This is a genomic window from Chelatococcus composti (assembly GCF_014201415.1).
In the GTDB taxonomy this organism is placed as follows: Bacteria; Pseudomonadota; Alphaproteobacteria; order Rhizobiales; family Beijerinckiaceae; genus Chelatococcus_A; species Chelatococcus_A composti.
Genome location: NZ_JACHEH010000004.1, coordinates 1 through 113,918, shown reverse-complemented (window position 1 = coordinate 113,918; position 113,918 = coordinate 1). Strand labels below are relative to the sequence as shown.

At 67.8% G+C, this 113,918-nt stretch carries 96 protein-coding genes, 2 tRNA genes and 1 pseudogene (1 of these 99 running past the window's edge); 59 read left to right on the top strand and 40 right to left on the bottom strand.

Features of this window, described 5'->3' with window-relative positions:
- From HNQ73_RS09240 to HNQ73_RS09200, 9 genes are all read left to right on the top strand, one after another.
- On the top strand, positions 1–505 hold the 3' portion of the coding sequence (locus HNQ73_RS09240) for a DUF3305 domain-containing protein (protein ID WP_183334540.1). 2 nt of this gene lie to the left of the window's left edge; 505 of the gene's 507 nt are visible here — the last part of the coding sequence; the start codon is cut by the window's left edge — 1 of its three bases falls inside, at position 1; its stop codon occupies positions 503–505.
- Positions 502–1,167: a DUF3306 domain-containing protein gene (locus HNQ73_RS09235; protein ID WP_183334538.1), complete on the top strand. Its 666-nt coding sequence runs from the start codon at positions 502–504 to the stop codon at positions 1,165–1,167. Before HNQ73_RS09240 ends, HNQ73_RS09235 begins: the two co-directional genes overlap by 4 nt.
- A gap of 172 nt (positions 1,168–1,339) precedes the next feature.
- Positions 1,340–2,122, top strand: a complete 783-nt coding sequence (locus HNQ73_RS09230; RefSeq protein WP_183334536.1) for a Cro/CI family transcriptional regulator — start codon at positions 1,340–1,342, stop codon at positions 2,120–2,122.
- 23 nt (positions 2,123–2,145) lie between these two features.
- The gene (locus HNQ73_RS09225) at positions 2,146–2,343 is read left to right on the top strand and encodes a twin-arginine translocation signal domain-containing protein (protein ID WP_183334534.1); all 198 of its coding nucleotides are present in this window, start codon (positions 2,146–2,148) and stop codon (positions 2,341–2,343) included.
- 12 nt (positions 2,344–2,355) lie between these two features.
- Entirely contained in the window at positions 2,356–5,262 is a 2,907-nt protein-coding gene (locus HNQ73_RS09220; protein WP_183334532.1) for a formate dehydrogenase subunit alpha, read from the top strand.
- An 11-nt stretch (positions 5,263–5,273) separates the two neighbouring features.
- Positions 5,274–5,870 (top strand): formate dehydrogenase FDH3 subunit beta, encoded by a 597-nt coding sequence (gene fdh3B, locus HNQ73_RS09215; RefSeq protein WP_183334530.1) that lies wholly within the window; start codon positions 5,274–5,276, stop codon positions 5,868–5,870.
- A gap of 33 nt (positions 5,871–5,903) precedes the next feature.
- Positions 5,904–6,935, top strand: coding sequence for a formate dehydrogenase subunit gamma (locus HNQ73_RS09210; RefSeq protein WP_183334528.1), 1,032 nt, complete (start codon positions 5,904–5,906; stop codon positions 6,933–6,935).
- 157 nt (positions 6,936–7,092) lie between these two features.
- A complete protein-coding gene (gene mobB / locus HNQ73_RS09205; protein ID WP_183334526.1) occupies positions 7,093–7,632 on the top strand; it encodes a molybdopterin-guanine dinucleotide biosynthesis protein B in 540 nt (179 codons plus the stop codon).
- Positions 7,616–8,866 (top strand): molybdopterin molybdotransferase MoeA, encoded by a 1,251-nt coding sequence (locus HNQ73_RS09200; RefSeq protein WP_183334524.1) that lies wholly within the window; start codon positions 7,616–7,618, stop codon positions 8,864–8,866. Before mobB ends, HNQ73_RS09200 begins: the two co-directional genes overlap by 17 nt.
- On the opposite strand, the gene HNQ73_RS09195 is transcribed toward HNQ73_RS09200, so the two are convergent.
- The 4 genes from HNQ73_RS09195 to osmF form a co-directional block, all read right to left on the bottom strand.
- Positions 8,848–9,531 carry an ABC transporter permease gene (locus tag HNQ73_RS09195; RefSeq protein WP_183334945.1) on the bottom strand — a complete coding sequence of 228 codons (684 nt, stop codon included), beginning with the start codon at positions 9,529–9,531 and terminating at the stop codon, positions 8,848–8,850. The genes HNQ73_RS09200 and HNQ73_RS09195 overlap by 19 nt on opposite strands.
- 65 nt (positions 9,532–9,596) lie before the next feature.
- Positions 9,597–10,583, bottom strand: a complete 987-nt coding sequence (locus HNQ73_RS09190; RefSeq protein ID WP_183334521.1) for an ABC transporter ATP-binding protein — start codon at positions 10,581–10,583, stop codon at positions 9,597–9,599.
- Positions 10,580–11,743, bottom strand: a complete 1,164-nt coding sequence (locus HNQ73_RS09185; RefSeq protein WP_210305094.1) for an ABC transporter permease — start codon at positions 11,741–11,743, stop codon at positions 10,580–10,582. The genes HNQ73_RS09190 and HNQ73_RS09185 overlap by 4 nt, the downstream gene beginning before the upstream one ends.
- Positions 11,744–11,777: 34 nt before the next feature.
- Positions 11,778–12,683, bottom strand: coding sequence for a glycine betaine ABC transporter substrate-binding protein OsmF (gene osmF / locus HNQ73_RS09180; protein WP_183334517.1), 906 nt, complete (start codon positions 12,681–12,683; stop codon positions 11,778–11,780).
- 234 nt (positions 12,684–12,917) lie between these two features.
- Between osmF and HNQ73_RS09175 the strand changes: the two genes are divergently transcribed.
- From HNQ73_RS09175 to HNQ73_RS09160, 4 genes are all read left to right on the top strand, one after another.
- A complete protein-coding gene (locus HNQ73_RS09175; protein WP_244650048.1) occupies positions 12,918–13,571 on the top strand; it encodes an exopolysaccharide biosynthesis protein in 654 nt (217 codons plus the stop codon).
- A 111-nt stretch (positions 13,572–13,682) separates the two neighbouring features.
- Positions 13,683–14,195, top strand: coding sequence for a hypothetical protein (locus HNQ73_RS09170; protein WP_244650046.1), 513 nt, complete (start codon positions 13,683–13,685; stop codon positions 14,193–14,195).
- 44 nt (positions 14,196–14,239) lie between these two features.
- Positions 14,240–14,860 carry a L,D-transpeptidase gene (locus tag HNQ73_RS09165; RefSeq protein ID WP_183334515.1) on the top strand — a complete coding sequence of 207 codons (621 nt, stop codon included), beginning with the start codon at positions 14,240–14,242 and terminating at the stop codon, positions 14,858–14,860.
- Positions 14,861–14,883: 23 nt separating this feature from the next.
- Positions 14,884–15,903, top strand: coding sequence for an amino acid ABC transporter substrate-binding protein (locus HNQ73_RS09160; protein ID WP_183334513.1), 1,020 nt, complete (start codon positions 14,884–14,886; stop codon positions 15,901–15,903).
- A 382-nt stretch (positions 15,904–16,285) separates the two neighbouring features.
- Here the strand turns inward: HNQ73_RS09160 and HNQ73_RS09155 are convergent.
- A tRNA-Ser gene (locus HNQ73_RS09155) sits at positions 16,286–16,377 on the bottom strand.
- A gap of 251 nt (positions 16,378–16,628) precedes the next feature.
- Between HNQ73_RS09155 and pyc the strand changes: the two genes are divergently transcribed.
- The 4 genes from pyc to HNQ73_RS09135 all read left to right on the top strand — a co-directional run bounded on the left by pyc (position 16,629) and on the right by HNQ73_RS09135 (position 23,121).
- Positions 16,629–20,072, top strand: a complete 3,444-nt coding sequence (pyc, locus tag HNQ73_RS09150) for a pyruvate carboxylase (RefSeq protein ID WP_183334511.1) — start codon at positions 16,629–16,631, stop codon at positions 20,070–20,072.
- 157 nt (positions 20,073–20,229) lie between these two features.
- Positions 20,230–20,925 (top strand): cold-shock protein, encoded by a 696-nt coding sequence (locus HNQ73_RS18080; RefSeq protein ID WP_183334508.1) that lies wholly within the window; start codon positions 20,230–20,232, stop codon positions 20,923–20,925.
- Between the two features lie 214 nt (positions 20,926–21,139).
- The gene (locus HNQ73_RS09140) at positions 21,140–22,306 is read left to right on the top strand and encodes a patatin-like phospholipase family protein (protein ID WP_183334506.1); all 1,167 of its coding nucleotides are present in this window, start codon (positions 21,140–21,142) and stop codon (positions 22,304–22,306) included.
- A gap of 77 nt (positions 22,307–22,383) precedes the next feature.
- Positions 22,384–23,121, top strand: coding sequence for an acetoacetate decarboxylase (locus HNQ73_RS09135; protein ID WP_183334504.1), 738 nt, complete (start codon positions 22,384–22,386; stop codon positions 23,119–23,121).
- A 4-nt stretch (positions 23,122–23,125) separates the two neighbouring features.
- Here the strand turns inward: HNQ73_RS09135 and phnF are convergent, their stop codons facing one another.
- Positions 23,126–23,884: a phosphonate metabolism transcriptional regulator PhnF gene (gene phnF / locus HNQ73_RS09130; RefSeq protein ID WP_213363817.1), complete on the bottom strand. Its 759-nt coding sequence runs from the start codon at positions 23,882–23,884 to the stop codon at positions 23,126–23,128.
- 124 nt (positions 23,885–24,008) lie between these two features.
- On the opposite strand from phnF, the gene HNQ73_RS09125 reads away from it, so the two are divergent.
- Together HNQ73_RS09125 and HNQ73_RS09120 are read left to right on the top strand one after the other, a co-directional pair.
- A complete protein-coding gene (locus HNQ73_RS09125) occupies positions 24,009–24,986 on the top strand; it encodes a PfkB family carbohydrate kinase (RefSeq protein WP_183334500.1) in 978 nt (325 codons plus the stop codon).
- A 60-nt stretch (positions 24,987–25,046) separates the two neighbouring features.
- Complete coding sequence (locus HNQ73_RS09120) at positions 25,047–26,084, top strand: LacI family DNA-binding transcriptional regulator (RefSeq protein ID WP_183334498.1); 1,038 nt, start codon at positions 25,047–25,049, stop codon at positions 26,082–26,084.
- A 20-nt stretch (positions 26,085–26,104) separates the two neighbouring features.
- Here HNQ73_RS09120 and HNQ73_RS09115 read toward each other — a convergent pair whose 3' ends face one another.
- The 6 genes from HNQ73_RS09115 to HNQ73_RS09090 form a co-directional block, all read right to left on the bottom strand.
- A complete protein-coding gene (locus HNQ73_RS09115; protein WP_183334496.1) occupies positions 26,105–26,881 on the bottom strand; it encodes an ATP-binding cassette domain-containing protein in 777 nt (258 codons plus the stop codon).
- On the bottom strand, positions 26,878–29,115 hold the full coding sequence (locus HNQ73_RS09110; RefSeq protein WP_244650044.1) for an ABC transporter permease: 2,238 nt from the start codon (positions 29,113–29,115) through the stop codon (positions 26,878–26,880). The genes HNQ73_RS09115 and HNQ73_RS09110 overlap by 4 nt, the downstream gene beginning before the upstream one ends.
- A gap of 149 nt (positions 29,116–29,264) precedes the next feature.
- Positions 29,265–30,377, bottom strand: a complete 1,113-nt coding sequence (locus tag HNQ73_RS09105; RefSeq protein ID WP_183334493.1) for a substrate-binding domain-containing protein — start codon at positions 30,375–30,377, stop codon at positions 29,265–29,267.
- A gap of 88 nt (positions 30,378–30,465) precedes the next feature.
- Positions 30,466–31,398 (bottom strand): sugar-binding protein, encoded by a 933-nt coding sequence (locus HNQ73_RS09100; protein ID WP_183334492.1) that lies wholly within the window; start codon positions 31,396–31,398, stop codon positions 30,466–30,468.
- Positions 31,399–31,578: 180 nt separating this feature from the next.
- A complete protein-coding gene (locus tag HNQ73_RS09095) occupies positions 31,579–32,634 on the bottom strand; it encodes an ABC transporter permease (protein WP_183334942.1) in 1,056 nt (351 codons plus the stop codon).
- The gene (locus HNQ73_RS09090) at positions 32,634–33,407 is read right to left on the bottom strand and encodes an ATP-binding cassette domain-containing protein (protein ID WP_183334490.1); all 774 of its coding nucleotides are present in this window, start codon (positions 33,405–33,407) and stop codon (positions 32,634–32,636) included. Before HNQ73_RS09090 ends, HNQ73_RS09095 begins: the two co-directional genes overlap by 1 nt.
- 226 nt (positions 33,408–33,633) lie before the next feature.
- On the opposite strand from HNQ73_RS09090, the gene HNQ73_RS09085 reads away from it, so the two are divergent.
- The 3 genes from HNQ73_RS09085 to HNQ73_RS09075 all read left to right on the top strand — a co-directional run bounded on the left by HNQ73_RS09085 (position 33,634) and on the right by HNQ73_RS09075 (position 38,004).
- On the top strand, positions 33,634–34,392 hold the full coding sequence (locus HNQ73_RS09085; protein ID WP_183334488.1) for an SDR family NAD(P)-dependent oxidoreductase: 759 nt from the start codon (positions 33,634–33,636) through the stop codon (positions 34,390–34,392).
- A gap of 639 nt (positions 34,393–35,031) precedes the next feature.
- A complete protein-coding gene (locus HNQ73_RS09080; RefSeq protein ID WP_183334486.1) occupies positions 35,032–36,345 on the top strand; it encodes a porin in 1,314 nt (437 codons plus the stop codon).
- Between the two features lie 369 nt (positions 36,346–36,714).
- Positions 36,715–38,004 (top strand): porin, encoded by a 1,290-nt coding sequence (locus tag HNQ73_RS09075; RefSeq protein ID WP_183334484.1) that lies wholly within the window; start codon positions 36,715–36,717, stop codon positions 38,002–38,004.
- Positions 38,005–38,080: 76 nt separating this feature from the next.
- On the opposite strand, the gene HNQ73_RS09070 is transcribed toward HNQ73_RS09075, so the two are convergent.
- Positions 38,081–38,971 (bottom strand): alpha/beta fold hydrolase, encoded by an 891-nt coding sequence (locus HNQ73_RS09070; protein ID WP_183334482.1) that lies wholly within the window; start codon positions 38,969–38,971, stop codon positions 38,081–38,083.
- Positions 38,972–39,039: 68 nt separating this feature from the next.
- The gene (locus tag HNQ73_RS09065) at positions 39,040–41,136 is read right to left on the bottom strand and encodes a lytic transglycosylase domain-containing protein (RefSeq protein WP_183334480.1); all 2,097 of its coding nucleotides are present in this window, start codon (positions 41,134–41,136) and stop codon (positions 39,040–39,042) included.
- A gap of 216 nt (positions 41,137–41,352) precedes the next feature.
- Here HNQ73_RS09065 and dapA point away from each other — a divergent pair, with 216 nt between their 5' ends.
- The 3 genes from dapA to HNQ73_RS09050 are packed head-to-tail and all read left to right on the top strand — an operon-like array spanning position 41,353 to position 43,193.
- Positions 41,353–42,246, top strand: a complete 894-nt coding sequence (dapA, locus tag HNQ73_RS09060) for a 4-hydroxy-tetrahydrodipicolinate synthase (RefSeq protein WP_183334477.1) — start codon at positions 41,353–41,355, stop codon at positions 42,244–42,246.
- Between the two features lie 58 nt (positions 42,247–42,304).
- Positions 42,305–42,784 (top strand): SsrA-binding protein SmpB, encoded by a 480-nt coding sequence (smpB, locus tag HNQ73_RS09055; protein WP_183334475.1) that lies wholly within the window; start codon positions 42,305–42,307, stop codon positions 42,782–42,784.
- Between the two features lie 25 nt (positions 42,785–42,809).
- Entirely contained in the window at positions 42,810–43,193 is a 384-nt protein-coding gene (locus tag HNQ73_RS09050; RefSeq protein WP_183334466.1) for a VOC family protein, read from the top strand.
- Between the two features lie 6 nt (positions 43,194–43,199).
- Here HNQ73_RS09050 and HNQ73_RS09045 read toward each other — a convergent pair whose 3' ends face one another.
- Entirely contained in the window at positions 43,200–44,198 is a 999-nt protein-coding gene (locus HNQ73_RS09045) for a bile acid:sodium symporter family protein (RefSeq protein WP_183334464.1), read from the bottom strand.
- Between the two features lie 104 nt (positions 44,199–44,302).
- On the opposite strand from HNQ73_RS09045, the gene HNQ73_RS09040 reads away from it, so the two are divergent.
- Positions 44,303–45,157 (top strand): LysR substrate-binding domain-containing protein, encoded by an 855-nt coding sequence (locus tag HNQ73_RS09040; RefSeq protein WP_183334462.1) that lies wholly within the window; start codon positions 44,303–44,305, stop codon positions 45,155–45,157.
- Between the two features lie 6 nt (positions 45,158–45,163).
- Here HNQ73_RS09040 and HNQ73_RS09035 read toward each other — a convergent pair whose 3' ends face one another.
- From HNQ73_RS09035 to HNQ73_RS09000, 8 genes are all read right to left on the bottom strand, one after another.
- Entirely contained in the window at positions 45,164–45,796 is a 633-nt protein-coding gene (locus HNQ73_RS09035) for a uracil-DNA glycosylase (RefSeq protein WP_183334460.1), read from the bottom strand.
- Between the two features lie 13 nt (positions 45,797–45,809).
- The gene (locus HNQ73_RS09030; RefSeq protein ID WP_183334458.1) at positions 45,810–46,460 is read right to left on the bottom strand and encodes a LabA-like NYN domain-containing protein; all 651 of its coding nucleotides are present in this window, start codon (positions 46,458–46,460) and stop codon (positions 45,810–45,812) included.
- Positions 46,461–46,903: 443 nt separating this feature from the next.
- The gene (locus HNQ73_RS09025) at positions 46,904–49,105 is read right to left on the bottom strand and encodes a RelA/SpoT family protein (RefSeq protein WP_183334456.1); all 2,202 of its coding nucleotides are present in this window, start codon (positions 49,103–49,105) and stop codon (positions 46,904–46,906) included.
- A gap of 162 nt (positions 49,106–49,267) precedes the next feature.
- A complete protein-coding gene (gene rpoZ, locus HNQ73_RS09020; RefSeq protein WP_183334454.1) occupies positions 49,268–49,645 on the bottom strand; it encodes a DNA-directed RNA polymerase subunit omega in 378 nt (125 codons plus the stop codon).
- A gap of 285 nt (positions 49,646–49,930) precedes the next feature.
- A complete protein-coding gene (locus HNQ73_RS09015) occupies positions 49,931–50,683 on the bottom strand; it encodes an NUDIX hydrolase (RefSeq protein WP_183334452.1) in 753 nt (250 codons plus the stop codon).
- Positions 50,684–50,687: 4 nt separating this feature from the next.
- Complete coding sequence (locus HNQ73_RS09010; RefSeq protein WP_183334450.1) at positions 50,688–51,128, bottom strand: DUF983 domain-containing protein; 441 nt, start codon at positions 51,126–51,128, stop codon at positions 50,688–50,690.
- Positions 51,107–53,503: a ribonuclease R gene (gene rnr / locus HNQ73_RS09005; RefSeq protein ID WP_373284891.1), complete on the bottom strand. Its 2,397-nt coding sequence runs from the start codon at positions 53,501–53,503 to the stop codon at positions 51,107–51,109. The genes HNQ73_RS09010 and rnr overlap by 22 nt, the downstream gene beginning before the upstream one ends.
- 63 nt (positions 53,504–53,566) lie before the next feature.
- Positions 53,567–55,240: an acyl-CoA dehydrogenase family protein gene (locus HNQ73_RS09000; protein WP_244650042.1), complete on the bottom strand. Its 1,674-nt coding sequence runs from the start codon at positions 55,238–55,240 to the stop codon at positions 53,567–53,569.
- Between the two features lie 248 nt (positions 55,241–55,488).
- Here HNQ73_RS09000 and HNQ73_RS08995 point away from each other — a divergent pair, with 248 nt between their 5' ends.
- The 8 genes from HNQ73_RS08995 (at position 55,489) to gmk (ending at position 64,175) form a co-directional block, all read left to right on the top strand.
- The gene (locus tag HNQ73_RS08995; RefSeq protein WP_183334448.1) at positions 55,489–57,522 is read left to right on the top strand and encodes a methyl-accepting chemotaxis protein; all 2,034 of its coding nucleotides are present in this window, start codon (positions 55,489–55,491) and stop codon (positions 57,520–57,522) included.
- Positions 57,523–57,576: 54 nt separating this feature from the next.
- Positions 57,577–58,524, top strand: a complete 948-nt coding sequence (gene fabD, locus HNQ73_RS08990; RefSeq protein ID WP_183334446.1) for an ACP S-malonyltransferase — start codon at positions 57,577–57,579, stop codon at positions 58,522–58,524.
- A 14-nt stretch (positions 58,525–58,538) separates the two neighbouring features.
- Complete coding sequence (gene fabG, locus HNQ73_RS08985) at positions 58,539–59,276, top strand: 3-oxoacyl-[acyl-carrier-protein] reductase (protein ID WP_183334444.1); 738 nt, start codon at positions 58,539–58,541, stop codon at positions 59,274–59,276.
- A gap of 255 nt (positions 59,277–59,531) precedes the next feature.
- Positions 59,532–59,771: an acyl carrier protein gene (locus HNQ73_RS08980; protein WP_019401507.1), complete on the top strand. Its 240-nt coding sequence runs from the start codon at positions 59,532–59,534 to the stop codon at positions 59,769–59,771.
- A 72-nt stretch (positions 59,772–59,843) separates the two neighbouring features.
- Positions 59,844–61,100, top strand: a complete 1,257-nt coding sequence (gene fabF, locus HNQ73_RS08975) for a beta-ketoacyl-ACP synthase II (protein ID WP_183334435.1) — start codon at positions 59,844–59,846, stop codon at positions 61,098–61,100.
- Between the two features lie 189 nt (positions 61,101–61,289).
- Positions 61,290–62,525 (top strand): endolytic transglycosylase MltG, encoded by a 1,236-nt coding sequence (gene mltG / locus HNQ73_RS08970; protein ID WP_244650040.1) that lies wholly within the window; start codon positions 61,290–61,292, stop codon positions 62,523–62,525.
- 94 nt (positions 62,526–62,619) lie between these two features.
- Positions 62,620–63,507, top strand: coding sequence for a YicC/YloC family endoribonuclease (locus HNQ73_RS08965; protein WP_183334432.1), 888 nt, complete (start codon positions 62,620–62,622; stop codon positions 63,505–63,507).
- Positions 63,504–64,175: a guanylate kinase gene (gene gmk / locus HNQ73_RS08960; protein WP_183334430.1), complete on the top strand. Its 672-nt coding sequence runs from the start codon at positions 63,504–63,506 to the stop codon at positions 64,173–64,175. The genes HNQ73_RS08965 and gmk overlap by 4 nt, the downstream gene beginning before the upstream one ends.
- On the opposite strand, the gene HNQ73_RS08955 is transcribed toward gmk, so the two are convergent.
- The 6 genes from HNQ73_RS08955 to lptF all read right to left on the bottom strand — a co-directional run bounded on the left by HNQ73_RS08955 (position 64,144) and on the right by lptF (position 72,163).
- Positions 64,144–65,325: an acyltransferase family protein gene (locus tag HNQ73_RS08955; RefSeq protein WP_183334428.1), complete on the bottom strand. Its 1,182-nt coding sequence runs from the start codon at positions 65,323–65,325 to the stop codon at positions 64,144–64,146. The genes gmk and HNQ73_RS08955 overlap by 32 nt on opposite strands.
- A gap of 160 nt (positions 65,326–65,485) precedes the next feature.
- Positions 65,486–66,343 carry a 16S rRNA (adenine(1518)-N(6)/adenine(1519)-N(6))-dimethyltransferase RsmA gene (gene rsmA / locus HNQ73_RS08950; protein WP_183334426.1) on the bottom strand — a complete coding sequence of 286 codons (858 nt, stop codon included), beginning with the start codon at positions 66,341–66,343 and terminating at the stop codon, positions 65,486–65,488.
- Complete coding sequence (gene pdxA / locus HNQ73_RS08945; protein ID WP_183334424.1) at positions 66,340–67,347, bottom strand: 4-hydroxythreonine-4-phosphate dehydrogenase PdxA; 1,008 nt, start codon at positions 67,345–67,347, stop codon at positions 66,340–66,342. The genes rsmA and pdxA overlap by 4 nt, the downstream gene beginning before the upstream one ends.
- A 1-nt stretch (position 67,348) precedes the next feature.
- Complete coding sequence (locus HNQ73_RS08940; RefSeq protein WP_183334422.1) at positions 67,349–69,871, bottom strand: LPS-assembly protein LptD; 2,523 nt, start codon at positions 69,869–69,871, stop codon at positions 67,349–67,351.
- 38 nt (positions 69,872–69,909) lie between these two features.
- On the bottom strand, positions 69,910–70,998 hold the full coding sequence (gene lptG, locus HNQ73_RS08935; RefSeq protein WP_183334939.1) for an LPS export ABC transporter permease LptG: 1,089 nt from the start codon (positions 70,996–70,998) through the stop codon (positions 69,910–69,912).
- Between the two features lie 4 nt (positions 70,999–71,002).
- Entirely contained in the window at positions 71,003–72,163 is a 1,161-nt protein-coding gene (lptF, locus tag HNQ73_RS08930) for an LPS export ABC transporter permease LptF (RefSeq protein ID WP_183334420.1), read from the bottom strand.
- Positions 72,164–72,384: 221 nt separating this feature from the next.
- On the opposite strand from lptF, the gene HNQ73_RS08925 reads away from it, so the two are divergent.
- The 4 genes from HNQ73_RS08925 to HNQ73_RS08910 all read left to right on the top strand — a co-directional run bounded on the left by HNQ73_RS08925 (position 72,385) and on the right by HNQ73_RS08910 (position 76,422).
- Positions 72,385–73,884, top strand: a complete 1,500-nt coding sequence (locus HNQ73_RS08925; protein ID WP_183334938.1) for a leucyl aminopeptidase — start codon at positions 72,385–72,387, stop codon at positions 73,882–73,884.
- A gap of 11 nt (positions 73,885–73,895) precedes the next feature.
- On the top strand, positions 73,896–74,348 hold the full coding sequence (locus HNQ73_RS08920; RefSeq protein ID WP_183334418.1) for a DNA polymerase III subunit chi: 453 nt from the start codon (positions 73,896–73,898) through the stop codon (positions 74,346–74,348).
- 119 nt (positions 74,349–74,467) lie between these two features.
- Positions 74,468–76,036: a S10 family peptidase gene (locus HNQ73_RS08915; protein WP_183334416.1), complete on the top strand. Its 1,569-nt coding sequence runs from the start codon at positions 74,468–74,470 to the stop codon at positions 76,034–76,036.
- 17 nt (positions 76,037–76,053) lie between these two features.
- The gene (locus tag HNQ73_RS08910) at positions 76,054–76,422 is read left to right on the top strand and encodes a hypothetical protein (RefSeq protein ID WP_183334414.1); all 369 of its coding nucleotides are present in this window, start codon (positions 76,054–76,056) and stop codon (positions 76,420–76,422) included.
- Between the two features lie 34 nt (positions 76,423–76,456).
- Here HNQ73_RS08910 and HNQ73_RS08905 read toward each other — a convergent pair.
- Positions 76,457–76,879, bottom strand: a pseudogene (locus HNQ73_RS08905) (VOC family protein).
- Positions 76,880–77,301: 422 nt separating this feature from the next.
- On the bottom strand, positions 77,302–79,173 hold the full coding sequence (locus tag HNQ73_RS08900) for an ABC-F family ATP-binding cassette domain-containing protein (protein ID WP_183334412.1): 1,872 nt from the start codon (positions 79,171–79,173) through the stop codon (positions 77,302–77,304).
- 165 nt (positions 79,174–79,338) lie between these two features.
- Between HNQ73_RS08900 and HNQ73_RS08895 the strand changes: the two genes are divergently transcribed.
- The 3 genes from HNQ73_RS08895 to HNQ73_RS08885 all read left to right on the top strand — a co-directional run bounded on the left by HNQ73_RS08895 (position 79,339) and on the right by HNQ73_RS08885 (position 81,312).
- Positions 79,339–79,560: a hypothetical protein gene (locus HNQ73_RS08895; RefSeq protein WP_183334410.1), complete on the top strand. Its 222-nt coding sequence runs from the start codon at positions 79,339–79,341 to the stop codon at positions 79,558–79,560.
- A 257-nt stretch (positions 79,561–79,817) separates the two neighbouring features.
- Positions 79,818–80,510, top strand: a complete 693-nt coding sequence (locus HNQ73_RS08890) for an aquaporin (protein ID WP_183334408.1) — start codon at positions 79,818–79,820, stop codon at positions 80,508–80,510.
- A gap of 115 nt (positions 80,511–80,625) precedes the next feature.
- Positions 80,626–81,312: a Crp/Fnr family transcriptional regulator gene (locus HNQ73_RS08885; RefSeq protein WP_183334406.1), complete on the top strand. Its 687-nt coding sequence runs from the start codon at positions 80,626–80,628 to the stop codon at positions 81,310–81,312.
- Positions 81,313–81,322: 10 nt separating this feature from the next.
- On the opposite strand, the gene HNQ73_RS08880 is transcribed toward HNQ73_RS08885, so the two are convergent.
- On the bottom strand, positions 81,323–82,603 hold the full coding sequence (locus tag HNQ73_RS08880) for an NAD(P)/FAD-dependent oxidoreductase (protein WP_183334404.1): 1,281 nt from the start codon (positions 82,601–82,603) through the stop codon (positions 81,323–81,325).
- A gap of 28 nt (positions 82,604–82,631) precedes the next feature.
- Complete coding sequence (locus HNQ73_RS08875) at positions 82,632–84,029, bottom strand: glutamine synthetase family protein (protein WP_183334402.1); 1,398 nt, start codon at positions 84,027–84,029, stop codon at positions 82,632–82,634.
- A 158-nt stretch (positions 84,030–84,187) separates the two neighbouring features.
- On the opposite strand from HNQ73_RS08875, the gene HNQ73_RS08870 reads away from it, so the two are divergent.
- The 3 genes from HNQ73_RS08870 to HNQ73_RS08860 are packed head-to-tail and all read left to right on the top strand — an operon-like array spanning position 84,188 to position 87,110.
- Positions 84,188–85,363, top strand: a complete 1,176-nt coding sequence (locus HNQ73_RS08870) for an ABC transporter ATP-binding protein (protein ID WP_183334937.1) — start codon at positions 84,188–84,190, stop codon at positions 85,361–85,363.
- 23 nt (positions 85,364–85,386) lie between these two features.
- Positions 85,387–86,322 (top strand): ABC transporter permease, encoded by a 936-nt coding sequence (locus HNQ73_RS08865; protein WP_183334936.1) that lies wholly within the window; start codon positions 85,387–85,389, stop codon positions 86,320–86,322.
- Positions 86,319–87,110 (top strand): ABC transporter permease, encoded by a 792-nt coding sequence (locus HNQ73_RS08860; protein WP_183334400.1) that lies wholly within the window; start codon positions 86,319–86,321, stop codon positions 87,108–87,110. The genes HNQ73_RS08865 and HNQ73_RS08860 overlap by 4 nt, the downstream gene beginning before the upstream one ends.
- A gap of 3 nt (positions 87,111–87,113) precedes the next feature.
- Here the strand turns inward: HNQ73_RS08860 and HNQ73_RS08855 are convergent, their stop codons facing one another.
- On the bottom strand, positions 87,114–88,979 hold the full coding sequence (locus HNQ73_RS08855) for an AsmA family protein (RefSeq protein ID WP_183334398.1): 1,866 nt from the start codon (positions 88,977–88,979) through the stop codon (positions 87,114–87,116).
- 194 nt (positions 88,980–89,173) lie between these two features.
- Between HNQ73_RS08855 and HNQ73_RS08850 the strand changes: the two genes are divergently transcribed.
- Complete coding sequence (locus HNQ73_RS08850; RefSeq protein WP_183334396.1) at positions 89,174–91,132, top strand: acetoacetate--CoA ligase; 1,959 nt, start codon at positions 89,174–89,176, stop codon at positions 91,130–91,132.
- A 53-nt stretch (positions 91,133–91,185) separates the two neighbouring features.
- On the opposite strand, the gene HNQ73_RS08845 is transcribed toward HNQ73_RS08850, so the two are convergent.
- Together HNQ73_RS08845 and HNQ73_RS08840 are read right to left on the bottom strand one after the other, a co-directional pair.
- Positions 91,186–92,925, bottom strand: a complete 1,740-nt coding sequence (locus HNQ73_RS08845; protein WP_183334394.1) for an ABC transporter permease — start codon at positions 92,923–92,925, stop codon at positions 91,186–91,188.
- A 178-nt stretch (positions 92,926–93,103) separates the two neighbouring features.
- The gene (locus HNQ73_RS08840; RefSeq protein WP_373284902.1) at positions 93,104–94,108 is read right to left on the bottom strand and encodes a Fe(3+) ABC transporter substrate-binding protein; all 1,005 of its coding nucleotides are present in this window, start codon (positions 94,106–94,108) and stop codon (positions 93,104–93,106) included.
- A 308-nt stretch (positions 94,109–94,416) separates the two neighbouring features.
- Here HNQ73_RS08840 and HNQ73_RS08835 point away from each other — a divergent pair, with 308 nt between their 5' ends.
- Both HNQ73_RS08835 and HNQ73_RS08830 read left to right on the top strand, forming a co-directional pair.
- On the top strand, positions 94,417–94,812 hold the full coding sequence (locus tag HNQ73_RS08835; protein WP_183334390.1) for a hypothetical protein: 396 nt from the start codon (positions 94,417–94,419) through the stop codon (positions 94,810–94,812).
- A gap of 232 nt (positions 94,813–95,044) precedes the next feature.
- Positions 95,045–95,118, top strand: a tRNA-Gln gene (locus HNQ73_RS08830).
- Between the two features lie 113 nt (positions 95,119–95,231).
- On the opposite strand, the gene HNQ73_RS08825 is transcribed toward HNQ73_RS08830, so the two are convergent.
- Positions 95,232–95,372, bottom strand: coding sequence for a hypothetical protein (locus HNQ73_RS08825; protein WP_183334388.1), 141 nt, complete (start codon positions 95,370–95,372; stop codon positions 95,232–95,234).
- A 620-nt stretch (positions 95,373–95,992) separates the two neighbouring features.
- Here HNQ73_RS08825 and HNQ73_RS08820 point away from each other — a divergent pair.
- From HNQ73_RS08820 to HNQ73_RS08800, 5 genes are all read left to right on the top strand, one after another.
- Positions 95,993–98,266, top strand: a complete 2,274-nt coding sequence (locus HNQ73_RS08820; RefSeq protein ID WP_183334386.1) for a lysylphosphatidylglycerol synthase transmembrane domain-containing protein — start codon at positions 95,993–95,995, stop codon at positions 98,264–98,266.
- Positions 98,267–98,380: 114 nt separating this feature from the next.
- A complete protein-coding gene (locus HNQ73_RS08815) occupies positions 98,381–99,523 on the top strand; it encodes a Ppx/GppA phosphatase family protein (RefSeq protein WP_373284901.1) in 1,143 nt (380 codons plus the stop codon).
- Positions 99,524–99,621: 98 nt separating this feature from the next.
- Entirely contained in the window at positions 99,622–100,311 is a 690-nt protein-coding gene (locus tag HNQ73_RS08810; protein ID WP_183334935.1) for an RlmE family RNA methyltransferase, read from the top strand.
- Positions 100,312–100,427: 116 nt separating this feature from the next.
- Positions 100,428–101,228, top strand: a complete 801-nt coding sequence (locus tag HNQ73_RS08805; RefSeq protein WP_183334382.1) for a sterol desaturase family protein — start codon at positions 100,428–100,430, stop codon at positions 101,226–101,228.
- 67 nt (positions 101,229–101,295) lie between these two features.
- On the top strand, positions 101,296–101,943 hold the full coding sequence (locus HNQ73_RS08800) for an HAD-IA family hydrolase (RefSeq protein WP_183334380.1): 648 nt from the start codon (positions 101,296–101,298) through the stop codon (positions 101,941–101,943).
- A 12-nt stretch (positions 101,944–101,955) separates the two neighbouring features.
- Here HNQ73_RS08800 and HNQ73_RS08795 read toward each other — a convergent pair whose 3' ends face one another.
- The gene (locus tag HNQ73_RS08795; protein ID WP_183334378.1) at positions 101,956–103,404 is read right to left on the bottom strand and encodes a DHA2 family efflux MFS transporter permease subunit; all 1,449 of its coding nucleotides are present in this window, start codon (positions 103,402–103,404) and stop codon (positions 101,956–101,958) included.
- Between the two features lie 364 nt (positions 103,405–103,768).
- On the opposite strand from HNQ73_RS08795, the gene guaB reads away from it, so the two are divergent.
- The 5 genes from guaB (at position 103,769) to HNQ73_RS08770 (ending at position 110,561) form a co-directional block, all read left to right on the top strand.
- Positions 103,769–105,262 (top strand): IMP dehydrogenase, encoded by a 1,494-nt coding sequence (gene guaB / locus HNQ73_RS08790; RefSeq protein WP_183334934.1) that lies wholly within the window; start codon positions 103,769–103,771, stop codon positions 105,260–105,262.
- Between the two features lie 18 nt (positions 105,263–105,280).
- Entirely contained in the window at positions 105,281–105,946 is a 666-nt protein-coding gene (locus HNQ73_RS08785) for a 5'-methylthioadenosine/S-adenosylhomocysteine nucleosidase (protein ID WP_183334376.1), read from the top strand.
- Positions 105,943–107,247 (top strand): RsmB/NOP family class I SAM-dependent RNA methyltransferase, encoded by a 1,305-nt coding sequence (locus HNQ73_RS08780; protein WP_183334374.1) that lies wholly within the window; start codon positions 105,943–105,945, stop codon positions 107,245–107,247. The genes HNQ73_RS08785 and HNQ73_RS08780 overlap by 4 nt, the downstream gene beginning before the upstream one ends.
- A gap of 94 nt (positions 107,248–107,341) precedes the next feature.
- Positions 107,342–108,928, top strand: a complete 1,587-nt coding sequence (guaA, locus tag HNQ73_RS08775; RefSeq protein WP_183334933.1) for a glutamine-hydrolyzing GMP synthase — start codon at positions 107,342–107,344, stop codon at positions 108,926–108,928.
- Between the two features lie 418 nt (positions 108,929–109,346).
- Positions 109,347–110,561: a tyrosine-type recombinase/integrase gene (locus HNQ73_RS08770; protein ID WP_183334372.1), complete on the top strand. Its 1,215-nt coding sequence runs from the start codon at positions 109,347–109,349 to the stop codon at positions 110,559–110,561.
- 117 nt (positions 110,562–110,678) lie between these two features.
- Here HNQ73_RS08770 and HNQ73_RS08765 read toward each other — a convergent pair whose 3' ends face one another.
- Positions 110,679–111,659 (bottom strand): helix-turn-helix domain-containing protein, encoded by a 981-nt coding sequence (locus tag HNQ73_RS08765; RefSeq protein WP_069220142.1) that lies wholly within the window; start codon positions 111,657–111,659, stop codon positions 110,679–110,681.
- 84 nt (positions 111,660–111,743) lie between these two features.
- Here HNQ73_RS08765 and HNQ73_RS08760 point away from each other — a divergent pair, with 84 nt between their 5' ends.
- Positions 111,744–111,968: a helix-turn-helix transcriptional regulator gene (locus HNQ73_RS08760; RefSeq protein ID WP_105762698.1), complete on the top strand. Its 225-nt coding sequence runs from the start codon at positions 111,744–111,746 to the stop codon at positions 111,966–111,968.
- Between the two features lie 13 nt (positions 111,969–111,981).
- Positions 111,982–112,950, top strand: coding sequence for a replication initiator protein A (locus HNQ73_RS08755; protein ID WP_210305089.1), 969 nt, complete (start codon positions 111,982–111,984; stop codon positions 112,948–112,950).
- Between the two features lie 606 nt (positions 112,951–113,556).
- Here HNQ73_RS08755 and HNQ73_RS08750 read toward each other — a convergent pair.
- On the bottom strand, positions 113,557–113,712 hold the full coding sequence (locus HNQ73_RS08750) for a hypothetical protein (protein WP_183334370.1): 156 nt from the start codon (positions 113,710–113,712) through the stop codon (positions 113,557–113,559).
- Positions 113,713–113,918 lie beyond the last annotated feature (206 nt).

Here is a 113,918-nt window from a genome sequence, read left to right as displayed (position 1 = left end):
GGCGCACGAGAGATTCAGCGTCGGCGTGGTCGTGGAACGCCGCCCGCTGAAAAGCCGCTGGGTGGATCACGTCTGGCTGCCGGTCGCCGTCCTCGCCGGCGTGCCGGAGGCCGCGCCGTGGACCCTGCTCGTCGAGGAGGGGGGCGTGCAGCGCTTCTATGCCGGTGCCTATGCCGTGGACCTCTACCGGACCGAGACGGCCGGATACCGGGACAATCTGGAGAGCGGAGCCCCGAAGCTGTGGATCGCCGCCCACGCCACCGGTGTCACCCCGCCGCTCGACATCCTGGTGGTGACGGCCGATCCCAACGAGGGCGCGGCCTACACGGAGGCGGGCGACAACATCGTCGAGGCGGTGCCGATGCCGGACGAGGTGGCGGGCGTTGTCGCCCGCTTCGTTGCTGAGCACCATGTGGAGCGCGCTTTCATCAAGCGCCGCCGCGATCGGGCCAACCCGGACGCCCTCGCGCTGCGGCCTGCTCATGGCAAGGAGAGGGAGCCGTGAGCGCGGACGAAGGCTTCCTCACCCGCTGGTCGCGACGCAAGGAGGCCGCGCGACGCAGGGAGGCGCTGCCACCTGCGGAGGTGCCGGAACCGCCTCCCGCACCGGATGCCGCATCCGTCGAGCAGTCATCGCCGGCGCCGGAGGAGGCGCCCGTCCCGCTCGAGGAGCTGCCGCCCATCGAGAGCATCGGGCCCGAGACGGACCTGAGGCCCTGGCTGAAGCGCAACGTGCCGCAGTCCTGGCGCCAGGCGGCCCTGCGCCGCCTGTGGGTGAGCGACCCTGCCATCCGCGACTTCGTCGGCCTTGCCGACTACGACTGGGACTGGAACACGCCCGGAGGCATGCCGGGCTACGGGCCGCTCGAGGCGGGAGAAGCGGTGCGCCGCCGCCTGCTCGCCGCGGTCGAGGGGGTTCCGCCACCGTCGGACGAAGAGCCGGGAGGGGCGGTCAGGGCCGCAGCCTGTGAGCCTGCTGCCCCGCCGGCCTCCGAGGTGACGGCCGGGCACGCGGACGTGCCGAAGGCTGTCCGGTTGCCCGGCGAGGAGCCGCTGGTGCCCGCCACAACGGCAGAGGCGGACGGGGCGCACGCTGATGTGAAGGCCGCGTCCGACGGCCACCGCCTCATCCCGCGCCGCCGCTCGGGCTCGGCGACGCCCGTCTGAGCCAACGTAGACGAGGGATTCGCGGACCTGTGCGTTCCGCGCGGCGACACGCCCGCCGCTACAGCCATGACGCGCAGCGCACGCGATACTTCTTTGGAATGGTTGCAATGTGAAAAAAGGGGTGATAGGCTTCCCCTATTGCCGTTCGGCTATGGGGGAGGCGTGCGCCGTAATGCGGGAGGCAGGGCTCAGGCAGGCCATTGAAGCAGCAGGCGGCGTGCGTGCGCTGGCCCGCTTGCTCGGGGTGTCTCAGCCCACGGTTTCAGGCTGGCGCCGCGTGCCGGCCGACCGTGTTCTCGCCGTGGAGGCGCTGACGGGCATCGACCGGACAGTGCTGCGTCCGGACCTCTACCCGCCGCAGGATGCGGCCGACGACGCCGACATCGATCCCGTCGACTGGGCGCGCGCCGAGGAATATGCGCTGCTTGCGGCGCTGCTCTGGCGCGCACCGGCGCAGGACCTCCTGGACAGGCTCTCGCGGCTCAGGGGAGATGCGAGCGAAATCGGCATGGCGCATCTGGCGCTTGCCGAGGCGGCTGCCGGCACCGATGCCGAGGCCGTGAGCCGGGAGTTCTTCGACCTCTTCATCGGGCTCGGCCGGGGCGAGCTGCTGCCCTACGCCTCGTATTACCTCACCGGCTTCCTGCACGAGCGTCCGCTCGCGGTGCTGCGCGGCGACCTTGCCCGGCTCGGCATCGAGCGCGCCGAGCGCGTGGCGGAGCCGGAGGATCACATCGCCATCCTCTGCGAGACAATGGCCGGGCTCATCCGCTGCGAATTCGGCGTCGCCGGCCTTGGTGAGCGGGAGTTCTTCCTCCGCCACATGGAGCCGTGGGCGGCGCGGTTCTTCGCTGATCTGGAAACATCGCGTGCCGGCCGGTTCTACCGGGCCGTCGGCACGCTTGGTCGCGTCATGATGGAGATCGAGGCGGAAGCCTTCGCGCTGCCCGCCTGACACAGGGAACGAGGGAGGAGGCCATGCAGGGCGAGAAGAAGAAGACGGTTCTCGATCGACGCAGCTTCCTCGGCGCCGCCAGCGCGGGTGCCGCCATGACGGCGCTCGCGCCGGTCGCCGCCGACAAGGCCGAGGCCATGGCCGAGCCGTCCGGGAACGACCAGACGCGCTATCGCGAAACCGAACACGTGAAGACCTACTACCGGGTCAACCGGTACTGAGGGGAGGGCGCCATGCTCATCAAGCGCAAGTCCGCTGCCGCCGCGCGGGGCCGGTTGCAGGCTGTCGCAGCCGGGTTCGGGGGTGCGTCCCTGGTCGACAGGCGCGCCTTCCTGAAGCGTGCCGGCTTCACCGCCGGCGCGCTCGCCGCGGTCGGCACGATCCAGGTGGGAACGGTGCGCCGCGCCGAGGCCGGCCCCACCGATTTCCAGCAGCCCATCGAGCGCAAGAAGAACATCTGCACCCACTGCTCCGTCGGCTGCACGGTGATTGCCGAGGTGCAGAACGGTGTGTGGGTGGGGCAGGAGCCGGCCTGGGACAGCCCCATCAACCGCGGCTCCCACTGCGCCAAGGGCGCAGCCATCCGCGAGCTGGTGCACGGCGACCGCCGCCTCAAGTATCCGATGAAGCTGGTGGACGGCGCCTGGCAGCGCATCTCGTGGGACGACGCCATCAACGAGATCGGCGACAAGCTGCTGGAGATCCGTGAAGCCTCTGGGCCTGACGCCGTCTACTGGCTCGGCTCGGCCAAGTATTCCAACGAAGGCGCCTATCTCCTGCGGAAGTTCGCGGCCTTCTGGGGCACCAACTCGGTCGATCACCAGGCGCGCATCTGCCATTCCACCACGGTCGCGGGCGTCGCGAACACGTGGGGCTACGGCGCCATGACCAACAGCTACAACGACATCCGCAACGCGAAGACCATCGTCTTCATGGGTTCCAACGCCGCCGAGGCCCACCCGGTGTCGCTGCAGCACATCCTCACGGGCAAGGAGACCAACCGCGCCAACGTCTTCGTCTTCGACCCGCGCTTCACCCGCACGGCGGCGCATTCCACCGAGTACGTGCGCATCCGCTCCGGCACCGACATCGCGGTGATCTGGGGCATGCTGTGGCACATCTTCGAGAACGGCTGGGAGGACAAGGAGTTCATCGCCCAGCGCGTCTACGGCATGGACGAGGTCCGGGCCGAGGTGAAGAAGTGGGATCCCGCCACCGTCGAGGACGTGACGGGCGTGCCGGGCGAGCAGCTGAGGCGCGTGGCCGAGACCTTTGCCAAGGAGCGGCCGTCCACCTTCATCTGGTGCATGGGCGGCACGCAGCACACGGTCGGCACGGCCAACGTGCGCGCCTACTGCACGCTGCTGCTGGCCACCGGCAATGTCGGCGGCTTCGGCAACGGTGCCAACATCTTCCGCGGCCACTGCAACGTGCAGGGCGCGACCGACCTCGGCCTCGATGTCACGTCACTGCCGCTCTACTACGGCCTCACCGAGGGCGCGTGGAAGCACTGGTGCCGGGTGTGGGACGTCGACTACGAGTGGATGGTCTCCCGCTTCGAAGACAAGAAGATGATGGAGGCGCCCGGCATCCCCTCGACACGGTGGTTCGATGCCGTGCTCCTGCCCAAGGACCAGGTGGAGCAGCGCGACAACCTGCGCGCCATGATGGTCTTCGGCCACGGCGGCAACACCATCCCGCGCATGCCGGAGATGGTGAAGGGCCTCGAGAAGCTGGACCTGCTCGTGGTCGGGGATCCGCACCCCACGACCTTCGCCGCGATCTCACAGCGCAAGAACGGCACCTATCTCCTGCCCATCTGCACGCAGCTCGAGACTTCGGGCTCGCGCACGGCCTCCAACCGCTCGATCCAGTGGGGCGAGCAGATCGTCAAGCCCATCTTCGAGTCGAAGGACGATTACGAGGTCCTGTACCGTCTGGCGAAGAAGCTTGGCTTTGCCGACCTGATGTTCAAGAACATCAAGGTCGAGAACGACAGGCCCGTGCCGGAGGACATCCTGCGCGAGATCAACCGCGGCGGCTGGTCCACCGGCTACTGCGGCCAGTCGCCGGAGCGCCTCAAGGCGCACATGGCGAACCAGGACAAGTTCGACATCGTCACCCTGCGTGCGCCCAAGGACGTGCCGGAGGTGGGCGGGGACTACTACGGCCTGCCGTGGCCGTGCTGGGGCACGCCGGAATACCGGCACCCGGGCACGCACACGCTCTACAACACCAACCTGCATGTGAAGGACGGCGGCGGCACCTTCCGTGCCCGTTTCGGTGTGGAGCGCAACGGCGTGACGCTGCTGTCGGAGGGCTCCTATTCGCTCGGTTCGGAGATCCAGGACGGCTATCCGGAGTTCACCTACGGCATCCTCAAGAAGCTCGGCTGGGATGCCGATCTCACGGAGGCGGAGCGCGCCACGATCGAGCGCATCGGCGGCAACAATCCCGATGCCGTTTCCTGGGCGACGGACCTGTCCGGCGGCATCCAGCGCGTGGCGCTGGAGCACGGCTGCATCCCCTACGGCAACGGCAAGGCGCGCGTCGTGGCGTGGAACCTGCCCGACCCGATACCGGTACACCGCGAGCCCATCTATTCGCCACGCGCCGACCTGGTAGCGAAATATCCCACGCGGGAGGACTTCAGGAGCTTCCGCGTGCCCAACATCGGCTTCACCGTGCAGAAGGCGGCGGTCGACAAGGGCATCGCCCGGGACTTTCCGATCATTCTGACCTCCGGGCGCCTCGTCGAATACGAGGGCGGCGGCGAGGAGACCCGCTCCAACAGGTGGCTCGCCGAGCTGCAGCAGGACATGTTCGTCGAGATCAACCCGGCGGACGCGGCCGAGCGCGGCATCACCGACGGCAGCTGGGTGTGGGTGACGGGGCCGGAGAACAACTCCAGGGCACGCGTCAAGGCGCTCGTCACAGAGCGCGTCGGCAAGGGCGTCGCCTTCATGCCCTTCCACTTCTCCGGCTGGTTCATGGGAGAGGACCAGCGCAAGAACTACCCGCCGGGCACGGACCCCATCGTTCTCGGCGAGAGCGTCAACACCATCACCACCTACGGCTATGACCCGGTGACGGGCATGCACGAGGGCAAGGTGACGCTGTGCCAGATCAGGGCGGCCTGAGGGAGGATGAGATGGCCCGTTTGAAATTCCTCTGCGACGCCGACCGTTGCATCGAGTGCAACGCCTGCGTCACCGCCTGCAAGAACGAGAACGAGGTGCCCTGGGGCATCAACCGCCGGCGCGTTGTCACCATCAACGACGGCAAGCCGGGTGAACGGTCCATCTCCATGGCGTGCATGCACTGCACGGACGCCCCGTGCAAGGCAGTGTGCCCGGTGGACTGCTTCTACAACACGCCCGACGGTATCGTGCTCCACTCGAAGGACCTGTGCATCGGCTGCGGCTACTGCTTCTACGCCTGCCCCTTCGGCGCGCCGCAGTACCCGCGCGTCGGCAACTTCGGCTCGCGCGGCAAGATGGACAAGTGCACCTATTGCGCCGGCGGGCCGGAGCCGGACCTGAGCGCCGCCGAATATGAGAAATACGGCGCGAACCGCATCGCCGAGGGCAAGCTGCCGCTTTGCGCCGAGATGTGCTCGACCAAGTCGCTGCTCGCCGGCGATGGGGAGATCATCGCCGCCATCTACAAGGAGCGCGTGCTCAAGCGCGGCTACGGCTCCGGCGCCTGGGGCTGGAAGACGGCCTACAAGGAAACGATCGACGTCTGATCGGGAGCAGTCGACGGGAGGGAGGAACGAGCCATGACCCGCACAGGAACCGATCGGCGCTGGTCTGCCCACGGCATCGCCGCCGCGCTGCTGATGCTGATGGCGGTGCTTCTCATGCTGCCGGCAGCGTCCGGCCCCGCCGTCGCCCAGGTCAACCCCACGACCGAGGCGGTGAAGGAAGAGCAGCTCATGCAGGCGCTCGACCGGGTCACCGGTCGCGTGTCGATCCCCGACCAGAAGGCGGCGACGCTCATCCAGGTTGAGGGGCAGGAGTGGCGCGCCTATCACGAACGCACCCTGGCCTGGATCGGCGGCATTGCCATTCTCGGCACGCTCGCGGTGCTCGCTGCCTTCTACATCGTGCGCGGGCGCATCCCTATCGAGGGAGGACTGTCGGGCCGCACCATCGTGCGCTTCAGGTGGTTCGAGCGTTTCGTGCACTGGCTGACGGCGAGCTGCTTTGTCATCCTGGCGCTCTCCGGCCTCAACGTCGCCTTCGGCAAGTCGCTCCTGCTGCCGCTCATCGGGCCGGAGGCCTTCTCCAGCTTCTCGATGGCCGCCAAGTACGCCCACAACTTCCTCAGCTTCCCCTTCACCCTGGGGCTTGTGCTGATGTTCTTCATCTGGGCGCTGCGCAACATCCCGGGCCGGGTCGACATCGCCTGGTTCATGCAGGGCGGCGGCATCGTGGGCAACACGCACCCGCCGGCCGGCAAGTTCAATGGCGGCCAGAAGGTGCTGTTCTGGCTCGTCATCCTCGTCGGCGGCGCCATCGCAGCGAGCGGCTACATCCTGCTGTTCCCCTTCTACGGCACGACGATCGCCCAGATGCAGACGGCCCAGGTGATACATGGCCTGCTCGCGGTGCTGCTCATCGCCGTGATTCTCGGCCACATCTACATCGGCACGCTCGGCATGGAAGGCGCCTTCGGGGCCATGGGCAGCGGCCAGGTGGACCTCAACTGGGCGCGCCAGCACCACAGCCTGTGGGTCGCCGAGGTGGAGAACCAGGCAGCGGAGGAGGGAAGGCGCGGCGTGCCGCCGTCGGCCGTGCCGGCGGAGTAGGCGCTCTTTCCGGCGGGCGCGGTCGTTGCGGCCGCAACACGCCCGTCATCCGCGATACGGACCACACGGGGGCTCGACGCGCCCCGCCGCCTTGTGCACAGTCCCGCCGGGCGCCTCGCCGGAGGCGCCCGGCTCTCTGCGTCCGGATTGAAACTCAATGCGTGTCATTGGCCTCGCCGGCTGGAGCGGCTCCGGCAAGACGACCCTTCTCACCCGCCTCATCCCGGCCCTCATCGCCCGCGGGCTCCGCGTCTCCACCATCAAGCACGCCCACCACGCCTTCGATGTCGACCGGCCGGGCAAGGACTCCTTCCTGCACCGGCAGGCCGGCGCGCGCGAGGTGCTGGTGGCCTCGCGCCGGCGCTGGGCGCTGATGCACGAGTGCGAGGAGGAGCGCGAGCCGCGGCTCGCGGAGCTCGTGGCGCTCATCGGTGATTGCGATATCCTCCTCGTCGAGGGCTTCAAGCGCGAGGATCACGTGAAGCTGGAGGTCTACCGCCAGGCCAACGGCAAGCCGCCGCTTTATCCCGAGGACCGGCGCATCGTCGCCGTGGCGAGCGACGTCGCGCTGCCCGACGCCGGGCGCCCGGTGGTCGACATCGACGACATCGGGGCGATCGCCGACATCGTCATCGCCCATGCCGAGCCTGTGGAGCGACTGATGGAGAGGCTTTCCGCGCATGGCCCAGCTCAGTGACGACTGCTTCGCCTTCGGTGGGCCGCTGATGTCCGTTGAGGAGGCGCTGGCGCTGATCGGCGAGCGCATCAGCCCCGTCGCCGAAGTGGAGGATGTGCCGGTGCACAGCGCTGCGGGCAGGGTGCTGGCGCGCGAGGTTACGGCCCTTGTCGACCTGCCGCCCTTCGACAACTCGGCCGTCGACGGCTGGGCCGTGCGGCACGCCGATCTCGCCCGCGAAGGTGAGACGCGCCTGCCCGTCTCCGGGCGGGTGATAGCCGGCAGCGCCGCGGGCGCCATGCCGGCGGGGCACGCCGTGCGCATCTTCACCGGCGCGCCGATGCCCGCGGGGGCCGACACCGTCTTCATGCAGGAGGACGTGACGCTTGACGGCGAGACGGTCGTTTTGCCGTCGGGACTGAAGCGGGGCGCCAACGCCCGCCGGGCGGGCGAGGACATCGGGCGCGGGGCGGTGGCGCTGCCCGCCGGCCGCCTGCTGCGGCCGCAGGATCTCGCGCTTGCGGCGGCCGTCGGGCACGCGCACTTGCCCGTGCGCCGGCCGCTGCGCGTCGCCGTCTTCTCCACCGGAAACGAGCTGGTCGAACCCGGCCGGCCGCTGCCGCCCGCCGGCATCTACGATTCCAACCGCTTCGCCCTCATCGCCCTGCTCGGACGGATGGGCGTCGCCGTGTCCGACCTCGGCGTGCTGCGCGACGAGCCGGCGAGCCTGCGCGAGGCGCTGGCCGCCGCCAGCGGGGGGCATGACCTCATCCTCACCTCCGGCGGCGTCTCGACGGGGGAGGAGGACCATGTGCGCGCGGCCGTGGAGGCGGCCGGACGCCTCGTCTTCTGGCGCCTCGCCATCAAGCCGGGGCGGCCGGTGGCCATGGGCGTGATCGCCGGCACGCCCTTCGTCGGCCTGCCTGGCAACCCCGTCGCCGTCTTCGTCACCTTCACCTTCGTCGTGCGACCGCTCCTTGCGCGGCTGATGGGCGCGGAGGTGCCGCGGCCGCTGGCCATTCCCGCCCGGGCGGCCTTTGCCTATCGCAAGAAGGCCGGGCGGCGCGAGTTCGTGCGCGTCAGCCTGCGCCGCAGGACGGACGGGGCCTACGAGGCGGTGAAATATCCGCGCGACGGTGCCGGCGTGCTGACCTCGCTCACCGAGACGGACGGCCTCGCCGCCCTGCCGGAGGACATGACGGGCCTTGCCGAAGGTGACATGGTGGATGTCTATCCCTACGGGCTCCTCGGCTGACGGGCCCGGCGCTCGATGAAGCCGAGGCCGAAGTCGGCGAGGACGGCGAGCATGGCGACGAGCACGCCGCCCTGCAGCACATAGGCGAGGTTGTCCGCCTGAAGGCCGGCGATGATGATCTCGCCGAGGCCCCGTGCACCCACCGTGGAGCCGATCGTCGCCGTGCCGATGCTGACGATGATGGAGATGCGTAAGCCGGCGATGATCACGGGCAGCGCCAGCGGCAGCTCTATTTCCTTCAGGATGCGTCCGTCCGTCATGCCCATGCCGCGTGCGGCCTCGACCACCTGTGGCGAGACGCCCTTCAGCCCGGCGATGGTGTTCTCGAAAATCGGCAGGAGGCCGTAGGCAAAAAGCGCGATCAGCGTCGGCCGCGCGCCGAAGCCGGTGAGCGGCACGGCGACGGCGAGCATGGCGACCGGCGGGAAGGTCTGGCCCAGATTGGCGACGGCGCGGGCGAGCGGCAGATATTGCGCGCCGGCGGGACGGGTCACGAAGATGCCGATGGAGAGCGCGACGACGAGCGCAGCAAGGCTCGCCGCGGCGACGATACCCACGTGGGCGAGGGTCAGCGACAGGAGGCTGTCGCGGTCATAGATCGCCGGCTGGCCGAACTTCGTGAGCACCGCGAGCGGCCTCTCGAACGCCTGCGGGGCCAGCAGCATCACGGCAAAGGCCGCGACGGCGGCCGCGGCCGCGCCGATGCGCAGGAGACGCCGCCACTCTCGCCTCACCGTCGGCCTCCGCCGAAGGCGATGATCCGCGCCATGTCGATGGTGCCGACGAGGTTGCCTGTCTCGTCGACCACCGGCAGCTCGTCGACGCCGGTGAGAACGAGGCGCGACGCGGCCTCGCGAAGGCTCGCGGAGGCGGAGAGGGGGGCGAGCGCCTCCTGCCCGCCGGCCTTGCGGAAGGTGCCTTCGCCAGCCGGAGCCCAGCCCTCGGCCGGTCGCATCAGCGCCGCCACGCCGGCGAGGGAGAGCAGCTTCAGCCCCCGGTCCTCGTTGCCGACCATGGACTGGACGAAGGCGCTCGCCGGGCGGCGCAGCAGGGCCTCCGGCGTGTCGAGCTGCACGATGCGCCCCTTCTCCATCACGGCCAGCCGGTCGGCGAGCCTGAAGGCCTCGTCCATGTCGTGCGTGACGAGGAGAACCGTCGTGCCCATGCGCCGGCGGATGGCGAGGAACTCGTCTTGCAGGCGCGCGCGTGTGATGGGATCGAGCGCGCCGAAGGGCTCGTCCATCAGCAGCACGGCGGGCTTGCCCGCCATGGCCCGAGCCACGCCGACGCGCTGCTGCTGGCCACCGGAGAGCTCGTGCGGATACTTGTGCGCAAAGACGGCTGGCGGCAGGCCGAAGAGGTCGAGCAGCTCCTCGATGCGGGCCGCGATGCGCGCCCGCGGCCAGCCGAGGAGGCGCGGCACGGTGGCAATGTTCTGGGCCACGGTGCGGTGCGGGAAGAGGCCGATGCCCTGGATGGCATAGCCCATGCGCAGCCTGAGCGCCGCGGGCGGGATGCTGCGTGTGTCAACGCCGTCGATCAGGACCCGCCCGGCGCTCGGCTCGATGAGCCGATTGATCATGCGCAACGTCGTCGACTTGCCGCAGCCGGACGGTCCGATGAGCGCCAGCGCCTCGCCCTCCGCCAGCTCGAAGGAGATGCCGTCGACCGCCCGGACGGGGCCGTAGGTCTTGGTCAGGGCGTCGACGGTGATCATGCCGGCCTCGCTCTTGCACGGTCTGCAACCGCATCGAGCACGACGGCGGCGAGAAAGGCGAGGATGACGATGGGCACCGCGCCGAGCAGCACGAGGTCCATGGCGGTCTGCCCCATGCCGCGGAAGACAAACGTGCCGAAGCCGCCCGCGCCGATCAGCGCGGCGACCGCCGCAAGGCCGATGCTCTGGACGAGAACGACGCGCACGCCCGTGACGATGATGGGGAAGGCGAGCGGCCACTCGACGAGAGCCAGGCGCCGCAACGGCCCCATGCCCATGCCGCGCGCCGCCTCCGTCACGGCCGGCGGAACAGCCGCGAAGCCCGCGACCGTGTTGGCAACGACCGGCAGCAGCGCGTAGAGGAACAGCGCCACCAGCGCCGGTGCCAGGCCGATGCCGCGGATGCCGGCAGCGCCGAGCGCCGGATAGGCAGCCGCGAGCGCGGCAAGCGGAGCCATCATGAGGCCGAACATGGCGATGCTCGGCACGGTCTGGATGATGGACAGCACCGCCAGCACCGCGCTGCGCGCCGCCGCATGGCGATGGCAGAGATAGCCGAGGGGGATGCCGAGCAGGAGCGCCGGCAGGAGGCTGCCGCCAACGAGGACGAGGTGGCGCGCGCCGTTCTGCCAGAAGCTGTCGCGGTTCGCCGCGTATTCGCGCATGATCGACAGGTCGTCCCAAACCCCCGCCGCCAGCACGGCGAGCACTGTCCCGACAGCGGCGAAGGCGAAACCGATGCGCACCAGCGGGCCGCTGCGCAGCCGCGCGAGCGCATCGGCCAGGATGAGTCCGAAGGCGCCGATGGAGAGCCAGAAGCCGGAGCCGAGGGAGACGCGCGCCAGCGACGGCCCGGCCGGCAGCAGGGCCGTCGCCGCAAGACCGGCGCCGAGCAGGGCCGTGAGCGCTCCGGCGGCGCCGGCCGGCGCCCGCACCGCTGCATGGGGAGCGAACGCCGCGACGACGGCGCAGGCAGCAAGGACGGCCGCGAGCGTAAGCCCGAGGCCGGAGGCGGGCAGGCCGGCGAGGGTGAAGCCCTCGCCCGAGACGATCCGGTTGGGTTGCAGCGCGAGGAAGGGCGCGAAGGTGACGGCAAGAAGCGCGGCCAGGGCGCACAGCCGCGCGAGGCCCAGGCCCTCGGCGGCGGGGCCCTCCCTCATGCGGCTGGCTGTCGGCTCGTCGGTCACGGCCGGGCTATTTCAGCAAACCCTTGCTCGTCAGATAATCCCTGGCGACGGCCGTGGCGTTCTCGCCGCCCACGGCGATGCGCGCGTTGAGCTTCTGAAGCGTCTCGAGATCGAGCGAGGAGAATACCGGCTCGAGCAGTTTCTCAATCTGCGGATATTGCTTCAGCACCGCCTCGCGGATGATGGGCGTCGGCTGGTAGACGGGCTGCACGCCCTTGTCATCCGCCATGACGACGAGGCCGACCTCGGCAATGGCGCCGTCCGTGCCGTAGACCATGGCCGCGTTGGTGCCATCCGTCTCGTCGGCCGCAGCCTTGATGGTGGCCGCCGTGTCGCCGCCGGCGAGCGTCAGGAGCTGGTCGGAGCGCAGGGTGAAGCCGTAGGCCTTCTGGAAGGCGGGCAGGGCCGCGGCCGAATTGACGAACTCGGCCGAGGCGGCGAGCTTCACCTTGCCGCCCCTGGAGACATAGGCGCCGAAGTCCGACATGGTTCTGAGGTTTTCCGCCGCCGCGAGGTCGCCGCGCACGGCGATGGCCCAGGTGTTGTTGGCAGGGGCCGGGGTGAGCCAGACGATCTTCTCGGCCTCGTAGTCACGCTTCCTGGCCTCGGCATAGCCCCTGACGGCGTCCTTCCAGACGTCACTGTCGGCCATGTTGTAGAAGAAGCCGGCATTGCCGGTGTACTCGGGGTAGATGTCAATCTCGCCCGCCTTGATGGCGGCGCGCACCACGGGAGTTGCGCCAAGCGACACCCGGTCGACGACCGGGATGCCGTTTTCCTGCAGCACCAGACGGATCATGGAGCCGAGCAGGCTGCCTTCGGTGTCGATCTTCGATGCGACGACGACGTCGGCGCGTGCTGCGCCCGTTGCCATGGCGATGACCGCGGCGGCGGCCAGGAGCGTCTTCAGCATGGGACCGTCTCCTTCCCGTTGCGCGCCGGATGCGCCTCGATGACAGCATAGGGCGAGCCGTGCGGCTTCATCAACGCCCGAGGCGGCAGCATCGCACCGGGCAGTCGTGTTCCGTGCCTGTCATGATTCGTCCTTGTTGTTCGTTCAGATGTGGCCTGCCGTTGTCATCGACACGGCAGCCCCCATCTTTGCCCGGTGGCGCCCGCATGGGCCGGGCCGCGTTCGGGAAGCAGCATGCTGCACGATATGAAGCATATGCCGGTGGTGTTCGAGGCGGTGCGTCCGCGCCGCCGCTTCTCGGAGGTGCTGAGGGAACTCGCCGCCTTCCCGGCCGAGCGCGTGCGCGTTGCGGACATTCTCGATGCCTTCGGCGACCGCGCCTTTGGCGCGCTGATGCTCGTCTTTGCCGTGCCGAACGTGCTGCCCATGCCGCCGGGCGTCTCGGCCATCCTCGGCGCGCCGCTGCTCTTCATCGCCGCGCAGCTCATGCTCGGCCGGCCCGCGCTGTGGCTGCCGCGGGCCATCGCGGAGCGCTCCCTGTCGCGCGCTGATTTCGCCGCCATGACGGACAAGGTGCTGCCCTACCTGACGCGCTTCGAGAGCCTGTTGCAGCCGCGGCTGACCGTGATGTTCAACCCCATGCATGACCGCATCATCGGCGCGGCCTGCCTCATCCTTGCGATCGTGCTCTTCCTGCCCATCCCCTTCGGTAACATGCTGCCGGCCTTCGCCATCTCGGCCTTTGCCCTCGGGCTCATGGAGCGCGACGGTATTGCAGTCACCATCGGCTGGCTGGGCAAGCTCGCGAGCATCGGCGTGCTCGCCGCGCTCTCGACGGCGATCGCGGCCGCGGCCGTCGGCCTTTTCACGCATCTGTGGCCGTTCTGATCGGCGCGCTGCCGTGCGCAAAGCGGCTTGACCCACCGTCCTTTCGCCTTGATGCTCGTGTGACCGCACGGCTCGACCGGCGGCTGCGCAACCTGGCAAAGGGGGGATGCCATGGGTCTTGCGAAGGGAAGTCGGGTTCATCTGCACATGTCGCTCATGCTGGCCGGCGCGGCGCTGCTCGGCGCCTGCGCGGGCGACGACGTGGTCTCGCCCGCGGTGACGACGCCGGCCCTGCCGCCCGTGATGGCGGAGCAACTTGTGGGCCGCTGGGGCCTCGGTGCCTATCACCGCGACAGCGACCGTGAGCGCACGATCAAGGAAGCGCGCGCGCAGTGCCGCAATCCCTACGTCATCAAGGCGGGCAACGAGGGCGGCATCATCATGAACCTCGCCGACGAGAAGGAGCCGCGTGAACTGCTGGTCAAGCCGACGCAGGAAGGCAGAACCTTCATCGGCCCGGCCGACCGGCCGCCCGGCGACCTGACCGACATGGAAATTGTCGCCGTCGACGACACGAGCTTCACCGTGCAGTGGGTCGATCCGGAGGTTTCGTCCCGCTACGGCACGATGGTCTACGTGAGCTGCGCGCCGCGTCCCGCACCCGCGCGGACGACAGCACGATGAGGGTGGCGCAGCAACGCAGGCGGCGAACGAGTGGAGTGACGGCGATGCCAGACAGGGGCGTTCTCCATCGGCGGCTTCTCGGCGTGCTCGCGGGGCTTCTCCTGTCGGCGCTCGCGGCCGCTCCGGCGACGGCACAGGCGCCGCGGGGTATGCTGGACATCGAGGAGCAGCCGGGCTTCGTGCCTGACGAGGCCGACGAGATCCTTACCGGCCCCTACGCCCGCCAGCTCGTCTTCTTCCGCACCAACGAGGCGCCCGGCACCATCATCATCCATACATCGGAGCGCTTCCTCTACCTGGTGCAGGGCAATAACCGTGCCATCCGCTACGGCATCGGTGTCGGCCGGGAAGGGTTCCAGTGGTCCGGCCTGCTCAGGATCTCGCGCAAGCAGGAATGGCCGGACTGGCGCCCGCCGCCGGAGATGATCCAGCGCCAGCCCTACCTGCCGCGCTTCATGGCCGGCGGGCCCGGCAATCCCATGGGGGCGAGGGCGCTCTATCTCGGCGACACCATCTATCGCATCCACGGCACCAACCAGCCGCAGACCATCGGCCAGGCCGTCTCGTCCGGCTGTTTCCGCCTTGTCAACAACGACGTCATCGATCTCTACGAGCGTGTGCCGGTCGGCACCAAGGTCATCGTTCGCCACGCGGCGAAGCTGTGACCGCGAGGGCAGGGGGGAACCGAATGCGTGTCTTCCGTTTTGTGGCGGCGGCCGGCCTTGCGGCGGTCGCGGCGTTCGCGACACCGGCTGTGGCCGGCACGCTCGACACCGTCAAGCAGCGCGGAAAGCTGGTCTGCGGCGTCAGCCAGGGGCTCGCAGGCTTCTCGGCGCAGGAGGCGGACGGGCGCTGGAGTGGCTTCGACGTCGACTTCTGCCGCGCCATCGCCGCCGCCGTCTTCGACGACGCGGCGAGGGTGGAGTTCGTCCCGCTCTCGGCAGCGGAACGCTTCGAGGCGCTGAAGGACGGCAAGGTCGACGTGCTCTCGCGCAACTCCACTTGGACGCTGGGGCGCGAACTCGACCACGGCATCGTCTTCACCGCCGTCAACTACTACGACGGGCAGGGCTTCCTCCTGCCGAAGGCGCGCGGCATCGGTTCGGCGCTCGAGATGGGCGGCATGAAGGTGTGCGTGCAGGCCGGCACCACGAGCGAGGCCAATCTGCGCGACTTCTTCGACGCCAACGGCATGACGCTGGAGACCGTTGTGGTCTCCTCGCCCGAGGAGGCCGTGAAGGCCTATGGCGAAGGCCGCTGCGAGGCCATCTCGAGCGACGTCTCGCAGCTCCATGCCGAGCGCCTGGCGCTCGCCAGCCCGTCCGAGCACACAGTGCTGCCGGACATCATCTCCAGGGAGCCGCTCGCGCCTGCCGTGCGCAACGACGACATGGCCTGGTTCACTCTCGTGAAATGGGTGAGCTTCGCCCTGCTTAACGCCGAGGAGCTCGGCGTGTCGTCGACGCGGATCGACGAGGCGCTGGCCTCGGCCAGACCCGACGTGCGCCGCCTCGTCGGCGCCGAGGGCGGCTTTGGCGAGAAGCTTGGCCTTTCCAACGACTGGGTGGTGCGCATGGTCCGCGCCGTGGGCAACTACGGCGAAATCTACGAGCGCAACGTGGGCGTCGGCTCGAAGCTCGGCATCCCGCGCGGCATCAACCAGCTCTGGAGCCTCGGCGGCATCCAGTATGCGCCGCCGCTGCGGTGAGCGACGCGGGGAGCGCCGCAGGCGGGGGGCGGAGGTCCCTCGCCGGCCACCGGCGCGAACCGCAAGCGCGCCGCAGGAAGCAGACCTTTTCGCGCTGGGCCAACCCCTTTGCCGGCCTCGCAAAATCGCCCCCGGCGGTGCAGCCCGCCGGCCCGCCCGTGAACCAGCCGGTCGCGCTTCGGTCGGGATTTCGCGTGTGGCGGCAATTGGGTCAGGATCGCGCCGCTCCCCGCGCGGCAGCCGGGCCGACGATCCACAATCTTCACAAGGGCCGACAGCGATTTCACCCCCATCTCGGAGCGGACACGAATCGGCGGCCCGGCCCCGCGTGTCGGCGGCGCGAAGGGATGGGGAGATGTCGGCAAATGCGGGCGTAAGGGAATGGCGGAGACGAGGGGATTCGAACCCCTGATACGTGTTACCACGTATAACGGTTTAGCAAACCGCCGCCTTCAGCCACTCGGCCACGTCTCCTGCGGCGGCCAAGCCCTAACCTTTTCGCCGATTCCGGTCAACATGCCAGTTGGGTCATGCACCGGCACCTGAGGCATCGGTGCCCGCCTTCATGCCGGGCGCCGGCGCGCGGCGCAGGCGCCGCCACCATTTTGCGACGCCGTGGCGCCTGTGGCCGAGAGGGCATTTAACGCGGAAACTCCGTTGTTTGTGCGACGCAGCATTGCGTGTATGGCAAAAGAGAATTGCACAATTAGAAACGGGGGAGCCGCATGAAGATCAAGCGCCTGTTGGTTGCCAACCGCTCCGAGATCGCCATTCGCGTCTTCCGGGCGGCGACGGAACTCGGCATCCAGACGGTGGCGATCTATGCGGAGGAGGACAAGCTCTCGCTTCACCGCTTCAAGGCGGACGAAGCCTATCAGGTCGGCAAGGGCAAGGGGCCGCTCGAGGCCTATCTGTCGATCGACGAGGTGATCCGCGTCGCGCAGGAGGCGCGGGTCGACGCCATCCATCCCGGCTACGGCTTCCTGTCCGAGAGCCCGGAATTCGCAGAGGCCTGTGCCGCGGCCGGGATCATCTTCATCGGGCCGAGGCCCGAGACGATGCGCACGCTCGGCAACAAGGTGGCGGCGCGCAACCTCGCCATCTCGGTCGGCGTGCCGGTGATGCCGGCGACGGACCCGTTGCCGGATGACCCCGACGAGATCAGGCGTCTCGCCGCCGGCATCGGCTATCCGCTCATGCTCAAAGCATCCTGGGGCGGCGGCGGGCGCGGAATGCGCCCCATCGAGAGCGAGGACGGGCTCATCGACGCGGTCATGAGCGCCCGGCGCGAGGCGCGGGCCGCCTTCGGCAAGGACGAGGTCTACCTGGAAAAGCTCGTCCGCCGCGCACGCCACGTCGAGGTGCAGCTCCTCGGCGACACGCACGGCAACCTTGTCCATCTCTTCGAGCGCGACTGCTCCATCCAGCGCCGCAACCAGAAGGTGATCGAGCGCGCGCCGGCGCCCTATCTCGACGACGCGACTCGGGCGGCCCTGTGCGAGGCCGGGCTCAGGATCGGCCGGGCGACGGGCTATGTCGGGGCCGGCACCGTCGAGTTCCTCATGGATGCCGACACGGGGGAGTTCTACTTCATCGAGGTCAACCCGCGCATCCAGGTGGAGCACACGGTGACGGAGGTCGTCACCGGGCTCGACATCGTCAAGGCGCAGATCCGCATCGCCGAGGGCGGGCATCTCGGCGTCGTCGCCGAGACGGGCATTCCGACGCAGTCCGAAATCACGCTCGACGGCCACGCCCTGCAGTGCCGCATCACCACCGAGAACCCGGAGAACAACTTCATCCCGGACTACGGGCGCATCACCGCCTATCGCGGCGCCTTCGGCTTCGGCATCCGCGTCGACGGCGGCACGGCCTATTCAGGGGCGGTCGTCACCCGCTACTACGACCCGATGCTGGAGAAGGTCACGGCCTGGGCGCCGACGCCGGAGGAGGCGATCGCCCGCATGGTCCGGGCGCTGCGCGAATACCGCATCCGCGGCGTCGCGACCAACCTGTTCTTCCTCGAGGCGGTGCTATCACACCCGAAGTTCCGTGGCAGCGACTACACGACCCGCTTCATCGACGAGACGCCGGAGCTGTTCACCGCGCCGAAGCGCCGGGACCGTGCGACGAAGCTGCTCACCTACATAGCCGACGTGACGGTGAACGGCCACCCGGAGGTGAAGGGGCGGGCCCGTCCGCCGGCCGACGCCCGCCCGCCGCAGGCGCCCGTCTTCCCGCCGCCATCGGGCGTCGAGGGCACGCGCCGGGTGCTCGCCCGCCTGGGGCCGAAGCGCTTCGCCGAGTGGATGCGCGCCCAGCGCCGGGTGCTCGTTACGGACACGACGATGCGCGATGCGCACCAGTCGCTTCTCGCCACGCGCATGCGCACCTTCGACATCGTCGGCGCGGCCGAGGCCTATGCCAACGGCCTGCCCGGCCTCTTCTCGCTCGAGTGCTGGGGCGGCGCCACCTTCGACGTCGCCATGCGCTTCCTCACCGAGGACCCGTGGGAGCGGCTGGCGCTGCTGCGCGAGAAGGTGCCGGACATCCTGCTGCAGATGCTGCTGCGCGGGGCAAACGGTGTCGGCTACACCAACTATCCCGACAATGTCGTGCGCCATTTCGTGCGCCAGGCTGCGGATGCAGGGATGGACCTCTTCCGCGTGTTCGACTGCCTCAACTGGGTGGAGAACATGCGCGTGGCCATCGATGCTGTGGGCGAGGCGGGCAAGCTCGTCGAGGGGGCGATCTGCTATACCGGCGACATCCTTGACCCTTCCCGCGCCAAGTATTCGCTCGGCTACTACGTCGGCCTGGCGAAGGAGCTGGAAAAGGCGGGCTGCCACATTCTCGGCATCAAGGACATGGCGGGGCTGCTGAAGCCCGCGGCCGCCAGGGTGCTGGTCAGGGCCCTGCGTGAGGAGGTGGGGCTGCCGATCCACCTGCACACGCACGACACGTCCGGCATCTCGGCGGCCAGCGTGCTCGCCGCCGTCGAGGCCGGCGTCGACGCCTTTGATGCGGCGATGGACGCCATGTCGGGCGCCACGTCCCAGCCGTGTCTCGGCTCGCTCGTCGAGGCTCTGCGCCACACCGACGCGGACACCGGCCTCGACCCCGAGGCCATCCGCCGGATCAGCTTCTACTGGGAAGCGGTGCGCACACAGTATGCGGCCTTCGAGAGCGACCTGAAGTCGGGCGCCTCCGAAGTCTACCTGCACGAGATGCCGGGCGGCCAGTTCACCAATCTCAAGGAGCAGGCGCGCTCGCTCGGCCTCGAGGCGCGCTGGCATGAGGTGGCGAAGGCCTACCGGGCGGCGAACGACCTCTTCGGCGACATCGTCAAGGTCACGCCCTCGTCCAAGGTCGTCGGCGACATGGCCCTGATGATGGTCGCGCAGGGCCTCACGCCCGAGGACGTGCTCGACGAGAAGCGCGATATCGCCTTCCCGGCCTCGGTCGTCGAGATGTTGCGTGGCGACCTCGGCCAGCCACCGGGCGGATGGCCCGAGGCCCTGCAGAGGAAGGTGCTGAAGGGCGAGAAGCCGTCCACCGCCCGGCCGGGCTCGCTTCTGCCGCCGGCCGATCTTGCGGCGGCGCGTGAGGAGGCGCAGAGGCGCTGCGGACGCACCGTCAGCGAGCAGGAGCTGTCCTCCTTCCTCATGTATCCGAAGGTCTTCACCGAGTTTTGCGGCGCGAGCCGCAAGTATGGCCCCGTCTCGTCGCTGCCGACGCCGGTCTTCTTCTACGGCATGCAGGTGGGAGAGGAGATCGCCGTCACCATCGAGAAGGGCAAGACCCTCGTCATCCGCCTGCAAGCCGTGGGCGAGACTGACGAGGAAGGGCAGGTGCGGGTCTTCTTTGAGCTCAACGGCCAGCCGCGCATGATCAAGGTGCCGAACCGCGCCGCCGCGGCGAGCCGGCCCGTGCGCCGCAAGGCCGACGAGGCGAACGAGAAGCATGTCGCGGCCCCTATGCCCGGCGCCGTGGCCACCGTCGCGGTGACCGCGGGGCAGGAGGTGAAGGCCGGCGACGTCCTGCTCACCATCGAGGCGATGAAGATGGAGACCGCCATACACGCTGTGCGCGATGGGCGGATCGCCGAGGTCGTCGTGGCGCCTGCTACGCCCGTCGAAGCGAAGGATTTGCTTGTCGTTTTCGAATAGCCGGCTTCTTCGCGAAAAGGTAGTCGCGCAAAGCCGGAATCGAGGCTATGATTAATCGTCGCCGCAAGCACGCTTACGGATGAGACCGCTTGGCCTGAAGCATGGTGTGGCCATGTCTTTTCGGGTATGATGAAAACTCTCCAGTTGGATATCCTGTATGAACCGATACGATGATAACCGTGACGCCCGCCGCCGTGGTGGTGGCCGTCGCGACAGTTTTGACTCCCGCGACGGCGGTTTCGGGGGGCGCGACGGTGGCTTCGGTGGCCGTGATGGCTTCGGCGGCCGGGACGGCGGTTTTGGTGGCCGCGAGGGCGGTTTTGGCGGTCGTCCCTCGCGTGATGCGTTTGCAGCGCCGGCCGGTCCGCCGACCGACGCCACGGTAAAGTGGTTCAACCCGGAGAAGGGCTTCGGCTTCGTCGCCTGCGACGACGGGTCGGGCGATGCCTTCCTCTCCATGCGCTCGCTTGAGGCGGCCGGCTTCAGCGGGGCAGAGCCAGGTGCGCGCATCGTCGTGCGCCTGCGCGAGGGGCCCAAGGGCAGCCAGGTGGCCGAGGTGCTCGAGCTCGAGGACCTGCCGCCGCAGCCGCGTGCGCCGCGCGGCCCGCGCGCCGGCTTCTCGCGGATCCCGGAAGGCCCGGCCGAGGAGATGGCCGGCACGGTGAAGTGGTACAACCGGGACAAGGGCTTCGGCTTCGTCCAGCCTGACGACGGTGGTCGCGACGTGTTCGTCCACGCCTCGACTCTGCAGCGTGGCGGTATTGCCGACCTCACCGAGGGCCAGCGCGTCCACATGAGCGTCGTTGCCGGCGCCAAGGGCCGCGAAGCCTCGACGATTTCCTACGCCGACTGACCGGCGGCCCAGGCCGTCGATCGGCGCAACGGTCGAGAACGGAAGCCGCGGGCAGCAACGCCCGCGGCTTTTTGCTGGCAGCAAGTTTTAGCGTTCGGCGAAAGGTCGTAGCAAGATATCGCCCCGCACGATCCGCCGTCTGCGGTCGTCCGGATCATCGTTCGCACATGTGCCATGCGACCGTGTGACGACGGCAGCGCGAGGGGAGGGGGATTTGGCCAAGGCTGCAAGGTCCGGCGCATCGCGCCGAAAGGAGCGTCTTCCGTTCGAGTGCATCGCGCTCGTCCTTCAGGGCGGCGGCGCCCTCGGCGCCTACCAGGCCGGCGTCTACGAGGCGCTTGCCGCAGCCGGCATCCATCCCGACTGGGTGTCGGGCATCTCCATCGGTGCCATCAACGCGGCCATCATCGCCGGCAATGCGCCGGACGAGCGCGTCAGCAAGCTCAGGACTTTCTGGGAGCGCATCACCGCCCGCCCGACATGGGAGATGGCCGGCGCCTGGTTCGGGGCCATGCCGCACGGGGACCTCGCCCGCAGCATCGTCAACCAGCTGAGTGCCGAGATCGCGCTCTTCCAGGGCGCGAGTGATTTCTTCATGCCCCGCTTTCCGCCGCCCTTCTTCCAGCCTCCTGGCAGCCTTGCTGCCACCAGCTTCTACGACACCGGTGCGCTGCGCAGCACCCTCGAGGAACTGGTCGACTTCGACCGCATCAATGCCGGCGCGACGCGCCTGAGCGTCGGGGCGGTGAATGTCACCACCGGCAACTTCACCTATTTCGATACCACCAGGCACCGGCTGCGGCCCGAGCACGTGATGGCGAGCGGCGCTCTGCCGCCGGGCTTTCCGGCCGTGGAGATCGACGGCGAGTTCTACTGGGACGGCGGCCTCATCTCCAACACGCCCCTGCAATGGGTGGTGATGCAGAGCGGAACGCGCGCGGACACGCTGGCCTTCCAGGTGGACCTGTGGAGCGCCCGCGGCCGCTTTCCCGCCACGCTGACGGACGTGGCGACGCGGCAGAAGGAGATCCAGTTCTCCAGCCGCACCCGGGCGAATACGGACCAGTTCAAGCAGCTGCAGGAGCTGCGGCACGCGCTGGCGCATTTGCTCGACAAGCTGCCGCCGGACCTGCGCCGCAGCGAGGAGGCGCGCCTTCTCGGCCGGGTGGCAGACTACAAGGTCTACAACCTCGTCCACCTCATCTACCGCTCCCGCGCCTACGAGGGAGATTCGAAGGACTACGAATTCTCGCGCCGCAGCATGCAGGAGCACTGGCAGTCGGGCTACGAGGACGCGGCGCGCGCCCTGTCACATCCGGAGATCTTCACGAGGCCGCAGAACCAGGCCGGGCTGCAGGTCTTCGATTTCGCCGACGAGTAGCGACGGATCGGCGGACGGGCTGCCGTCGGCTCGAAGGATTGTCACGGTCGGCCCGCCAGGCACGAGGAGCAGGTGTCATGAAGCTGGAAGACGTCGTGAAGAATGCCTTCGCCATGCCGCTGACGAGCCCGGCCTATCCGCCAGGGCCCTATCGCTTCATCGACCGCGAGTTTTTCATCATCACCTATCGCACCGACCCGCAGAGGCTGCGCGCCGTCGTGCCGGAGCCGCTCGAGATCGACGAGCCGCTCGTCAAGTACGAGTTCATCCGCATGCCGGATTCGACTGGTTTCGGTGACTATACCGAGACCGGCCAGGTGATCCCGGTGCGCTTCGAGGGGCGCCGGGGCAGCTACACCCACTGCATGTTCCTGAACGATCATCCGCCGATCGCGGGCGGACGAGAGCTCTGGGGCTTTCCCAAGAAGCTTGCGAGCCCGAGCCTCAGGGCCGAGATCGACACGCTCGTCGGCACACTCGACTATGGCCCTGTGCGCGTGGCGACGGGCACAATGGGCTACAAGCATCGCAGCGCCGATCTCCAAGCCGTGCGGGCGTCGCTGATGCAGCCCAACTTCCTGCTCAAGATCATCCCGCATGTCGACGGCACGCCGCGCATCTGCGAGCTGGTGGAATATTACCTCGAAGATGTCACGGTCAAAGGTGCCTGGACGGGGCCGTCAGCCCTTTCCCTCAACCCGCACGCGCTCGCGCCGGTGGCAGAGCTGCCGGTGCTCGAGGTGGTGTCTGCGCTCCATCTGGTCGCAGACCTGACGCTTGGGCTCGGCCGCGTCGCCTACGACTATCTGGCCTGAAGAGTCAGGCCGCTTCCACCCGCACGCGTACGGAACCGCCGCGCAACACGCTGTTGCCGTAAATGACTGGCTGGCCGTCCACGTTCTCGTCTACGTAGCTCAGGACGATCACGGGCTCGTCGAGGTCGATACTTAGGGCATTCGCCTCCACCTTGCGCGGCATGCGCGCGTCGATCCAGGTTGCGCGGCGGCGCAGGATGCGGCAGCCCCGCTCCGCGAGGGCGCCCGAGAGGCTGCGCAGGCGCACGAAGGCGGCATCGAGGCCAGCGAAGCGCGCCGCCTCGAAATAGTGATAGCCATAGGCCAGCAATCTCGGGCCATTCTGCCGCAGCGTTTCCAGCACCAGCAGCTCGCTGCCCTCGTCGATCTGCAAGAGATCGGCGAGGCAGGCGGGCGCGGGGCGGCGGTAGGAGGCGATGAGTTCGCCCGTTCGCGCGTCATCCATGGCCTGCTCGAGCTCGGTGGAGTTCGACCGGGGAGGGACGCGGTATTCCGCATGCTCGTTCGTGACGAAGACGCCCACTCCCTGTCGCGATACGACCAGGCCCTTGTCGGCGAGCTTGAGGAGCGCCATGCGGACCGTATGGCGATTGACGCCATAACGCCGCGTCAGTTCCAGCTCGGAGGGGAGTTTCTGGCCCGCGCCAATGAGGCCGCTGCGAATTTCAAACTCGATGTCGCTCAAAATCTGCCGCCAGAGGGGGGCGGATCCAGATCGATCAATACTAGGCCAGCTTTCCGGGACGGAGCTGCAATCATTCATCAGGAGTCTGTCCGTAGGGGCAGCAAATAAATTAAAATTTGATTCAGATTGTACCTATTCAACCTTAAAACCCCGTTTATGCATCCGGGGCAAAATGGCGCAGTGGCGCAGGCTAGCTTGACACATGCCCGTCCCGCTGGCATCGCGCGTGTCGCCAATCTGGCATGCGCGCGGCCTCATAGCGAGCCTTGGAATGCATTCTGTCCTCAGCATAGGCATCGCGACCCTCGACTATGTGTATAAGTTGGACGCGCTTCCCACGCGGCCTGAGAAATACCGTGCCAGCGATGTGGCGGTGACGACGGGCGGCTGTGCAGGTAATGCGGCCGTGGCCATCGCCCGTCTCGGCGGTAAGGCTCTGCTGATTGCGCGCCTCGGGGATGATCGCGTCGGCGACGACATCGTAAGGTCGCTTGTGGGCGAGGGAGTCGACTGCAGGGGCGTCGTGCGAATTGACGGCCTGCGCTCCCCGGTATCGGCGATTCTCGTCGACGCGGCCGGCGAGCGCACGGTGATCAGCTATTCCGACCCGCGCTATCCCTCCGCGGTGGAGCGCCTGCCGTCCGCGCTGCCGCCGGGAACGGCCGCCGTGCTGGGCGATACGCGCTGGCAGGAAGGAGCAGCGCGGGTCTTCGCGCTGGCCCGTGCCGCCGGCATCCCCGCTGTGTTCGACGTCGACCGCGCGCCCGATCATCCTGGCGTCCTCGAGGCGGCGACCCACATTGCCTGCAGCGCCCAGGCGCTGCGGGAACGGACCGGGAGCGAGGATCCGCGGGAGGGACTCCGCCGCCTCGCCGCCGATCTTCCCCATCACTGGCTCGCCGTGACGACGGGGGCAGGGGGCGTCTTCTTCATGGCGGACGGGCAGATCGCGCATGAGCCCGCCTTTCCGGTGGAGGCCGTCGACACCCTGGGAGCGGGCGACGTCTGGCATGGGGCGCTTGCGCTGGCGCTCGCGGAGGGGATGGCACCACGCCGGGCGGTGCGTTTCGCAAATGCCACCGCGGCCATCAAATGCACCCGCTTCGGCGGCGGTCGCGGCGCGCCCAGCCGGGAGGAAGTGGAGCGACTGCTGAATGTCCAGGCCGGTTCCGGCTTTTAAGCCTCGGCGGGGTGATCTTGCGTTGCGCACCTCAAGAAATGAGGGCAACATGGCTCGGCCATGAGCGCGATAGCGGAACGGATAACGCTGGAGGATGTGGCGCGGGAAGCGGGCGTTTCGCTCGCCACCGTGGACCGTGTGCTCAACCGGCGCCCCGGTGTGCGCGAGAAGACGGCAGCAAAAGTGCAGGCGGCTATAGCCAAGCTCGGCTACAGGCCCGATCCCGCCGCCGCGCGGCTGGCGCGCAAGGAGACCTTCCGCTTCTGCTTCGTCCTGCCGACGGGCACCAACACCTTCATGCGCAACCTTGAGGAGCAGGTGGGCATCACGGCGGAGTGGCTCGCACCCCAGCGCGCCTTTGTCGACATCCTGCACGTCGATGTGTTCGACCCCAACGTGCTCGCCACGGCGCTCGAGCGGCTCGAAGGGCGCTACCACGGCGTTGCCGTCATCGCGCTCGATCATCCGCGCGTCAGGGCTGCCATCGACGATCTCGTCGCCCGCGGCTCGGCCGTGGTGACGCTGGTGTCGGATGCGCCGACCTCCCGCCGGCTGCGTTATGTCGGCATCGACAATACGGCCGCCGGGCGCACGGCCGGCACGCTGATGGGCCGTTTCTCGGGAGGCCGCAAGGGGCCCGTTGCGCTCATCGCCGGCTCGCTCGCCCTGCGCGACCATGCCGAGCGCCAGTTCGGCTTCATGCAGGTGGTGAACGGCGAGTTCCCCAACCTGAAAACCCTGCCCCTGCGCGAGGGGCGCGACGATTCCGAGCTTACCCGCAGGCTGACCGAGGAAATTCTTGCTGCCCACCCTGATCTGGTGGGCATCTATAACGTCGGCGCCGGCAACCGGGGCATCGCCGCGGCGCTCGAGGCCGCCGGGCGGGAGCGGGACGTCATCTTCATCGGCCACGACCTGACAGATCACACGCGCCGCTTTCTCGTCCGCGGCGTCATGGACGCAGTCATCAACCAGGATGCGGGCCACGAGGCCCGCTCGGCGGCGCGCGTGCTGCTCGCCCACTGCACGGGCGAGCCCATCCTGCCCGAGCAGGAGCGCATCCGCATCGACATCTTCCTGCGGGACAACATCCCGTAGACGGCCGGCAGCCGGCTGCCTCACGCGGCCCTCTGAAGTGCCTCGTCGGCGGTCAGTGCCGTTTCGGGCGTGCCGGAGACGATGAGCTCGAGCACTTCCTTCTCGGTTGTGTGGGCGATGTAGCGGTCGCCCACGTTCTCGCCGCGCTTCAGCACCATGATGCGGTCGCCGACCTCGAAGATGTCGGTGAGGCGGTGCGAGATGATGACCTGGGCCACACCCTGGCGCTTCAGCTCCGCCATCGTCTCCAGGAGCCGCTCGGTCGCCATCACGGAGAGATTGGCGGTCGGCTCGTCGAAGACGATGACCTTGGGCTCGAAGGAGATGGCACGGGCGATGGCGACCGACTGTTGGCGCCCGCCGGACAGGCTCTCCACCTTCTGGAACACGGAGTTGACGTCCACCTTGAGGCGGCCCAGCACCTGCCGCGCCTCCTCGTACATCCGCGCCCGGTCGACGAAGAGGCCGAAGCGCTTCGGCCAGCGGCCGAGGAAGATGTTCTGGCCGACATCCATGTTCCCGCACAGGGCGAAGTCCTGGTAGATCATCTCGATGCCGCGGTCACGGCTCTCGTGCGGGCTCTTGAAGTGGGTCTCCTCGCCGTTGACGAGCACCTGGCCCGCGTCGCGCTGATAGGCGCCCGTCATCACCTTCATGAGCGTCGACTTGCCGGCGGAATTGTCGCCGACGAGGCCGAGGATCTCGCCCGGCATGAGGCGGAAGTTGACGTTGTTGAGCGCCTGCACCGCGCCGAAGCGCTTCATGATGCCGCGCATCTCGATGATCGGCGTCGTCATGCGCCCTTGCTCCCTGCTTCCAGTCGCGCGGCAGCCGCAGCCTGTCGGCGGCGGCGCCATTCGCCGAAGATGTTGTTCTGGCGGAACCAGATGTCGCCGATCACGGCGATGAGCAGGATGAGGCCGATGAACACGTTCATCCAGTGCTGCGGCAGCACGAAGGAGGCGCCATTGGCGAGGATCACCTGCAACGACAGCAGCGAACGGATGAGCGTGATGACGGCCGCCCCCGCGAGCGAGCCGATGATGGTGCCGTAGCCGCCGAAGATGGAGCCGCCGCCGATGATCACCGAGGCGATCGCGTCGAGCTCGCGCAGCAGGCCGGCGGACGGGTTGAAGCTGCGGTAGAAGGCGACATAGATCACCCCCGCCGCCCCGGCGCAGAGGCCCGAGAAGACGAGGGACAGGAAGCGCACGCGCTTGGTGTCAATGCCCGCATAGCTGGCCGCCCGCTCGTTGCCGCCCGTGGCATAGACCTTCTGGCCGAAGGGCGTCGCGCCGAGGACGATACCGGCGATGGTCGCGACGACGAGGAGGAAGAGCGTCTGCACGCTGACGGCGCGCGTCACCTCCAGCCACAGTCCGGACTGCGGCGGCGCGCCGAAATAGGACAGCACCTCGTAGAGATTGCGGCCGATGAGGTTGAAGCGCTCCGGGAAGCCGGAGAGCTGGCGCCCGGAGACGATCCAGGCCGCAAGCCCGCGCGCGATGTAGAACATGCCGAGCGTGGCGACGAAGGAGGGCATGTTGAAGCGCGTCGTCAGCCAGCCGTTGAAGGCGCCGCAGAGCGCGCCGGCAGCGAGCGCGAGGCCGATGGCCAGCAGCGGGTCGCCGCCCAGCTCCTTCATCACGTAGGCGGCGATGGCGCCGGAGAGCGCCAGCACCGAGCCAACCGAAAGGTCGATGTCGCCGTTGGCAATGACGTAGGTGAGCCCGAGCGACAGGAGCGCAACCTCCGAGAAGGCGAGCAGCAGGTTGAAGGAATTGTTGAGCGAGCCCCAGAAGTCCGGCCGCAGCCACATGCCGACGAGCCAGAGTGCGACGACGAGAATGATGGCCGCCGCGTCCCGCCGGTGGAGAAAGGCCCTGAGCCTGCGGGCGCCGACGGCGCGCGCGTCGCTCGCGGTGCCAAAGGTCTTGACGCCGACGATGGCCGTGCCGCCCGGGTCGAGGCTGGGCGGCGGCTCGGCCCCGGTGAGCCAGGCCCTGAGGCGGCCAAAGACGTTGCCGCGCACCACCCATGGTTCGATCAGCACGGCCGCGAGAAGGATGAAGCCGAGGAAGGCCGGCACGGCGCCCGGCGGCAGCTGGGCCAGTGCCTGAACCTCCATTTCCACGCCGCCCACGGTGATCGTGCGCGTGACGGGGATGCCCTCGCGTAACACCTTGTCGATGAGCACGACGAGCGCCGCGCCGAGGCAGGCGCCGATGACGCGCCCGCGCCCGCCGGCGATCGCCGCCCCGCCGACGATGACCGCGGCAATGACGATGAGCTCCGCCCCCTGACCGTACTGCGAGGTCACGCCCTTGTCCTGCGTGACGTTCATCAGCCCGGCGACGGCGGCGCAGAAGGACGAGATCATGAAGCCGCGGATACGCACCGCCTTGACGTTGATGCCCGCATATTGCGCCGCCTGCTCGTTGCCGCCGACGGCATAGGTCTCGTAGCCGATGCGGGTCTTGGCAAGGACCACGGCGCCGACCACGGCGAAGACGAGGAAGACGAGGATCTGGTTGTTGAAGCCGAGGGCGTTGGTCTCGCCCATGGCGAACAGCCAGTAGCCCTGCGCCTTGATGTCGAAGCCGATGGTCTTGCCGCCCGTGAGGCCCAGCACGAGGCCGCGGCCGATGAACAGCATGGTCAGCGTGGCGATAAACGGCGGCACGCGCAGGATGGCGACGAGGATGCCGTTGACGAGGCCGATGGCGAGGCCGAGCGCAAGGCAGAGCAGGGCGGCCGGCACCGCATCCATGCCGTAGTGCGTCGGCGAGAAGAAGATCGAGAAGGCGACAGCGGTGAGCCCCAGTGTCGAGCCGACCGACAGATCAAGATCGCGGTTGACGATGACGAAGGTCATGCCGACCGCCATGACGCCATAGCGTGCCGTGTCCCGCAGCACCGCCGAGATGGCGTCGGTCGAGCCGAAGAAGGTCGGGTTGAGGGCGATCCCGACGAGGTAGAGCAGGGCCATGAAGGCCAGCAGGCCCGCCTCCCAGCCGCCTACGAGCTGCATCGGAAGATGCTGTGTCGGGCGGGGCGTGTCCGGGCGGCCGGCTGTCGCCGCAATTGCCATCCGATGTTCCTCACGTTCCGCTGCGCGGCTTGGGGCCGCGTCGCCTTGGCCGCCCGCCGACACCGGTCAGGCGCCGGCGGGCCGGCGGTTCAGTTCTCGAAACGCTTGCCGACCGTGTCGACGGTCTCCTTCGTCACGAGCTGGGCGCGCGTGTCGAGGTTGGCTGCCGCGATGCCGCGGTCGATCTGCAGGTAGAGCTGCGCCACGGGCCAGAAGCCCTGCAGGAACGGCTGCTGCCCGAGCGAGCCGGTGAGCGCGCCGGTGCGGATGTGCTCCTGCTGCTTGGGGCCGAGGTCGAAGCCGAAGGCGCAGACCTTGTCGTTGAGCTTGAGCTGGCTGATGGCGTCGCCCAGGGCCGGCGTCACGAAGCCATTGGCGGCGAAAGCGCCCACCACGTCCTTGCGGCTTTCGATCAGCGTCACGATGGAGCCGACGATGTTGTTGGGATCAACGTCGATGCCGATGTTCTCCGGCCCGGCGTCGACCTTGAAGTCCTTCAGCTTGCCGGCGGCGTTGAGGGCTGCGACGGTCGCCTCGAAGGCAGCCTTGATGCGGTTGTTCACCTCCACGTTGCCAAGCGTGGTGGTGGACGGGAAGATGATGGAGCCGCCCTGCACCCCCTTGTCGAGCAGGCACTTGACGAGCGCCTCTCCGCCGATCGCGGCCGCCGAGGCATCCTGCCCAGTGTGCGAGATCTGCGAGCGGTTGAACAGGTTGGGGTCGTGCGAGTTGGTGGTGGCGACTGGGATGCCCCGTTCCATCAGCTTCTTGACGATGTCGTCGTAGGCGCCGGACTGCGGCGTCGTCATGATGACGCCGTCGATGGTCGGGTCGTTGATGATCTGGTTGAGGATCTGGATCTCGCGCGGAATGTCGTCGACCGGCGCTTCCGAACCGAGCATCAAGAGGTTGATGCCGAAGGCGTTGGCCGCCACCTTGGCGCCGACATAGGTCGGGTCGAAGAAGCCGTTGCCGGCCGTGTGGGTGACGATGGCGAACGTGAGCTTGCCGTCCTTGGAGTTGAAGTCCTTGGTCTCCGGCGCCTCCTTGGCGGCCTCGTCGAAGGAATAGCCGCCCACCGCACGCTCGAGCACGCCCGACTGGGCATGGGCGGCCAGCGACAGCAGCGACACGCCCGCGGCGAGCGCGGCGGTGGCGAGGCAGTGCGTCACGATGGTGCGCGTCGTTGAAAAGCGCTTCATGGATTGAACCTCCCCGGTTCGTTCGTTGCCTGGCTGCGGGCCCCCGGCGCACCGGCGCCGGGAGCGTTTGCGGACCCCGGCCTCGGGCCTACTTCAGCAGCTCGTCGACATTGGCGGGGGTGACGCGGTCGAGGCCGGTGTAGATGATCTCCTCGACCTTCTCGCCCTTCTTGAGCGCCAGCAGGGCGTCCATGGCCTTCTCGCCCATCTCGAAGGGCCGCTGGCCGACGAGGCCGTTGGCATAGCCCTCCTTGAGCAGCTCAAGCTGCACTCTCAGCGTGTCGGCGACGACGAGCGTGAACTTGCCGTCCTCGAGGTCCTTCTTGTACTTCGAGGCGAAGCTCTTGAAGCCCTCGGGCGCGAACATCGGCCAGCCGCCGACCGGCACGATGGCCGCCAGATCGGGGTTGGCGGTCTTGAGGTCCTGCATCTGCTGCACGCCGAGCGCGATGTCGTCGTTGCAGAACAGCGGCGAACCGGGGATTTCTTCCCACTTCGAGCCCTTCAGCGCCTCGCGCACGCCCTCCACGCGCTCGGCGAGGTTCTTGGCGGCCGGGCCGCCGGAGATCATGGCGAACTTGCCGCCCTCGGGACGCATCTCAAGCAGCATTTCGCCAAGCGCCCGGCCGAAGTCCTTGTTGTTGGTGCCGATATAGGCTGCGCGGGCGGAGCCGGGCGCATCCGCGTCAAAGGTGATGACGGGGATGCCCGCATCCACGGCCGCCTTGATGGAGCGCGTGGCCGCCGCGACGTCCGAGACGGAGATGGCGAGGCCATCCACGCCCTGGGCGATGAGGTCCTGGATGATCTGGGCCTGCGTCGCCGGCTCGTGCTCCACCGGTCCCTTGTAGATGCACTCGACATTGCCCAGTTCCTTGGCGCGCTTGACGCAGCCGTCGCGGGCGAGGTCGAAGAACGGGTTGTTCATGGCCTTGGGCACCACGGCGAAGCGATAGGTCTCGGCCGCGGCGGGCAGGGCGAGGGCGGCGAGCGCCACCGCCGCCAGAAGCATCTTTCGCATCGTTTTCCTCCTCGGTGATGGGCGCCCCTCTTTCAGCGAAGGGTCACGGCCTGTCGTGTCTGTCCCTCTTCAGCGTGAGTTTCCCAGCTTGTGTTTCTTGGCCCGGCTGCCGGGCGGTGTCGGGAGCGGGGAGAAACGTCCGCTCCGGACGACGGGTGGCCCCCGTTCGGGGGCGCATCCTCAGGCCGTGCGGCCGCTGCGCAGGCGGTCCACCAGCACGGCGAGGATGATGATCATGCCCACGAGGACGATCTGCCAGTAGGCGTTGATGCCCGCGAGCACGAGGCCGTTGCGGATGACCTCGATGAGCAGCGCGCCGATGACGGCGCCCGCCGGCCCGCCGACGCCACCGGCGAGGTTCGCCCCGCCGATGACCGCCGCGGCGATGATGGTGAGCTCGTAGCCGGTCGCCAGGTTGGCGGGCGCCGAGCCGAGCCAGCCGGTCATGAGAATGCCGGCGAAGCCGGCCGACAGCGAGCACAGCACGTAGACGCAGACCTTGACGCGCTCCACCGCGACGCCGGTGAGCGCCGCGGCCTTCTCGTTGCCGCCGAGCGCGAAGACGTGGCGACCGAAGGCCGTGTGGTGCAGCACGATGCCAAGGATGGCGGCGAGGCCCAGAAGGTAGATGACCGCCATCGGCACACCGAGGATGGTCCCGTCCGTGAAGGCGTAGAAGGCGTCGATGTCGGGGCCCGACGGCGTCTGCCCGCGCCCCTCCGTCACCGCATAGGCGAGGCCGCGCGCGATCGACAGCATGCCGAGCGTCGTCACGAAGGGCGACAGTCCGACACGCGCCACGAGCAGGCCGTTGGCGAGCCCGATGAGCAGCGCGACGCCGAGCCCGGCGAGGATCGCAAGCGCCATGGTGGCGAAGGGGACGCTGGCGAGGCCGGTGCCCGCGAGGGCCTGCATGGCCATGGCACAGGCAATGGCCGACAGCGCCATGACCGAGCCGACCGACAGGTCGATGCCGCCCGTGACGATGACGAGCGTCATGCCGAGCGTCACGATGCCGATGAAGGAGAAGTTCTTGGCGACGTTGGCGACGTTGCCGGGCGACAGGAAGGCCGGGCTCAGTACCGCCATGACGACGACGATGGCGGCGAGCGCCACCGCCACATAGGCGGTCTGGCTGGCAAAGAAGCCGCGCTGCCACCACGCCGCCCGCCCGACGTTGGCGAAATCCGCCGTCTCGATGGTGCCCGCCGGCGCCGGTGAGGTCTCGCTCGCCATCATGCGGCCTCCTTGGCGCCGGTGATCAGGGCCGTGACTTCCTCGGGGCTCGAGGCGGCGACGGGCTTGTCGGCCACCTTGCGGCCGCGCCGCAGCACGACGACCCGATCACACACGCTGAAGACGTCCGGCATACGGTGGGAAATGAGGATGACGGCGACGCCGTGGTCCTTCAGGCGGCGGATGAGGTCCAGCACCTCGGCCACCTGGCGCACGGAGATGGCGGCCGTCGGCTCGTCCATCAGCACGAGCTTGGCGTCCGACAGGCGCGTGCGGGCGATGGCCACTGCCTGACGCTGGCCGCCCGACATGGCGCGCACGACGTCGCTGGCGCGGGTCTCCGATTTCAGTTCGGCGAAGAGTTCGCTAGCGCGCCGGTTCATCGCCCGATGGTCAAGGAAGCGGAAGGGCCCGATGCGACGCCGCAGCTCCCGGCCGAGAAAGACGTTGGCGGCCGCCGTCAGGTTGTCGGCGAGCGCGAGGTCCTGGTAGACGACCTCGATGCCGACGTTGCGCGCATCCACCGGCCGCGTGAAGTGCACCGGCTGCCCGTCGAAGGCGATGCTGCCGTGCGTGGGCGCGAAATTGCCAGCAATGATCTTGACGAGAGTGGACTTGCCTGCGCCGTTGTCGCCCATCAGGCCGACGGCCTCACCCGGCTCGATGGTAAGATCGACGTCGCTCAGCGCCCGGATGGCGCCGAAATCCTTGCCCACTCCTCTCAGTTCGAGAAGCGCCAAATGCCCGTCCTCCCCTGGTCGTGGCCGGCTCATGGCGTCCGGCCGGGCCGCTCTTGTGGCGGCTCCGTGGACGTGACGATGCCCAATCGGGTGCCGGCACGCAACCCATTTCTGCGGTGTACCTCAAAAATTTTGAGGTACGCATGTCAATTGCGTTGAACATTTGTCGCCGGGCGCTACTGTGCGGCGTCGGAGACACGGCGGCCGCAGGCCGGAAGGCGCCGGCCGCGCCAACGCGAAAGTTCATGGGAGGCGTGCCATGGGGGCGATCTATCCGGATCTTGCTGGCAAGGTGGTGCTGGTCACTGGCGGCGGCTCGGGCATTGGCGAGGCGATCGTGCGCCGCTTCGCGCAGCAGAAGGCGAAGGTCGGCTTCATCGATATCAAGGGCGATGAATCGCGCGCGCTCGTCGCGGAGCTTTCCGGGGCCGGCGCGCAGGTCCATTTCGAGGAAGCGGATCTGACGGACATTGCGGCCCTGCGTGCCGCCGTCGCGCGCATCCGCGAGGCGCTCGGCCCCATTACGGTGCTTATCAACAATGCGGCGCACGACGAACGGCACCCGACGGAGGAGGTGACGCCCGACTACTGGGACGACCGAATCGCCGTGAACCTGAGGCACCAGTTCTTCGCTGCCCAGGCTGTGCTGCCGGACATGAAGGCGGCCGGCGGCGGCGTCATCATCAACTTCGGCTCCGTCTCGTGGATGGTGGGCCAAGGCGGCATGGCCGCCTACACGGCCGCCAAGTCCGCCGTGCTCGGCCTCACGCGCTCGCTGGCGCGTGACTACGGCCCCTACAACATCCGCGTGAACGCCATCGCGCCGGGCTGGATCATGACGCGCCGGCAGATCGAGAAATGGCTGACGCCGGAGGGCGAGGCAGAGCTGATGCAGCGCCAGTGCCTGAAGCGCAAGCTGATGCCCGACGATGTCGCCCGTGTCGTCGTCTTCTTCGCGTCCGAGGAGGCGTCCGCCTGCACCAACCAGCAATATGTCGTTGACGGCGGCTGGGTGTGAGGCAAGGCGGGGGGGCTTGCGCCATCTTATAAGGAGCGGGCATCGCACGAATCCTGCGGCCGCGCCCTCGCGCGTTCCTTATTGCGATGGCGTGGCTCCCGTTATGTGTTGCGTGTGCAGCGCGGATGCGGCGGCCGGGCGCTCCGGCTTCGATGCGGGGCGTTGCTCCCGGTTTTTGCGTCAAGGATTCGGCGCTGCATGTGACGTTGCGACGAATCCCGGCTTTGTCCCCGAGGTGGACGGGTTTTGGCTGTTCCGATCCCGTCGGCGCTCGGCCGCATTCAGCGTATCCGAGGGCCAGAAGCGGATGTAAGGCGGTGTTCGGCCATCTGTTAAAAATGTGTAAACAGAAGAACTTGCCGGGCGGATGCCCAAAAAGTGGCGTTTCTGCAACAGCGCCTCGAAAACGCCACAACCGGGATTGGTTTCAGTTGATCCCAACGAAGCTGTCGGACATGTTGGCTCTGCGTTCGGGGGCGACCCGGCCGCAGACTCGAGCCTGGCGCTATACTCAGCCGCAATGCCGAGGATGACGGCAGGCTCGACAGGTTGGGGGACAAGGGGAATTTCCGAGGGGCGGCTCCGCCGGCTGAGGAAAAAGAACCGCTCCCGAAGGGTCTCGAAACTTTGGAGGTCACTATGAAGCTCGCCAAGAGCCTTCTCCTCGGATCGGTTGCCGGCCTTGCCGCGGCCGCTGGGGCTCAGGCCGCCGATCTTCCCATGAGGAAGGCTGCGCCTGTCGAGTACGTTCGTGTTTGCTCGGTGCACGGCGCCGGCTTCTTCTACATCCCGGGCTCGGACACTTGCATCAAGATCGGTGGCCGCGTCCGCGCTGAGTACCGCTACCTCGAGCCGACGTCCTCGTGGGGCGTCGATGCTGCTGGCGGGCCGGTCTTCAACCCGGGCCGTGCGTCCGACGCCACCGGCTTCCGCGCTCGCGGCCGTATCAACGTCGATGCCCGCACCGCTACCGAGTGGGGCACGCTGCGCGCCTTCATCCAGGTCGACGTGACGGCCAATACGGGCAACTACCTCGGCGCTGGCCGTAACGGCTTCGGTCCTGGGGGTGACACGACCGACGTGATCCTTGACAAGGCCTACATTCAGTGGGCCGGCATCACGGCTGGTCGCATCAGCTCGTTCTTCGACTTCTACGCCTCGGCTCTGAACTTTGGCTCGGGCTACATGGCGTCGCTGGGCTCGGATAACGGCTCGGTCAACGTCCTCGCCTACACGGCCACCTTCGGCAACGGCTTCTCGGCCACCATCGGCTTCGAGGACCGCAGTGCCGTCGTGCGTCCGCTCGTCGGTGGTACGCTCGCTGGCCAGCGCATGCCGAGCATCGTCGGTAACATTCGCGTCGACCAGGGCTGGGGCTCCGCTCAGCTGTCGGGTGTTGTGCAGCAGCTGAACACGGTGGCGCTTGACGCGCTCGGTGGCCGTATCGACACCGAGTACGGCTATGCGATCCAGGCTGGCGTGAAGTTCAACCTGCCGATGCTCGCCGCCGGCGACGCCCTGTGGCTGCAGGCTGCCTACGCCGACGGCGCTGTGGGCCGTCTCGGCCTCGGCACGACGACCTCGTTCGCTGGCCTGACCGGCGTGGCTGTCGACGGCGCGATCGTCAACGGCAGCATCAAGCGCACCAAGGGCTGGGGCGTGACCGCTGCCCTGCTGCACTACTGGACGCCGTCCGTCCGTCAGGCCGTGTTTGGTAACTACACGGCTGTCGACTACTCGGCTCAGGTGTTCAACGGCTACGGCCTGAACGACTTCAAGCTCTGGACGGTCGGCACGAACGTGATCTGGTCGCCGGTCAAGGCCTTCGACATCGGCGTCGAGGTCCTCTACCAGAAGCTCGACCCGAAGGGCCGGGTTGTCTTCCCGACGGGTGTTTCCCGTAGCTCGACTGACATCTGGGAAGCTCGCATCCGCTTCCAGCGCGACTTCTGATCTCATCCCGCAAGGATGATATCGAGACCCCGGCGCGACAGCGCCGGGGTTTTTCTTTGTGCTGCGGTGCCGAGAGCGGGTTCTGCGTCGCCTGGCGGGATGCGCCGCGCGCCATGCAGTCTGGCGATATTGCGACTGCCAAATAAATGTGCTGCATACGTATTACTTCTTGTGCACATTGCACATCATGCATGCATTCTTATGTGCCTGGATCGCTGCAGCGTTGTTGTCCTGCAACATCAGGTCCAAATGGCCACCTCGGTGCCGCGTGTTCTGGTGTTTTTACTTGAGTACTGTTCCGCCTGCGCCAGACTGTCATCCACGGATGCAGACCATCCGGTCCGGCAACGTGGGTGATGGAGGGGACGAATGCGTTTCGTATCGCAGCTGCTGTTGGGCGGCGTCGCTGGGCTTGCTTTCGCCAGCGGTGCCATGGCGGCCGACCTTCCCGTGAGGAAGGCCGCGCCGGTCGAGTACGTTCGTGTCTGTTCCGTGCACGGAGCCGGCTTCTTCTACATTCCGGGCTCGGACACCTGCATCAAGATCGGCGGCCGTGTCCGCGCCGAATACCGCTATCTCGAGCCGCTGTGGGCCATCCCGGGCCTCGGCCGTGCACATGACGCCACCGGCTTCCGCGCCGTCGGCCGCGTGAATGTCGATGCGCGCACTGGGACGGACTGGGGCACGCTGCGCGCCTTCATCCAGGTCGACGTTTTTGCGGATACCGGCGTCTATAATGGGCAGCCGGGGCCGGCGGGCGACACGACCAGCGTCGTCCTCGACAAGGCCTACATCCAGTGGGCGGGCATCACTGCAGGTCGCGCCACCTCGTTCTTCGACTTCTACGCCAACGACCTCAACTTCGGCGGCGGCGCCCTCGGCAGCCTCGGCTCGGACCTGACGGTCAACCTGCTTGCCTATACGGCGACCTTCGGCAACGGCTTCTCCGCCACCCTCGCGCTCGAGGACCGCAGCGCCCACACGCTCAACGGCTTCATCTACGCCCAGGCCGGGCAGCGCATGCCCGATATCGTCGCCAGCCTGCGCGTCGACCAGGACTGGGGTTCGGCACAGCTGTCGGCCGCATTGCACCAGCTCAATTCAGTCGACATCGGCATCGGCGCCGGCGGCGTTGGCCCTGGTTCGGGCCCCCTCGGCAGCCGCGTCGGCACAGAATATGGCTATGCCATCCAGGCCGGCCTGAAGTTCGATCTGCCCATGATTGCGCCGGGTGATACGCTGTGGCTGCAGGCTGCCTACGCGGACGGCGCCACCTCCTATCTCGGCGTCTACGGGGACTTCAATATCGGCCCGGTCTTCGGTCCGGTCAGCGAAGCCGTCATCGTCAACGGCGACATCAAGAAGACGAGGGGCTGGGGCGCCACGGCCGCCTTCCTGCACTACTGGACGCCGTCGATCCGCCAGTCGCTCTTCGGCAACTACACGGCGCTCGACTACTCGGCGGCGACCCTGGTGCCGGATTTCAAGGTCTGGACGGTGGGCTCCAATGTGATCTGGTCGCCGGTCTCGGCGTTCGATATCGGCCTCGAGGTCATCTACCAGAAGCTCGATGTCGACCGTTTCCCCGCCGCTCCGGTCTTCGTCAAGCGCTCGGAGGACATCTGGGAAGCGCGCCTGCGGTTCCAGCGCGAGTTCTGACCCGGGAAGGCGCCGGCAGGCGCATGGCCCGAAGCCCCCGCAGCGCCTGCGGGGGCTTTGCCATTTCCGGGTGATTTCAGTCGAGGCGGCGGATGAAGGAGAGGATGGGGCGCCTGACGTCCTTGTGGTTCGTCAGCGGCGCATGGCCTTGGGCAGGGATCTCCACCGCCTCCAGCCGCTCGTGGGCGGCACGCATGCGGGCCAGCGTCTCGGGCGACAGGATGTCAGAATGCGCGCCGCGCAGGGCGAGCACCGGCACCCCGGCGAGACCGCCGAACAGCGGCCACAGCTCCGGCAGCTTCGTCTCAAGGTCGAGCAGCTCGAGCGTCTTGAGCAGGGCGGGGTCGTAATCCGGCAGCAGGCGCCCGTCCGCATCCTGCCGCCAGGTCGTCGCCGCCATGTCTCGCCAGTCGGCGTCGCTGAGGTTCGGGAACTGCGCGCTCTGCAGGCGCCGCAGGATGTCGACCGCGTCCTCGATGCTGCGCGGGCTCGGCAGCTTGCCGACATAGCTGCGGATGCGCATGAGCCCGCGCGCCTCGATGACAGGGCCGATGTCGTTGAGCACGGCGGCCGCGATGGCGGCCGGGCGGGCGGCCGAAAGAGCCATGGTGATGAGGCCGCCGCGCGAGGTGCCGATGAAGATGGCGCGCTCCACGCCGAGCGCCGAAAGCGCCTGCATGAGATCGTCGAGCTCGACACGCACGTCGTAGTTGCGCCAGTTGCGGTCCCGCTCCGAGGCGCCGCGCCCGCGGTAGTCCACGGCGAGCACCCGGCGCGGGCGTCGGGCATCGCCGGCAAGATCCAGCGCGAGCGCGTGGAAGTCGGCCGCGGTGCGGGCGAGCCCCGGCAGGCAGACCACGGGCAGCGCCCGGGCAGGCCCCGCGGGGGCATAGTCGCGCAGGTGCAGGCGCAGGCCGTCGCGGGCGGTGACGAAACGGCTCCGGTAGGTGTCGGTTGCAGCGTGCAAGGCCGGCGGTCCGTGAAGATCGGCAAGGACAAGGAGCGCCGGCGCGCGGCCGGCGTCCGCAAGCTGATCTAGTTGGCGCCCCGGCGCAAGTCCTCGTCGATGAGGAGGGCCGTGCGTCCCTCCACCCGTTCGCGGTAGACCTGCAGGTTCTCCATCACCCGCTGCACGTAGTTGCGCGTCTCGTTGAAGGGGATGCGCTCCACCCAGTCCACGGGGTCGACGCCCGGCTGGCGCGGGTCGCCGTAGGCGGCGATCCAGCGGCGCACGTTGCCGGGGCCGGCGTTGTAGGCGGCGAAGGTGAGGATGTAGGAGCCGCGCCAGAAGGAGACGAGCTCGCCAAGGTGGGCGGCCCCGAGCGTTGCGTTGTAGGCAGGGTCCGCCGTCAGCCGGCCCAGGTCAAAAGGCAGGCCCACGCGCTTTGCCGTCTCGCGAGCCGTCGCCGGCATGAGCTGCATCAGCCCCCGGGCACCGGCGGGCGAGATGGCGCCTGGCTCGAAGGCACTTTCCTGCCGGGCGATGGCGAGCACCATGGCGCGCTCGACGCCAGCCCCTGGCGCGTCGACAGGCGGCACACCGTCGGTCGGGAAGGCCTCCGCATGGAGCGGGTGCCCGGCATAGAGCGCCCGTTTGCCGACGAGAAGGCGTCCGCGCACATCGTTTGCCTCGGCTGCGATTTCCGCCAGCAGCGCGAAGGTTTCTGCGTCGGGTGCCGTGCGAGCCGCCTGGACGAGGAGCGGGACGGTGAGGCTGGAGTCGCCGAGGCGGTAGGCGAGGCGCAGCGCACCGATGAGCGGGTCTGCCTCGGCCCGGGCGCGCGCAGCCGGGTTCGGCGAAACCTGCGCTGTCACCGGCACTTCTGCCTCGCCCAGCCTGTGCCGTGCCAGCTGGCCGTAATAGGCCGTGCCGTGCCGCGCGGCCTCCCGGTAGAAACGCTGCGCCTCCTCGTGCCGCCCGGCCGCCTCCGCTGCCCGGCCGCGCCAGTAGGCGACGCGCGAGACGGAGACCGGCAGGGTCGCGGCAGGTGCCGCCTCGGCAAAATGCGCCGCCGCCCGCTCCGGCTCGTTGAGGAAGCGCAGGGCGATGAAGCCGGCGAAGAAGGCATTCTCGATCTTCGCCGCATCGCTCACGGCTTCGTTGATGCGCGCCACGGCATAGGCAGTGCGCGCGTCGCCGGCATCGAGCAGCTCGCGGGCGAGGATACGCCGCTCCAGCGCCCAGCTGTCGCCATCGGCGAGCGAGGCGACGACGCGCGGCGCATCCGCGAGGGCCTTCGCCGCCTCCGCCAGCTTGCCCTGCCGGCGCAGCATGCGGGCGCGCGCGAAGACATAGGCCGGTGTGTTGCGCAGCTCGGCTGGCACGGCCTCAAGCAGCCTGGCGGCGCCGGCCGGGTTCTTCATGGCGGCACCGAAGGCCTTGAGCAGGGCCTCGTGGCCCGGCCCCAGCGCCCTGGCCTCGGGCAGCGCCTCGGCGAGACGCTCGGCAAACATCAGCCGTTCCAGCCGCCGCTCGTGGTCGGAGCGCAGCAGGGCGGACCCGAAGCGGGCGAGGATCCGCTTCTCCAGCGCATCGCTCATGGCCTCGCGACGCCAGACGCGCCGGGCAATCTCGGCAGCGTCGCTCTCGCGGCCCTCGGCGGCCAGCGTCTCGGCGAGGGCGATCTGCCCCTCGGGGCTGACGGGTTCGCGCGTTGCGAAGAATCCGCGCACGACGCGGGCCGGCTTCGCCTCGTCGAGAAGGGCCTGCTCAGCGGCCCGTTGCAGGCCATCCTCGCCTGGCCAGCCGGGGTTGCGGTTGAGGAAGGCGTTGATCCGCTCGAAGGTGAGCGCACGGGCGTTGTGGCGCAGCGCCACCCATTCGGCGAGCGTGCGCGCGGCAGGCGTGTCGAGGGAGCGGGCGAGGGCATCCCCCTCACCGATGCGGCCGGCGCGATAGTGCTTGATGGTCTCGTCCAGCGTCAGCAGCGGCGAGGGTGCTGAACTCGGCGCCTCCTCGCTTCCGGGGCGGGCAGGAGGGGCGGGCAGGGAGACGAGCGTGGCGGTGCTTTCCGGGCGCGGCGGTGGCAACACGGCCGCACGGCTCGGCCGCTGGGCGGCGGCGGTCAGGAGCGTCGCGCCGGCGAGCCCGAGTGCGGTGCTCGCAGCGAGAAAACGTGTGAACGGCTTCATCGCGTCCTCGTCGGGAAGATGACGGCCTCGACCACGCGGCTATGGATTGTCCCAGCCCTCCATTGAGGAATTGCTAACGATATTGGGACGCCGAAAACGGTGGCGCCCCTTTGCCTCTCCCTCAATGAGCGTTATGACTGCGGCAGACGTATGACCGTCCGGTCGTGCGCATTCCCGCAAGGACAACGAACGCAGCCGCGTTTTGGAGCGACAGTAATGACGACGCATCGCCTCTTCACCGGGTCACTGACAGCGCTTGCGACGCCGTTCAGGGACGGGAAACTCGACGAGGCGGCCTTCCGCGGGTTTGTCGCATGGCAGATCGAGAACGGAACGCACGGTCTCGTCCCCGTCGGCACCACCGGCGAAAGCCCGACGCTGACACACGACGAGCACAAGCAGGTGGTGGCCTGGTGCATCGAGGAGGCGAAGGGCAAGGTGCCTGTCGTCGCCGGCGCCGGCTCGAACAACACCGCCGAGGCCATCGACCTTGCGCGCCATGCCGAGAAGGCGGGCGCGGACGGCCTGCTCGTCGTCACGCCCTACTACAACAAGCCGACGCAGGAGGGCCTCTACCAGCACTTCAAGGCCATCAACGACGCGGTCGGCATCCCGATCCTCATCTACAACATTCCCGGCCGGTCGGTGATCGACATGAGCGTCGACACCATGAAGCGCCTCGCGGAGCTGAAGAACATCACCGGTGTCAAGGATGCGACGAGCAACGTGGCGCGTGTGAGCCTGCAGCGCGAAGCGATCGGCCCCGAGTTCAACCAGCTGTCGGGCGAGGATGCGACAGCGCTCGGCTTCATGGCCCACGGCGGCCACGGCTGCATCTCGGTGACGGCGAACGTGGCACCCAAGCTGTGCGCGGAATTCCAGGAGGCGTGCCTCAGAGGCGACTTCAAGACGGCGCTCGCCATCCACGACCGGCTGATGCCGCTGCACACGGCGCTGTTCGTCGAGACCAGCCCCTCGCCGGTGAAATACGCCCTGTCCGTCCTCGGCCGCATGAGCGAGGAGACGCGCCTGCCGCTCGTGCCGGTGTCGGAGGCGACCCGGCGCCAGGTGCGGGCCGCGATGGTGCACGCGGGCTTGATCAACGCCTGAGAGATGACCATGTCCGCCGCAGCGGCGAGAGCCGCTGTGGCGAACGGGGACAAGCAACGTGTCAGCGAAGAACAACAAGACGCCAGGGCCACGCGTGGTGGCGGACAACCGCAAGGCGCGGTTCAACTACGAGATCCTCGAGAACATCGAGGCCGGCATCGCGCTGACGGGCACGGAGGTGAAGTCCCTGCGCGAGGGCAAGGCCACGATCAGCGAGGCCTATGCCGGGCCTGCGGGCAACGAGTTCTTCCTGTTCAACGCCTATATTCCGGAATATCTGCAGGCCAACCGCTTCAACCACGAGACGCGGCGGCCGCGCCGGCTCCTGCTGCACCGGCGGCAGATCAACAAGCTGATCGGCGCCACGCAGCGCGAGGGCTTCACGGTCATTCCGCTGCGCATCTATTTCAACGAGCGCGGCCGCGCCAAGGTGGAGCTGGGTCTCGCCCGCGGCAAGAAGCTGCACGACAAGCGCGAGACGGAAAAGAAGCGCTCGTGGGAGCGCGAGAAGGCGCGCGTCATGCGCGAGCGCGGCTGAATCCGCTCGGACGGGGGAGGGGGCCTTGGCGAAGCACATCTCGTTCGACCATTGCGTGATCCACGTCTCCGATTGGTCGGTGTCGCGCAAGTTCTATTGCGACGTGCTCGGCGCCGAGGCGATCCCGGTGCGCAACGGGTTCGCCTTCCGCTTCGGCAACATGCAGCTCAACTGCCACGGGCCGGGCCAGATCGGCGAGCCGCGGGCGCGGATGCCGGTGATGCCGGGCAACAGTGACCTGTGCTTCGAGTGGCACGGCACGATCGAGGAGGCGATCGCCCATCTCGCTGCGCACGGCGTCGCCGTCGAGCTCGGCCCGGTGGAGCGCTTCGGTGCGCGGGGCCATGGCACCAGCGTCTATTTCCGTGACCCGGACGGCTCGCTGCTCGAATTCATCGCATACGGCTGAGGCGCGTCAGGCCTGCGCCGGCATGGCCTCTTCCTCCTTCTCCATCTCCGCAAGCCGCCTGTCGGCGTAGCGCTGAGCCAGCGCCGCGCAGGCCATGAGCTGGATCTGGTGGAAGAGCATCACCGGCAGCAGGATGATACCGATGTCCTGCCCGGCGAAGATCACATTCGCCATGGGCACGCCGCTCGCCAGGCTTTTCTTCGAGCCGCAGAAGACGATGGTGATCTCGTCCTCGCGGCTGAAGCCGAGGAGCCGAGCCGCAACGGTGGTGGTGACGAGCACCAGGGCGAGCAGCGCTACGTCCACGCCCACCATGACCGCAAGATCCGCGGCCGAGAGCTTGTTCCACAGCCCCTGCACGACGGCATGGCTGAAGGCGAGATAGACCACGAGCAGGATGGACCCGCGGTCGACGAGGCCCAGCACGCGGCGATTCTCGATAACCCACTTGCTGATCTTCGGCTGCAGAATCTGTCCAATTACGAAAGGCAGCAGCAGCTGCAGGAGGATGCTGCCGACGGCCTCGAGCGTCGGCCCGCCGCCGCGGGCGCTGAACAGCAGCCCGACGAGCAGCGGCGTCAGGAACATGCCGATGATGTTGGAGGCCGAGGCCGAGCAGACGGCGGCGGCCACGTTGCCGTGTGCGATGGAGGTGAAGGCGATCGACGACTGGATCGTGGACGGCAGGACACACAGGAAAAGGATGCCCGTGTAGAGCGCCGGGCTGAGGAGCGTCGGCACCAGCGGGGCAGCGGCCAGTCCGAGAAGGGGAAAGAGCACGAAGGTCGCGGCGAACACCACGAGATGCAGCCGCCAGTGCGTGAAGCCAGCGACAACCGTCGCCCGTGACAGGCGCGCGCCCTGCAAGAAGAAGACAAGCGCGATGGTGATGTCGGCAACGACGTTGAAGGGCTCGACCAGCGCACCGCTGACGGGCAGAACGCTCGACAAGGCGACGGCGCCGAGAAGCGCCAGAAGGAACCTGTCCGCCAGAAGCCGCCGCATGATCGCCGCCCTTGGTTGCCTATCCGGGCGCCACATCTAGCCCTCGGCCGCTTTATTTGGAATTGTGCTGATACAAATATCAGCCATCCAGAAATGGAATAACCATGTATGACCCCGCCCTTCTGCGGTCGTTCGTGGCCGTTGCCGAAACGCGCAGCTTCACCGGCGCCGGACGCCTGCTGGGCATCAGCCAGTCGACAGTGAGCCAGCAGGTGCGCCGGCTGGAAGAGGCCGTCGGCCGTCGACTCGTGGCGCGCGACACCCATTCCGTGGCGCTGACGCCGGACGGCGAGGCGATGCTGGGCTTCGCACGCAAGATCCTGGACCTCAACCGGCAGGTGGAGCGCTACTTCGCCGGCGCGGAGCTGCGCGGCACGCTGCGTTTCGGCGCCTCGGAAGATTTTGTGTTGTCGCGTCTTGCCGAGGTGCTCAGCGATTTCGCCCGCCGCAACCCGTCCGTCGACCTCGAGATCACGGTCGCCTCGAGCGGCATCCTCAACGAGATGCTGCAGGCGGGCGAGCTCGACCTCGTGCTCGCCAAGCGGCGCATCGGGCAGGAGCAGGGCACGCTGGTGCGCCGCGAGGCGCTGGTCTGGGCCGCGGCCAATCCGGCCCTCGTGGTGCCGGAGCGGCCGGTGCCGCTCATTGCCTTTCCGCCGCCCAGCATCACGCGGGCCGTGGCCATCGAGACGCTGGAGCGGGCGAATGTGCCATGGCGCATCGTCTGCACCTCCGCCAGCCTCGGCGGGCTGCGCGCGGCCGCCGTGGCGGGGCTCGGCGTCCTCGTGCAACCGCGCAGCATGCTGCCGCCGGGGCTCGTGGAATTGCGCACGGGCCGCCATCTGCCAGAGCTGGAAGAGGTGGAGTTCGTCCTGGCCTCGGCCGGCCGTGAGCTCGCCGGCCCGGCCCGGGAGTTGGCGGCAGACATCCTCGCAGGCAATGCCCGCCTGTCGATGTGAGGCGGGTCAGAGGGCGTCGAGATACGCCTTCATGTCGGTGAAGACGGCGCGGAACATGTCGCGCGTGAGACGCCCCGTGTTCGTGTTGTAGCGGGAGCAGTGATAGCTGTCGAACAGGCGCACGCGGCCGATGTCGTGCGCCGCCCCGTGCGTGAAGGGCACCCTGGCCGGCGAGGCGCCGAGCGCGCGCACGGTGCTGTCGTGGGCGATGCGGCCGAGCACCAGGATGGCGCGCAGCCGCGGCAGCGAGGCGATGGTGGCCGCGAGATAGTTTCGGCAGGTGGCGATCTCGCTGCCGGTCGGCTTGTTCTCCGGCGGCACGCAGCGTACGGCGTTCGTCAGCAGCGCGCCCTCGAGGCGCAGCCCGTCGTCGGGCCGCGCGGCGAACACGCCGGACGAAAAGCCGAAGTCGGACAGTGTCTCGTACAGCAGATCGCCCGCATAATCGCCCGTGAACGGCCGCCCCGTGCGATTGGCGCCGCGAAGGCCGGGTGCCAGCCCCACGATGAGCAGACGCGCCTCCATGTCCCCGAAGGAGGGGACGGGGGCGTTGTGCCAATGCGGCTCACGCGCCCGCCATTCGTCGCGGAAGGCGACGAGACGCGGGCACCGCGGACAGTCTGACGAAGGCTCGATCATGTGCGATGAGGTATCAGCCCTCGTCGCTGGCGTCATCCCTCTGCAGCGGCGCCTGGCGGATGCCGTAGCGCCGCTCGAGCCCGCGACCGGTGCGCGGATTGTCCTCGAAGCCGCCGTGCTGCATACGCTGCGCACGCTCCGCCGGATCGCGGCCGATGCGCGGTTCGAGCTGCATGATCTCGATGAACTCGTCAGCCTGCCGGCGCAATTCGTCCGCGATCATGGGCGGCTGGGTCGAGATGGTGGAGACGACCGACACGCGCACGCCACGCCGCTGCATGGCTTCCACGAGCGAGCGGAAATCGCCGTCACCGGAGAAAAGCACCATCTCGTCGATGTAGGGGGCGAGCTCCAGCGCATCGATGGCGAGCTCGATGTCCATGTTGCCCTTGACCTTGCGGCGCCCCGAGGAGTCCACAAACTCCTTGGTCGGCTTGGTCACAACGCGATAGCCATTGTAGTCGAGCCAATCGATGAGAGGACGGATCGAGGAATACTCTTGATCCTCGACCATCGCCGTATAATAAAAAGCCCTGACCAGGCGCCCCTTTTCCTGGAACTCTTTCAAAAGCCTTTTGTAATCAATGTCAAAACCAAGTGTTTTGGTCGTTGCGTAGAGATTGGCGCCGTCGATAAACAGTGCGATACGCTGCTTGCTGCTCATTGGATCATGCTCAGGGGGGGTGGATGGGGCGCTACCGTATTTGATGAGGTTTAATAATCAGATTTATAAATTAATGGAGGAGTGCAATGATAATTTATCAAATATTTCTGTTGTGTTTCATGGTTATGGCAACATCGATTGTTTGATTGCGGCGGCATGGTTTAATACTGTTCAGTTTTTGCTGTCATTCCGGATCTCCGGAGCGGGAGGGGGAATTCTTTCCGTGCGGCGCGGTGTCATATCGCTTCTACTGGGTGCGGTCACCCGCCGGTGCGACAGATCTTATAATCGTTCCGTTTCTCCTGCCAGTTGCCGGTACTGCGTTTTCCGGCAGTGTCGGGCTATCGCCGTGGTCCCAGTCGCCTAGGCTTTGAGCTTGTCTATATCTACTAGACGAGTTGCAGGGGCTTGTCATGCGTCCCGTGCAATGGCACGTGCAATTTTTAGCCCGTGACGCGTGTTACCTTGCTGACCACCCGTTTCGCGCGAAGCTCGCTGATGATGGCGTTGAGGTGTTTCAGGTCCCACACCGAGACGTCGATCGTCAGGTCGGTGAAGTCCGGCGTCCGGCGCCGCATGATGATGTTATCGATATTGCCGTCGTGCTCGGCGATGACCTGAGCCACCGTGGCGAGCGTGCCTGGTTCATTGATGGTGTTGAGGGCGATGCGGGCGGGAAAACGCTGCCGGTTCCCTTCCTCCACGGCCCAGCGCACGTCCAGCCAGCGGTCCGGCGAATCCTCGAAGGCCGCCAGTGCCGACGACTGGATGGGATAGATCGTGATGCCTTCGCCTGGCGTCAGGATGCCAACGATGCGGTCGCCCGGCACGGCGCCTCCCTCCGGCGCGAAGCGCACCGGCAGATCGCCGTTGAGGCCGCGGATGGGGATGGCCTTGCTTGAGCCTTCCTCGTTGTTGCCAGGCACCTTGAAGCGCAGGTTGTCACCGCCCTTGATGTCGAACCAGCCGGTGCCGTTGGCGCCGTCGCTGCTCGGCTTCCTGTCCTCGCGGTATTCCGGATAGATGGCCTGCACGACATCGCCCGAGAACATCTCGCCGCGCCCGACGGCCGCGAGCACGTCGTCGATGGACTGGCGCGCCAGGCGCGGCAGGGCGGCCTTCAGCTTGTCGTCGGAAAAGGCCTTGCCCGCGCGTTCGAAGGCCCGTTCCAGGATCTGGCGGCCGAGGCCGGCATATTGGCGCCGCACGGCGCTGCGCGTCGCACGGCGGATGGCGGCCCGCGCCTTGCCGGTGACAACCAGCGATTCCCAGGCTGCCGGCGGGACCTGCCCCTCCGCGCGCACGATCTCGACCTCGTCGCCGTTCTGCAGCTCCGACAGGAGTGGCGCGATCCGGCCGTTGATCTTGGCGCCGACCGCCGTGTTGCCGATGTCGGTATGAACCGCATAGGCGAAATCAATGGGCGTCGCGCCGCGCGGCAGCGCGATGAGCCGCCCCTTCGGCGTGAAGCAGAAGACCTGGTCGTGGAAGAGCTCGAGCTTGGTGTGCTCGAGAAACTCCTCCGGGCTGTCGCCTTCGGCGAGGAGGTCCACCGTGCGCCGCAGCCACTGGTAGGCCCGGCTCTCGCTCATCAGCGTGCGGCCGCCGGTGCGCCCGTCCTTGTAGAGCGCGTGAGCCGCGATGCCGTATTCGGCGATCTCGTGCATCTCGGCCGTGCGGATCTGCAGCTCGACGCGCTGGTGCCCCGGCCCGATCACCGTCGTGTGGATGGAGCGGTAGTCGTTCTGCTTCGGCGTCGAGATGTAGTCCTTGTAGCGGCCGGGAACCATCGGCCAGGTGGTGTGCACCACGCCGAGCGCACGGTAGCAGTCGTCGATGGTGTCGACGATGACGCGGAAGCCGAAGATGTCCGAGAGTTGCTCGAAGGCGATGGACTTGCGCTCCATCTTCCGCCAGATCGAGTAGGGACGCTTGCGCCGGCCGCTCACCTTGGCGCTGATGCCGCGCTCGGCGAGACGCGCCGTCAGGTCCTTCTCGATGGTCTCGATCAGCGGGCCGTTGCGCTGGGCCACTTCCTCGAGGCGGCGGGTGATCGTCTCGTAGGCTTCCGGCTTTAGATAGCGGAAGGAGAGATCCTCCAGCTCGTCGCGCATCTCCTGGATGCCCATGCGCCCGGCGAGGGGGGCATAGATTTCCAGCGTTTCCTCGGCCACGCGAATGCGCTTCTCGGGCGCGACGTAGTGGAGGGTGCGCATGTTGTGCAGCCGGTCGGCAAGCTTGACAAGCAGCACGCGCACGTCGGCGGCGATGGCGAGCAGGAGCTTGCGGAAGTTCTCGCCCTGCTTGGCCTTCTTCGACACGAAGTCGAGCTTCTTGATCTTGGTGAGGCCATCGACGAGCGCGCCGATCTCGGGACCGAACATGCTGTCGATCTCCTCGCGCGTCGCGTCCGTGTCCTCGATCGTGTCGTGCAGGACGGCTGCGACGATGGTCGATTCGTCGAGCTTCAGGTCCGTGAGGATGGCGGCGACTTCGAGGGGATGAGAAAAGAACAGGTCTCCCGAGGCGCGCTTCTGCTGGCCGTGTGCCCGCATGGCATAGACGTAGGCCCGGTCGAGCAGGGCCTCGTCCGCATCCGGATGGTAGCGCTTCACGCGCTCGACAAGTTCGTACTGCCGCATCATGGGCTGAGGACCGGGGTCTGTTCTTATTTTTTGAAAGATATCATGAAGATAGGACGCAGGCGCAAGGCCCCGTGCAATGTCAGGACGCCGCAGCCGCCGCAAAAAAAAAAGCCCGGCTGTATGCCGGGCTTTTCAGCCTGCCGCCATGGTGCGGCGAATGGATCAGTCGTCGTCGCCGCTGTCGGCGGGCGGGACGAGGCCCTCGAGGCCGCGCAGCAGATCCTCCTCGCTCATGCGGTCGAACTGCACGTCGCTGTCGTCCCCGCTCGAGGTCCCGATGAGGGGCACGGCATCCGCCTCCGGCTCGTCGACCTCGACATAGCGCTGCATTGAATGGATGAGGTCTTCCTTCAGGTCTTCCGGCGAGATGGTCTCTTCCGCAATTTCGCGCAGAGCCACCACGGGATTCTTGTCGCGGTCGCGGTCGACCGTCAGCGGAGCACCGGCAGAGATCATGCGGGCACGATGGCTAGCGAGGAGCACGAGGTCGAAGCGATTGTTGACCTTGTCGATGCAATCCTCGACGGTAACGCGAGCCATGCTGGGCTCCCTCTCAAGCAACAAGAAGTTACGGATTGAACGCGCTACCTACACCCGCGGGCCCGCAAATGCAAGGGGTGAGGCGGGCAGGCCACGTGCCTGAAGGCGCGGCCAGCGCGATGCGTCGGCCGATCCAGACGCCCGCTGCGAGTCGCTTCGGCGCGGTGAGGCGGTAGCCGCCGTGCACGGTGGCTTCCCGCCCCAGGTCTTCCGCTCCTCAGCCTCGGGCAGGGCGAGGCAGATGTGGAGCAGGGGGCGAGGGGCCCTTCGCTCAAGGCCAGCCGTTCAGAGCTCCTCGCGCACGAAGCGCCCGCGGCGTTCGTAATAGAACGGCACGGGCAGCTCGTGCGCGAAGCCGGCGGCGATCCGCGCCTCCAGCTCCTCGATGATCACGTGGGTGATCGTCGGCAGGTCGAGGCGCTTGGCATCGGGCAGCGACACCCACACGAGTTCCGTCAGCTCCGACTGCGGGCCGACGATGTCGGGAACGGTGGCCGCGATGGCCGTCGCATCCACGGCGAAGAAGCGCGTGTCGAAGCGCTTGGGCCGGCGCGGCGGCGTGATGGCGCGGGCGACGAACTGCAGCGCCTCGAGATCGGGAAAGACGCCGTGCTCGACGAAGGCCCGCCAGGGCCCCTCCGGCGCGTGCTCGGGCGGCCCGTAGTCGCGCGAGCCGATGAGCAGGCCCGTTTCCTCGAAGGTCTCGCGCACCGCGGCCAGGGCCAGCGCCCGCGCACGGGCGAGGCTGAGCCGCGTGACGCGGGAGACGAGGCGGGCCTCTGAGACCGGGTGCAGCATCCCGGCCACGGGCATCGACCGGTCCCCGGCCTCGATGCGCCCGCCGGGAAAGACGAACTTGCCCGGCATGAACTTGTGGCCCTCGTGGCGCCGGCCCATCAGCACCTTGGGCGTGCGGCGGCGCCGGTCGATGATGATGAGAGTAGCCGCATCCTTCGGCCGCTGGTTCTCCCAGCGCCGCTCACGCGCCGCGTTATTGAGCCGTTCCGTCGTCGTCAGATGCCGCGCCTGGTCGTTCACCGCGTCATCCCTCGTTGCCGCCCACGCGCAGGGGCGCTTCCTCGTCCCTGTTGTCGCCGAAGCCGTGCATGCGCAGTGCCCACTGGTAGCCGACGACGCCACCCTTCACCGGTTGCAGGAGGCCGAGGCACATGGCAAGGGCGAGCACAGGCCACAGCGCCATGTGCATCCACATGGGCCACTCGGCGAAGCTTTCGAAGGTGAGGTTGGCGCCACCAATGACGTGCCCGACGATGGTGATGACGATGTAGGGCGGCAGGTCGTCGGAGCGATGGTGCGACAGGTCCTCGCCGCATGCCTCGCAATTGGGCCTCACCTTGAGGAAGCTCGAGAACAACCGGCCACTGCCGCAGGCCGGGCAGCGGCAGGCGAGGCCGCGCCTCATCGCGCTCCGCCAGTCGCGCGGCGCCTCGAAAGCATTCGTCAGTCGTCCCGTGAAGGCCATGTCGTTTCCTGTTTTGCCCGGGTGTTGCGCGCGCCCTTCTGCCGCGCCGCCTTGCGTGCCGCCGCCCGCTCGGCCGCCTTGGCGCTCCTGGCGGGCCGGAAGGATTTGGCATTGCGGCCGCGCGCACGCAATTGGGCGCTCTGTCGCGCGCCGGCCTTGCCGTCGCTGAGCATCTCAAAACGCAGCGCGCCGGCCACGGGCGCGGCCTCGACGAGACGCACGGTCACGCGGTCGCCGAGACGGAAGGTCTCGCCCGAGCGGGAGCCGACGAGGGCATGCTGCCGCTCGTCGAAGCGGAAGTAGTCGGAGCCCAGCGTCGCCGCGGGCACGAAGCCGTCGGCACCAGTGTGGTCGAGCTTCACGAACAGCCCGGCGCTCGTCACACCGGCAATCTGCCCCTCGAAGGTGGCCCCCACCTGATCGGCCATGTAGTGGGCGATGAGCCGGTCGACCGTCTCCCGCTCGGCCGCCATGGCGCGCCGCTCCGCCGCCGAGATGCGGGCCGCGATCTCAGCCATCTCTTCCCGGGTCATCGTGGCCGGAAGGCCGCCCTCGCCCAGCCTGAGGTGGCGGATCAGGCAGCGATGCACGATGAGGTCGGCATAGCGGCGGATCGGCGAGGTGAAGTGGGCATAGCGGCGCAGCGCCAGGCCGAAGTGGCCGTAGTTGTCCGTCGAATATTCGGCCTGCGCCTGGGAGCGCAGCACGATCTCGTTGATGAAGGCGCGGTGCGGCGTCTTCTCCACCGAGGCCAGAATGCGGTTGAAGAGCGACGGGTGCAGCGCGCCGCCCTTCGGCAGCTTGAGACCGATGGAGGCGAGCACTTCGCCGAGAATACGCATCTTCTCAAGCGAGGGTTCGTCGTGCACGCGATAGGTGAAGGGGAGGTCGCTCTTCTCCAGCGTCTCGGCGGCGCAGACGTTGGCGAGGATCATGAACTCCTCGATCAGCCGGTGCGCGTCGAGCCGCTCGGGCACGAGCACGCGGTCGACCGTGCCATCCTCCTTCAGGATGAGCTTGCGCTCGGGCAGGTCGAGCGCCAACGGCTCGCGCGCGTCGCGGGCGCGCGCCAGGGCGTGGTAGGCGGCCCACAGCGGCTTCAGCACAGGCTCGAGGAGCGGTCCCGTCACCTCGTCCGGCTTGCCGTCGATGGCCCTCTGCGCCTGGGGATAGGCCAGCTTCGCGGCCGAGCGCATGAGCACGCGGTGGAAGCTGTGGCGTTTCTTGCGCCCGTTGGCGTCGATGACGATGCGTACCGCGAGTGCCGGCCGGTCCTCGCCCGGGCGCAGCGAGCACAGGTCATTCGAGATGCGCTCGGGCAGCATGGGCACGACCCGGTCGGGGAAATAGACCGAGTTGCCCCGCTCCAGCGCCTCGCGGTCGAGCGCGGAGCCGGGGAGCACATAGGCGGCGACGTCGGCGATGGCGATGTGGAGGATGTGGCCGCCCGGATTGTCGGGATCCTCGTCCGGCTCCGCATGCACCGCGTCGTCGTGGTCCTTGGCGTCGGCGGGGTCGATGGTGACGAGCGGCAGGGCGCGCCAGTCCTCGCGCCCGGCGAGCGTGGCGGGCTTCGCCGCCTCCGCCTCCCGCAGGGCGGCCGGCGGGAAGACATGTGGAATGCCGTGGGCATGGATGGCGACAAGGCTGATGGCCTTTTCCGACTTCAGGGAGCCGAGGCGCTCGCGCACCTTGGCCTGCGGTGGCCCGAGGCGCGTACCACGCGCGACGGAGACGCTGACGAGGTCTCCATCCTCAGCCTCGCCCTCGGCGCCGGGGGGAATGATGATCTTGCGCCCCAGCGCCTTCTTGTCCACGGGCACGAGGTAGCCGCCGCCACGCTCGCGGTTGGCGCGATAGACGCCGAGTACCTGCGCCTTCAGCTTGGCGATGAGCTTGATGATGCGCCCGATGTAGACCTGCGGGCCCTCGTCCGGGGCAGGTTCGACACGCAGCAGTGCGCGGTCGCCGACGCCCGGCGCAGGCTCGCCCGCGCGCCGCCTGCGTGAAGGGGTGATGATGATGCGCGGCGCCTTGCCGTCCTCGTCCGTGCTCCACTCCGCCGGCTCGGCGACCAGTTCGCCGTCCGCGTCGCGGCCGGTGATGTCCGCCAGCACGACGGGTGGCAGGCGCCCGGCCTTGTGCAGCACCTTGCGGCGCCGATCGATGACCCCCTCGTCCTCCAGCTCGCGCAGCATGCGCTTGAGCCAGATGCGCTGGCCGCCACCGATGCCGAAGGCACGCGCGATTTCGCGCTTGCCGACCTTGCCGGGCGATTCGGCGATGAAGGCGGCGATGTCCTCCTTCGTCGGCAGGTGCGCGTCACCGCGGACGGTGCTGTGGGTGGCGTGCGTGGATTTCAGGCGTCGGGCCAAGGTTCTCGTCCAATCGGTCTTCAGGTCTGTTCTTGCATGGCCCGCGTCGGAAGGCCACCGCTGTTACAGCAACGGCAGCGCCCGGCCGAGAAGCAGACTGCCGGCACTGGCGAGGTCGTTGGAGCCGAAGCCGCGCCGCGGGGCCGCGATGCGTGTCCGCGCGAATGCTTCCGCGATCGCAGGGGGCGCCACGTGGGTGAGGGCGCCCGCCGCCGCGACGAGGGCGAGGGTCTCGGCAATGCGGCGCGCGTTGCGCTCCCGCTCACTGCCGGCTAGGAGGCCCTCGATGTCGGCAAGCGCCTCGCGCGCGCCGGGAAGACCGGAGACCTCCTCGCCGAGGGTGACGAGGACGGAGGCCATCGCCTCTGCATCCCGCTCGGCCGCGCGCAGCACGTCGAGCGCCATGACGTTGCCCGCCCCTTCCCAGATGGCATTGACCGGCGCCTCGCGGTAGAGGCGGGGCATCGGGCTTTCCTCAACATAGCCGTTGCCGCCGAGGCATTCCATGGCCTCGTCGAGGAAGGCCGGCGCCGCCTTGCAGACGAGAAACTTGGCCGCTGGCGTCAGGATGCGCGCCCGCGCCGCCTCGCGCGGGTTCTCGGCGGCGAGGTCGAAACTGGCGGCGAGCCGCATGGCGAGGGCTGTTGCTGCCTCGCTCTCCAGCGCGAGATCGGCGAGGACGGCCGCCATCGCCGGCTGGTCGACGAGCTTGCGCTGCATGACGGAGCGATGGCGGGCGTGGTGCATGGCGAGCGCCAGCCCCATGCGCATCAGCCCGGCCGAGGCGACGACGCAGTCGAGCCGGGTGAGCTGCACCATCTCGATGATGGTGCGCACGCCCTTGCCCTCCTCGCCGATGCGCCAGGCGAAGGCCCGGTGGAACTCCACCTCCGAGGAGGCATTGGAGCGGTTGCCCAGCTTGTCCTTGAGCCGCTGCAGGTGAAGCGCGTTGACGTTGCCGTCCGGGCGGAAGCGCGGCATCAGGAAGCAGGTGAGGCCGCCTGGCGCCTGCGCGAGCACGAGGAAGGAGTCGCACATCGGCGCCGATAGGAACCACTTGTGGCCGGTGATCTCGTATTCGTCGCCGCTCACGGGCTCCGCGCGGGTGGTGTTGGCCCGGACGTCCGTGCCGCCCTGCTTCTCCGTCATGCCCATGCCGACGGTGACGCCGCGCTTTTCCCAGAAGGGGACGAAACGAAAATCGTAGTGCCGCGAGCGGACCATGGGCAACCAGTCGCGCAGCCGCTCCGGCGACGCCCCGATCGCGGCCAGCGAGGCATGGGTCATGGTGAGGGGGCAGAGATGGCCGCTCTCAACCTGCGCCGTGATGAAAAGCCGCGCGGCACGGACGACATGGGAGCTGGCCTGGGTCGCTCCGTTCGCAGCCGGCAGGCTTCGGCCGTTGCCGCCCGCCTCCCAGGTCGAGGCATGCAAGCCGGCCTCGACTCCCGCCTCCATCAGCGCGTGATAGGCCGGGTGAAACTCGACGATGTCGGCGCGCCGGCCCTGTGCGTCATGCGTGCGCAGGCGCGGCGGGTTCTCGTTGGCGAGGCGGCCGAGGTCGAGCCGCGCGGCCGCGCCGCAGCTCTCGCCGAAGGACAGGAGCCCGTTGGCGATGGCATCAACGCCCGCGCTCTTCAGTGCATCGAGGAGCGGCTGGTCGAGAGCAGCCAGGTTGACGTCGGTAAACGGCGGCGTCTGGTTGAAGACTTCGTGGGTGAAAGCCGTATCCGTCACATTGTTCCTCGAGGTCAGGCTGCAAGATCGCATCATGCGCGAACGAATCAGGCCACCCGTCTTCCGCGCCAACGAGGCATGGCATCATCGGCGGACAATGCAAGCCAGACGTACGCGAGTCGCGAGGCGGCTCTCTACGAAGCGAGTATTTGCAAAATTAATGATCGGGTTTCCGACATTTTTAAGGGCCTCGCGTGAACACTCGCCCATGGCCGGGAGAGGCCGCGCGTACGAAGGTGAGGACGTTCATGCGACGGACAGGCGTATCGCTGCGCCTGCGGCTCATGATGCTGGTGGGCGTACCGTTCTTCGGCATGCTCGCGGTCACCGCCATTTCGCTTGTAGGCCTCATTGCCATCGAAAGGGAGCAGACCGAGGCGTCGCGCGCCGCGCAGCTCGAGCAGACAGCCCTCGTCATCCAGGCCGAGCTCAGGGATGTCGACCTATCCCTCGAGCAGCTGCTCACGGGCCGGGGTGACGCGGATCTCGTCCGGGTCGAGGAGCATATGGCGCGCGCCCAGAGCCTGCTCGCCCGCCTCGCCACGCTCGACGCCGGAATGGTCCTGCGTGGTGAGGTCGGCGCCATCGCCGGCGCGCTCGCCCGCATGCGCGAGCGCTTCGTTGATCTCGTCGCGGCACAGGACCGTATCGGCTTCACGCTGGACCAAGGGCTGCGCGGCACCTTCCGCGACGCCGCCGGCGAGATGGAAAGGCGACTGCGGACCGAGGCGCCGCAGGATGCCACGCCGTGGCGGCTGCGGGTCATGAACGCCCTCCTGATGGTGCGCCGCTACGAGAAGGACTACATGCTGACAGGTTCCCAGGAGGCGCTCGGCTGGCACCGGCAGGCGCTGGAGGCGCTGAACCGGGAGCTTGCCGCCGTGCCGGCAGACGAGCGCTGGCTCGCTGATCAGGTCATGCCCTATCTCGGGGCCTACCGTACGGCCTTCGAGCGCCACATCGCGGACACCGCCGCGCGGCGCTCGGCCGAGGCCGCCTTCACGGAGCATCTGCGCGACGGTCTTGGGGTGGCCCAGCGCGTGGTCGCCCTTGCGGGCCAGCACGAGACGACGACCCTCCAGTCCATGCGGACGACGAGCATTGCGCTCCGGCAAGCGCAGGTCCTCGCCCTCATCGTCACCGTCATCCTCTCCGGCCTTGCCGCCTATTTCATGGCGCGCGGCCTGTCGCGTCCGCTGCAGAGCATGATTGACGTCATGCGGCGGCTGCGGGCGGGCGAGCGGGATGTCGTTTTGATCGGCGAGGACCGGCAGGACGAGATCGGCGAGGTGGCGCAGGCCCTCGCCATGTTCCGGGATCATGCGCGCCAGCGCGACGCGCTCATCGCCAACGCCAACAGGAACGCCGCGATGACGCGGCAGCGCGCCGAGCGCCTGGAGGCGCTCGTCACGCGCTTCGAGGCCGACATCTCCCGCACGCTGAGCAGTGTGCGCGACGGGGTGCGCCTGCTCGACGCGATGGCGTCGGACCTGACGAACATGTCGGCCGGCGTCTCGCAGAAGGCGCGCGAGGCCGAGGTGGCCGTCACCGGCGTGTCGGACAACGTGGCTTCGGTGGCTGCGGGTGTGGAGCATCTCACCTCGTCAACGGAGGGCATCGCCAACCGTGCCGCCCAGTCCGACGCCGTCGCCGAGCAGGCAGTGATTGCCATCGGCCACACGGTCGAGACGATCCGCAGCCTGGCCGAACGCGCGGCGCGCATCGAGGAGGTGACGGACATCATCCACGCCATAGCCGACCAGGTGAATCTTCTCTCGCTCAATGCCGCCATCGAGGCGGCGCGGGCAGGGGAGGCCGGCCGCGGTTTTGCCGTTGTGGCGCAGGAGGTGAAGGGACTCGCCGCCCAGACGGCCGGGTTCGCTGACGAGATCTCCGCCAAGATCAAGGAGATCCAGGAGGCTTCCGCAGCGGCCGAGCGGTCCGTGGGAGCAATGAACAGCCTGGTGGCGGAAGTATCCGGCGTGGCGACGGGGGTTGCCGAGGCGGCGCGCCAGCAGCACAGCATCGTTGCCCGCATGGCGGCCGAAACCCAGGCCGTCGCGGGCGAGGCGCGGGCAGGCGTGCTTTCCATGCGCAGCGTCGAAAACGAGGTGGCACGGGCGCTTGCCGCCGCGGCCGCGGTCAGCGAATGGTCGTCGCGGCTGGCGCAGCAGGCGGATGCGCTGGAGGCGAGCGTGCATGCCTTCCTCAAGGGGGTCGAGGCGGCAGATGGACAGGGTGAGGTCCCCTCCGGTCCACAAGGAGGGGCCACTGCGGCTTGACAGCGCGGCAGAACCAATGGCACTGCCCGCCGACGTTTTTGGTTGGAGTGCCGCATGCCAGTCGCTTTCACCTTTCCGGGCCAGGGCAGCCAGGCTGTCGGAATGGGCAAGGCTCTCGCCGACGCCTTTCCGGTGGCCCGCGCCGTCTTCGACGAGGTCGACGAGGCCCTCGGCCAGAAGCTCTCGCAGATCATGTGGGAAGGGCCGCTGGAGACGCTGACGCTGACGGCGAACGCGCAGCCCGCCCTCATGGCCGCGAGCCTTGCCGTAGTGCGCGTGCTGGAGAGCGAGGCCGGCCTCGACATCGCGCGCGACGTGGCCTTCGTCGCCGGGCACTCGCTTGGTGAATATTCGGCTCTGGCGGCGGTGGGCAGCCTCTCCGTTGCCGACACGGCGCGCCTTCTGCGCATCCGCGGCGACGCGATGCAGAAGGCCGTGCCGGCGGGTGAGGGTGCCATGGCCGCCATTCTCGGCATGGAATTCGAGGAGGCCGCCAAGGTCGCGGCCGAGGCGGCCGAGGGCCAGGTCTGCGAGGCCGCCAACGACAACGGCGGCGGGCAGGTGGTGGTCTCCGGTCACAAGGCCGCTGTCGAGCGGGTGGTGGCGCTCGCCCCGCAGCGCGGCGCCAAGCGGGCGCTGCTGCTGCCCGTGTCCGCCCCCTTCCATTGCTCGCTGATGCAGCCGGCCGCCGAGGTGATGGCCGAGGCGCTGTCGAAGGTCACCATCGCGGCGCCCAAAGTGCCGCTTGTCGCGAATGTCCATGCGCGCGCCGTCACCGATCCGCAGGAGATCCGCGAGGGCCTCGTGCGGCAGGTCACAGGCACCGTGCGCTGGCGCGAGTGCGTCGCCTTCATGGCGGCCCAGGGCGTCGATACATTCTATGAGCTGGGCTCCGGCAAGGTGCTGACGGGCCTTGCCAAGCGCATTGCCGCCGGGGCCTCGGCCCAGGCCGTGGGCACACCCGAGGACGTCGCTGCCTACAAGGCGTCGCGCGGGCTCTGACAGCGGAGGGTCGCATGTTCGAACTCAAGGGTCGCAAGGCGCTCGTCACAGGTGCGACGGGCGGCATCGGCGGGGCCATCGCCCGGGCGCTGCACGCGCGCGGCGCCGAGGTGGTGCTCTCCGGCACGCGCCGGGAGGTGCTCGACAAGCTCGCCGCTGAGCTGGGCGAGCGGGTTCACGTGGTGCCGGCCAACCTCGCCGACACGGCCGAGGTGGAGGCGCTGGTGCCCGCAGCCGAGGAGGCGATGGGCGGGCTCGACATCCTCGTCAACAATGCCGGCATCACGCGCGACAACCTCTTCATGCGCATGAAGGACGAGGAGTGGGACGCGGTTCTCGCCGTCAACCTCACCTCCGCCTTCCGCCTCTCGCGCGCGGCGGTGAAGGGCATGATGCGCCGCCGCTTCGGGCGCATCATCAGCATCGGCTCCATCGTCGGCGCCACCGGCAATCCCGGCCAGGGCAACTATGCTGCCGCCAAGGCGGGCCTCGTGGGCATGACGAAGGCCCTCGCCGCCGAGGTCGCGAGCCGTGGCATCACCGTCAACTGCGTCGCTCCAGGCTTCATCGCGACCCCCATGACCGACGCGCTCAACGAGAAGCAGCGGGAATCGATCCTCGGCAATGTACCGGCCGGCCGGCTCGGCACGAGCGAGGAAGTGGCGGCTGCAGTCGTCTATCTCGCCTCCGACGAAGCTGCCTATGTCACGGGGCATACGCTGCATGTGAACGGCGGAATGGCAATGTTCTGAATAGCTTATCGCAACTTCCGGAATCGCCTGCCCGGGTCGGCAAGGGCTCTCGCCTTCACGATCCGAGTATGTTAACAAGCCGTTCTAACCCTGTCCGTGCCCGCCGATACCCATGGGTTCGTGCTGGCTGGCTGGGTGCGGGAGGGGCAGCGATCCCGCCCCGCCTCGGCCCCAAGCTGGAAGTTGTGTTTTCCCGGATCCGTGGGTGAGACTGATATCCCCGGACCTTCGACAAGTGGAACTGAGGACAAACCGATGAGTGATATCGCCGAGCGCGTGAAGAAGATCGTCGTCGAGCACCTTGGCGTCGACGCCGAGAAGGTGACGGACAGCGCCAATTTCATCGACGATCTCGGTGCCGACAGCCTCGACACGGTCGAGCTCGTCATGGCGTTCGAGGAGGAGTTCAGCGTCGAGATTCCGGACGACGCCGCCGAGACGATCGTCACCGTCGGCGACGCGATCAAGTTCCTCGAGAAGAACGTCGCGGCCTGAACGGGCCTTGTCGATCTGCGTGCGGCGCCTTCGTGCGCCGCGCCGGCATTTGCTTGCTGACAGAGTGATTGCATGAGACGTGTCGTCGTCACCGGCCTCGGGATGGTTTCGCCGCTCGGATGCGGTGTGGACGTAACCTGGCGCCGGCTGCTGGCTGGCGAAAGCGGTGCTTCGCGCGTCGAAGCATTTGATGTGTCGGATCTGCCCTGCCAGATTGCCTGCTCCATTCCACTCGAGGGCGAGGGCGCCTTCGACGCCGACGCCTGGATGGAGCCGAAGGAGCAGCGCAAGGTCGACCCCTTCATCATCTATGCGATGGCCGCCGCCAGGCAGGCCCTCGACGACGCCGGCTGGCATCCGACCTCCTACGAGGATCAGATCGCCAGCGGCGTCTTGATCGGCTCTGGCATCGGCGGCATCGGCGGCATCCACGATGCGTCGCTGCTCCTGAACGAGCGCGGGCCCCGCCGCATTTCTCCCTTCTTCATTCCCGGGCGCCTCATCAATCTGGCCTCGGGCTATGTGTCGATCGAGCACGGGCTCAAGGGCCCGAACCATGCGGTCGTCACCGCGTGCTCGACCGGCGCCCACGCCATCGGTGACGCGGCCCGGCTGATCGCCCTGGGCGATGCCGACGTCATGGTCGCCGGTGGTACCGAATCGCCCATCAACCGCCTGTCACTCGCGGGCTTTGCTGCCTGCCGGGCCCTGTGCACGACCTTCAACGACGATCCGAAGCGCGGATCGCGCCCCTATGACCGCGACCGTGACGGCTTCGTCATGGGCGAGGGTGCGGGCATCGTCGTGCTGGAGGAATACGAGCACGCCAAGGCGCGCGGCGCCCGCATCTATGCCGAGGTCATCGGCTACGGCATGTCAGGCGACGCCTTTCATATCACCGCCCCGTCGGAGGACGGCGATGGCGCCTACCGCTGCATGAAGGCGGCTCTCAAGCGGGCAGGGATCACCCCCGCGGACGTCGACTACATCAACGCCCATGGCACCTCGACCATGGCCGACGAGATTGAGCTGCGTGCCGTGGAGCGGCTCGTCGGCGATGCCGCGGGCAAGATCAGCATGTCGTCGACCAAGTCGGCCATCGGCCATCTGCTGGGTGCGGCGGGCGCCGTGGAGGCCATCTTCTCCATTCTCGCCATCCGTGACCAGGTGGCGCCGCCTACTCTCAATCTCGACAACCCGTCGGTGGAAACAGCGATCGATCTCGTCCCGCACAAGGCGCGGCAGCGCGAGATCAACGTCGTTCTGTCGAACTCGTTCGGTTTTGGTGGCACGAACGCGTCACTTGCTTTTCGCAAGGTCGACGCCTGAGTTGTGTCCGGCGGCGTGCTTTCGCCATAATCGATCCTAGTGTTGGGGCGAAGGCACGTTCTTCGCGGGAGGGTCAGCCTGATTCCGATGGGCGAGAACGAGCACGCATCGTCGGTGCAGGATCCGGCGCGTAATGTGGACCCGGCGCCGCGCGTCGCCCCACGCAGTCCGAGCGAGGCGATCAAGCCAATGGTAGCACCACCTCCACCGCCGCGTGTCTCCCGCCGTCGCCGCGGCGGGCTGCTGTCCGCGCTCAGCGCCTTCTTCACCTTCATCATGATCGCCGTGCTCGCCTTCGGCGCCGCTGTCTATCTCGGGCAGCGGCAGCTCGATGCGCTGGGCCCGCTTGCGGAGGACAAGGCGGTGGTCGTGCGCGGCGGCGGGCAGACCGTCGCCGAGACATTGCGACGGGAAGGCGTGATCGAGTATCCGCTGCTCTTCGTGCTCGGCCTCTACCTCACGGGGAAGAACGACGAGCTCAAGGCGGGCGAATATCTCTTCAAGCGCCAAGCCAGCCTGCGCGAAGTGATGGACACCATCGCTTCGGGCCGCACGCTCCTGCATCCCATCACCCTGCCGGAAGGCCTGACGAGCGAGCAGATCGTCGCCCGCTTGATGGAGAACGACTTGCTCACCGGCCAGATCAACGAGGTGCCGGCCGAGGGCACACTGCTGCCCGAGACCTACAAGGTCGCTCGCGGCACGCCGCGCCAGGTTCTGATTGACCGCATGAAGGCGGACCAGAAGCGCGTCGTGCAGGAGATCTGGGCCAACCGCGATCCCGACCTGCCCCTCAAGAGCCCGGAGGAGCTGGTCATCCTCGCCTCCATCGTGGAGAAGGAGACGGGCGTTGCGGCCGAGCGGCCGCGGGTTGCGGCGGTGTTCGTCAACCGCCTGCGCAAGGGCATGAAGCTGCAGTCCGACCCGACGATCGTCTACGGCCTCGTGGGCGGCAAGGGGACGCTCGGCCGTGGCATCAAGCGCAGCGAGATCAACCAGCCGACGCCCTACAACACCTACGTCATCCCCGGCCTGCCGCCGGGCCCTATCGCCAACCCGGGCCGCGATGCGCTGCAGGCGGCCGCTCGGCCGAGCAAGACGAACGACCTCTATTTCGTCGCTGACGGCAGCGGCGGCCATGCCTTCGCCGAGACGCTCGACGAGCACAACCGCAATGTGCAGCGCTGGCGCAAGATCGAGGCCGGGCGCCCGTCCCCCGGCGCCGCACCCGACGTGGACCGGGTCGAGCCCGACGAGGGCGGCGCGCCGCCCGCGGGGGATCCGCAGAAGCAGGGCGCCGCCGGCACGCGCGGACCGAAGATCTACGACGCTTCGGAAGGCACACCCAAGGATCCGCTGCGGAACAAGACCTTCGACCTCACGTCGCCCAAGGTGGTGCCGGACGCGAGCAAGCTCATCGAATAAGCCGCGCGGCGGTGTGTTTCTGCTCCCGGTGGCCGGTCGCAGGACAGGCATCGGCGGGCTGCAGGGCGGCCCGATGTGCATTTCACGAGGCATCATGACCCTTCGCAGTATGACCGGCTTCGCCCGCGAGGCGGGCGATACGGGGCCTTATCGCTGGGCCTGGGAGATCAAGACCGTCAACGGCCGCGGGCTCGACCTGCGCCTGCGGCTGCCCCCCGGCCACGAGGCGCTGGGCGAGATGGCGCGGCAGCTCATCGGCAAGGCGCTCGGACGCGGCACCTGCCATGCCAGTCTCTCGCTCGCGCGGGCGGAGCAGACGCCGGTCGCCCGCATCAATACGGCGCTGCTCAACGGGCTTATCGATTCGCTCAGGGGGATCACCCTGCCTGCCGGCATCGCGTCGGCGACGCTCGACGGGCTGCTCTCCGTGCGCGGCGTCGTGGAGATCATCGACGATGCCGACGACGAGGCGCTGCTGGCGCGTCTTGCGGCGGATGTCGAAGCCGGCCTGTCGCGGGCGCTTGCGGCTCTCGTCGCCGCGAGAACCGCCGAGGGTGAGGCGCTCGCAGCCGTTCTTTCCGCTCAGATCGACCGCATCGCCGAGCTTGCGGCCGCCGCAGAAGCCTGCCCGGCCCGCCAGCCGGAGGCGATCAAGGCCCGTCTCGCCGCGCAGGTGGCTGCCCTTCTCGACAGCGACCGGCGCCTCGACGAGACGCGGCTGTACCAGGAGGCGGTGCTCATCGCGGCCAAGGCCGACATCCGGGAGGAGCTGGACCGTATCAAGAGCCACGTGGAGAGCGTGCGCGCACTGCTGGCCGAGGGCGGCGTCATCGGCCGGCGGCTCGACTTCCTCGCCCAGGAGCTGTCGCGGGAGGCGAACACGTTGTGCGCCAAGGCGGGCGATGCCTCCTTGACGGCCATCGGTCTTGACCTCAAGACGGTGGTGGAGCAGTTCCGCGAGCAGGTCCAGAACGTCGAATGAACAAGCTTTCCTCCGGCCCCGCGATCGAGCGTCGCGGGCTCGTCCTCATCCTGTCCTCGCCTTCCGGTGCCGGCAAGACGACGCTCACGCGCAACATGATCGAGAAGGCGGAGCTCGGGCTGCGCCTGTCCATCTCGGTCACCACGCGCCAGCGCCGCCCGTCGGAGATCGACGGCGTGCACTACCATTTCATCGAGAAGGACCAGTTCTTCTTCATGCGCGACCGGGGCGACCTGCTCGAATGGGCCGAGGTGCACGGCAACTTCTACGGCACGCCGCGCCGGCCCGTGGAGGAGGCCCTCGCCGCCGGCCACGACATGGTCTTCGACATCGACTGGCAGGGCACACAGCAGATCGTGGAGAAGATGCGCTCCGACGTCGTCACCTGCTTCATCCTGCCGCCCTCCATGGCGGAGCTGAAGGCGCGGCTGGAGCGGCGCGCCGAGGATGCCGAGGACGTCATCGCGCAGCGGCTGCAGAACGCGCGCGACGAGATCGCGCGCTGGTCGCTCTACGACTACGTGCTCGTCAACGACGATCTCGGGCGGGCCTTCAACGAGCTCGTCGCCATCCTCACCGCCGAGCGCCTGAAGCGCGAGCGCCGCGTGGGGCTGGAGGCCTTCGTCAACGAGCTGCTCAGTGAGGAGAAGGGCCGGGCGCCGCGCTGATCCGCATCGCGGCGGCCCGTCCGGTCCACCGGCGCAGGACCCGCATCAGCGGCCTCTCGAAGCGTCGGTGCACAACGAGCGCGACCGCAACCGAGGCGACGAGCGCCAGCGCCACGTAGCCCCAGGCCGCGCCGATGCCGGCAAAGCCGGCGGCGACCACGGCCAGGCGGAGTGGCCTGAGCACGAAGGGATGCACCAGATAGAGCGCGTATGACGCATCCCCGAGCGCTGCCATGAGGCGCTCGGTCCGCGGCCCGTTCTGCGCCTGATGCCCGAGCGCCGCCGCCGCGACGAGGAGCGCTGCCGGGACGCCGTAGGCGACGAGCGGAGGCAGGACGAGCCACCCATCCGGCCGCGCGAGGTCGAGGTGCAGCAACAGCACGCCGCCAGCGGCGAACGCGGCGCGTGCCGGCAGGGTGAGCCTGATGCCGTCGGCACGCAGGAGCGCGAGGCCCATGCCGAAGGCGAATTCGAGCACGATGGGGTCGCTCCAGAATTCGAGGATGGTGGGCGGCTGTATGCCCAACCTGTGCAGGGTCTCGCCCACGACAACGAGAAGGACAAGGGCGGCGGTCACCGTGGCCACCGCTGCCGCGCGGCGCAGCAACAGCGCCGCGGCGAACAGCCCGTAAAAGAACATCTCGTAGTTCAGCGTCCAGCCGAGCGAGAAGACCGGCCGGATGAGGCCGTCGCTTCGTTCCACGGGGATGAACAGGAAGGAGGCCACGATCTGCCAGAGGTTCGGCGCTGCCTTGTTGAGTGCGCTCGGCAGCAGCACCAGGCTGACGAGGAAGAGAAGTGTCGCCGTCCAGTAGAGCGGCACGATGCGGATCAGGCGCCGCGTCAGGAAGAAGCCCGCCGCGCCGGAGACGCCGAAGAGCTCCTCGCTCGTGTAGACCATGATGAAGCCGGAGATGACGAAGAAGACATCGACCCCCGCCATCCAGGGCAGCAGCTCGCTGTGCTCGAGCACCAGCCCGGCGCGCGCCGCGATAACCTCGGCGTCGTACTCGGCGTGGAAGACCACGACGGCCAGGGCCGCAAAGGCGCGCAGGACCTGGACGGCGAGGAGCTGTGCCCTCTCCGTGCGGCCGGCGGCGGGTGCCCGCTCGCTCCGGCTCGCGCTGAGGGGCGTGGCGATCGTCGTCATGGGATGACACGGACTGCTGCGCACGGGCGGCGCGGGCCGTAAAGGACGGGCCCGTTGCAACGCAAGATGGCCTCGGCAGCTCCCCTCATGCCCCGCTTCCCGCTGAATTCGGAAGAATTTTAGGGATTTTTACCATGGCCCCGGAGAGCGGGCCAAAGGCTCAAAGGTGTAGGTGCCGATCGAGTACCCTTGCCAGGGCGAGGTAGCCGGCGACGGGAATATCCTCCGCACGCGCTGTCGGGGCGAGGCCAGCCTCCTCGATGAGCCGGGTCGTGTCGCCGCCAGCGAGCCCCTTCAGGCTCTGACGCAGCATCTTGCGCCGCTGCCCGAAGGCCGCCTGGGTGACCGCCTCGAGCGCGCCTAGGCGGCAGGGTTCGGGCTCCGCCCGCGGCACGATGTGTACCACTGAAGAGACCACCTTCGGCGGCGGCACGAAGGCGGAGGGGGAGACGTCGAAGGCGATGGAGGCCCGCGTCCGCCAGCCGGCCAGCACGCCCAGGCGGCCATAGTCCTTCGGGCGCCGCTCGTCGGCCACGATGCGCTCGGCGACCTCCCGCTGGAACATCAGCGTCAGGGATTGCCACCACGGCGGCCACGGCTCGGTGGTGAGCCAGCCGACGAGGAGGGCGGTACCGACGTTGTAGGGCAGGTTGGCCACCACGCGCGCCGGCCCTGGCGGCAGATGGGCCGTGGGGTCGAGGGTGAGCGCATCGGCGTTGATCACCGTGAGGCGGCCGGGATAACGCTCGGCGATCTCGGCAAGCGCCGGCAGGCAGCGCTCGTCGCGCTCGATGGCGAGCACGTGCCGCGCGCCACCGGCGAGGAGGGCGCGGGTGAGCCCTCCGGGCCCCGGCCCGACCTCGACCACGCTGACGCCTTCGAGCGGGCCCGAGGCGCGCGCGATGCGCATGGTCAGGTTGAGGTCGAAGAGGAAGTTCTGGCCCAGCGACTTCTTGGGCATCAGCCCGTGGCGCTGCACCACCTCGCGCAGCGGCGGCAGGTCGTCGATGGCGCTCATCGGCTGGCCGCCGCCAGCCGGCCCGCGAGCCGCAGCGCGGCGCACAGGCTGTCCTCTCGGGCCACGCCCTTGCCCGCGATGTCGAAGGCTGTGCCGTGGTCCGGCGAGGTGCGGATGAAGGGAAGGCCGAGCGTCACGTTCACCGCCTCGTCGAAGGCCAGAGCCTTGATGGGGATGAGGGCCTGATCGTGATACATGCACAGCGCCGCGTCGTAACCGCGCCGCGCCCGGGCGTGGAACATGGTGTCGGCGGGGTAGGGGCCGCCAGCCTCCAAGCCTTCGGCGCGCAGGGTGGCGATGGCCGGGGCGATGATGGCCTCGTCTTCCGAGCCCAGCGCGCCCTTTTCCCCGGCATGAGGGTTGAGCCCGGCGATTGCGAGACGCGGGCGGGCGATGCCGAAGCGCGCCGAAAGATCGCGGGCGACGATGCGGCCCGTCTCGACGATCAGCTCCGTGGTCAGCGCCGCCGGCACGGCCGCCAGCGGTATGTGGACGGTAACGGGCACAACGGCGAGATCTTCGCTCCACAGCATCATCACCGGATGGGGAGCGGGTGTGCCGGGCCGGGCCGCGAGGGCGGCCAGGTATTCCGTATGCCCCGGGTGGGCGAAGCCCGCCTCGTAGAGGACGTGCTTGGCGATCGGGTTGGTGACGACGGCGGTGCACGCACCGTCCCGGGTGAGGCGCACCGCAAGGTCTATGGCGGCGATGATGCCCGCCGCCCAGCGCGGGGAGGGGACGCCCGGCTCGGCCTCGACCTCGTGACCCGTCTCGATGACGGGCAGCGCCCTGTCGAACCTGCTGGCGGCATCCTGCGGCGTCGCGACCTCGACGGGGACGTCGAGCGAGAGCCGGGCGGCAAGGCCCTGCATGAAGGCGCCGGAGCCGACGAGGGCGAAGGGCGGCAGGGCCGCTTCCCGGCGCCGCAGCCAAGCCCTCAGCGCGATCTCGGGGCCGATGCCCGCGGGATCGCCCTGTGTCAGCGCGAGGGCCTTGCCTGTCATGTCAGTTGCTGCTCACCCCGTCGGTGAGCGAGGTGCCATTCTCGAGCTGGTGCTGATAGCTGACCTCGCCGATCGTGCGCAGCTCCAGCCGGAACATGAGCGTCTGGTCGCGGTTCTTCGTGCCGGTCGCCGCGTCCTTGTAGCTCGAGGAATAGGTGATGCCGAACAGCGTACACTCGTCCTGGTAGACGGCGCCGAGCGAGAGGCCCGCCACGGTCCAGGGATTGGACTTGGCATAGGGCATCTGCGGATTCGCGATTGAGTTCTGCCGATCCTGCAGGTAGCGATCGAGATCGAGCAGGATCGATCCGTTCAGCGACCAGTTGTCCGACACCTTGAGTCTGGCGCTGGTCAGCAGGCCCTCGCGGCGCGTCGGATAGCCGAGCTCCGGCTGGGCCGCGTAGCGCGCATACATCACTCTGGTCGTGACCGGGCCGAGGGTCGCATTGGCCTGCAGCTCAAGGCGGCGCAGGCTGAAGTCCCGCTCGTCGAAGCGGCCGCGGCCGGTGAAGGACAGCCTGGAGTTCGGCGCGATGTGGATGCGGCCGACATAGTCCGAGCGCTTCGTCTCGAGGCCCGAGTTGAGGCCGACATGGGCAATGTCGCCGGCGGCATAGGAGTTCCGGCCGGCGAGCTGGTAAGACTGGCCGAAGAGGACGTCGGCATAGCCGCCCTTGTCCATCGTCAGCGCGTATTTCAGGCCGACATTGGCCCGCACGCCGCCCTCGACGCGGTCGTAGCCCGAGAACTTGTTCCACTCGAAGAGGTTGGTGTCGTCGAAGACGAGGCTCTGCGCGTCCTCGTTCGGCAGCTCTCCGATCCGCGTCTCGCGCGGTCGCACCAAGATCTGGCCGATCGGCTCGATGGTGTGCGTGCCGAGGCCGTTGGTGGCGGCGATAAGCGGGTAGCGGTACTCGAGGCCGACGGTCGGCATCGCCCGGGCGAGGAAATTCTCGTTCGGGTTGAGGAAGTTCGAGATCTCGCCGTTCTGGTAACGGGTGGTGTTGATGTCGAGCGCGTAGGCGTCGACACGCAGGCCGGCGAAGGGGGTCCACACCTGGCCCAGCGGGTCGATGAAGCTGCGCCGCCAGGACAGGCCGACGGAGGCGCGCGTCGTCGTGCCGCCGACGCCACGCACGATGCAGTCCGCCGGCGTGAAGGTGCCACAGGTGTAGTAGATCGAGCGGCCGCCGGACGTGGTGAACAGGGGTGTCGACAGCGCGTTTGGCACGCTCGCGTACTGCGCCGCATCACGCGTCAGGCTGGTGACGTTGGCGTCGATCGTCACCTCGCCGCCGAGGAAGCTCGGGCCCGGCAGACGCTTGTTGTAGTCGAGCACCGGGTGCACGACAGGCTGCTGCTTCTGCCAGTCCTCGTAGGACAGCGAGCGGAAGTAGTAGCCACGCAGATCGAAGAAGCCGGTATCACTGCGACCCGTCAGATAGACCGTGGAGGTCGATTCCTTGAAGTAGGTCGAGGTGATGCTCTCGCTCTTGATCTTGTAGTTCTGCAGGAACCACTTGTCGGTCGTCAGCGCGACATCCCAGCCCCACTTCCACTGCTGGTTGATGTCGAAGCGCCCCGTCGTCTCGATGGACCCGCGGAACGTCTTGTCGCCGGCACCCAACGGCGGCGGCAGGAAGGCCTTCTTGTCCTGCTGGAAGATGCCGGCCGCGCGGATGTTGTAGGAGCCGTTCATCAGCCGGTGCCGCCACTCCACCTGGCCGAGGACGCCCTGGCGGCTGAGGATGGTCGGCGTGATGGTGAGGTCGTAGTTGGGCGCCAGATTCCAGAAGAACGGCAGCGACGCGCCGTAGCCGAGCGACGACGAGGTGACGAAGCGGGGGGCGAGGAAGCCCGTCTTGCGCTTCACCGTCGGGTCCGGCGTCGAGAAATACGGCATGTAGAGGAGAGGCACACCCCAGAACTCGATGGAGGCGTCCTCGTAGTAGATCATCTGCTCGCTGTTGTTGTGGATGATCTTGGCAGCTTTCACCTGCCACAACGGGGGACGCGAGGGGTCCTTCTTGCACGCCTCGCAGGCCGTGTAGGTGCCCTTCTCGAAGGTGGTGGATTCGCCGCTGGTGCGCTCGGCACGCGGCGCGGAGAAGCGCGTCTTGTCCGTCGTCTCGATGCGCAGCGAATCGATGAAGCCGTCGCGGAAGTCGTCCGTCAGCTCGAACCGTTCGCCGGTGGCGACGGTGCCGTCGGTCTCGGTCAGACGCGCATTGCCCTCGGCATAGACGCGGCGCGTGTTGCGGTCATAGGTGACGCGGTCGGCCTCGAGCACCCGGCCCTGGTAGTAGAGGTGCACGTCGCCGACAGCCGAAACGGTGTTCTTGTCGTTGTCGTAGACGATCTCGCGCGCCTCGACGACGAGGTGCTCGTCCTGGTTGCCGCTCTGCTGGGTGGTGGCGGCGAGGCGGTCGTTGAGCGTGCCCTGCGCGTTCGCAGCCTCCGACGCGCCGACGCACAGCGCCGCCGCGATCGCTAGCCCTGCGACCGTGCCGTAACTCGAGCGCATACCCACACCCTGCCGGTTCCTGCCTTTCCCGCGGCGCATCAGCCATCCTCCTGATAGAGGAGGGCGAGCACCCCGAGCAAGCTCCCAACGACTGCCGGAAACCACGCCGCGACCGGCGGACTGACGAGGCCCGACGCGCCGAGGTCCTTCATGACTTCGGTCGCAACATAAAGCACGAAGCCCGCGACGACGCCACCGAGAACCATCCGCGCCACACCACCAAATCGGAAAAACCTTAAGGAAAAAGATGCGGCGACCAGCACCATGGCGACGAAGAGAAGCGGCCGCGCCAGCAGCATGTCGCGCTGCAGGCGGTAGCGCGTGGCGTCGAGCCCGGCGCGTTCCGTGCGCTCGATGACGCCCGAAAGGCTCCAGAACGGCACGGCATCGGGCGAGGTGAAGCTCTGCCGCACCTGAGCGGGGTCGAGTGTCGTGGCCAGGTGATAGCTGTCGTGGTTGCGCGGCTCCGCATCGACGGAGAGGATGCGGACGTTCTTAAGATCCCAGTAACCCTCTTTCAATTCTGCCTGGTTCGCCTCGATCCGCTCGCGGAAGGCGCCATCTGGGGAGAAGAGGAAGACGGTGACGCGTGCCAGCGTGGTCGTGTTCTCCACCGCGACCTCGGCGCGGATGATGGCCTGACCGTCGACGCTGTTCTGGCGCAGCCAGATCTCCTGTCCGCCAGAGGCGCGGGTGGCCGTCGCGAAGATGCGGCCCTCGATCGCGCTCGCCTGCTGCTTCATCAGCGCAGACAGCGGATTGTAGAGCGCAACCGAGAAGATGCCGATGCCGAGAGCCACGAGCAGCCCCGGCTGCAGGAACTGCCAGACGGAGATGCCCGCGGCGCGCGCCACCACCAGCTCCAGCCGGCGGCTGAGGTTGAGGAGGGCGGCCATGGCGCCGAACAACATGGCGAAGGGCAGCACCTGCTCCGCCACCGACGGCGTGCGCAGCAGGGACAGCATCGCCATCAGGCCGGTCGAGGCACCCTGTGCGTCGCCGGCACGGCGCATCAGTTCGACAAAGTCGAGCGTGTAGATGAGGGCAAAGACCGTGCCGAAGACGCCCGCGATCATGACGAGGAAGCGGGCGGAGAAATAGCGCGTGAGCGTCGGGCCGATGAGCATCATGTCAGGCCCTCCGCAGCCGCGGCAGGAAGGCGGCGATGTAACCGGCCACGGAATCGGCCACCCGCGCCATGCGGCGTTTCAGGCTGTGCCCGCCGAAGATGAGGAAGAGCGCGCCGAGGCTGCCGAGGATGGGGGCGCCGTAGACGCCCACCACCGCCGCCGGCGTCCGCACGAGGGCGCTCGAGGCTGCGAAGCCCGCGATGCGCACCAGCACCACGGCGACGAGCGCCGCGGCCATGGCCGAGCCGCGGCCCTGGCGCGTCGTGCGCGGCTCGCCCAGCGCGGCGAAGGCGATCAGCGTGAAGGCGATGGTATAGAGCGGCGCGGCGAAACGCTCGTGCAGCTCGGCGCGGAACCGCCCCACCTGCATCTTGTAGTAGTTCTCCTCTTCGTTCGGGAAGAGGAGTTCCATCGTGGAACGCTCGCGCGGCTTGTAGACGATCTCGCCGCCGTTCTCGCCGAAACTGGAGAGGTCGATAGCGTAGCGCTCGAAGGTGACGATGGCGGAATCGCGGCTGTTCGGCTCCTGCCGTTGCACTGATCCCTTTTCAAGGATGAGGTAGCTCTGGCCGTTGACGTCCACCGTCTGGCCGCGCTCGGCGAGATAGATTGTCGTCTTTTCGGGGTCGCGCCGGTCCTGCATGAAAATGCCGAGCAGGGCATCGCCGGCACGCTGGCGGAAATGGAAGGTCAACCCCGATTCGAGGGTGGTGAACTGGCCTTCCTTGACGATCGTGGCGACGAAATCCGCGCGGATCTGCGTGATGAGGTCGCGCAGCGCGGCGAAGCTTGCCGGCATCAGGTAGAGCGTCATGGCGGCGACGACGATGCTCACCGCCAGCATGATGACGGCGAAGGGCCGCAGCAGCCGCCCAGGGGCCATCCCCGCGGCGCTCATGACGATGAGCTCGGAGTCGCCGTTGAGCTTGTTGAGCACGTAGAGTGTGGCGATGAACAGCGCGACCGGTGCGATGATCGTGATCAGCGCCGGCAGCGACAGCATCGTCACCGTGAGGAAGATGGCGAATGTCTGGCCCTTGCCGGTGACGAGATCGAGCTCCCGCAGGATCTGGGTGACCCAGATCACGAGCGTCAGCGCCACGAGACAGGCCATGAAGGCGATGACCGCATTGCGGAAGATGTATCGCTCGATCTGGCCCATTATCCCGCCTGGTCGCGCCCCGCCCCGTCCGCCTTCCAGCGCTTGGAGCTAATCTGCCGCGACCGCTTCGGCAAGAGGCAAGACGTGCCGCCTCGCTTTCTCGTCATTCCGGCCGGCTGCCTGCCCAAGCTCTCCATGCATGCTATATCTGCCCAGACGACGGGCCGGATTCGTGGCAGCAGATGCCGGGCCACGCGCAGAACGGCAACGGGGACGACGACATGGCGCACAACGTGAAGCTCGAGTTCAAGCCCTACGACAAGCCGGCGGAGGGAGGCGACGTCGTCGTCTTCGTGGGGGCCGACCGCAAGAGCGCGCCGTCTGCGGCCGGCCTTCTCGGGGCCGAGCTCGACGAGACCATCGCCCGCGCGGCCGAGCTTGAGCGTTTCAAGGGCAAGGCAAAAAGCGTGTTGGTGCTTATTGCCCCAGGCGGCCTTGCCGCCGACCGGCTGATCGTCGCCGGCCTCGGAGAGGGCGAGGAGCGCGCCAGGCTCGACTGGACAGCCCTCGGCGGCGCCGTCTGCGCCCGGCTGTCCGCCGGCGGCCATGCGCACGTGCTCTTCGAGGCGCCGGGCGAGGCCGCCTCAGCCGAGAACGCCGCCGATTTCGCCCTCGGCGTTCTCCTGCGCTCCTACCGGTTCGACCGCTACAAGACGAAGAAGAAGGACGATGACAACGGCGGTGCGCCGGCGCGGGTCACCATCCACGTTTCCGATCCGGCGGCCGCCAAGCGCGCCTGGAAGTCCCGCGCTGCGGTGGCTGATGGCGTCTTCCTGGCCCGTGACCTCGTCAACGAGCCGCCGAACGTGCTCTACCCTGCCGCCTTTGCGGAACGCGCGGCGGAGCTCTCCAGGCTTGGCGTCGATGTCGAGATCCTCGACGAGAAGGCCCTGAAGAAGCTCGGCATGCGGGCGCTGCTCGGCGTCGGGCAGGGCTCGCACAACGAGAGCCGGGTCGTCATCATGCGCTGGAACGGCGCGCGGGACGATGTGAAGCCCATCGCCTTCGTCGGCAAGGGCGTCACCTTCGACACGGGCGGCATTTCCATCAAACCCGCACAGAACATGGAGGACATGAAGGGCGACATGGCGGGCGCTGCCTGCGTCGTCGGCCTCATGCACGCCCTTGCCGCGCGCAAGGCCAAGGTCAATGCCATCGGCGCCATCGGCCTCGTCGAGAACATGCCCGACGGCAGGGCCCAGCGTCCGGGCGACATCGTGACGTCGATGTCAGGCCAGACCATCGAGATCGTCAACACGGACGCCGAGGGGCGGCTCGTGCTTGCGGACGTGCTCTGGCACGTGCAGGACAAGTACGGCCCCGCCTTCATGGTGGACCTTGCCACCCTGACGGGCGCCATCCTCGTGGCGCTGGGCACCGAGCATGCTGGCCTGTTCTCCAACAACGACGAGCTTGCCGAGCGCATCGCCGCCGCTGGCCGCGCCACGGGCGAGAAGGTGTGGCGCATGCCGCTCGCGCCCGAGTACGACAAGCTCATCGACTCCAAGTTCGCTGACATGAAGAACACCGGCGGGCGCAACGGCGGCTCCATCACCGCCGCCCAGTTCCTGCAGCGCTTCGTCAACAACACGCCGTGGGCGCATCTCGACATTGCCGGAACGGGCATGTCCTCCCCATCGAGTGACATCAACCAGAGCTGGGGATCGGGCTGGGGCGTGCGGCTGCTCGACCAGCTGGTGAAGGATCACTACGAGAGCTGACCGGAAAGGCCATGGCCGAGGTGCTCTTCTACCATCTGCAGCGCCAGCCGCTCGAGGCGGTGCTGCCGGTGCTCATCACGAGGAGCCTCGAGCGTGGCTGGCGTGTCGTCGTCGAGGTGCCCGACGAGGAGCGTCTCGCGGCGCTCGACGATCACCTGTGGACGTTCTCGGAGGAGAGCTTCCTGCCGCACGGCACGGAGAAGGAGGGGGATGCGGCGAGCCAGCCCGTCCTTCTCACCACCGGGCGGCACAATCCCAACGGTGCGCAGGTGCGCTTCCTCGCCGCCTCGGCGCGCCTGCCGGACAGCGTCGATGGCTACGAGCGCATCGTGCTGATGTTCGACGGCAACGACGCGGAGGCCCTGGTCGCGGCGCGCGAGGAGTGGAAGCGGGCGCGCGAGATGGGCCTCGCCGCCACCTACTGGCAGCAGGACGAGGCCGGTCGCTGGATCAAGAAGGCCTGATCGGCCTTCCTCCAGCCATGGAACCGGCGCACCACTGCCACCCGGCCGCTGCCGCCTGCACGGTGCCGGCCTCAACAGCGTCGGAACACCGTCTTCCGACGTGTCAGCCGGATGGAGCCATGTCGAAACGAGCCACTTTCCTCCTCCTTGTCGCTTTGTTTCTCCCTCTCGGCCTCGCTGCGCCGCTCGCTGCGCAGGAAGAGAGCGAGCCTGCCCCAGCGGTCTCCGCTCCGGCGAGCGACGAGGTCGGCCAGGCGCGCCGCGGCGCCCGCCGCGAGCAGGCCGAATCCCGGCGGCTGCCGCCGGCCGTCACCACAGAGCACCAGATCACGATCGGCGGCGAGACGATCGAGTACCAGGCCATCGCCGGCAGCATCGTGCTGGAGGGTGCCAACGGCCGCGCAGAGGCCGACATCGCCTTTGTCGCCTATTTCAGGAAAGGGGCCGATCCGCAGCAGCGGCCGATCACCTTCGCCTTCAACGGCGGCCCCGGTGCGGCGTCGGCCTATCTGCACCTCGGGGCCCTCGGCCCCAAGCGGCTCTCCTTCGGCAATGAGGGCGAGGTGCCGTCGAGCCCGCCGGTGCTGAGTGACAATGAGGAGAGCTGGCTCGCCTTCACCGATCTCGTCTTCGTCGATCCGGTCGGCACCGGCTTCAGCCGCTTCCTGACGGATGATGCCGAGGTGCGCCGCCGCTACTGGTCGGTGGAAGGCGACATCTCCGCGCTCGGCAGCTTCGTCTGGCGCTTCCTTAACCGCTACGACCGGCTCGCGTCGCCCAAGGCACTGGTGGGCGAGAGCTACGGCGGCTTCCGCGTGCCGAAGCTGGCCCGTGCGCTGCAGACGCGCTTCGGCGTCGGCGTCGGCACGCTGGTGATGATCTCGCCGGTTCTCGACTTCGCTCTCATCGAGGATGGGCCGGTCTCGCCGCTCGCCCCCGCCGCGCGGCTGCCGTCCTTCGCGGCCACGGCGCTGGAGCGGGCAGGCAAGACCGTCACCAGCCGCGCGCAGCTTGCCGAGGCAGAGCGCTATGCGGAAGGGCCGTTCCTTACCGATTTCCTGCTAGGGCCGCGCGACAGGAAGGCGAGGGAGCGACTCATCGCCGATGTCACTCGCCTCACCGGCCTCGATGAAGCCCTGGTGCGCCGGTTCGCCGGCAGGGTGGACCTGACGAGCTTTGTGCGCGAGCTGCACCGCGACCGGGAGCGGGTGGGCAGCTATTACGACGGCAACGTCACGGCTCTCGATCCCGACCCCTTCGCCGCCCGGTCGGAGTTTGACGATCCGGTGCTCGACGGTTCCGTCGCGCCGCTCACCAGTGCGAGCGTCGACTACCTCGCCCGCGCGCTTGGCTACAGGGTCGATGCGCGCTATCACCTGCTCAACCGGGAAGTCAGCGGCCGCTGGAACTGGGGCTCCGGCCGCCGGCAGCCCGAGGTGCTCAGCGACCTTGCGGCCGTGCTGGCCCTCGACGGGAAGGCCCAGGCACTCGTCGTGCATGGCTTCACGGATCTCGTGACGCCCTATTTCTCCTCCAAGCTGGCGCTCGACCAGCTGCCGGCGCTCGGCAGCGACGGTGCGCGAGTCGGGCTCGAGGTGTTGCCAGGCGGCCATATGTTCTACACGCGCGACACTTCGCGCCGCGCCCTGAAGGAGGCCGTGCGTCCACTCTATGAACGGGTGAAGTAGGAGAGGATGACAGCACGATGATGATGAAGAGTGCGCTCGTCTGCGCCACCGCCCTTCTGATCGGCGCCTGCACCGCCGACGTGGCCGGCACCGCTTTCGTCAACGACAGCTCCGTCACTGTCCATGCGGGTACCAGCGAGCCTGTGCTTGGGCCGGACGGGCGCTGCACGGCGGACGTCAGCCTCAACCCGGCTGCGGGCGGGCCGGCCGACATCGCCCTCGGGATGACCGAATGCGCTCTTGTCGCGATCAAGGGCCAGCCGACTGACGTGCTCATCGGTGAGAGCGGCAAAGGCCAGCGCGAGGTGCAGGTGCTCTACCAGGAGCCCACCGGCAAGAAGCTCTACCTCTTCACCGACAACCGCCTGACGCGGATCGTGGAATAAGGGGCCCTGCGTCGCGTCGTAACGGGCCGGCGGATCAGCCGAGCTCCTCGGCGAGGCCGATGAGGAGCCCTTCCGGCCCCCGGATGTAGCAGAGGCGATAGGCGTCCTCGTAGCGGACGACCTCGCCGACGAGCTGCGCGCCGTAGCGGCCCAGCCTCGTGAGCGTCTCGTCGAGGTCGTCCACCGCGAACATGACGCGCAGATAGCCCAGGGCGTTGACCGGGGCGTTCCTGTGGTCCGCGACAACCGCTGGCGCGAGGAAGCGGGAGAGCTCAAGCCCGCCGTGGCCGTCCGGCGTGCGCATCATGGCGATCTCCACGCGCTGGTCGCCGAGGCCGGTGACCCTTCCCGCTCAGGCTCCCTCAATCATGGCCCGTCCTTCGAGGGTCAAGCCGAGTTCGCGAAAGAAGTCGATCGCCGCCGCAAGGTCCTCCACGACGATCCCGACATTGTCCATCCGCTTCAACGCCCTGGGCTGCCTCCCGCTCGTCTTGCGCCGGCCCTGGCCGGAGCTCCGGCCGGTGCCGTGCGGTGGGAAAGGGGCGCTTTCCCGGCCTTGATGCCGGCTTCCCGCAGGCGCTGCGGGCAGTGCCGAAACGTTGTCGCGGAGGGCTGTGTTCCCGCGGAACAACTGCGACGAGCCGCAGAGTGGCCGCATGAGCTGCGCGATCCCTGTGGATCGCGCAGCCCTGTGGAAAACTCTTTGAATCCGCTTCGGATGGCGTTAACTTATGACGGTGGGCGCCCGCTGAGGGTGGTCCATCTCAGACCCTTCCCACCCTCGGGAAGGGCCGCCGGGGCTATAAGACCGGAATGGGTGGGGAAGAAAGTCCCTTTCAGGGACCCCACCCCCATTCTCGTTTCATGAATAGCGACAGCTCACGTCGCGGTCGCGGCTTCCATCTCGGCCGAGGCCGAGAGCCATTCCTCCTCCGCCTTCGCCAAGGCTTCCGCCGCTTCGGCGCGCATGCGCGCCAGCTCGGCCGCCTTCTCCGGGTTCTTCCTGAAGGTGTCGGGCTCGGCCAGAGCGGCGTCGACCTTGGCGATGGCAGTCGAGAGCTTCTCCATCCGCGCCTCCAGCGCCTCGATGCGCTTGCGCAGGGGGCCGAGCGCGATGCGCTTCTGCGCCGACTCGCGCCGTCGCTCTGCCTTCTCTCCACCGGCGCCCTCGCTGCGTCCGCCGGTTCCGGGGGCGGATAGCACCATGCGGCGGTAGTCGTCGAGATCGCCGTCGTAAGGCCTGACCGTTCCGTTCGCGACAAGCCAGAGCCGGTCGGCGCAGGCTTCGACCAGGAAGCGGTCGTGGCTGATGAGCAGCACCGCCCCGTCGTAGTCGTTGATGGCCTCCATCAGCATCTGACGGCTGTCGATGTCGAGGTGGTTGGTCGGCTCGTCGAGGATGAGCAGATGCGGCCCCACGAACGCGGCGAGGCCCATGAGCAGCCGCGCCTTCTCCCCGCCGGAGAGGTTGGCGACCGGCGTGTCGGCCTTGGCGCCGGGAAAGCCCATGCGCGCGGCGCGGGCGCGCTGGTGCGCCTCCGGCGCGTCCGGCACCAGCCTTGCGACATGCTGCACCGGCGTTTCGTGCGGAATGAGTTCGTCGAGCTGGTGCTGGGCGAAATAGGCCGTCGTCAGCTTCGGCGAATGGCGCAGCTCGCCCTTCATGGGTTTCAGGCGGCCGGACAGCAGCTTGGCGAAGGTCGACTTGCCGTTGCCGTTGGGGCCGAGCAGGGCGATGCGGTCGTCCGGGAGGATGGTGAGGTTGAGCCGGTCCAGTACCAGGCGCCCATCGTAGCCGACGCCGACGCCCTCCATGGCGACGAGGGGCGCGGACAGGGGCCGCGCCGGGCCGGGCAGGTCGAAGGGCAGGGACTCCTCCTCGGCGACCGGGGCGATCGGCTCCATCTTCTCCAGCCGCTTCAGGCGCGACTGCGCCTGTCGCGCCTTCGATGCCTTTGCGCGGAAACGCTCGACGAAGGCCATGAGGCGCTTGCGCTCGGCCTCTTGCTTCATGCGCGTCCTGGCCTGCAGGGCCAGCTTCTCGCGCCGCTGCCTGTCGAAAGAGGTGTAGCCGCCGCGGTAGAGGGTCAGCTTGCCCTGGTCGAGATGAAGGATGTGGTCGACCGCCGTGTCGAGCAGCTCGCGGTCGTGGCTGATGACGAGCACCGTGTGCGGATAGCGCCCGAGGTAGTCGTAGAGCCAGAGTGTGCCCTCGATGTCGAGGTAGTTGGTGGGCTCGTCGAGCAGCAGCAGGTCCGGTTCGGAGAAGAGGACCGCGGCGAGCGCCACACGCATGCGCCAGCCGCCGGAAAAGTCCGAGCACGGGCGCTGCTGCGCCTCCGCGTCGAAGCCGAGGCCGTGCAGGATGGCGGCAGCACGCGCCGGCGCCGAATGGGCGCCGATGTCGACGAGGCGCGTCTCGATCTCGGCCCGCCGCATGGGATCGTCCGTCGTCTCGGCCTCGGCGAGGAGAGCCGTCCGTTCCCTGTCGGCGGCGAGCACGACATCGATGAGCCGCTCAGGCCCGCCGGGCGCCTCCTGCGCGACGGCGCCGATGCGCAGGTTTCGCGGAATGGAGATGGAGCCGCTCTCTGGCGCGATCTCTCCGAGCAGGATGCGGAACAGCGTGGTCTTGCCCGCGCCGTTGCGGCCGACGAGGCCAATGTGGGCATTCGCCGGCAGGGCGGCCGTCGCGCCGTCGAGAATGATGCGTTCGCCGAGCCGGTAGGTGAGATCGTTGATGTGCAGCATGGCGTCTTGTCGCGCGCCGTGCCGCGGCGGGCAAGTCCCGGTGCGTGGGGGGGCGCACAACCGGTTCCGCGCCGCCACATCGTCGCCACAATGCCGCCGCGAAGCTGCCCTGTGGATAAGTCACGCAGGGCCTGTTGAAGGTCTGTGTACAGCTTGTGATTCGCCATGTCGCGTCGCCGTTCCGATACCCAGCATTCCCTCGGCGCCCTCGTGCTCGCCGTCCTCGCTCTCGTCGCCGGCATCGCCGTGGTCGTCGAAAGCGCCTGGGCGCGGCGCCTGCCGCCGGCCCCCGCCGCAGAGCCCGTCGGCGAGGTGCTCCCGGCTCTGACTGTGGCCGATCTGGCTCGCCACGTGGCGGAGGGCGCGGCGCAGCTTTCGCGCTGCTGACCGCGAGGCTGCGAGCGGTGCGGTGACGTCTGGCCGGTGGCCTTCCGATCCGGACGGAGGCAGATTTTGCGAGTGGGTTAAAGAATTAGAATTTTGTATTTCTGAAAGCCGGCAGTTTCTGTTTTAATTATTGCAAATAGAGACCGTGATATTTTGCTTTATTTGGAGCGCGATCAGTGTTCCACTTTCGTCTGCTCGGCCGGCCGATTCCTGTGCCCGGCCATCTCCAGGGCGAACCGCCTCATAGGGGGGCAGACATGAAGAAGTATCTGGCTGAACTGCTCGGCACTGCTTGCCTCGTTCTGTTCGGTTGCGGGTCTGTCGTTCTCGGCGGCTATGGGGCGGAGTTCCCGCTCGGCATGCTGCCTGTCGCCTTCGCTTTCGGCCTCGCCGTCACCGCGATGGCCTATGGCATCGGTCCTGTCTCGGGCTGCCACATCAATCCGGCAGTCACCATCGCCGTCTGGTCGGCGGGGCGTATGCCGGCCTCCGACGTGCCGGGCTACATCATCGCCCAGTGCCTCGGCGGCGTCGTCGGGGCGGGGATCCTCCTGCTCATCGCCAGCGGCCGGGCAGGCGGCTATGACGTGGCGACGGGTGGGCTCGGCCAAAACGGGTGGGGGGAAGGGTATCTCGGCGCGTATGGCACGGCCGCCGCTGCCGTTGCCGAGTTCGTGGCCACCTTCCTCTTCACCGCCGTCATCCTCGGGGCGACGTCCAGGGCCGGCACGACACCCGCAGCCGGGCTCGCCATCGGCCTGACGCTGGTCGTCATCCACATCGTGTTCATCAACGTCACCGGCGTGTCGGTCAATCCGGCCCGGTCGCTCGGCCCGGCCGTGTTCGTCAGCGGACAGGCGCTGGCGCAGCTCTGGCTGTTTATCGTCGCGCCTATCCTGGGCGGGCTGTGCGCCGGGCTCGCCTTCCGCTCCGGCGCGCTCGAAGCGTGAGATTCGCCCCGGGCCGCGGTCTTGACCTCGCGGCCCGGGGAAAGAACGATGCGATGCGGCGTATCGTCCGGGGGCGGCTTGTCCGTTCGTTCTTCGGCCGCTGGGGGGAGGAGCCATGGCATCGCTGACGCGGGTTGCCTATTTCAAGGATGTCGACATCGATCTCGGCCCCTTCGAGACGCGCTGCAACTGGCGGCGCTTCGACGAGAACGAGGTGCTCGTGGACTTCGAGGATGCCTCGACGGACGTCTACTTCCTGGTTGCCGGCGACGTCCGCATCCTGGTGCGCACCCAGTCGGGCAAGGAGGTCATCCTCGGCGAGATGCGCGGCGGCCAGTTCTTCGGCGAGCTTGCCGCCATTGACGGCGTCAAGCGCTCGGCGAACGTGACAGCGCTGACGCGCGGCGAGGTGTGCATCATGCCCGCCGCCGTGTTCCGCGAGATCGTCTTCGCCTCCAGGGTGGTCTGCGACAAGGTCCTGCGGCTGCTGGCAGGTCGCGTGCGCGAACTCAACGCCCGCCTCATGGAGCATTCAGTGCTCGACCTCAGGCACCGGCTCTATTCGGAGCTGCTGCGCCTGTCACAGCCGCGCGCCGGCCATCCCGGCGAGCGGGTGGTGACGCCGCCGCCCTACCATCACGTGCTCGCGGCGCGTATCGGTTGCCGGCGCGAGCAGGTGACGCGCGAGTTCACCGCCCTCACCAACGAGAACCTCGTGGAGCGCACGCGCGGGGCGCTCATCCTCAAGAAGCCGGAAGTGCTCGAGGCCCGTGTCGCCGAGGCCTTGCGGGAGGACCTCTAGGACGCTCCCGTCAGAGCCTGTCGAGCAGGGAGAAGCCCAGCATTGCCGCAACCAGCAGCGGCCGGCGCAACAGCCGGCCGCCGGGCAGCCGTGGTACGGGAAGATCCGTCATCACCGACAGCCGCCGGTCATCGCCGAGGATGGCTTCCGCAATGGCGCGCCCGGTGAAGGGGGCGAGCATGACGCCCTGGCCGCTGTAGCCGGAGGCGACATAAAGCCCCGGTTCGAGCCGGCGCACGAAGGGCAGGCGAGGCGAGGTGATGCCGAGCACACCGCCCCAGCCGTGGGTGATGCGGACGTCGGCGAGCATGGGGAAGATTGGCAGCATGCGCCGCAGCACGCGCCGGGCGAAATTGCGCGGCAGCGCGGCGCCGTAGCTCTCGCCCCCGCCGAAGACAAGGCGTCCGTCCGCCGTGCGGCGGAAGTAGTTGACCACGAAGCGCGTGTCGGCGGCCGCGTAGGGCCCGGCAAGGACGGCATCGGCCAGCGGGCCGAGCGGCTCGGTGGCGACCATGAAGTTGACGATCGGCATGACGTGGTCGGCCACCGCCGGCACCAGCCGGCCGTTGTTGCCGTCGCCGGTGACGACGATGGTGGCCGCCTCGATGTCGCCCCGCGGCGTGGCGAGGCGCCATCCCGCGCCCGTGCGCGCTACTGCCGTCGCAGGGGTCTCTTCGGCGATGCGCGCGCCGGCAGCGAGTGCGGCCGCGGCGAGCCCCCGCGTGAGGGCGAGCGGGTCGAGATGCCCGCCCTCGGCATCGAAGACGGCGCCGTAATAGCCCTGGGCGCCCGTGTAGCGCGACAGCTCCTCCCGCTCGATCACCGTGAGGTGGCTTGCACCATAGTGGCGTGCGAGATGCTCGGCGTCGGCCGCCAGGTCGCGGAAGAGGGAGGGGCGGTGCGCCAGCGTAAGCAGGCCGCGCCGGGGCGCGCAGGCGATGGCCTCCTCGCCGATGAGCTGGAAGAGCCAGCGGTGCGCCTCCCACGCATAGTCCCAGAGCGCGCGGGCCCGCATCGGGCCCACCTTCTCCTCCAGCCAGCGCTGGTCGCGCCGCTGGCCGGGGTGGATCTGGCCGCCATTGATGCCGGATGCGCCTGCGCCGACGCGGCCTTTCTCGACGACGATGACCTTCAATCCTGCCCGCGCCAGCGTTAGCGCCGCGCCGAGCCCGGTGAATCCGGCCCCGACCACGGCGACGTCGGCCTGCGCCGAGCCGTCGAGCGCGGGCTGCGGTGGGAGGGGCGGAGCCGTTGTCTCGTAGAGGTTGCCGCCGGCGGGGAGGCTCGGCACAGGCGCTGGTCCTTCGCTCACTCGCCGGTCACACGTTCAGCAGCAGGAACTCGCGTTCCCACGGGCTGATGACCTCCATGAAGGTCTCGAACTCGGCCCGCTTCACGGCGGTGTAGGTGCGCACGAAGCTCTCGCCGAAGATGCTGGTCAGGGCCTCGCTCTCCTCGAGCGCGGTCGCCGCCTCGAGAATGCCGCGCGGCAGGTCGTAGTCGAGCGAATAGGCCGAGCCGAGCACCGGCTCGCTCGGCTTGAGCCCTTCCTCGAGGCCGAGCAGGCCGCAGGCGAGCGAGGCCGCGATGGCAAGGTAGGGGTTGGCGTCCGAGGATGGAATCCGGTTTTCGACGCGCCGGGCCGAGGGCTCCGACGGCGGGATGCGGAGCCCCGTGGTGCGGTTGTCGTAGCCCCAGGCGACGTTGATCGGCGCCACGGAGTAGCGTGTCAGCCGCCTGTAGGAATTGACGTAGGGCGCGAGCATGGACATCGCCGCCGGCAGATGCGCCTGCAGGCCGCCGATGAACGAGAAGAACTCGTCAGTCGGCTTGCCCTCCTTGTCGGAGAAGATGTTGCGGCCCGTCTCGATGTCCGTCACCGACATGTGGATGTGCATGGCCGAGCCCGGCTGGTGGGCGATGGGCTTGGCCATGAAGGTGGCATACATGTCGTGCTTCAGCGCCGCTTCGCGGATGGTGCGCTTGAAGAGGAACACCTGGTCGGCGAGGTCCAGCGGGTCGCCGTGGCGCAGGTTGATCTCCATCTGCCCGGCGCCTTCCTCGTGGATCAGGGTGTCGATCTCAAGCCCCTGCGCTTCCGAGTAATCGTAGATCAGCTCGAACAGGTCGTCGAACTCGTTGACGGCGGCGATGGAGTAGGCCTGCCGGCCGATCTCTGCCCGGCCCGAGCGGCCGATGGGCGGCTCCAGCGGATAGTCCGGGTCGAGATTCTTCTTGACGAGGTAGAATTCGATCTCGGGCGCGACAATCGGCTGCCAGCCGCGGCGGCGGTAGCGCTCGATGAGGCTTTTCAGCACTTGCCGCGGCGCGTGGTCGACGGGGCGGCCGTCGCGATAGAAGGCCTCGTGGATGATCTGGGCCGTCGGGTCATTCGCCCACGGCACGAGGGTGATGGTGGAGAAATCCGGGATCAGCACGAGGTCGCCGTCCGCCGGGGCATCCTGGTCAAGCACCTCGTGCGGATAGTCGCCCGCGATCGTCTGGTAGAAGATGGCTCCCGGCAGGCTCATGGAGGGGCTGCGGAAGAACTTCTCCGCGGGCATCACCTTGCCCCGTGCCACTCCCGCCTGATTCGGGACGACGCATTCGATCTCCTCAATGCCGCGCTTGGCGACGAAGGCGCGCGCCTCTTCGATGGAGGCGGCTCCACGGGGCGCGGGGGTCGCCTTGTGCTGGTGCGCTTTCTTCTTGGCCATGTCACCTACCTGCGTGTGGAAAGAGGTAACGGTGCCACACCTTGCGCTGTCAACCGTCGGCAGGGTGGGAAAGCCCTGCAGACTTGTTGTCGCGCGGCCCGGCTGCGAATAACGTGCCGGCCGCAACGGTCCGGTTTGGGAGGTTCGCCGGAATGTCCATGGCTGTCGACGGTCGCAGGCGAGGTTCGTTGGCAATCGGTGCCGTGCGGCGCGATTTTGCCCCCTGGGCTGACCCCGGAGCGATCCCCCTCATCCGTTTCGAGCAAGTAACGAAACGGTACGGAGAGGTCACGGCGGTCGACAACCTGTCGCTCGACATCTACGAGCGCGAGTTCTTCTGCCTGCTCGGCCCCTCGGGCTGCGGCAAGACCACGCTGATGCGCATGCTCGCCGGCTTCGAGGCGGCGAGCGAGGGGCGCATCGTGCTCGCCGGCCAAGACCTGTCCGGGGTGCCACCCTACAGGCGCCCCGTCAACATGATGTTCCAGTCCTACGCGCTCTTCCCGCACATGAGCGTGGAGCGCAATATCGCCTTCGGCCTGGAGCAGGACAGGCTTCCCAAGGCGGAGATCGCCGACCGCGTGGTCGAGATGCTGCGCCTCGTGCAGCTCGAGCCCTTCGCGCGCCGCCGCCCGTCGCAGCTCTCGGGCGGCCAGCGCCAGCGCGTGGCGCTCGCCCGCGCCCTCGCCAAGCGCCCCAAGGTGCTGCTGCTCGATGAGCCGCTTGGCGCGCTCGACAAGAAGCTGCGGGAGGAGACGCAGTTCGAGCTGATGGACCTGCAGGTGAAGCTCGGCATGACCTTCCTCGTCGTCACGCACGACCAGGAGGAGGCGATGACGATGGCCGACCGCATCGCTGTGATGGACCACGGCCGCATCGTCCAGGTGGCGACGCCGGGCGAGATCTACGAGCAGCCGGCGAGCCGCTACGTGGCGGAGTTCATCGGCGACGTGAACATCCTCGAAGGCAAGGTTATCGCGGCCGGGGAGGGGCGCTGCACGCTCGCGGTGGCCGATGCGCCCGAACCCGTCTCCGTCGCCGGTGTCGCCGAGCCGCTGTCGCCGGGGCGCGAGGTGGCGCTCGCCCTGCGGCCGGAGAAGCTCGTGCTGACCCAGGAGGAGCCGCCGCCTCACACGCCGAACGTCTTCGCCGGCACGATCTGGGACATCGGCTATCTCGGCGACTGGACGATCTATCTGGTGCGCCTCGCGAGCGGCAAGACGCTGCGCGTCTCGCGCGCCAATGTCACCCGTTTCGTCGAGCGGCCCCTGAGCTGGGACGACAAGGTCTTCGTTCATTTCGCGCCCGAGGCGGGCGTCGTTCTGACGCGGTGAAGACGATGAGCGATCAGGAAAGGATGGATGTGGCTCCGCGCCCGCCGGATCGGGGCGCGCTCGGCAGGGCACCGTCGGCCCTCGTGCCGGCGGTGCCCTTTCTTTGGCTGGCCTTCTTCTTTCTCGTTCCCTTTGCCATCGTCTTCAAGATCGCGCTGTCGGAGCCGGCGACGGCGCAGCCGCCCTACCGGCCAGTCTTTGACCTCTCGCAGGGCTTCGAGGGTCTGCGCGAGGCCTTCTCGCAGCTCAGCTTCTACAACTTCACGCTGCTGCTCGAAGACAGCCTCTATTTCTCGTCCTTCATCTCCTCGCTGCGCATCGCGGCCGTGTCGACGGTGCTGCTGCTCGCCATCGGCTTTCCCATCGCCTATGCCATGGCGAAGGCGCCGGAACGCTGGCGTCCGACGCTCCTCATGCTCGTCATCCTGCCGTTCTGGACGAGCTTCCTCATCCGCGTCTATGCCTGGATTGGCATCCTGAAGCCCGAAGGGCTGCTCAGCGCGTTGCTCATCAACCTCGGCCTGATCAGCGAGCCGCTGCAGATCATGAACACGGATACGGCCGTGTTCATCGGCATTGTCTATTCCTATCTGCCCTTCATGGTGCTGCCGCTCTACGCGACGTTGGAGAAGTTCGACTACACGCTGCTCGAGGCGGCGGAGGACCTCGGCTGCCCGCCGTGGCGGGCCTTCTGGCGCATCACGGTGCCGCTCGCCATGCCCGGCGTCCTCGCCGGCTGTCTCCTGTGCTTCATCCCTGTGGTGGGCGAGTTCGTCATTCCAGACCTGCTCGGCGGCTCGGAGACGCTGATGATCGGGCGGACACTGTGGAGCGAGTTCTTCTCCAACCGCGACTGGCCGCTCGCCTCGGCGGTCGCCGTCGTGCTGCTGGTGTTGCTCGTCGGCCCCATCGTCGCCTATCGCGACATCGAGGCCCGGCGCTGGGAGAAGGCGCAATGAACCGGCGTTTCGGCTTTTTCGACGCGACGGCCCTGACGCTGGGCTTTGCTTTTCTCTACCTGCCCATCCTCATCCTGGTCGTCTACTCGTTCAACGCCTCGCGGCTCGTCACGGTCTGGGGCGGCTTCTCGACGCAGTGGTATGCCTCCCTGCTGAAGAACGAGCAGCTCCTGGAAGCCGCCTGGGTGTCGCTGCGTGTCGCCTTCCTGTCGGCGGCGGCGGCGACTGTCCTCGGCACGCTCGCGGCGCTCGCGCTCGTGCGCTACGGGCGCTATCCGGGCCGCACGCTGTTCACGGGCATGGTCTATGCCCCGCTCGTGATGCCGGAGGTGATCACCGGCCTGTCGCTGCTGCTGCTCTTCGTCGCTGTCGACTTCGACCGGGGCTTCTGGACCGTCGTCCTCGCGCACACGACCTTCACCATGTGCTTTGTCACGGTGGTGGTGCAGGCGCGGCTCGTCGACTTCGACCGCAGCCTCGAGGAGGCGGCGATGGACCTCGGTTGCCCGCCGCTGAAGACTTTCTTCACGATCACGCTGCCGCTCATCGCGCCGTCGGTGCTGGCGGGTTTCCTGCTCGCCTTCACGCTGTCGCTCGATGACCTCGTGATCGCGAGCTTCACCTCGGGGCCGGGCGCGACCACGCTGCCGATGCGCATCTACAGCCAGGTGCGCCTCGGCGTGACGCCGGAGATCAACGCTGTCTGTACCATTCTGGTGGCGCTGGTGACGGTGGGCGTGATCTCCGCCTCTCTCGCCACCAAGCGGCAGGCAATGGCGGGCCGCTAGCGCCTACTGCAGCGTGCCGCCCGCCGACGAGAGATCTGCCGGTGGCACCTGCGGCGGCGACGCGGTGAGGAAAAAGGGCGCCGCCGCGCTGGAGCGCTGGATGAGCGCGTCGACATCAGGCCCGACGATCGGGTCGTCCCAGCTGCCGCGGATCTTGAGCGGGAAGCCGGACGGAACCGTCGAAGCCGATGCCTTCGGCGACGTAACGGTGGCGTCGAGCAGAAGACGCCGCTCGCCGACGAAGACGTGGCCGGTCATGAGACCGCGTGCGCCCGGCGTGGTCATCTCCACCGTGCCGATGTCGGCGATGCCTTCGCTGATCGTCAGCTGCCCCGTGATGCTCTCGAAGGGTGTGCGCCCGCCGCGCCAGTCAAGCGCCGCGGCGAGGGGGCGCGCCTCCACGCGCCGGGCGAGCTCCGGCAGGTTCACGCCGGCGATCGAACCCGCCGAAATTTCGAACTGGCACTGTCCGCGCAGGGCGTGCGCGAGCTCGGCGAAGGAGGCGCCCGCCGCCTCGAACTGAAACTGGGCAGTGCCATGGCCCGAGAAACGGGTGATGTTGGCCGTGTCGTTGAGCAGGCCGAGGAGGTTCACCTTGTCCGCCTGGCCGGTCAGGCGCACGTCATAGCCTGCCGGGGAGGGGGACATGATGAGCCGACCCTTGATTGTGCCGCCGTGCAGGCCGGCCCGCCCGAGGGCGATCTCGAGCCGGCCGTTCCTGATCTGCATGGAGCCCGCGATGTTCTCGACAGGCATCCGCTCGTAGTGGGCCTTGGTGATCGACAGACGCAGGTCGAGGTCCGCCTGCTCGAGCCAGCGCGTGGCAAGCGCATCACGGCTCCAGCCGCCGTCGGAGCCGCGCGTCGGCAGGAGCGGGCGCAGGAAGCGTGCGAGCTGCAACTCCTCAGCCGCTAGCGTGCCAGAGACAGCGAGGCGCGCCTGATCGAAACGTGCAGTGATCGCACCGTCGATGCGGTAGCGGTCGATCTCGATGCTCGCCTGCGGCAGCAGCAGCCCGCGCGATGACAGGGATACGGGGCCGGAGAGCGAGAAGGCTTCCACGAGATGGCCGAGGGGCACCACGCCGCCGAACTGGCTGTCGGCCCAGCGCAGGGACCGGGTCGAGACGCGCAGGTCGCCGTTGAGCTGCGGATCGTCCGAACTGGTGATTTCGCCCTTGAAGGCGAGGTCGCCGAGCGGGCTCTGCAGCTTGACGGCGAGGGGTGAGGCGCGGCCGTCCACAATCGCCGCCGGCGAGAAGGATTCGATCTGGAGATCCACCGGCTCGCCGCGCCACTGTACCCTGCCCGCCACCGCGAGCGGTCCGGTGAGCGAGGGCCAGTAGACGACGAGATTGGCCTGGCTGGCGAGGGCGGGGCCCGCGTCCTTCGCGCGCGTCAGGACGAGCCCGTCGATGATGACAAGACGCCCGACATGGCGGCCGTTGGCGGTGCCGTCCCGCCGGCTCGCGATCTCGCGCCCGGTGTGCGCGTTCAGCACGGCCCACAGATCGCGCAGCGTCCCGATGCGGCTGAGGTCGAGCCGCGGTTGCACAAGCGTGACCTCGACGAGCTCCATCCGCCCGAAAAGCAGGGGCAGCAGTCGCAGCTCGCCGCGGAGCTGGCGGGCCTGCGCCACCTCCTCGCCCTGCGGTGTCTGCAGGCTGACGTTCTCCAGCTTGACGCGCGGCACGGGCAGGAGCGCGAAGGTGGCCTTGCCGTCGGTCGCGAGGGAAAGGCCCGTGGTGCGCCGCAGCTCCTCGCCGATGGAAGTGGCAAGCGGCGTCGTGGCCAGCGTCCACGGCATCACTGCCATGGCGCAGACCAAAAGGACGGCGGCCGTAACCAGAAAGAGCTTGGACCTCGTCATTGCCACTCGCGTCCGCCGTTGGCCCCGGCTGAGGACCGACGGCGCAACCCAGTCATAAGGCAGTCTGATCCTTTACGCCGATTCAGCCGCCGCGCATAGGATTCTTGCCCTTCTATGCCGAGCGATATTGACGCTTTATGGACAATGCAAGGCGCGCTATCACCGCCGGCAACAATCCAGGGAGGACAGCAACGATGACCCATGCCGCCCCTTTATGGACCCCTTCGCCTGAACGTGTGGCGGAAACGGCCCTGCGGCGGTTCATGGACTTCCTCGGTGAGCGTGTCGGGAGGCGCTTTGCCGACTATGCTGACATCCATGCCTTCTCCATCGCGGAACGCGAGGCCTTCTGGTCCGCCCTGTGGGACTTTTGCGGTGTGATCGGGGAGAAGGGCGAGCGCGTCCTTGTCGATGATCGCATGCCGGGGGCCAGGTTCTTCCCTGACGCGCGCCTCAACTTCGCTGAGAACCTCCTGCGCTGCAACGGCGCGAGCGAGGCCATGGTCTTCAGGGGAGAGGACGGCTCTTCCCTGCGTTTGACCTGGGCGGACCTCCACGCACTCGTCTCTCGCCTCCAGCAGTGGCTCGCAGCCCAGGGCGTCGGCGTCGGAGACCGTGTTGCGGCCATGATGCCGAACCGGCCCGAGACCATCGCCGCCATGCTGGCCACCGCCTCGCTCGGCGCCACTTGGTCCTCCTGCTCGCCGGACTTTGGCGTGCAAGGCGTCATCGACCGCTTCGGCCAGATCGAGCCGAAGGTGTTCATCGCCATCGACGGCTATTTCTATGCGGGTAAGCGGCTCGACCTCACCGACAAGGTGCGTGAGGTGGTGGCACGTCTGCCGAGCCTCGCGGCGGTGCTGGTCGTGCCCTACATCGGTATCGCCGATGAAGTGGCGGAAAGCCTCGGCAAGGAGGCGACGACGCTGCCGGCCATCACGGCGCAGTATGCCGCCCGGCCGGTGACATACGAGCGCCTGCCCTTCAACCACCCGCTGTGCATCCTCTTCTCCTCGGGCACGACGGGTGTGCCGAAGTGTATCGTTCACGGCGCGGGCGGCACCCTGCTGCAGCACCTCAAGGAGCACCGCCTGCAGTGCGACCTGAGGGCGGGCGACCGCTTCTTCTACTTCACCACCTGTGGCTGGATGATGTGGAACTGGCTGGCCTCCGGCCTTGCCACCGAGGCGACGCTGATCCTCTTCGACGGTTCGCCCTTCCATCCCGAGCCATCGGTGCTGTTCGACCTCGCCCAGGCCGAGCGCATCACGCTCTTCGGCACCTCGGCGAAATATATCGACGCCTGCAGGAAGGCCGGGCTCGCGCCTGCCCGCACGCACGACCTCTCGAGCGTTCGCCTCATCACCTCCACCGGCTCGCCGCTGGCGCCGGAAAGCTTTGATTACGTCTACGAGGCCATCAAGCCGGACGTGCATCTGGCCTCGATTTCCGGCGGCACGGACATCGTCTCCTGCTTCGTCGGCGGCAGCCCGATCTCGCCGGTCTACAGGGGCGAGATCCAGGCGCCAGGCCTCGGCATGGCCGTCGAGGTGTGGGACGAGACGGGCAAGCCCATCCGCTCCGGCAAGGGCGAGCTCGTCTGTACCCGTGCCTTTCCCTGCATGCCGGTGATGTTCTGGAACGACCCCGGCGGCAAGAAGTATCACGCCGCCTACTTCGAGCGCTTCGAGGGCATCTGGTGCCACGGCGACTTCGCCGAGTGGACCGAGCACGGAGGCCTCATCATCCACGGCCGCTCGGATGCCACCCTCAACCCTGGTGGCGTGCGCATCGGCACGGCCGAGATCTACGCGCAGGTCGAGCGCATTCCCGAGGTTGTGGAGGCGCTTGCCATCGGCCAGGAGTGGGACAACGACGTGCGCGTCGTTCTTTTCGTTCGCCTGCGCGAGGGCGTGGTGCTCGACGATGCCCTGAAAGAGCGCATCCGGCGCGAGGTGCGCACCGGGGCGAGCCCTCGCCACGTGCCGGCGCGCATCGTCCAGGTGGCGGACATCCCGCGCACCAAGTCCGGCAAGATTACGGAGCTTGCGGTGCGCGACGTGGTGCATGGCCGTGAGGTGAAGAACAAGGAAGCGCTCGCCAACCCCGAGGCGCTCGATCTCTACAGGGATCTTCCTGAACTCAAGGAGTGACCGGAGGCTTCCTGAGCCGGAGGCGCCACAGATGATGCGGCGCCGGCCGGAGATCACGGCCTGAAGGAGGCGGGGCGGTCCACCCCGGAACTTGAGGCGCGCAGGGAGACGGCGTAGCGGCCGCGGCTCATGCGGGCGAGCAGGATGACGGGCACGAGGCCGAAGGCCACGATCAGCAGGGCGGCGACCGCGCCGTCCTCGTAGGTGCCGCGCGCGGCTTCCGCGTAGAGGTGCGTCGCCAGCGTCTCGAAGTTGAGCGGCCGCAACAGCAGCGTTGCCGGCAGCTCCTTCATGCAATCGACAAAGACGAGCAGGGCTGCGCTCAGCAGGGCCGGGCGCACCAGCGGCAGGTGTACGCCGAGCAGTGTGCCGAGCCGGCTCTGCCCCAGCGCCCGGGCCGCGTGGTCGAGGGAATGGGGAACCTTGGCGAGCCCCGCCTCGATGCCGCCATTGGCCACGGCGAGGAAGCGCACGACATAGGCATAGACGAGCGCGACGCCCGAGCCTGACAGGATGAGGCCTGTCGAGATGCCGAAGAGGCTGCGCATCACCCCGTCGACCGCATTGTCGAAGGCGGCGAGCGGCGTCAGCAGGCCGATGGCGAGCACCGTTCCGGGAATGGCGTAGCCGACGCTGGCAAGCCGCGCGAGGATGTCGGCCTGCCGCCGCTGCACGATGCGTGCCGAGTAGGCGACGACAAGACCGAGCGCGATGGTGACGGCCGTGGCGACGGCCGCCATCGTGACGGTGTTGACGGTCTCCTCGAGAAGGTCGGAGGAGAGTCCGGCGAAGGACACCCGCTTGTACGCCTCGTTGGCGAGGTGCAGCGCCGGCACGCAGAAGCCGAGCAGCACCGGCAGCAGGCCGAGGGCGAGCGCGGCAAGCCCCCGTGCACCCTCGAGCCGCTGCGGCACGAGCCGGCGCGCCTGCTGCGCCGCGGCCGCATAGCGCTGGCGGCGGCGCGCCCAGCGCTCGATGAGGATGAGCGAGATTACAAGCACCAGCATCACGAGCGCGATCTGCGCCGCGCCCGGCAGGCTGGAGCGGTTGATCCACGTTGCGTAGATCGACACTGTGAGCGTGCGCACGCCGAGAAATTCGGACGCGCCGATGTCGTTGAGGGCCTCCATCAGCGCAAGGCTCGTGCCGACAACGATAGCTGGGCGCGCGAGCGGCAGCGCCACATGGAAAAACACGCGCCGGCGCCCGTGGCCGAGCGTGCGCGCCACCTCGACGAGGCTGGCTGCCTGCATCAGAAACATCGCCCGCGTCGAGAGATAGACGTAGGGGTAGAGCACGAGACTGAGCAGGAGGATGCAGCCCCCCATGGACCTGACGTCGGGAAATGGCAGGTCGCGCGGGTTGGCGATCCCCAGCAGGGTCCTCAGCGTCGTCTGCACCGGGCCGATGGGGTGCAGCAGGTCAAGATAGGCGTAGGCAACAATGTAGGTCGGTATGGCGAGGGGCAGCAGCAGCGCCCAGTCGAGCACCGCACGCCCTCGAAAGTCGTAGGCCGTCACGAGCCAGGCTGAGCCCGTGCCGATGACGATGACGAGCGCGCCGACTCCAGCAAGCAGCATCGCCGTGTCGCGGATCGCCTGTGGCAGCACTGTATTGATGAGGTGCGGCCAGAGATCGCCGGAGCCTTGGGCGGCGAACCAGGCGAGGGCCGCAACCGGCGCCAGGACACCGAGGGCGATGAGGCCGGCGGCCAGGAGCCAGCCCGAGAGCGGGGAGGGGGCGCGGCGCAGGCAGGGTCCGGCGTGCTCCCTGCCGGCGGTGGCAATGGTCATCGCAGCACCGTTCGGTCGGGAAGAAGAGCGCCGGGGCCGGCCGCCGCCGGCACGCGGTGGAAACGGACAGTCCCGGGGCGCCCAGGGAGCGCACCGGGACGGGGAAACGTCCGGTCAGATCGTGTCATCAACGTCTCGGGCCGGGGGCGGCGAAGGGGTCCGCCTGCCACGCCCGCCTTCAGTTGTCGAAGCCGACCTTGTCGGCGAGCTGGCTTGCAGCCTTCCGGTGCTTGGCAATGTCCGTCAGCAGGGACGGGTCGACCTTGAGCTCGCCGAAGCTGGCGATGATCGGGTCGGCTTTCACGCCGGCCTTCACGGGATATTCGAAGTTCGCCTTGGCGTAGAGCTCCTGCCCCTCATCGGACACGAGGAACTCGAGGAGCTTGATGGCCTCTTCCTTGTGCGGCGCGTTCTTGGCGATGGCGGCGCCGGAGACGTTCACGTGCGTGCCGCCGTTGGCAAAGGTCGGCAGCACGACCTTGATCGCTTCGCCCCACTTCTGCTGGTCCGGGCCGCCGGCGCCGGAGCGCATCAGGCCGACATAGTAGGAATTGCCGATGCCGATGTCGCAGATGCCGCCGAGGATGTCGCGCGCAACCTCGCGGTCGCCGCCACCGGCCTTGCGGGCGAGATTGGCCTTCACGCCCTTCAGCCACTCTTCGGCCCGCTCGGGGCCGTCCTTGGCGATGATGGTGGCGATCAGCGCCGTGTTGTAGGGATGCTGGCCCGAGCGGATGCAGACCTTGCCCTTCCACTTGGGATCGGCCAGCTCCTCATAGGTAAAGGCGTCGATGTTGGTGCGGTCCTTGGAGGCATAGAGCACGCGGGCGCGCATCGTCAGGGCGAACCAATTACCGTCCTTGTCGCGCAGGTTGGCCGGAATCGCGTCCTCCAGCACCTTGGACTGGATAGGCTGCGTCACGTTGCGATCGACGAGGTCGATGAGGTTGCCGAAGTCAACCACCATCAGCACGTCGGCCGGGGAGTTCTGGCCCTCGGCGGCAACGCGCTCGCCGAGCCCGTCCTTGACGAAGACGGTGTTGACCTTGATGCCTGTCTTCTCGGTGAAGGCTTCGAGCAACGGCTTGATGAGCCCGGGCTCGCGCGTCGTATAGAGGTTGACCTCCTGCGCGAGAGCCGTGCCAGCACCCATTCCCGCGACGAGGAACGAAACGGCGCCCATGAGCGTGCGAGCATAGCGTTGCATGTGTAGCCTCCTCGGTCCGGGACAGAGCCCGCGCGGACCCGTCATTTGCCTTTGGTGCAAGCGTATGCCGCCCCGAAAGCGGCGCGTCAACAAAAAAGCCAATCAAATCAATAGTTTATAATCTCTCTAAAGAGCAGGGGCGAGGGGGGATGCACGTCAGCGGCGCTCTGCTGCGGCATCTGTTGCGCTTGCGTTTGCGGTTGCCGCGGCGCGATCATGACCGTGGGCCTTACGGCCGTGCGAGGACAGGCCGTGACGGCGCCCGCAAGGCTGGGGAGATGATCATGAGTGTGCCTGCCGGCTTCAAGCGCATCACGCTGCAGCTCGCCCGCTCGCGGGAGTTCCCGCAGGGCTCGGCCCGCCACGGCTACGAGATCATCGCGCCGCTTGACGCGGATAATCGCCTCGACGTGGAAACGTGGCGCAAGCACCGCGAGGCGTGCCGCGTGCGCCGCTTCTGGGCCGGCGAGCGGACAGAACTCGGCCACCTTGTGCACCGGGCTGGCGGCAGGGGCGGCTCGACCTGGGTGTTCGACTATGACGCGGCGGCGGAGGACGACGACGAGGCGGGCTTCCGCCTGGGCGATCATGTCTGGGTGCCGGGCGAGTATGTCTCGATCCGCGATGACGACGGCGAGATGCATACCTTTCGCGTCGTCACCGTCGAGGATGTCGGCTGAGAAAGGGGCCGGCACACCGCTTGCGGATCGATCCACAGCAACGGCGGCTCTTCCGCCGATCTCTGTGAGCGGGGTCGTCGACCGGCGATCTTGGCTGTTAAATCCACACGCCCGATTGCGACATCCCTTGACACCCCACCCCGTGGCCTCTATCAGAACGCACACCGAACGGGAGTTCGTACCCCCGCGGACGCCAAGGGTACAAAAACAGCGGCTAAGTCGTTGTTTCTCTTGGGGGATAGTTTAACGGTAGAACAGCGGACTCTGACTCCGTTAGTCGTGGTTCGAATCCACGTCCCCCAGCCATCTGAAATCCCACAACAATCCGCCCTGACACAAGACGGCCCGAGCGGGCGGTTTCGCACATCCTTTACAGCTTCGCTGCAGCCCGGTCGGTCCGATGGCTCGCGTTGCGACGGTCAGGACAGGCCGCCGCGCAGCCCGTGAACCGCCACGGCGATGAGGGCCGCCAGCAGCATCACCGCCAGGATGATGAGACAGCCGCTCGGCCGCATCTCGCGCACGTCGTCCGGCGGCTCCTGTTCCGGCCAGTTGGCCATCGTCCCCTCTCTCGGCGAGGAGGCACCGCAGCCCGGCGCATCCCAGCATGATTATGCATCCCGGCCAGATGGAGATGGCAAGGCCCTCCTCGCGCGTGGCGGGCGGCGACGTCGTGTTGGGGTGACCGCCGGACATGGCCGCCGAGCGCCGGCCGCTATTCGATCAGCGGGGCACATGTGTTAACTCCGCTCCGATAGTATGCGTCGGAGTGAGTATGGTCGACACGTCCACGGAAAAGGTGGAGCGCCTTGCGCGGCGTCTCTTGCAGGAAAGCGCTTCTGCCACGCGCCTCTCGTCGCGCGAGAGACTGGTGACGGCGGCCAGGATGCTCCGGGCGCTCGCTCGGGAGCGTGACCTGCTTGTTCAGGCGAAGGAAGTCCCGAGGCACACCGGGCGCATGCGACGGCTTATCGACAGGCTGATGTCCAGGAGCGGCTGACGCCGCATTGTTCGCGCTTCCGGGGGCCGTGCCGGGCGGTGAGCGTCGCAGGTTGCAACGCATTTGCTGAATCTCACCCGCCATCGGCTGCAAAGCTGCCGGCTGCGCCCAGAAATTGGCGATTTTGCTCGGGCGTTATGGCGTGGGGGGCCTTCGCCTGATTCAGGGAGGACCCATGGCATGCGCATTCGACGCGGCCTGACGGTCGCGCTGACCGTGCTCGCAGCGATCGCCGTAGTGATGCAGGTTGACCTCGGCGGCCTGCTGACTGCGATCGAGCGCGGGATCGGGCCCGAGACGATCCTCGCCTTCTTCTGCATCGTGCTGAACTTCTACCTGTCGTTCGTGCGCTTCTGCTACTCGTTCAGGGCGCTCGGGCTGAGGGTGCCGGTCTGGCAGGCGGCGCGTGCCTTCATGCTCGGGCATCTGGGCAACCAGCTCATCTTCAGCGTGGTGGGCCAGGCGGTGGGCAGGTCCGCGGTCCTCGCCGAAGCGGGCGTCTCTCCCTCGGCAATCACCTTCCTCAGCTTCCTCGAGCGCATGATCGCGCTCGGATCGCTGCTTCTCTTCGCGCTCGCCGGCGGGGCCTACACGCTTGGGCGAATCGTGTTCGATGTCGAAGGCGGCGGGGGCTATTTCGCCTATTTCATCCTGTCGCTGATCGCAGTCGTGCTGCTCTACGGGCTTGCCAACATGCGCCAGCTGAAGCGGCTCCTCGCGCAGCTGTCGGGGCAGCTCGTGTGGTCGGTGCTCGCAGGCTGCTTCTTTCTGTCCATTCTCGCGCACTGCGCCATGCTCGGCGCCTTCTACGCCCAGTTCTCGGCCTACGGGGAGCCGGTGCCGACCGTTGCGGCGCTCGCCGCGCTGGCGGTGGTCATGTTCCTCGCCGCCCTGCCCATCAGCTTTGCCGGCTGGGGCATCCGCGAGTTGAGCGCTGCCCACGTGCTCGGCGCACTCGGTGTGCCGGCGGCGATAGGGGCAGCTGTCGGGGTCGCCATCGGTCTATTGTCGCTCGTTCTCGTCATCGGTTGCCTCGTGGCCGTACCTTTCATGACGATCCGGCCGGGGCGGGCGCGGCCCGGCGCGCAGGCCCCGCGGATCATCGCCACGCGCGACGACATCGACCGCCTGTTCGCCGCGCTCGCGGCCTTTCTCCTGCCGCTCAGCGTGATGTTCCAGCTGCGGGTGCCGATGCCGACCCACTGGCTGAACGTGAACCTGGCTGATTTGCTGGCGGTGTCGGCGTCGGCGGTGCTCGCGCTGACCTGGAGCTGGACGCAGCCGATCATCCGCCCCGCGCGATGGGTTGTCCCGCCGATTGTGCTGCTTTCCGCCGCCATTGGCCTGTCCCTCGCCATCGGCTACGTCAACCACGGCTTCCTGTCCTGGGCGTTCGTCAACCGCACAATGGGGTGGTTCGTCATCCTGTCCTATTTCGGGGTCGGCTTCCTGCTGTGGGCGCACAGCGGCCGGGCGCGGCTTCTGCGCGCCGTCCATCTGGTCACGAGCGCCATCGCCATCGTCGCCGCGATGCAGATCGCGCTCTATCTTGTCACGACCTACACGCCTTATGCACCGCCCGGCTTCAATGTGGTGAGGCTCGAGGGCTATCTGGGGGACAGCAACGCCTTCTCCTTCCAGTGCGTGATCGCCTTCACGGCCTTCTTCGCCTTGAGGGCGCTGGCCTCCGTCGGCAGGCCGAAAGCGGGCGTTCACCTCATTCCGGCCGTGCTCGTGGTCGCTGTGGTGTTCGCCCAGTCGCGCACCGGCTGGATCCTGCTGGGCACGGCGACCATTCTCACAAGCGTCTGGATGCCGCCGGTACGGCGGGAGCTGCTTCTCGCCATCCTGGCAGGGCTCGGCTTCATCGCTGCCATTCCCATCGTCGAGGTGCTCGTCAGGATCGTCCTGTCCCTCTTCTTCGCGGGGGGCGGAGGGGGAGGCGCCATGCTGACGACCTTCGCGGGGGATGGAGGGGGAGGCGCCATGCTGACGACCTTCGCGAGGGGCATGGAACGCGCCTATGCCGACAGCGAGCGCTGGGAGACTGTCTGGCGCGGGCTCGAGCTGTGGCGCGAGGCGCCGTTGTTCGGCCATGGGCTCGGGGGCTTCATCCACGACCGTCTCGTGCAGGGCAAGACCAGCCAGGTCATTCACAACGTTCCCGTCTGGGTACTGGCGGAGATGGGGCTCGTCGGCTTGTCGATGTTCGCCGCAGCCCTGCTGCTCTTCGTGCGTGGCCTTCTCGGGCAGCGCGGCAGGCCTGACACGGCCGTGCCTGCCAATGCGGCGCTCATCTGCCTCACCGTCTTCTGCCTCGGCGGGATGTCGCAGGATTTCTTCTACCAGCGCATCTTCTGGTTCGTGCTGGGACTGCTGGTGCCGCTGGCCTGCAGCGGCCTGCCGGGCCGGCAGGCATCCGCGCCGCGAATGTCCGAATCGTCCTCCGGTTGAGATCCCGCTGCACGCTTGGCACAGACTGCCCCTCTATGTAGTCTGGTTGCGAATGGATTGCGCTGTCCTGCCGGTGGCATGCAGCGCCTGACCGGGATTTCGACCGTGACGGTCATCGACGACCTCGGCGCCCTTGAAGGGGCATCGCCGGTTCCGCCTCTCGAAACGCGCCACACGCGGGGGGCGGAGGCGCTGCGCGAGGGGGCCGGCTCGCACGGGCGGCCGCACAGACGCGGCCCGCGCCGGCGTTTCCGCAACCGGCCGGGGGGCGCCACGGCCTATGCGGCGCTCGATCTCGGCACCAACAACTGCCGTCTTCTGGTGGCAGAGCCGACGCGCGGCGGCTTTCGCGTGATCGACGCCTTCTCGCGCATCGTGCGTTTGGGAGAGGGGCTCGGCACAGCCAACGTCCTCGGCGAGCCGGCCATCGCCCGTGCCATCGAGGCGCTCAAGATCTGCCGGGCGAAGATGGAGGCGCGCGGCGTTACCCGGGCGCGCCTCGTCGCGACGGAGGCCTGCCGTTCGGCCGTCAACGGGCCGGCATTCATCTCCCGCGTTGCCCGAGAGACGGGGCTGCACCTCGAAGTCGTCGACCGGCGGACGGAAGCCTTCCTCGCCGTGCGCGGCTGCGCCAGCCTGCTCGATCCGAATGCGGACGGCGCCATCGTCTTCGACATCGGTGGGGGGTCTACCGAGATCGCCTGGGTCTCCGGCTTTTCCGGCGGTCTCGACGATGATCCCGGCCGCCACGTGCAGGCGTGGGAATCGCTGCCGACTGGCGTCGTCACCCTGGCCGAGCGCCATGGCGGCATCGATGTGACGCGCGACATCTTCGAGGCCATGGTGGAGGAAGTGTCCGTGCTGCTCGCCGGCTTCGCCGAGCGCGCGCGCGAGGCGAGCCGGGGCCGCCATTTCCATCTGCTCGGCACCTCCGGCACGGTGACGACCATCGCCGGGGTGCACCTCGATCTGCCGCGCTACGACCGGCGCCGTGTCGATGGCCTGTGGATGGCCAACGTCGATGCGACGCGCGTCATCGAGCGGCTCATCGCCGCCGAGTACGGCGAGCGCGCCGCCAACCCCTGCATCGGCCGCGAGCGGGCCGACCTCGTGCTGGCCGGCTGCGCCATTCTCGAGGCCATCCGCCGCGCCTTCCCTTGCGAACGGCTGCGAATCGCCGACAGAGGTTTGCGGGAAGGCATCCTCATGGGCCTGATGGGTGAGGATGGCGTCTGGCAGAAGGGTACGACGCGGTGAGTGATGCGGGTTCCGGCGACAAGTCCGGGCGCGGGGCAGGGGGCGCGAAAGCCGGTGGCGCGAGGCGCGGTGGCAGCGGGCGCGAGGGTCCGCGCGGCCTGAAGGTGCGGGTCAAGACGGCGGGCAAGCGCTCCGTCGCCTCCACGCGCTGGCTGGAGCGCCAGCTCAACGACCCTTACGTGGCCCGCGCCAAGCGCGAGGGGTACCGCTCGCGCGCCGCCTACAAGCTCATCGAGATCGACGACAAGTACAGGCTGTTCAAGCCCGGCCACCGGGTGGTGGATCTCGGGGCGGCCCCCGGCGGCTGGTCGCAGGTCGCAGCGCGCAGGGTGGGCGTCGAGTCCGGGCGCGGGCGGGTGGTCGGCATCGACCTGCTCGATATCGAGCCCATCCCGGGCGTCATCTTCGAGCAGCTCGATTTCCTGAGCCCGGAGGCGCCCGAGCGGCTCGTCACCATGCTCGGTGGGCAGGCCGATGTCGTCATGTCCGACATGGCGGCTAATGCCACGGGCCACAAGAAGACCGACCATCTCAAGATCATGGGCCTGGCCGAGGCCGCCATCGACTTCGCCCGCCAGGTGCTGGCGCCGGGGGGAGCCTTCCTTGCGAAGGTGCTGCAGGGAGGCACGGAAAGCTCCCTGCTCGCCGACCTCAAGCGCGACTTTGCCACCGTCCGTCACGTGAAGCCGGCGGCGAGTCGCGCGGATTCGGCCGAACTCTATGTGCTCGCGACGGGATTCAGAGGCCGCGCGAAGGACCCCGCGCAAGATTCTGAAGAGACTCGCTGATCGGCGCCGGTTGAATCAGTTTCTCAACTGGCTGAATCAGAATGTGAGGAACCTGAATCAGTTTCCTAACTCCGTGTCAGGGCCGATCATGCACGGGTGACCGGGGAGCGTCGCCAATGCTGACGGGCGAAGCCGCTATCAGGCTCGGTGCCTTCCTCGCCGTCTTCGCGGCCATGGCGCTGTGGGAGGCGCTGGCTCCGCGCCGGCACGATGCGGCTGACCGGCCGGTGCGCTGGACGAACAACCTCGCAATTCTCGTCGTCGACGTGCTCGTGGTGCGCCTGGTGGCGCCGGCCTCGGCGGTTGGCATCGCGATCGCTGTCGAGGCGCGGGGCTGGGGGCTCCTGCCGCTTCTCGGCGTGCCGCCCTGGCTCGCCTTCGTCGCGAGCGTGGTGATTCTGGATCTTGTCATCTACGCGCAACATGTTGTTTTTCATCATGTTCCGCTGCTGTGGCGGCTGCACAGGGTGCATCACACCGACACGGTGATCGACGTATCCTCCGGCGGGCGTTTCCATCCGGGGGAGATCCTGCTGTCGCTCGCCATCAAGGGCGTGGCCATCCTCGTCCTCGGCGCCCCGCCGGCGGCGGTGCTCGCCTTCGAGGTGTTGCTCAACGCCACCTCCATGTTCAACCACGCCAACATCCGCATCCCGGCGCGGCTCGAGCCGGTGCTGCGCTGGCTTGTGGTGACGCCGGACATGCACCGCGTGCACCATTCTGCAGTGCGCCGGGAGACGGACAGCAACTTCGGCTTCAACCTGCCCTGGTGGGACAGGCTGTTCGGCACCTACCGGCCCGAGCCGGAGCAGGGCCACGAGGGCATGACGCTCGGGCTCCGCGAGTTCCGCGACCCGTGCGAACGACGGCTGGATCGTCTCGTGACGCAGCCTCTGCGGGACGATGGCCAAGGTTGATCCTGCGGCCCTTGCCCCTTCGCCCGCCCGCCCTTATCGAGGCTGGGACAGGCGACGGGAGGAGCGCATGAACCTGCTTTTTGACCTCGACGGCACCATCACCGACCCGAAGCCGGGCATCACGGGCGCGGTGCGCTATGCGCTCGCAACGCTTGGCCGGCCCGCGCCGGAGGAGGACGACCTGGCCTGGGTCATCGGTCCGCCGCTGCGCGAAACCTTCCGCACGCTGCTCGGCGAGGCGCTGGTGGAGCGGGCGATCGAGCTCTACCGCGAGCAGTACGGCGCAACCGGCTACAAGGATGCCATCGTCATCCCCGGCATGCCGGAGACGCTCGACAGGCTCGCCGCGGACGGCTACCGCCTTTTCGTCGCGACCTCCAAGCCGCACTTCTATGCGCGGCGCGTGCTCGCCCACTTCGGCCTCGCCGACCGCTTCGTCACCATTCACGGCGCGGAGCTGGACGGCACGCACGACAACAAGGGCGAGCTCATCGCCCATATCCTCGCCACCGAGGGGCTAGCGCCGGCCGGGACGCTGATGATCGGCGACCGCAAGCACGACGTCCTCGGCGCTGCGCGCAACGGCGTACCGTGCATCGGCGTGGCCTGGGGCTACGGCAGCCATGGCGAGCTGGCCGAGGCCGGCGCCCGCCACATCTGCGCGGTGCCCGCGGAGCTGCCGCAGGTCGTCAGCAGCCTCCTGGCAGCCGCCTGACCCTTGCACCCTTCAGTGGCCCGGCATGTTGTCCTGCACGGCCTCGGCCGTGATCTGCCGGGACGTGCGCGCGTGGCCGGAGACCTCGGCGCCTGCGTCCGGCGCCAGCCGCAGCCAGAAGGCGAGGGACGACAGCGAGATGAGGGCGACGACGACGAAGGCGGGCCCGAAGTCGCCGGCAGTCAGGCCGTCCGTTCCGCGCACGTAGCCTGTCGCCTCCAGCGCCAGCGCCCCTACGGCGACGCCCATGGAAAGGGAGATCTGCTGCGCTACGCTGGCAAAGCTCGTGGCGAGGCTCATGTCGCGGCTCGTCACGTCCGCGTAACCCACGGCGTTGATGCTGGTGAACTGCAGCGAGCGGAAGAAGCCGCCGATGAGTAGCACCGTGATGATGACGACGTGCGGCGTCTCGGGCGTGAACAGGCCCGTCGCAGCGAGGAACGCACAGGCGAGCACGCAGTTGACGACGAGCGTGCGGCGGAAGCCGAACATGCGCAGGATGCGCGCCGCGATCGTCTTCATGAAAAGGGCGCCCGCCGCCGCCGCGAAGGTCAGGAGACCCGACTGCAGGGCATTGAGGCCGAAGCCGAGCTGCAGCATCAGCGGCAGCAGGAAGGGCACCGCCCCGACGCCGATGCGGAACAGCCCGCCGCCGGCGACACTGGCCCGGAAAGTCGGGATGCGCAGCAGCGCCAGGTCGAGCACCGGGTGCTCCGCACGCCTGGCGTGGCGCCAGTAGAAATAGAGCATCACCGTGCCGGCGAGGACGAGGAGCACCGACACCTCCTCCGAGACGAGGTGGCGCCCGCCGGTGGCGAAGCCCATCATCAGCGCCGAAAGCCCCACGGCCGTCATGGCGAAGCCCGGCAGGTCGAGCGGCGGCACGTCCTGCTCCCGCACGTTCTCGATGAAGACGCTGGCGAGGACGATGCCGACGAGGCCGATGGGGATGTTGATGAAGAAGATCCAGCGCCAGTCGAAGAAGGTGGAGATCAAGCCGCCGAGCGGCGGCCCGACGACCGGGCCGACCATGGCCGGAATGGTGAGATAGGCCAGCGCCTGCACCATCTGAGCCTTGGGCACCGTGCGCAGGATGACGAGCCGGCCGACCGGCACCATCATGGCCCCTCCCATGCCCTGGACGAAGCGGGCGACGACGAACCACTCGAGCGAATGGGCGAGGGCGCAGAGCAGCGAGCCGCCCATGAACACGCCGATGGCGGCGCGGAAGATGGTGCGCGCGCCGAAGCGGTCCGCCATCCAGCCGCTGACGGGAATGAAGACGGCGAGGCTGACGAGATAGGAGGTGAGGGCGAGCTTGAGCGCGATGGGGTCGACGGCGAGATCCTGGGCGATCACCGGCAGGCTCGTCGACAGCACAGTCGAGTCCATGTTCTCCATGAACAGGGCGCAGGCGACGATCAGGGGAACGAGGACGTTGCGTGACACGGCTGGCCCCATCGGGCGCGGAGGAGCGGACCCACGGCCCACGGCGGTGGGCGTTTCTCTTAGCACACCCCCCGGACGGCGCTAGCGCGGGCAGGGTGCAGGTCGCCCATCACCTATGCGCCCATTGCAGGCGGGGGAGGGTGCCGCTCTCTCAACGCCTGCGCCAGCGGCATGCATCGGGCGGTTGTTCATGCCAATCCGTGCAGCCGGCGGGTGCCGGGGGCGGGACAAGGGGCAGATTTCTCGTGCGGCGCCGCAATATGACACTCGACGGGCCGGCCACATGCATGTTACAGGCCGCTGCCAACTCAACGATGCAGCCCGGGCCCGATGAGTCCCTGAGCGGGCTGCCGAAACGGCCATGAAAGGGTTGGCGATGCCGGTCATCCGCGACGGTTCCTTCCGCGAAGCGCTCACTTTCGATGACGTCCTGCTGCAGCCGGGACATTCTGACGTCCTGCCCAGCCAGGTCGCCATCGGCACGCGGCTGACGCGCACCATCTCCCTCAACCTGCCCATCCTTGCCTCGGCGATGGACACCGTCACCGAGGCCCGCATGGCCATCGCCATGGCGCAGAACGGCGGCATGGGCGTCATCCACCGCAACCTCACTCCCGAGCAGCAGGCGGACGAGGTGCGTCTCGTCAAGAAGTTCGAGTCCGGCATGGTGGTGAACCCGGTCACCATCCATCCCGATGCGACCCTGGCCGAGGCGCTGGCGCTGATGAAGAATCACGGCATCTCCGGCATTCCGGTTGTCGAGCGCGGGCCGGGCGGCCACAACGGCAAGCTCGTCGGCATCCTCACCAACCGCGACGTGCGCTTTGCCGACAATCCGAACCAGAAGGTCTCGGAGCTGATGACCAAAGACCGGCTGATCACGGTCCGCGAGGGTGTGAGCCAGGACGAGGCCCGCCGTCTGCTCCACCAGTTCCGCATCGAGAAGCTGCTCGTCGTCGACGACCACTACCGGTGCATCGGCCTCATCACCGTCAAGGACATGGAGAAGCAGGTCGCCTACCCGAATGCGGCCAAGGACGACCAGGGCCGCCTGCGCGTCGCCGCCGCGACGACCACGGGTGAGGAAGGCTTCCTGCGCGCCGAGATGCTTATCGACGCCGGTGTGGACGTCATCGTCGTCGACACGGCGCACGGCCATTCCCAGAAGGTGCTCGACGCCGTCACCCGCGTAAAGAAGCTCTCCAACGCGGTGCAGGTGGTCGCTGGCAATGTCGCGACCGCCGAGGGCACGCGGGCGCTGATCGACGCCGGCGCCGATGCCGTCAAGGTGGGCATCGGCCCGGGTTCCATCTGCACGACGCGCATCGTGGCTGGCGTCGGCGTTCCCCAGCTCACCGCCATCATGGATGCGGCCGATGTCGCCGCGCAGCACGACATTCCCGTCATCGCCGACGGCGGCATCAAGGCCTCGGGCGATCTCGCCAAGGCGCTTGCCGCCGGGGCCGAGTGCGTCATGGTGGGCTCGCTGCTGGCCGGCACCGACGAGACGCCCGGTGAGGTTTTCCTCTGGCAGGGCCGCTCCTACAAGGCCTATCGCGGCATGGGCTCCGTCGGCGCCATGGCGCGCGGCTCGGCCGACCGCTACTTCCAGCAGGACATCAAGGACACGCTGAAGCTGGTGCCCGAGGGCGTCGAGGGGCAGGTGCCCTACAAGGGCCCGGTCTCGAGCGTGTTGCACCAGCTCTCCGGCGGGCTGCGGGCTGCCATGGGCTATGTCGGCGCGCGCGACCTCGCCGAGTTCCGCCAGAAGGCAACCTTCGTGCGCATCACAGGCGCCGGCCTGCGCGAGAGCCACGTCCACGACGTCACCATCACGCGCGAGAGCCCCAACTACTCGACGCGCGCCTGACCGGCAGGGGGCAGGACCGTGCTGGACGATCCGCGCCGCCACATCACGGCCGTCGGCGGGCTCGGCGTGCTCTTCGTCATGGCGACGGAGCAGGAGTATGGCGCGCACCTTCGGCAGAAGATCGACCCGCTGATCACCGGCGTCGGCCCCGTCGAGGCCGCCGCCTCCGTGGCCGCGGCGCTCGCCACGCTCGCCCACCGTGGGCGGTTGCCGGACCTCGTCTTCACCCTCGGCTCGGCTGGCTCGCGCACGCTGGAGCATGCCGCGGTCTACCAGGTGGCGAGCGTCTCCTACCGCGACATGGACGCCTCCCCCCTCGGCTTCGAGAAGGGGCGTACGCCCATGCTTGACGAGCCGGCGGTGATCCCCATTCCGCACCGCATCCCCGGCATTCCCGCGGCCAGCGTCTCCACCGGCGCCAACATCGTCACGGGCGCGGCCTATGACGCCATCGCGGCGGACATGGTGGAGATGGAGACCTTTGCCGTGCTGCGCGCCGCCAGGCGCTTCGGCCTGCCCATCGTCGGCCTGCGCGGCATCAGCGATGGCCGCTCCGAACTAACGAAGTTCGAGGACTGGACGGAATACCTCCACATTATCGACGAACGGCTGGCGGCGGCGCTCGACACCTTCGCCGCCGCCGTGCGCGACGGCTCGTTCACGCTCGACAGGAAGGCGCCATGACGCCTGCAGCACGCATCGCGGCAGCCATTGAGGTGCTGTCCGACATCCAGACGCGCCGCCGCCCCGCCCCCGACGCACTGAAGGACTGGGGGCTTGCGCGCCGCTTCGCCGGCTCGAAAGACCGGGCGGCGGTGGCGAGCCTCGTCTACGACGCCCTGCGCTGCCGGGCATCCGCTGCCTTCCTGATGGGCGCGGACACACCCCGCGCCATCGTGCTCGGCATGCTGGTGCGCCTGCGTCGGCTCGACGCCACGGCTCTCGCCGGCCTGTTCTCGGGCGAGCGCCACGCGCCCGCGCCGCTGACAGAGAAGGAGACGCTGCGCCTCGCGAGCCTGCCGTCCCTGGACGACGCGCCGGCACCGGTGGCGGGGGATTTTCCCGAATGGCTGGCGCCCTCGCTCACGGCCGCCTTCGGTGACGCCACCGTTGACGAGATGCAGGCCATGGTGGCCCGCGCACCGCTCGACATCCGCGTCAACACACTGAAGACGCACCGGGAGGCCCTCGCCGAGGAGCTGGCGCACTTTTCTCCACGGCAGACGCCGCATTCCGCCGACGGCCTGCGCTTTGCCGTGGGCGAGGACGGCCGTGGTCCCACGCTGCAGAGCGAGCCCAGCTTTCTCGACGGGCGCTTCGAGATCCAGGACGAGGGCTCGCAGCTCGCCGCGCGCCTCACGCTGGCGCAGGCCGGCGAGCGCATCGTCGACCTCTGCGCCGGTGCCGGCGGCAAGACGCTGGCACTCGCGGCCCTGATGCGCAACGATGGCGCGCTGTTCGCGACAGATGTCGATACGCGCCGCCTCGTGCCGCTGCACGGCCGGCTCGCCCGCAGCGGCGCGACGCTCGTAGAGGTGCGCTCGCCCAAGGGCCGCTACGACCCGGCGCGGCCCGACCCGCTGGCCGACCTCGCCGGTAGCATCGATTGTGTCGTGGTGGACGCGCCCTGCACCGGCTCGGGCACCTGGCGCCGCAATCCCGACGCCAAGTGGCGCCTCAGGCCAGGCGCACTCGCCGAACGCCGGAAGGAGCAGGCCACGGTGCTCGACCGTGCGGCGCGCCTCGTCCGCCCGGGAGGGCGCATCGCCTACATCACCTGCTCCCTCCTGCCGGAGGAGAACGACGGCGCCGTCTCTGCCTTCCTCGCCCGCCACGCGGGCTTTGCCGTCGTGCCGGGAGCCGAAGTGCTCGCCGCCGCCGGCCTCGCGGCCGTGCCGCACCGCTGGACGGATGCCGGCGTGCTGCTGACGCCGCGCACGACGGGCACCGACGGCTTCTTCATCGCCGTGCTGCGGCGGTCCTGATGCCCGTCGTGCGGGACTGCCCCGCCGCACGCACATGTGTTATTCGGGGCCGCGCCCGTTGCGCTGGGCCCCCTGATCCATTAACGCCATGTCCATGACGGCTCCTCACCATACCTCCTCCGCCCCGAGCGCTGATCACGACAAGATCCTGATCATCGATTTCGGCAGTCAGGTCACGCAGCTCATCGCGCGCCGCGTGCGCGAGATCGGCGTCTATTGCGAGATCGCGCCCTTTCAGTCCGCCGCGGAGGCCTTCGCCCGCATGCGGCCGAAGGGGGTCATTTTCTCCGGCGGGCCGGCCTCCGTGCCGGATGAGGGCTCGCCCCGGGCGCCGCAGGAGGTGTTCACGGCGGGCATCCCCCTGCTCGGCATCTGCTATGGCCAGCAGACAATGGCGCACCAGCTCGGCGGACGTGTGGAGGGCGGCCACGCGGCCGAGTTCGGCCGGGCCGATGTCGAGGTCGTCGCCCCCTCGGCCCTGTTCGAGGGCGTCTGGAAGCAGGGGGGCCGCTATCCCGTGTGGATGAGCCATGGCGACCGGGTGACGGAGCTGCCGCCCGGCTTCTCTGTCAAGGCAAGGTCCGAAAACGCCCCCTTCGCCGTCGCCTCCGACGAGGAACGGCGCTTCTATTCGACGATGTTCCACCCCGAGGTGGTGCATACCCCCGACGGTGGCAAGCTGCTGCGCAACTTCGTCGTCAACATCTGCGGTTGCAAGCCGGACTGGACGATGGCCGCCTACCGGGCCGAGGCCATCGAGAAGATCCGCGCCCAGGTCGGTTCCGGCCGGGTCATCTGTGGCCTCTCCGGCGGCGTCGATTCCGCCGTTGCGGCGGTGCTGATCCACGAGGCAATCGGCGACCAGTTGACCTGCGTCTTCGTCGACCACGGCCTGCTGCGCCTCGGCGAGGCCGAGCGCGTGGTGACGCTGTTCCGCGACAGCTACAACATCCCGCTGGTGCACGTGGAGGCCGAGGACCTTTTCCTCAAGGAGCTCGCGGGCGTCACCGACCCGGAGATGAAGCGCAAGACCATCGGCCGCCTGTTCATCGACGTGTTCGAGGCCGAGGCGAAGAAGCTGGGCGGGGCGGACTTTCTCGCCCAGGGCACGCTCTATCCCGACGTCATCGAGAGCGTCTCCTTCACCGGTGGCCCGTCAGTGACCATCAAGAGCCACCACAATGTCGGCGGCCTGCCCGAGCGCATGAACATGAAGCTCGTGGAGCCGCTGCGCGAGCTTTTCAAGGACGAGGTGAGGGCGCTCGGCCGCGAGCTTGGCCTGCCGGAGGCCTTCGTGGGCCGCCATCCGTTCCCGGGGCCGGGCCTCGCCATCCGCTGCCCGGGCGAGATCACGCGCGAGAAGCTCGAGATCCTGCGCCAGGCCGACGCCATCTACCTCGAGGAGATCCGCCGCGCCGGCCTCTACGACGACATCTGGCAGGCCTTCGCCGTGCTCCTGCCGGTGCGCACCGTGGGCGTGATGGGCGACCACCGCACCTACGACTATGTCTGCGCCCTGCGCGCCGTGACCTCTGTCGACGGCATGACGGCCGACTTCTACCCCTTTGACATGGCCTTCCTCGGCCGCGTCGCCACCCGCATCATCAACGAGGTGCGCGGCATCAACCGCGTGACCTACGACGTGACGAGCAAGCCGCCCGGAACGATCGAGTGGGAATGATTCCACGTCCGGCAGCTGCCGGCAGGATCAGGCACCAGACACACCCAAGCCCGCGTCACTGCGGGCTTTTTTGTGCTTTCAACCTGGCACGGACTGGCAGCCTGGGGTATGGCCAAGCACGAATTTTTCATGGCATAGTCGATGGCACGAAACCGGCCCTGTGCCATGCCTCGCCGTCGATGCCATGCGCCTCGTTCCCAGGTGGTCATGGTATCGGAATCATGTAAGTGGTTGCTGTAAAACGAATTTTTGTCGTTCCGCGCGGGGTTTTCCTGGCATGGTATTGATGGCCGGTGAAGTGTGTGCGTCACGATGGCCGTGCCATGGGTACGTCCCCGTAAGCTGTTGACTTGTAAGGGGTTCTCTTTGGTTCAAGCAGGGCGCACGACGCATGGTGTTGCAAGGGAGCGTGTGTGTCATGTTGACCGATACCAAGCTGCGTAACCTCAAGCCGACGGGCAAGCTGTACAAGGTGGCGGACAGGGACGGCCTGTATGTGGCCGTCACCCCCTCAGGAACCATTTCGTTCCGCTACAACTACGCCCTCAACGGGCGCCAGGAGACCATCACCTTCGGCCGGTACGGGCCGGGCGGGATCACGCTGGCCGAGGCCCGGGAACGCCTGGCCGAAGCCAAGAAGATGATCGCCGCGGGGAAGTCTCCGGCCCGGGAGAAAGCCAGGGAGAAGGCCCGTGTGCGCGACGCCGAGACGTTTGGTGCCTGGGCGGAAAAGTGGCTTCGCAGCTACCCGATGGCCGACTCCACCCGCGACATGCGGCGCTCGGTCTATGAGCGCGACCTGAAGGCCAGGTTCGGCAACCTCAAGCTGACCGAGATCACCCACGAAGACCTGCGGGCCCTGACCGACGCCATCGTCGAGCGGGGCGCGCCGGCCACCGCCGTCCATGCGCGCGAGATCGTGTACCAAGTCTATCGGTGGGCCATCGAGCGTGGGCAGAAGGTGGAGAATCCCGCCGAGCTGGTCCGCCCGGCCAGCATCGCGAAGTTCGCGCCGCGCGACCGCGCCCTGACGCCGGAAGAGATCGGCCTCATGTACCAGTACCTGGAGCGCGTCGGCACGTCGCCGTCGATCCGCGCCGCCGTGAAGCTGCTCCTGCTGACGATGGTACGCAAGAGCGAGCTGACCAACGCCAGGTGGAGCGAGATCAACTTCAGCGAGGCCCTGTGGACCATCCCGAAGGAAAGGATGAAGCGGCGCAACCCGCACCTGGTGTTCCTGTCGCGGCAGGCGATGGACCTGCTGGTCGCGCTGAAAACCTTTGCCGGTGGTTCGGAATACGTCCTGCCGTCACGCTATGACCCCAGTGCGCCCATGAGCAGCGCCACGCTCAATCAGGTGCTGACGTTGACCTACCGCTTGGCGCAGAAGGAGGGCAAGCCCCTTGGCAAATTTGGCCCGCACGACTTACGGCGCACCGCCAGCACGCTACTCCACGAAGCCGGCTACAACACCGATTGGATAGAGAAGTGCCTTGCGCACGAGCAGCGGGGCGTGAGGGCTGTCTACAACAAGGCGGAGTACCGGGAGCAACGGGCGGCGATGTTGCAGGACTGGGCGGACATGATAGACGAGTGGACGCTTAAAAAGCCGCAAGTGGGGAAAGACTGCTGATTTCTTTGTCGAACGACGGGCTCTTTATTGGACGCTTCGGTTTGCACGATGCGACTGCGTTGACGGCCGGAGATCAATTCACGCTCGGCCGGGATGCACTTAAGCGGAGCGAACAAGTTAGCGGGCAGAGCGCTTTGGCAAGCTCAGTCGAAATATCTGGGGGATCGAGGCAATGGCCTTCGATACAGCTTGCCGTTCAATACCTAGTCTGCGGGCAATCTCAGACTGGTTGAAGCCAGCTCGCTGAAGCATCAGTATCTGCTTTTTTCGATCCGACAATTTCGAGTCCACCATTAGGCGTGCTCGGTTTCGCAGCTCGGCTTCATCCGCCGGCTGCAACGTCTGTCCGAGCATGTAATGGAGGATGTAGCCGTCGACCAGTTCGTCGCCAGATTTCGCTTGCGGCGCGCCCCGCATTGCGCATTGTCGGGTGAGTCTTTCTAGTTCGAGATCGAACTGCGCCACGGAGCGTTTCGCTTGCCTGTACGCAGGATTCCATGCGCCATTCGCTAACTTGGGCCGGTGGTCCACGCAGTACAGGTTGCTCAGGCGGAGCTGCTCGTCTGCATCGTCCGCTTTGGGCGCGTCGCTTCCTGCGGCGAAGGAAGCCAACTCCGCGAGTTCGCCGCAAAAGCGGCAAAAGCCCTGCAAGCGTTGCCCGTTCAGGCGAGTATTGCGCACCTGCCTTTTCGCGGGACGCTTACGAGCGCAGGCCCAAACCAACTCAATCAAAGATTCAAGTGTCGCGACAAATCGCTGATCTCGCGGGGACTGTTGGTCCTCTGTGAGGACAAACGCTCGAAGCAACTGGCGCTGTAAACGCACCATCGCAGTGAGCCCGACCAGTCGGACAATCTCGCTGAAGGCCACGCCCGTTCCTGCGCCGGGGATGTGGCCGACGTAACGAGACGGAAGCGTTGCTGAGTATGCCGCAACAGCGGGGTCAATGAGTTCTTCGATAAGCCGAGCGATGGGGTAGCGCTTCCCGGACTCGGAGTAGGGCTTCCAGCGATCCTGAAATTGTCCGATGGCCTTTGAAACGGTGGGATCGCACCCGTCCCAGACGGTAATGGTCGGCTGATTTTTCATGTCAACCATTTTAGCCAATCATTAGGTCGATGCAATCTGTATTGCGGGGCACCATCAGGCACGCATTCGAAAGTGACTGATGGAGGTCAAAGCATGCAAGCAAAGACGAGCAGGACTCTCATCAATAAAAAGAAGCTGTTGGCGATGATCCCGCTGTGCGAGCGCACGATTTACAACTTGGAGCAGCGAGGTGAATTCCCGCGCCGCATAGCACTAACTAGCCGGAACGTCGCCTGGGATCTGGCCGACGTGGAGCAATGGATTGAGACGCGCAAGTCGTCGGGCATTCAAGCCGCCCGTCCCGGGATGGGGGCCTGAGAGTCGCTGATCCGTGTTCATCGCACCGAACGAGAGCCGGGTCGAGCGCATGGATCACGAGGCCGCCACACGCCTCGCGCCTGACCGTCGCCGGCAAGGCGGTTTCTTCGTAGCCGACATCATCGATGCCTCGCTCAAAGACGACACGGCCAGCATGGAGCATCCACTGTTCGCGCTTCGCGCCGGTGACAAGCGCGTGCGCGTCTATGAGCGTAACGGCCATAGAGTTACGGTGCTGCCCGGTGCAACTGGCTGCGCGACCATCCACGACAAGGATTTGTGGATCTACTGCATTAGCCAATTGGTCGAAGCCGCCAACCGAGGCCGGGAAATTACGCCCACGGTCCGCTTTACCGCATTCGACTTCCTGACTGTTACCAACCGTGGCACCAGCGGCCGCGCCTACGAGCGCTTGGCGGACATGTTGCGACGCCTGAAAGGTACCGTTATCGAAACCAACATCGAGACGAACGGGCAGCGTGAGCGGCGGGGTTTCGGCTTGATCGACAGTTGGCGAGTGGTCGAGAAGTCGCTCGACAATGACCGTATGGTGGCCGTCGAAGTGGACTTGCCGCGCTGGCTGTTCCGTTCGGTCGAGGCCAAGCGGGTGTTGACCTTATCCCGCTCCTATTTTCGGCTGCGCAAGCCGTTGGATCGGCGCATCTATGAGTTGGCCCGCAAGCACTGCGGCGAGCAACCGAGATGGCGGGTATCGTTAGCCGTCCTGCACCAAAAGAGCGGCAGCACCGCTGCGCTTCGGCGCTTCCGTTTCGACCTGAAGGCGCTGGCCGAGTCCGGCGATCTGCCGGACTATCTGATGGCCTTCGATGCCGACCGGGACATGGTGACGTTCTACGCCAACGGCCCCAAGGGTAAGTTGGCCGAGGTACGAGACATGCTCGCCGGGCGGCCCCATGCGTCCGTGCAAGCCCATGAGAAGGCCTACGTCCGCAAAGCCCGGAAGCGGCCCCAAGGGGCGTAAACGCCCGTGCTGCGCCATAGCCTTTGTGGGCTGCATCCTGTGGATAAATAGGCCTTCCCTGTGAATCACATCGTGCTTTCAGGAACGCTCGCTTGTGGATCAAATCGTGCTTTTAGGAACGCCCGACTTCGTGCTTTTAGGAACGCAATCCACCTGCAAAGCCTTAGAGCGTAAGGCCTTTAGAAACCGTAACGCGCGCGCGAGATTTAACATTTATCTTTCTTTTAACGCCAACCAAGCTCGCCCTGACCCTGATTTCTCATAAAGCTTCGCGCCTAGCAGGCTACGGCTTTCGGTCTGTCGTAGGTGTCCGCTTTCTGTCCGCCTTTCTATTCTGTCCGCAAACTCGTCGCAAACGGCTCCAAACTGGACACATTACGAATGTCCGCCAAATGGTCGTTTGACGGACAAACTGAAAATGGCACCAAAGGGGGATGGGAGCTTTCCACGTGTAATCGCAAACGCCCAGGATGGCGCTGGCAAGCCGTGGAGCGGTTTTCGTGGGAGGTAAGGTGGGGAGGTTAGGCCAGAGCCTCAAAATCGCTCTGTGGCCCGGAAATCGCGTCTGAGTGGTGGCCCCGCGATCCGAACGCGGGGCCGAACCCGTTACCTGTAGAGGTCGTGGCGGGCGGGATCGGTTTCCCGCTGCACCCGGACAATCATCATGTCGATGGTTTCGCGCTGTTGCCTCGATCCGTAAAGCGGAAGGCTCTGGATGGTGCGCAGCGCGTGCAGGGAATGGAGCGCGCCCAGCCGCGACATGCGGCTATGCTAACCGGCGAGGGTATCGAGCGTCGGCCCGTGTCCTCGAGCGCGCAGGCGAGGCTGTATCCAGCGGCCGATTCCATAGAACGCCAGTACAACGGCGGTGCTGTGGCCTGACCCCATAGGGTGGTCCGGTTTCAATCTTAGTTCATGATCGGCCTTGGGGCTATTGCCTGGGCAGATGACGGTGCTGCTCCGCTTGC

Bases quoted from the DNA above. Each gene is read 5' to 3' on its own strand.
- HNQ73_RS09230 (WP_183334536.1), top strand. From the start codon at position 1,340: ATGCGGGAGGCAGGGCTCAGGCAGGCCATTGAAGCAGCAGGCGGCGTG.
- HNQ73_RS09225 (WP_183334534.1), top strand. From the start codon at position 2,146: ATGCAGGGCGAGAAGAAGAAGACGGTTCTCGATCGACGCAGCTTCCTC.
- HNQ73_RS09220 (WP_183334532.1), top strand. From the start codon at position 2,356: ATGCTCATCAAGCGCAAGTCCGCTGCCGCCGCGCGGGGCCGGTTGCAG.
- fdh3B (WP_183334530.1), top strand. From the start codon at position 5,274: ATGGCCCGTTTGAAATTCCTCTGCGACGCCGACCGTTGCATCGAGTGC.
- HNQ73_RS09210 (WP_183334528.1), top strand. From the start codon at position 5,904: ATGACCCGCACAGGAACCGATCGGCGCTGGTCTGCCCACGGCATCGCC.
- mobB (WP_183334526.1), top strand. From the start codon at position 7,093: ATGCGTGTCATTGGCCTCGCCGGCTGGAGCGGCTCCGGCAAGACGACC.
- HNQ73_RS09200 (WP_183334524.1), top strand. From the start codon at position 7,616: ATGGCCCAGCTCAGTGACGACTGCTTCGCCTTCGGTGGGCCGCTGATG.
- HNQ73_RS09195 (WP_183334945.1), bottom strand. From the start codon at position 9,531: ATGCTGCTGGCCCCGCAGGCGTTCGAGAGGCCGCTCGCGGTGCTCACG.
- HNQ73_RS09190 (WP_183334521.1), bottom strand. From the start codon at position 10,583: ATGATCACCGTCGACGCCCTGACCAAGACCTACGGCCCCGTCCGGGCG.
- HNQ73_RS09185 (WP_210305094.1), bottom strand. From the start codon at position 11,743: ATGAGGGAGGGCCCCGCCGCCGAGGGCCTGGGCCTCGCGCGGCTGTGC.
- osmF (WP_183334517.1), bottom strand. From the start codon at position 12,683: ATGCTGAAGACGCTCCTGGCCGCCGCCGCGGTCATCGCCATGGCAACG.
- HNQ73_RS09175 (WP_244650048.1), top strand. From the start codon at position 12,918: ATGCTGCACGATATGAAGCATATGCCGGTGGTGTTCGAGGCGGTGCGT.
- HNQ73_RS09170 (WP_244650046.1), top strand. From the start codon at position 13,683: ATGGGTCTTGCGAAGGGAAGTCGGGTTCATCTGCACATGTCGCTCATG.
- HNQ73_RS09165 (WP_183334515.1), top strand. From the start codon at position 14,240: ATGCCAGACAGGGGCGTTCTCCATCGGCGGCTTCTCGGCGTGCTCGCG.
- HNQ73_RS09160 (WP_183334513.1), top strand. From the start codon at position 14,884: ATGCGTGTCTTCCGTTTTGTGGCGGCGGCCGGCCTTGCGGCGGTCGCG.
- pyc (WP_183334511.1), top strand. From the start codon at position 16,629: ATGAAGATCAAGCGCCTGTTGGTTGCCAACCGCTCCGAGATCGCCATT.
- HNQ73_RS18080 (WP_183334508.1), top strand. From the start codon at position 20,230: ATGAACCGATACGATGATAACCGTGACGCCCGCCGCCGTGGTGGTGGC.
- HNQ73_RS09135 (WP_183334504.1), top strand. From the start codon at position 22,384: ATGAAGCTGGAAGACGTCGTGAAGAATGCCTTCGCCATGCCGCTGACG.
- phnF (WP_213363817.1), bottom strand. From the start codon at position 23,884: ATGAATGATTGCAGCTCCGTCCCGGAAAGCTGGCCTAGTATTGATCGA.
- HNQ73_RS09125 (WP_183334500.1), top strand. From the start codon at position 24,009: ATGCCCGTCCCGCTGGCATCGCGCGTGTCGCCAATCTGGCATGCGCGC.
- HNQ73_RS09120 (WP_183334498.1), top strand. From the start codon at position 25,047: ATGAGCGCGATAGCGGAACGGATAACGCTGGAGGATGTGGCGCGGGAA.
- HNQ73_RS09115 (WP_183334496.1), bottom strand. From the start codon at position 26,881: ATGACGACGCCGATCATCGAGATGCGCGGCATCATGAAGCGCTTCGGC.
- HNQ73_RS09110 (WP_244650044.1), bottom strand. From the start codon at position 29,115: ATGCAGCTCGTAGGCGGCTGGGAGGCGGGCCTGCTGGCCTTCATGGCC.
- HNQ73_RS09105 (WP_183334493.1), bottom strand. From the start codon at position 30,377: ATGAAGCGCTTTTCAACGACGCGCACCATCGTGACGCACTGCCTCGCC.
- HNQ73_RS09100 (WP_183334492.1), bottom strand. From the start codon at position 31,398: ATGCGAAAGATGCTTCTGGCGGCGGTGGCGCTCGCCGCCCTCGCCCTG.
- HNQ73_RS09095 (WP_183334942.1), bottom strand. From the start codon at position 32,634: ATGGCGAGCGAGACCTCACCGGCGCCGGCGGGCACCATCGAGACGGCG.
- HNQ73_RS09090 (WP_183334490.1), bottom strand. From the start codon at position 33,407: ATGAGCCGGCCACGACCAGGGGAGGACGGGCATTTGGCGCTTCTCGAA.
- HNQ73_RS09085 (WP_183334488.1), top strand. From the start codon at position 33,634: ATGGGGGCGATCTATCCGGATCTTGCTGGCAAGGTGGTGCTGGTCACT.
- HNQ73_RS09080 (WP_183334486.1), top strand. From the start codon at position 35,032: ATGAAGCTCGCCAAGAGCCTTCTCCTCGGATCGGTTGCCGGCCTTGCC.
- HNQ73_RS09075 (WP_183334484.1), top strand. From the start codon at position 36,715: ATGCGTTTCGTATCGCAGCTGCTGTTGGGCGGCGTCGCTGGGCTTGCT.
- HNQ73_RS09065 (WP_183334480.1), bottom strand. From the start codon at position 41,136: ATGAAGCCGTTCACACGTTTTCTCGCTGCGAGCACCGCACTCGGGCTC.
- dapA (WP_183334477.1), top strand. From the start codon at position 41,353: ATGACGACGCATCGCCTCTTCACCGGGTCACTGACAGCGCTTGCGACG.
- HNQ73_RS09045 (WP_183334464.1), bottom strand. From the start codon at position 44,198: ATGCGGCGGCTTCTGGCGGACAGGTTCCTTCTGGCGCTTCTCGGCGCC.
- HNQ73_RS09040 (WP_183334462.1), top strand. From the start codon at position 44,303: ATGTATGACCCCGCCCTTCTGCGGTCGTTCGTGGCCGTTGCCGAAACG.
- HNQ73_RS09035 (WP_183334460.1), bottom strand. From the start codon at position 45,796: ATGATCGAGCCTTCGTCAGACTGTCCGCGGTGCCCGCGTCTCGTCGCC.
- HNQ73_RS09030 (WP_183334458.1), bottom strand. From the start codon at position 46,460: ATGAGCAGCAAGCAGCGTATCGCACTGTTTATCGACGGCGCCAATCTC.
- HNQ73_RS09025 (WP_183334456.1), bottom strand. From the start codon at position 49,105: ATGATGCGGCAGTACGAACTTGTCGAGCGCGTGAAGCGCTACCATCCG.
- rpoZ (WP_183334454.1), bottom strand. From the start codon at position 49,645: ATGGCTCGCGTTACCGTCGAGGATTGCATCGACAAGGTCAACAATCGC.
- HNQ73_RS09010 (WP_183334450.1), bottom strand. From the start codon at position 51,128: ATGGCCTTCACGGGACGACTGACGAATGCTTTCGAGGCGCCGCGCGAC.
- HNQ73_RS08995 (WP_183334448.1), top strand. From the start codon at position 55,489: ATGCGACGGACAGGCGTATCGCTGCGCCTGCGGCTCATGATGCTGGTG.
- fabD (WP_183334446.1), top strand. From the start codon at position 57,577: ATGCCAGTCGCTTTCACCTTTCCGGGCCAGGGCAGCCAGGCTGTCGGA.
- fabG (WP_183334444.1), top strand. From the start codon at position 58,539: ATGTTCGAACTCAAGGGTCGCAAGGCGCTCGTCACAGGTGCGACGGGC.
- HNQ73_RS08980 (WP_019401507.1), top strand. From the start codon at position 59,532: ATGAGTGATATCGCCGAGCGCGTGAAGAAGATCGTCGTCGAGCACCTT.
- fabF (WP_183334435.1), top strand. From the start codon at position 59,844: ATGAGACGTGTCGTCGTCACCGGCCTCGGGATGGTTTCGCCGCTCGGA.
- mltG (WP_244650040.1), top strand. From the start codon at position 61,290: ATGGTAGCACCACCTCCACCGCCGCGTGTCTCCCGCCGTCGCCGCGGC.
- HNQ73_RS08965 (WP_183334432.1), top strand. From the start codon at position 62,620: ATGACCCTTCGCAGTATGACCGGCTTCGCCCGCGAGGCGGGCGATACG.
- gmk (WP_183334430.1), top strand. From the start codon at position 63,504: ATGAACAAGCTTTCCTCCGGCCCCGCGATCGAGCGTCGCGGGCTCGTC.
- HNQ73_RS08955 (WP_183334428.1), bottom strand. From the start codon at position 65,325: ATGACGACGATCGCCACGCCCCTCAGCGCGAGCCGGAGCGAGCGGGCA.
- rsmA (WP_183334426.1), bottom strand. From the start codon at position 66,343: ATGAGCGCCATCGACGACCTGCCGCCGCTGCGCGAGGTGGTGCAGCGC.
- pdxA (WP_183334424.1), bottom strand. From the start codon at position 67,347: ATGACAGGCAAGGCCCTCGCGCTGACACAGGGCGATCCCGCGGGCATC.
- HNQ73_RS08940 (WP_183334422.1), bottom strand. From the start codon at position 69,871: ATGCGCTCGAGTTACGGCACGGTCGCAGGGCTAGCGATCGCGGCGGCG.
- lptG (WP_183334939.1), bottom strand. From the start codon at position 70,998: ATGCTCATCGGCCCGACGCTCACGCGCTATTTCTCCGCCCGCTTCCTC.
- lptF (WP_183334420.1), bottom strand. From the start codon at position 72,163: ATGGGCCAGATCGAGCGATACATCTTCCGCAATGCGGTCATCGCCTTC.
- HNQ73_RS08925 (WP_183334938.1), top strand. From the start codon at position 72,385: ATGGCGCACAACGTGAAGCTCGAGTTCAAGCCCTACGACAAGCCGGCG.
- HNQ73_RS08920 (WP_183334418.1), top strand. From the start codon at position 73,896: ATGGCCGAGGTGCTCTTCTACCATCTGCAGCGCCAGCCGCTCGAGGCG.
- HNQ73_RS08915 (WP_183334416.1), top strand. From the start codon at position 74,468: ATGTCGAAACGAGCCACTTTCCTCCTCCTTGTCGCTTTGTTTCTCCCT.
- HNQ73_RS08910 (WP_183334414.1), top strand. From the start codon at position 76,054: ATGATGATGAAGAGTGCGCTCGTCTGCGCCACCGCCCTTCTGATCGGC.
- HNQ73_RS08900 (WP_183334412.1), bottom strand. From the start codon at position 79,173: ATGCTGCACATCAACGATCTCACCTACCGGCTCGGCGAACGCATCATT.
- HNQ73_RS08895 (WP_183334410.1), top strand. From the start codon at position 79,339: ATGTCGCGTCGCCGTTCCGATACCCAGCATTCCCTCGGCGCCCTCGTG.
- HNQ73_RS08890 (WP_183334408.1), top strand. From the start codon at position 79,818: ATGAAGAAGTATCTGGCTGAACTGCTCGGCACTGCTTGCCTCGTTCTG.
- HNQ73_RS08885 (WP_183334406.1), top strand. From the start codon at position 80,626: ATGGCATCGCTGACGCGGGTTGCCTATTTCAAGGATGTCGACATCGAT.
- HNQ73_RS08875 (WP_183334402.1), bottom strand. From the start codon at position 84,029: ATGGCCAAGAAGAAAGCGCACCAGCACAAGGCGACCCCCGCGCCCCGT.
- HNQ73_RS08870 (WP_183334937.1), top strand. From the start codon at position 84,188: ATGGCTGTCGACGGTCGCAGGCGAGGTTCGTTGGCAATCGGTGCCGTG.
- HNQ73_RS08865 (WP_183334936.1), top strand. From the start codon at position 85,387: ATGGATGTGGCTCCGCGCCCGCCGGATCGGGGCGCGCTCGGCAGGGCA.
- HNQ73_RS08860 (WP_183334400.1), top strand. From the start codon at position 86,319: ATGAACCGGCGTTTCGGCTTTTTCGACGCGACGGCCCTGACGCTGGGC.
- HNQ73_RS08855 (WP_183334398.1), bottom strand. From the start codon at position 88,979: ATGACGAGGTCCAAGCTCTTTCTGGTTACGGCCGCCGTCCTTTTGGTC.
- HNQ73_RS08850 (WP_183334396.1), top strand. From the start codon at position 89,174: ATGACCCATGCCGCCCCTTTATGGACCCCTTCGCCTGAACGTGTGGCG.
- HNQ73_RS08845 (WP_183334394.1), bottom strand. From the start codon at position 92,925: ATGACCATTGCCACCGCCGGCAGGGAGCACGCCGGACCCTGCCTGCGC.
- HNQ73_RS08840 (WP_373284902.1), bottom strand. From the start codon at position 94,108: ATGGGCGCCGTTTCGTTCCTCGTCGCGGGAATGGGTGCTGGCACGGCT.
- HNQ73_RS08835 (WP_183334390.1), top strand. From the start codon at position 94,417: ATGAGTGTGCCTGCCGGCTTCAAGCGCATCACGCTGCAGCTCGCCCGC.
- HNQ73_RS08825 (WP_183334388.1), bottom strand. From the start codon at position 95,372: ATGGCCAACTGGCCGGAACAGGAGCCGCCGGACGACGTGCGCGAGATG.
- HNQ73_RS08820 (WP_183334386.1), top strand. From the start codon at position 95,993: ATGCGCATTCGACGCGGCCTGACGGTCGCGCTGACCGTGCTCGCAGCG.
- HNQ73_RS08805 (WP_183334382.1), top strand. From the start codon at position 100,428: ATGCTGACGGGCGAAGCCGCTATCAGGCTCGGTGCCTTCCTCGCCGTC.
- HNQ73_RS08800 (WP_183334380.1), top strand. From the start codon at position 101,296: ATGAACCTGCTTTTTGACCTCGACGGCACCATCACCGACCCGAAGCCG.
- HNQ73_RS08795 (WP_183334378.1), bottom strand. From the start codon at position 103,404: ATGGGGCCAGCCGTGTCACGCAACGTCCTCGTTCCCCTGATCGTCGCC.
- guaB (WP_183334934.1), top strand. From the start codon at position 103,769: ATGCCGGTCATCCGCGACGGTTCCTTCCGCGAAGCGCTCACTTTCGAT.
- HNQ73_RS08780 (WP_183334374.1), top strand. From the start codon at position 105,943: ATGACGCCTGCAGCACGCATCGCGGCAGCCATTGAGGTGCTGTCCGAC.
- guaA (WP_183334933.1), top strand. From the start codon at position 107,342: ATGACGGCTCCTCACCATACCTCCTCCGCCCCGAGCGCTGATCACGAC.
- HNQ73_RS08770 (WP_183334372.1), top strand. From the start codon at position 109,347: ATGTTGACCGATACCAAGCTGCGTAACCTCAAGCCGACGGGCAAGCTG.
- HNQ73_RS08765 (WP_069220142.1), bottom strand. From the start codon at position 111,659: ATGGTTGACATGAAAAATCAGCCGACCATTACCGTCTGGGACGGGTGC.
- HNQ73_RS08760 (WP_105762698.1), top strand. From the start codon at position 111,744: ATGCAAGCAAAGACGAGCAGGACTCTCATCAATAAAAAGAAGCTGTTG.
- HNQ73_RS08750 (WP_183334370.1), bottom strand. From the start codon at position 113,712: ATGTCGCGGCTGGGCGCGCTCCATTCCCTGCACGCGCTGCGCACCATC.